Source organism: Pseudomonas cremoricolorata DSM 17059 = NBRC 16634, from assembly GCF_000425745.1.
Taxonomy (GTDB): Bacteria; Pseudomonadota; Gammaproteobacteria; order Pseudomonadales; family Pseudomonadaceae; genus Aquipseudomonas; species Aquipseudomonas cremoricolorata.
In genome coordinates this window covers 114,770-225,247 of sequence record NZ_AUEA01000003.1, presented here as the reverse complement: position 1 = coordinate 225,247, position 110,478 = coordinate 114,770, and the positions used below count along the sequence as shown (strand labels likewise).

Here is a 110,478-nt window from a genome sequence, read left to right as displayed (position 1 = left end):
ACTGAATGGCCGCAGCCGGGGCCACCACCACCTGCTTGAGGGTGTCGGCGAGCAGGCGGACGTTGACGAACTGGTTAGGGAACAGCGCCTGGTCACGGTTTTCGAAGCGCGCCTTGAACTTCAGGGTGCCGGTGCTGGTGTCGATCTGGTTATCGGGGCTGGCCAGTACGCCGGTGGCTTGCTGCTTGGTTTCGGCGCGGTCCCAGGCCTCGACCGGCAGGCTGGCGCCGCTGCGGTAGCGCTCGAGCACCGTGCTCAGTTCGGTTTCCGGCAGGGTGAAGGCGACGTTGATCGGCTGGGTCTGGGTGATCACGGCGATGGCCGCGGTGTCATTGGCCGCCACCAGGTTGCCCAGATCGAGCTGACGCAGGCCGACGCGGCCGCTGATGGGGGCGCGGATCTGGGTGAATTCAAGGTTCAGGCGAGCATCGCTGACCGCGGCCTGATTGGTCTTGATCAGGCCCTGGAATTGCGCGAGCTGCGCTTCGGCGGTGTCGAGGGTCTGCTTGGCGATGCTGTCTTCCTGGTACAGGCCTTTATAGCGGGCGACATCGACCTGGGCATTTTTCAGTTGTGCCTGGTTCTGCGCCAGCGTGCCTTCGGCCTGCTGCAAGGCGATGCGGTAGCTGCGCGGGTCGATTTCCGCAAGCAGATCACCGGCCTTGACCTGCTGGCCTTCCTGGAAGTGGATCTTCACCAGCTCGCCCGAGACGCGACTGCGCACGTTCACCGTGTTAGTGGCAGTGACCGTGCCCAGGGCCTTGTAATACAGCGGGAAGTCTTCCTTGCGCGCAGGTTCGACACGCACAGGCACAGCCTCGGCCGAGCCGCCGAAGCCTGGCCGGCCCCCGGCTTTTGGCGCCTTGTCCGCCTCGGCAGGCCACAGCCACCAGGCCAGCACGGCCACCAGTAGCAGGATCAGCAGGCCGATAAGCCAGCGACGAGGGGAGCGGGAGACGGGAGCTTGCATGGGTTGAACAGACCTTGTTCGAGAGACGGCGGTGTCGGGAGGTGTGAACGATAAGCATTGCGAGGGGTTTAGCAAAGGCCCTTTACAGCGCCTTTACCCACGCCAGACGCAATCGGCGCTGGGCACTTTAAATGAAAACGGCCTGGAATGGCTTCCAGGCCGTCTTGGTGTGCTACCTGATGTGTCGGCAAACCCTGGGGGCCTGCCCTGCCCGGCTTACTTCAGGACAGCCAGCGCCGCGTCGTAGTTCGGCTCGCTGCCGACTTCGGCGACCAGTTCGCTGTGCAGCACTTTATCGTGCTCATCGAGCACCACTACCGCGCGCGCAGCCAGGCCGGCCAGCGGACCCTCGGCAATGGCGACGCCGTAGTTTTGCAGGAACTCGGCGCCACGCAGGGTCGAGAGGTTCTTGACGTTGTCCAGACCTTCGGCACCGCAGAAACGCGCCTGGGCGAACGGCAGGTCGGCGGACACGCAAAGAATCACGGTGTTGGCCACGTCGTTGGCCTGGGCGTTGAACTTGCGTACCGAGGTGGCGCAGGTCGGGGTATCGACGCTTGGGAAGATGTTCAGCACTTTGCGCTTGCCGGCGAAATCGGCCAGCGAAACGTCCGCCAGACCTTCACCGACCAGCTTGAACGCAGGTGCCTGGGCACCGACCTGAGGCAGTTCGCCGTTGACCTGGACCGGGTTGCCTTTGAGGGTGACTTGAGCCATGGAACGGGTTCCTTTTGCACAGTTGAAGAGGACGAGGAGTTAAGCATGAAGCCGGACGAGTGCCTATGGGGCAGGGGTGAAATTGTTGCGCCGGATCGAGCCGCGAAAATCTTCACGTCGTGAAGATTTTCGCCCGACTCCAACCCAGCCCTCAGCTCACCAACCCATACACCACCGAGGTCAACGCCACCAGACCCACCAGGGTGACGAACACATTGGACATCGCCCCGCTGTACTTGCGCATCGACGGCACGCTGCGGATCGCGTACATCGGCATGAGGAACAGCAGCACGGCGATGATCGGCCCGCCGAACGATTCGATCATGCTCAGGATGCTTGGGTTGAGGGTGGCGACGATCCAGCACACCACCAGCATCAGGCCGGCGACCACGCGGTCGAGGGTCTTCTCGCCGCTACGCACGCCAGCCTTGGTCAGCATGCCCTTGAGGCCCTCGCTGGCGCCGATGTAGTGGCCCAGGAACGACTTGGCGATGGCGACGAAGGCGATTAGCGGCGCGACGAAGCGAATGATCGGGTTTTCCAGGTGGTTGGCCAGGTACGACAGAATCGACAGGTTCTGCGCCTTGGCTTCGGCCAGCTGCGCGGTGTCGAGGGTCAGCACGCAGCTGAAGACGAAGAACAGCACCATCGCCACCATCAGCAGGTGCGCGCGCATCAGCACCTGGCCGCTGCGCTCGTCGGCGTGCTCGCCATAGCGGCGCTTCTGGTCGACGGCGAAGGCCGAGATGATCGGCGAATGGTTGAACGAGAACACCATCACCGGAATCGCCAGCCACACGGTGTGCAGGAAGGCCGAGCCGCTCGGCACCTGGTGCGCGGTTTCCAGGATGCCGCCGGTCCAGTGAGGAATCAGGTACAGGCCCAGCAGCGCCAGGGCGACGATGAAGGGATAGACCAGCAGGCTCATGACCTTGACCGTGGCCGCTTCACCGCAGCGCACGATGGCCAGCAGGCCCAGAATCAGCACGAAGGCCAGCAGTGCGCGGGGCGGCGCCTGCATGTGCAACTGGTGCTCCATCACGCTGGCGACGGTGTTGGTCAGCGCCACGCTGTAGATCAGCAGGATGGGGAAGATGGCGAAGAAATACAGCACGGTGATGACAGCGCCTGCGGTGAGGCCGAAATGCTCCTCGACCACCTTGGTGATGTCACCGCTGCGCCCCGAGAGCACGAAGCGGGTCAGGCCACGGTGGGCGAAGTAGGTCATCGGCAGCGCCAGCAGCGACAGGATCAGCAGCGGCCAAAAACCACCGAGACCGGCATTGATGGGTAGAAACAGGGTGCCGGCACCGATGGCGGTGCCGAACAGGCCGAGCATCCAGGTGGTGTCTTGACGGGACCAACTGGCCAGCTCTGTAGGGGTCGATTGGTATTGTTGTTCAACGCTTGGGGCCTGCTCATTCATTCCGGGTGCAACTCCACTCGCAAGACTGCAACAGGCTGAGCATGGCGAAACACGGGGGTCGCGCCAGCCCAACCGAAAAAGAGGGGCGCGATTGTGCACCCATTGAGGGCGCTTGCGAAGCCCTCTCCGAGCAGCGGTTGCACCTTTAGCCACCGGTCGCGCCAAGCCCCAGCGGGCCGCTCAGGTATAGGGCCACGCGATACGCCGGGTTACACTGGCGACCCTTTCAGCCGTCATCATCCGACCATGATCCAGTCCGATCTCGACCTGTTCGGCGGCCAGACCCAGCGCCTGGCGAGCCACACCGTGCTGCTGCCGGGCCTGGTTCTGGAGCGCGTCGAGAGCCTGCTCGACGTCCTGCGCCCGGTGCTGCGCGCCGCGCCATTTCGGCACATGAGCACCCCAGGCGGCCAGGCCATTGGCGTGCCCGTGAGCAATTGCGGAACGCTTGGCTGGATCAGCGACGCGCGTGGCTACCGCTACACCGAGCACGACCCGCTGACCGGCGCGCCCTGGCCGGCGTTGCCAGCGCTGCTGGTGGAAGTGGCCGCGCAAGCGGCCCTGGCGGCAGGCTTCGAGAACTTCCTGGCCGACACCTGCCTGATCAACCACTACCTGCCCGGCACCCGGCTGTCGCTGCATCAGGATCGCAATGAGCGCGACTTCAGCCAGCCCATCGTGTCGATTTCCCTGGGCCTGCCGGCCGTATTCCTGCTCGGCGGCCACGCGCGCAACGAGGCCACCCAGCGGGTGCCGCTGAACCATGGCGATGTGCTGGTGTGGGGCGGCGATGACCGCCTGCGGTTCCATGGCGTGCTGCCGATCAAGCCAGGCGAGCACCCGCGCATGGGCGCCCGGCGCATCAACCTGACCTTGCGCAAGGCGCGCTGAACGGCGCGAACTGTGACAACTGGCGCGCGCGCCATTATGCTGCGCAGGTATGTCCCCCCTCGCCACTATGTGAGCGCCGAATATGAAAATCGATGACATGGACGCCTTCGTGGCGGTCATCCGCTGCCAGTCGACCAATCTTGCCGCCGAAGCGCTGCAACTGACCCAGCCGGCCATTACCCGGCGCGTGCAGAACTTCGAGGAAGACCTCGGTGCCACCCTCCTCGACCGCCACACCAAGCCGCTCAAGCCGACGCCGATGGGCGTGCGCGTGTTCGAGCAGTGCAAGGCGATCCTGCGCGAGATCGACGCCTTGCACGAACTGGTGGCCAATGACGGGGCGCCGTCGGGCACCTTGCGTCTGGGCGTGCCGCAGACTCTGGGCGATGTGCTGCTGCTCGATGCCCTCGGGCAGTTGCGCGAGCGTTATCCGGCGTTGCGCACCCAGGTCACCAGCGGCTGGGGCAGCAGCCTGATCGCAAGCATGGAAAACGCCGAACTGGACGCCGCCGCAGCACTGTTCCCGGCCGGCAAGATCTTCCCCGAAGGCATTGCCAGCCAGTCGCTGATGCGCATGCCGCTGCGGGTGGTCGCCGCCAAGGGCAGCGCGCTTAAACGCAGCTACAAGCTCAAGGACTGCTACAGCCAGGGCTGGGTTCTGAATCCCGACGGCTGCGGCTTTCGCGCCGGTTTGCAACGCGCCCTGAGCGAACAGGGGCTGAGCCTTGCGATCAACCTGGAAACCTTCGGCACCGACCTGCAGCTGGGCCTGGTCGCCAACGGGCAAGGCCTGGGCCTGGTACCCGAACCGTTGCTGCAAGCCAGCCGCCACCGCGATCAGCTGGACGTGCTGCAGGTCAGTGACTTCAAGCCGCAGGTCGACCTGTGGCTGTTCCATCCGCGCTATCTGGGCAACCTGCAAGAACCGGTGGAGCTGTTCGGCAGCATTGCCGGGCGCTTGCTCGACGGCGCTGCGGCCAGCCCGACTAAATAAAAGTTTTGCATTAACAAACTTGTATTTGATTCTATAAACAAATAATTAGCTTAGAAGTAAAAAGACTTTTACAGCATCCATTCAGAAGAATACGGTCTTAAGCAACCCCGTATTCCAGGATGGACTCCATGCGTTATGCCCCTTCCGACGCCGCCCTGGCCGAGCTGACTCAGGCGCTGACCGCCAACGCCGAGCGCTACGACCGCAGCGGCGAATTTCCTGCCGACAATATCGCTTTGCTGCACCAGCACGGTCTGCTTGCGCTGACCGTGCCGACTGCCCTGGGCGGCGCGGGCGCCGACTTGGCAACCGCGCGCCGCTTCGTTGCGGCCATCGGCAAGGGCGACCCGGCCAGCGCGCTGATCGTAGTCATGCAGTACCTGCAGCACCTGCGCTTGCAGGACGACACGCGCTGGCCGCTGCACCTGCGCCAGCGCCTGGCCCGCGAAGCGGTGGCGCACGGCGCGCTGATCAATGCCTTTCGCGTCGAGCCCGAACTGGGCACCCCGGCCCGCGGCGGCCTGCCGGCAACCCTCGCGCGGCGCAGCGCCGAGGGCTGGCGTCTGTCGGGGCGCAAGCTGTATTCCACCGGCAGCTACGGCTTGAGCTGGTACCTGGTGTGGGCGCGCAGCGATGATGCAGACCCGCTGGTCGGCGGCTTCCTGGTGCACCGCGACAGCCCCGGCATCCGCATCATCGAGGCTTGGGACCACCTGGGCATGCGCGTCACCTGCAGCCATGAAGTACAGTTCGATGACGTGCTGATTCCCCTCGAGCATGCCGTGGCGGTGAGTCCGGCCAGCGCGCCACGCGCCGAATTCGACAGCGAGACGCTGCTGTGGATGTCGACCCTGCTGCCGGCGCTGTACGACGGCGTGGCCCAGGCCGCGCGCGACTGGCTGCTGGGCTTTCTGCACCGACGCGTGCCGAGCAACCTCAGCGCTGCGCTGGCGAGCCTGCCGCGGTTCGAGGAACTGGCCGGGCGTATCGATACCTTGCTGTTCAACAACCGTACCTTGCTCGACGCCGCGGTCGCCGGCCTGGTGCCTGCCGTGCATGCCGGGCAGCTCAAGCAACGGGTGTGCAGCCAGGCCATCGAGGCGGTGCAGTTGGCCGTCGAGGCTGCCGGCAACCCCGGGCTTTCGCGCGGCAATCCGTTGGAGCGGCACCTGCGCGACGTGCTCTGCAGCCGTATCCACACGCCCCAGGACGATGTGGTGTTCGCCCAGCGCGGCCGCGCCACATTAGAGGGCGCCCGCCCATGAGCCGCTCGATCATCGCCAGCCAATTGGACGCCGCTGCCAACGCCGCATTGCGCGCGCAACTGCCTGAGCATCAGGTGCTCGACCTTGCCCCAGACCAACTGCCCTCGGATATACCTGCCGATGTGCTGATCGTGCGCCCACTGCACCTGCGCAATCGCGCACTGCCGAGGCCGGAGGGCTGGCCGTGGTCGCTGCGCTGGGTGCAGCTCGCCTCCGCCGGCATCGACGGCTACCCGCAGTGGCTGCTCGAAGGCCTGCCCGTGACCAGCGGCAAGGGCTGCAATGCCCAGCAGGTCAGCGAGTTCGCCCTGGCGCTGATCTTCGCCGCGGCCAAACAGCTGCCGCAGCTATGGGTCAAGCACAGCGACTGGCGCTTGAGCGCGCTGGCGCCCATTGCCGGGCAGCGCCTGGGCATCTTCGGTTTCGGTCACATCGGCCAGGCCCTGGCGCACAAGGCGCTGGCCCTGGGCATGCAGGTGCAGGCGCTCAATCGCCCGGGCCAGGCCATCGCCGAGCTGCCTGGGGTAAGCCGCGCCGAGACGCTGGCCGAGTTGTTCGGCAACGCCGATCACCTGGTGCTCGCAGCCCCTTTGACCGCCGCCACGCGCGGCCTGATCGACGCCGGCGTACTGGCCCAGGCCAAGCCCGGCCTGCACCTGATCAACATCGCCCGGGGTGGCCTGCTTGACCAGCAGGCGCTGCTCGGTGCGCTGGACGAAGGCCGCATTGGCCGCGCCAGCCTCGATGTCAGCGACCCCGAACCGCTGCCCGACGGCCATCCGCTGTACCGCCACCCGCAGGTGTACCTATCGCCGCACACCGCAGCGATCAGCGCCGACGGGCCACAACTGCTGCTGCAACGTTTTCTCGACAACTTCGCCCGCTACGCCCAGCAGGCGCCTTTGCACAACCTGGTCGACGCCCAGCGCGGCTACTGACTTTCCGGAGCCTTCCATGAGTTCACTGTCTGTTGTTCCCAGCCAAGCCCCCGACCTGCGCCAGCGTGTCAGCGCCGAAGAATGGCAGGTGCGGGTCAAGCTCGCGGCAGCCTACCGGCTGGCCGCGCTGTTCCGCTGGACCGACCACATCTATACGCATTTCTCGGCCCGTGTGCCCGGGCCTGACGAGCATTTTCTGATCAACGCCTTCGGCTTGCTATTCGACGAAATCACCGCCTCCAACCTGGTCAAGGTCGACGTCGATGGCACCATCATCGATGACCCGCTGGGGCTGGGCATTAACCAGGCCGGCTACGTCATCCATAGTGCGATCCACCGCGCCCGCCCCGATCTGAAGGCCGTGCTGCATACCCACACCCGCGATGGCGCGGCGGTCTCGGCGCAGCGCGCCGGCCTGCTGCCGATCTCCCAGCACGCGCTGGCCTATTACAGCCGAGTGGCCTACCACGACTACGAAGGCGTGGCGCTGGATCTGGACGAGCAAGAACGCCTGGTCGCCAATCTGGGCCAGAGCAACATCTTCATTCTGCGCAACCACGGCCTGCTCACCGGCGGGGTCAGCGTCGAGCACGCCTTCCGTGAACTGCATGGCCTGGAGCGCGCCTGCAACATCCAGATCGCCGCCCAGGCCGGGGGCAATGCTGACCTGCTGCACGCAGCGCCCGCGGCGATCGCCAAGGTGCACGAGCAGGCCAAGCGCTTCTCCGAAGGCCACGGCGAAGGCATTCAGCGGCACTGGGACGCCTTGATTCGCCAGCTCGACCGCCACGGTCGCGATTATCAGGCTTGAGCCCATCACCATGTGCGCCGCTGCTGGCCCTTGCCCTCTGACCTTTTTGCGGCGCCACCCCGCCGCTTCGTACCAGGACGCAGCCATGACCCACCGCCTCTCGCTCAAACACCTGCTCGCCAGCTGCACCCTGGCCATGGCCGTGGCCGGCTGCTCGCCCCAGGCCGAGACAGACGCCGGGCAGACCCTCAACATCGCTTTCTGGGGCGACAACACCACCCTGGTCAGCGTCGATCCGTTCCAGGTCTACTGGCTGGAACACCGCGTGCTGCTGCGCAACGTGGTCGAATCGCTGACCGACCAGGACCCACTCACCGGCAAGATCATCCCCTGGCTGGCGCAGTCGTGGACTGTCAGCGATGACGCCCTGAGCTACACCTTCACCCTGCGCCAGGACGTGACCTTCAGTAACGGCGAGCGCTTCGACGCCGCCGCGGTGAAGACCGCCTTCGACAGCAACAAGGCCTTTGCCGGCGAACTGCCGGCCACCTTCGGCGCCACCTACCTGGCCGGTTACGACCACGCCGAGGTGCTCGACCCGTTCACCGTGCGCCTGGTGCTGTCGCGGCCCAACGCGGGCTTTCTGCAAGCCACCTCGACCACCAACCTGGGCATTCTCGCGCCGGCTTCCTATGCCCTCAGCGCCCAGCAGCGCTCACTGGGGCAGATCATCGGCAGCGGCCCGTTCGTGCTCGAGCACTACACCCCGGAAGTCGGCGCAAAGTTGCGCAAGCGCCCCGACTACGCCTGGCCGTCGGCAAATGTCGCCAACCGCGGCGCGGCCCACCTGGAGGTGGTGAACATCAGCTACACCCCGGAAGAGAGCGTGCGCAACGGCCTGTTCCTGCAAGGCAAGACCGATATCCTCTGGCCGCGCAACCCGTTTTCCGAGGTCGACCTCAAGCTGCTGCAATCGAAGGGTGCGAGCATCCAGAGCCGCTCGCTGCCCGGCCCTGCGCTGAACCTCTACCCCAACACGCGCAACGGCCGCGTACTGGCCGACCGCCAGGTGCGCCTGGCCCTGCAAAAGGCCATTGACCGCAGCAGCTATGCACACACCGTGTACAACGCAGAGTTTCCGGTGGTCAGCGGCGTGTACGACGTCACCACGCCGTACTTCAAGGCCCAGGGCGACAAGCTCGCCTACGACCCACGCGGCGCCGAGCGTTTGCTTGAGGATGCCGGCTGGCACACCGGCAGCGATGGCTACCGCTACAAAGACGGCAAACGCCTGAGCCTGCGCTACAACCTCTCGCCTGCCGAGAGCGCCGGCGACGTGCTGGTGCAAGACCAACTGCGCAAGGTCGGCATCGATCTGAAGCTCAACGTGCTGACCCGCGCCGAGTGGGTGGCCGGCAACGCCTCGGGCAACTACGACCTGACCTCTACCTACATGACCCGCGCCGACCCGATCATCCTGCAGACCATTCTCGATCCGCGCGCTGCCAACAGCGCCACCCTGGCCACCAATACCTACGAACCGCAGACCCTGGAAGCGGCCAAGGCGCTGTTCGATCGCGGCATCACCGCCACCAGCGACGCCCAGCGCGCCGAGGCCTATGGCCAGTTGCAAGACCTGCTGCTCGACCAGGCGGCGGCCTTCCCGCTGTACGAGCGGGTCTGGCAGGCGGCCACGGCGCCGCGCGTGCAAGGCTTTCGCTGGACCGCCGAAGGCTTCGCCCTGCTCAACGACATACAGGTCAAGCAGCCATGAAACGCTACCTGATCGGCCGCATCGGGCAGGCGCTGCTGGTGCTGTGGGGCGCCTACACCGTGACGTACCTGATTCTCTACCTGCTGCCCGGTGACACGCTGTCGATCATGCTCAGCGCCTCGGGCATGGAGGCCGACGGACTGTCCGCCGAAGACCTGGCCAAGGCCCGCGCCTACTATGGCCTCGACCAGGGCCTGTGGCAGCAATATGCCGACCTGCTGTGGCGGGCGCTGCACGGTGATCTGGGCCACTCACTGTCACTCAACCGGCCGGTCACCGCGCTGCTGGCCGAACGCCTGCCGCAGACCTTGGCCCTGGCCGGGCTGGCCATCGTCTTGTCGTTGCTGGGAGGAATCGGCCTGGGCTACCTGACCGCCTACCTGCAATGGCGGCCACTGAAAACCGCGCTGAGCCGGCTGCCCTCGCTGGGCTTTTCGGTGCCGGTGTTCTGGATGGGCCTGCTGTTGATCCAGGTCTTTGCCTTCGGCCTGGGCTGGTTTCCGGCCACCGGCAGCAATGGCTTCGACAGCCTGGTGTTGCCCGCCGTGACCCTGGCGATCCCCAGCGCTGCGGTGTACGCCCAAGTACTGCAGCGTGGCTTTCAGGGCGTGTGGCAAGAGCCCTATATCGTCACCGCATTCGCCAAGGGCCTGAGCCGTGCGCAGGTGCAGGCGCGCCATGGCCTGCGCAACGCCGCCCTGCCGATTCTCACCCTGGTCGGCCTGCAGGTGGGCAACACGGTGTCGGGGGCGGTGCTGGTGGAGACCATCTTTTCGCGCAATGGCGTCGGACGCCTGGCGCAGGAAGCGGTGCTGCGCCAGGACATCCCGGTGGTGCTGGCGATCGTCAGCGTTTCGGCAGCGGCGTTCGTGGTCATCAACCTGCTGGTCGATCTGCTCTACCCCTACCTGGACCCGCGTATCAGCCATTGCCCAAAGGTGTCGTGAAGCATGACTACTCCATCGCCCGCTTACCCGGTTTCTACGCCGCTTGCCCCCGCGGCGGCGACCTGGCGCCGCCACAGCCGCCTGCGCCGGCTGCAACTGACGGTGCTGCCGTTGCTGCGTCGCCCAGGCTTCAGCCTGGCCCTGGCCGTGGTCGCGTTCGCCCTGCTGGCGGCGCTGGTGCCGCACTGGCTGACAGCCTTCGACCCTTATGCCACCGCACCTGCCGACAAACTGCGCGCACCCGATGCAGTGCACTGGTTCGGTACCGATGAACTGGGCCGCGACCTCTTCACCCGGGTACTGTACGGCGCGCGCCTGTCGATTCAGGCGGCGCTGCTGGCGGTCGGCCTGGCACTGCTTGGCGGCCTTGGCCTGGGCGTGCTGGCAGGCTTTGCCGGCGGGCGGGTGGACGCGCTGATCATGCGCGTGGTCGACGTGCTGCTGGCCCTGCCCGGACTGCTGCTGGCGCTGGCCATCGTCACTGCCATCGGTTTTGGCACTGTGCCGGTGGCGATTGCCGTGGGCGTCGGCATTCTGCCGGGCTTTGCCCGCACCACCCGCGCCGAGGTGCTGCGGGTCAAGACCTTGCCCTACGTCGAGGCGGCGCGGCTGGCCGGGGTCAGCTGGCCGCGCACCTTGCTGCGCCATGTGCTGCCCAATGCCTGGGGCCCGGTGGCGGTGCTGGCGACGCTGGACTTCGGCGCCGCCATTCTGGCCACGGCCGGGCTCAGCTTCCTGGGCTTCGGGGCCGCGCCCCCGGCCGCCGAGTGGGGCACGCTGATCGCCAATGGCCGGCACTTTCTGATCACAGCGCCCTGGGTATCGCTGTTGCCGGGGCTGTTCGTGGTGGCGGTGGTGTTCAGCCTCAACCACCTGGCGCGCAGCGCCGAGGAGGCGCCGCGATGAGCACGCCTGCCCTGATCGAGGTGCGCCAGTTGCAGGTCAGCTATGCCGTGGCAGGCCAGCGCCATGCCGCCGTGCGGGGGCTGTCGTTCAGCCTCGGCGTCGGCGAAACCGTGGCCATCGTCGGCGAATCCGGCTCGGGCAAATCGACCTTGGCCAACGCCCTGCTCGGCCTGTTGCCCGGCAATGCGCGCATCGACTCCGGCGAACTGTGGCTGAGCGGCGTCGATGTGCGCCACGCCAGCGAAACACAGAAACGCCATCTGCGCGGGCGCACGGTCGGCCTCGTGCCGCAGGACCCGATGGTCAGCCTCAACCCGACCCTGCGCATCGGCGAGCAGATCGCCGAAGCCCTGCACCTGCCGCGCGGCAGCCGCCACCCGCAGGCCCAGGCCGAGGTGCTGGCGCTGCTGGCACAGGTGGGCCTGGACGATCCACCGCTGCGCGCCCGGCAGTATCCCCACGAGTTGTCAGGCGGCATGCGCCAACGGGTGCTGATCGCCATCGCGCTGGCCGGCCAGCCGCAACTGATAATCGCCGATGAGCCGACCAGCGCGCTGGATGTGACCGTGCAGCGGACCATCCTCGATCACCTGCAACAGCTGGTGGCCGAGCGCGGTATCTCGCTGCTGATCATCACCCACGACCTGGGCGTCGCGGTCGAGCGCGCCGACCGCCTGCTGGTGATGAAACACGGCGAGCTGGTCGAACAGGGCCCGCCGCAGCAGATCGTCGAGCAGCCGCAGCAGGCCTACACCCGCAGCCTGCTGGCCGCTGCGCCCGCCTTCGTCACACGCAGCCGAGCGGCCTTTCGTGCCGCCCCCGGCGCCGAGCCGCTGTTGCGCCTGGAGGCCATCGGCAAGCACTTCGAACTGCCCCGCGGCAGCGCCGCCGGCACGCGTTTCGTCGCCCTCGACGGGCTGAGCGCGCAGGTGTATCCGGGGCAGACCCTGGCCATCGTCGGCGAATCGGGCTCGGGCAAGAGCACCACGCTGCGCTTGGCCCTGGGTCTGGAGCGCCCCAGCCAGGGCCGCGTGCATTTCGCCGGCCAGGACGTCACAGACCTCAGCTGGCGCGAGTTTCGCCCGCTGCGCCGACGCATCCAGCTGGTGCAGCAGAACCCCTTCGCTGCCCTCGACCCGCGGCTGACCGTGTTCGACAGCATCGTCGAGCCGTTGCAGGCGTTTGGCATGCACAAGCTGGCCGAGCTGGAAAAGGCCGCCTGCGAGCTGATTCATCGCGTGCATTTGCCAGTGGAGTGTCTGGAGCGCTTGCCGCGTGAATTGTCCGGTGGACAACGGCAACGGGTCGCCATCGCTCGCGCGCTGGCACTCAAGCCCGACCTGCTGCTGCTCGACGAGCCGGTCAGCGCGCTGGATGTGTCGGTGCAGGCCCAGGTGCTGCAATTGCTCGACGAACTGCAACGCGAGCTGGGCCTGGCCTACGTGCTGGTGTCCCACGACCTGGCGGTGGTGGCGAGCATGGCCGACGAGGTGCTGGTGCTGCGCCAGGGCCACGTGGTGGAACAAGGCCCGCTGAGCGCCGTATTCGAACGCCCCGGCAGCCCGTACACCCAAGCCCTGCTCGACGCCATTCCTGGCCGAGGGCTGCCCTAGCGGGCAGCCGCAAGCTGCGAGCTGCGAGCTGCGAGCTGCAAGCAGACCACACTCGCTTGTCGCTTGCCGCTAAAGGCTTGCCGCTAAATGCGCAGAACCGATATCTAAAGCCGATATTAATTCTCAAAGCGCATATTAGCTTAGAGCTAAAAAGCCTTTCCCTTCTTCCCATGCAAGCCTTTAAGGTCTAATCCAGACCGACCCCACTCCTGGCGGAGGCCGCTTTCCCTGACCACCCACCCTACCCCGCAGGAGCACCGCCATGACCATCCGACAACTGCCCACCCACCCTGCACAGGAGTGCTTGCATGAGCGTTGAGTTCATTGGCCTGATCGGCCCACAGGAAAGCAGCGAATCGCAGGCGCCGCGGGGGCCGCAGGTCGACCTGGCGTTCATCAGGGCGTTCGCCCAGGCCCAGGAATACGCAGGCTTCGACAAGGCGCTGCTGGCGGTCAACACCAGCGCAGCGGATTCGCTGATTCTGGCCAGCTACGTGGCGGCAGTCACCGAGCGCCTGGGTCTGCTGGTGGCCCACCGTCCGGGCTTTCAGGCGCCGACCTTCGCCGCCCGGCAGTTCGCCACCCTCGACCAGCTCAGCGCGGGCCGAGCGGCGATCAACGTGATTACCGGCGGTGACAGCGGCGATTTGCAGCGCGACGGCGACTTTCTCGACAAGGATGCCCGCTACGCCCGCACCGACGAATACCTGGACGTACTGCAACGCACCTGGTACGCCCGCGAGCCATTCGACCACCACGGCGCCCACTACCAGGTCGAGGACAACCTGACCCTGGTCAAACCCAAGGGCAAACTGCCGGTGTACTTCTCCGGCGCCTCGGATGCGGCAGTGGAGGTGGCAGCGCGGCATGCCGATGTCTACATGATGTGGGGCGAGCCGTTGCAGCAGGTCGCCGAGCGCATCGCCAAGGTGCGCAAGGCTGCCGCCCGGCATGGCCGCGAAGGGCAGATTCGCTTCAGTCTGTCGCTGCGCCCGATCCTTGGCGCGACGGAAGAACAGGCCTGGGCGCGTGCCGAGCAGATTCTCGCCGATGCCCGCCAGTTGCACGTGCAGCGCGCCGCGGCGAGCCGCGACAAACGCTTCGGCAACAGCAACGTCGGCTCGCAGCGCCTGGTGCAACTGGCCAGCCAGCGCCAGGTGCACGACCAGCGACTGTGGACCGAGATCGCCGCGCTGACTGGCGCGGCGGGCAATTCCACGGCCCTGGTCGGTACTGCTGAGCAGGTCGCAGAATCGGCCCTGGAGTATTACAAGCTCGGCGTCAGTACCTTTTTGTTCCGCGGCTTCGATCAGTTGCAGGATGCGGTGCAGTACGGTCGCGACCTGCTGCCGCTGATCCGTGCGCAGGTCGCCGCCTACGCGCAAACGCCCAAGGTCCAGCGCGCCTGAACACTGCGCGCAGGGTCAGGCGCCGGCAACCCACCTTGGCCCTGCGCCCGTTGCATTTGCCAGGCGCGTGTCCCAAGCTCTGCCGCTCCACTTGCCATGGAGCGGACGATGCGCAGACGCACCCACTACCTGATCGCCCTCGCCCTGGTGCTGGCCGTTGCCGCGACCTTCAGCTACCTGTGGCGCACCCCGGCACCGACGCCTGTCAGCTTGCCGCCGCACAGCTACAGCAAAGCCATGCGCCTGGCCCATCAGGGGCAGCCGGGGGCCGCACGCCTGCTCTATCAGCAGTTGCAGCGCAGCGATCTGTCGCCCGAGCGGCGCGCCGCGCTCTACGAAGAGTTACCCAACTACCCGTCCTCCGTGGCCCTCAAGCTGGCCAAGCGCGACCTGCTCGCCGATGAGCCGCAGGTGCGCCGCGCGGCCATCGTCGGCATCCAGCGCCTGCTGCCAGCCGCGCAGCGCAGCATGGCCCTCGGGCCGCTGCTCGAAGACCCCGACATCGACGTGCGGCATGCGGTGGTCGACGCCTTGCTGGGGCTGTCGCCAGATGCCATCGGTTTGTATTTCAGCCCGTTGCGCGAGGCGCTCGAGCAGTACCAGCAGACCCTCGAAGCCCAACCGGACGATGCTGCCGCGCAGTTGCACCTGGCTCGCCTGTACCTGCACGAAAACGACTACCCCCAGGCCAGCAAGGCCCTGCAACGCAGCCTGGCGTTGCAACCGCACAGCAGCGAAGCGCTGACCACGCAGGTGCATCTGCTGGAGCGTCAAGGTCAGCACGATGCTTCGCGCGAGGTGCTGGCCAAGGCCCTGGCAGAGCAACCCGCCTCGGCCTTCCTGCAACACGAGCTGGGCCTGTGGCTGCTGCGCCATACGCAAACCGAATATGCCCTGCTGGCCTTTTCCCGCGCCGTCGAGCTGCAGCCGGACAACCCCGACTACCGCTACACCTTGGCCACTGCGCTGCATCAGCTCGAGCAGGTCGATGCCGCGCAAACCCAGTTGCAGACCTTGCTCGACCAGCATCCCAACGACCGCCGCGCCCGCCTGTTGCTGATCGACTACTGGAAAGAGACCGGTCAGTTGCAGAACGTCCAGGTACTGCTGGCCGAACTCGAGCGGCAAAACCCGGATGATCCGGCGTTGCAGCAGGGCTTGTGACACCGCTCGGCGGTTACCCGGACATGCAACACGTACAGTTTGAACCGCGCTGCAATGGGCACAGTCAAGAGCAGTACTGATGCCCATTTCCCACAGGAGCGCCTCGTGGCGAGGATGATTTCACTGGATGAGCGCGCGTTGATCCTGGCCCCCACACAACGTGCCGACCATACCTCGCAACTGCTTAGCCGAGCCGGCTTCGGCTGCGCGGCAACCGACGACCTGCACAACCTCGGCCAGTGGCTAGGCGACGGCGCCGCCATGGCTATCGTCGATGAGCACAGCCTGGCCAATGATCTGGACGGACTGCAAAGCTTTCTCGACCGGCAACCGCCGTGGTCTGACCTGCCGGTGCTGCTGCTGTGCGCTCCGCAGTCGACCTCCGACTGGGCCAGCCTGGGCAATCTGTTCGTGCTTCCGCATCCCTGCCAGGACGTGCAGTTGCTCGGCGTGGTGAAGACCGCGCTGCGTGCGCGGCAGCTGCAATATCGCTGCCGCGACCAGCTGGGCGAATTCGACCTGGCCTTGCAGCGTCAGGCACAGCTCAACGAGCAGCAGCAGGATGCACTGCATCAGACGCGCAAGATGGAAGCCATTGGCCAACTGGCCGGCGGTATTGCCCACGACTTCAACAACCTGCTGACCAGTATTGGCGGCAGCCTCGAAATCGCCGGTCGGCGTGTGGATCGGGGGCAGATCGAAGGGCTCTCGGCGGTGCTCAACATGGGCCGCGAAGCGGTCAACCGGGCCGCCCGGCTGACCCATCGGCTGCTGGCGTTTTCCTCACGCCAGTCGCTGGAAAGCCAGCCCATCGATGTCGCCGGCTGGCTGCGCTCAGCGCAGTTGGCGAGTCAGACAGGGCCTGGCATCACCGTGCAATTGAGCCTTGCCAGCGACCTCTGGCAGGCGCAGGCCGATCCCGCTCAGTTGGGCGAGGCGTTCGACAACCTGCTGTGCAATGCCTGTGAAGCGATGCCCAGTGGCGGCGTGCTGAAGGTGGAGGCACGCAACTGCCATTTCGCTCACGCGCAGTTCGCCGACGCCCTGCCCGCCGGCGACTACCTGAGCCTGAGCGTCACCGACAGCGGTCAGGGCATGGCGCCCGGCATTCTCGAACATGCCTTCGAGCCGTTTTTCAGCACCAAGCCCACCGGCCAGGGCATCGGCCTGGGCTTGTCGATGGTGTACGGCTTCAGCAAGCAATCGGGCGGTCATATCGCCCTGAGCAGCCAGATCGGCCGTGGTACACAGGCGACGCTGTACTTGCCCCGCTACAGCGATGCCGAGATGGCATCGGCCAGGCCTGCCGTGCAGACCCTCGAGACCACCCCTGCCGGTCAGGTCACGGCCCATGTGCTGATCGTCGAGGATGACCAGCAGGTTCGGCATATGCTTCAGCAGACGTTGGCCGAAGAGGGGCTTGAGTGCAGTTGTGCGGGGGATGCCAGCGAGGCTTTGGGACTGCTGCGCAGCGGTCGCCCGGTCGACCTGCTGGTCACCGATGTGGGCCTGCCGGGCATGAGCGGTCGACAACTGGCGCAAATCGCTCGCACCCATCAACCCGGGCTGCGGGTGTTGTTCGTCACCGGCTACGCGGAAACGGCCATGGCCCGCGAAGCCTTTCTCGAAGCGGGCATGGAGCTGCTGTGCAAACCCTTCGCGATGCAGCAGGTGCGCGACCGGGTACTGGCTATATTACAGGGCGAGTAATACCGCCTTCAGCGGCCGATGTCCTCGTTCCACAGTTCAGGATGGCGCTCGATGAAATCGCCCATCAAGTGCTGGCACTGGCTGTCGTCCAGCACCTCGACGCTGACCCCGCGACTACGCAGCAGCGCTTCTTCGCCCATGAAGGTGCGGTTCTCGCCCACCACCACCTGACGGATGCCATACAGCAGGATCGCCCCGCTGCACATCGGGCACGGTGACAAGGTGGTGTACAGGATACTTTCACGATAGACCGCCGCGCTCTGCCGGCCGGCGTTCTCCAGGGCGTCCATTTCTCCATGCAGCACGGCGCTGCCCTGCTGCACGCGGCGGTTATGGCCCCGGCCAATGATCGCGCCCTGGTGAACCAGCACCGAACCGATCGGAATCCCGCCCTCTTCGAATCCCTTGCGCGCCTCGTCGATGGCCGCCTGCATGAATGAGTCAGTGTTGCTGAGTGAGTGATCCATGGTGGCTCCGTAGGGGTTGAAGGCGGCTCAAGGCTAGCACACCGCCAGCGTGCAGCCATGGCCGCCTGCGACAAGTCTCACAGCACGTGTCTTCACTAGCCGGGCAACGGGCTGAAATGAGCCACCCGTCGTAGAGGTCGTTTTACCCTAACCTGCGCCGATTCCCCTCGCGCAGCCGCTGCGCGGGGTACGCCCGCCGACAGAGGATGAAGTGCCCATGAACACACGCCGTCTCGCCCAACGAAGTCTGCGAACGCTACTGACCACTTTGGCGACCGGCCTCATTCCGGTGCTGTGCGGCATGCTGGTGATGGTTCATCAGGTCGACAGTGAGCTGCACGCGCAGGCGAGAAATACCGCGGCACGCACAGTCTATGCACTGGACCGGGTATTCGATTCGCTGCGCGATACCAGCGCGCATATCGCCTATGCGCCTTCCTACAGCTGTACTGGCCTGGCAGAAAGACTGCGCAGCCAGGTCAACGCCAATCCATTGCTGCGCTCTTTGCGGGTGTATGACGCCGACGGCAGCTCGTGCGGCTCCAGCGAACAGGAGCCCGAGCACCTGCAAACACTGCAGGGGCTGGCGGGGCCTGGGATGGCATTACTGTCGGAGCGGGCAATCGAGGCGCCCAATGCGCTGCTGTCGTTCGCCCGGCAGTATGACGACTACCTGCTGCAGGCCACGGTCTACGGCGAACCGTTGAGGGATCGTCTATCGCAGTTTGCCGAGGGCGAGATCATTCAGGTGAAGTTCGCCGACCATTCGCTGTGGATCAGCGAAGAAAACTACCGGCATCAGAACACCGGGGTGGTGTTGAACCGGGTCAGCAAGACGTCCTCCGTGTACGGTTTCAAGGTACGTGCCGGCTATTCGGCCGGCACCTTCAGCAGACTCCTCTGGCAGCACGGCGTGGGCAGCCTGCCGTCGTTCATCCTGGTCGGGGTGCTGACCAGCGCAGGCGTGTACCTGGGCATGCTCAGCAGTCAGCGACAACGCATGCGCGCGGCGCCATGAAAGACGGCGGGTAGCGCGTTACTCGGCGTTCAGCACTCCGCGCCGAACCTGATCACGTTCGATCGATTCGAACAACGCCTTGAAGTTGCCCTCGCCGAAGCCATCATCGCCCTTGCGCTGAATGAATTCGAAGAACACCGGGCCCAACAAGGTGCCGGAGAAGATCTGCAGCAGCAGCCGGCGACTGCCATCCTGCACCGCGCCATCGAGCAGAATACCGCGGCTTTGCAGGGCCTCGACCGGCTCGCCATGCTTGGGCAGTCGCTCTTCGAGCATTTCATAGTAGGTCTGCGGCGGCGGGGTCATGAAGACCATGCCCAGCGCCTTGAGGGCGTCCCAGGTCTGTAGCAGATCGTCGGTGAGGAACGCTACGTGCTGGATGCCCTCGCCGTTGAACTGCATGAGGAACTCTTCGATCTGCCCGGCACCCTTGGACGATTCCTCATTGAGCGGAATGCGGATCATGCCGTCGGGCGCGGTCATGGCCTTGGAGGTCAGGCCGGTGTACTCACCCTTGATGTCGAAGTAGCGGATCTCGCGGAAGTTGAACAGCTTTTCATAGAAGCCTGCCCAATACGCCATGCGCCCGCGGTAAACGTTGTGGGTCAGATGATCGATGATCTTCAGGCCCGCGCCTTTGGGGTGACGGTCGACGCCATCGAGGAAGGTGAAGTCGATATCGTAGATCGAGCTGCCCTCTTCGAAACGGTCGATCAGGTACAGCGGCGCGCCACCGATGCCCTTGATCGCCGGCAGGCGCAACTCCATCGGCCCGGTTTCAATCTCGACCGGCTGCGCACCCAGTTCCAGGGCCCGGGCATAGGCCTGATGGGCATTGCGTACGCGGAAGGCCATGCCACACACCGACGGGCCGTGCTCGGCGGCAAAGTACGAGGCCACGCTCTTGGGTTCGTTGTTAAGGATCAGGTTGATGTCGCCCTGACGGTACAGGTGCACGTTCTTCGAGCGGTGGGTGGCGACGTGGGTGAAGCCCAGCGCCTGGAATACCGGTTCCAGCACGCCAGGCATCGGCGAAGCCAGTTCGATGAATTCGAAGCCCATCAGGCCCATGGGGTTTTCATAGAGATCAGTCATTGGAAGTGTCCCTGTCAGCGGAAATGAACGCAGGTCTTACGGTCGCGTTGCGCAAGGACAAGGCGGCGAGCAGGGAACACCGCGCACGCTGCGGGCGAGGAAGCCACCAATGATCAGTTTGAACCCATGAGGTGCCATGACTACCCATTCTCGGCGGGCAGCCATCCCGGTGCGGGACGGCTTATTGTTTTATTCGTAACGCGATTCTATAGAGCGTAATCAAGTTTGTCGCTGATCGATGTTGCCCGAAAATGACAAACGACTATCCTGCGCAGTGTTTCCCCCCTAAAGGTTAGATCAGCATGCCCCTTTCGGTCCGCCGTCCTGCCCGCTGGCGCTGGCGCGCACTCCTTCCCTGGGCTGTCGGCATCCTGCCCTTGGTGTTCGGCCTGATCGCTCTGCGCTGGCAGACCGAACGCGAGCTGCATGTGCAAAGCCAATCCGCTGCCAGCCAGGTGCTCGGCCACACCGAGCGGATTCTCGACAACCTCGCCGGCGCCGCCCAGGGCCTGCTGCCGCTGGCCGGCAAACCCTGCGCCGAGGCCAGCCTTGCACTGCGCGCGCAAGCGGCGCGGGTGCCGTTCGTGCGCGCGACCTTACTGTTCCAGAACAATCGCCTGTACTGCACCTCGTTGCTGGGCGAATACGACGAACGGGTCGATGCCGACGACTACACCGAAGGCAAGCTATGGCTGTTGCCGGGCAACTCGCTGACCCCTGACCGGCCGCTGCTGATCTACCGCCTCGACAGTGCCGGGCGTGGGGTGCTGGCGACCGTGGATGGCGAGCACCTGCTCAGTGCCTTGCGCCTGAGCCCGGCCGGGCTTGCGGTGCAGTTGCAGGTTGGCGAACAGTGGCTGGACGCCAACGGCCAGGTGCGCAGCGGTCCGTTGCCCGCAGTGGCCCGCGCGCCGGCGAGCCTGGCTTCCACGCGCTATCCGGTCACCGTGCATACCGGATTCACTGACGATCCAGCCATGGCTTACCTGTTCGATCGCTACCCAGCCCTGCTGTTGTTGCTGGCCATCCTCGGCCTATTGGCCGGCACGGTCTGCTACTGGCAGATCCGCCGCGCCTCATCGCCACGCGCCGAGCTCGACCGCGCGCTGCTCGCCAACGAGTTCGTGGCGTTCCTCCAGCCAGTGGTGCGCAAGGGCGACTACCGCTGGGCGGGCGCGGAAGTGCTGATGCGCTGGCAGCATCCACGCGATGGCCTGGTGCGCCCCGACCTGTTCATTCCCTACGCCGAGCACACCGGGCAGATCGTCGCCATGACCCGCGCCCTGATGGACGACACCGCGCGCAGCCTGGCGCCGTTCGCCGGCCTGCTGGACGATGGCTTCCATATTGGTTTCAACATCACCGCCGACCACTGCCGCGACCTCAGCCTGCTGCAAGACTGCCAGCGCTTTCTCGAACAGTTTCCACCGGGGCGCGTGTCGCTGACCCTGGAACTGACCGAGCGCAAGCTCATCGAACCCACACCGATGACCCTGGAGCTGTTCGACAAACTCCACGAAATCGGCGTGAAGATCGCCCTGGATGACTTCGGCACCGGCCAGTCGAGCCTCAATTACCTTCGCCAGTTCCGCATCGACTACCTGAAGATCGACCAGAGCTTCGTCGCCCTGATCGGTGCCGATGCCCTGTCGCTGCACATTCTGGACAGCATCATCGAGCTGTGCGGCAAGCTCAACCTGGGGATCGTCGCCGAAGGCGTCGAGACCGTCGCCCAGCGCGACTACCTGGCCAAGTACGCAGTCGACTTCCAGCAAGGCTACCTGTTCGCCCGGCCCATGCCTGTAGCCGACTTCCTCAGGTCTTTGGCCGCAGGACCGGGTCCTGTGAGCTTGCCGCCACCGGCAGCCCCTGAGATGATCCGCGGTTGATCATTGGCCCCCCTGTCTGCCGAGGCGTTCGTGTCAAAAGGCATCGTTGTATCCGTCGTGGCGTCCTGCCTGTTCGCCGTGATGTATTTCTACACCTCCTTGCTGTCGCCGCTGGACGGCGAGGAAATCTTCGGTTGGCGCACCCTGCTGACCCTGCCCTGCCTGACCCTGTTCATGCTCGCCTCGCGCGACTGGCCACGGGTCGGCGCGCTGCTGGCGCGGGTGCGGCAGACCCCGCCATTGCTGTTCGGCATGCTCGGCACGTCGTGGCTGATGGGCATTCAGCTGTGGTTGTTTCTGTGGGCGCCGCTGCATGGGCGCAGCCTGGAGGTGTCGATGGGCTACTTCATGCTGCCGCTGGCCATGGTGCTGACCGGGCGACTGGTCTACGGCGAACGGATGTCGCGCCTGCAAGGCGTGGCGGTGGCCTGTGCGGCGCTTGGGGTCGGTCACGAGCTGTACCAGCATGGCAGCTTCGCCTGGGAAACCCTGGTGGTGGTGCTCGGCTATCCGGTGTACTTCGTGCTGCGCCGACGCTGCCAGACCGACCATCTCGGCGGGCTGTGGTGGGACATGTTCCTGCTGCTGCCCTGGGCGGTGTACTTCGTCATCCAGGGCCCGCTGTCAACGGCGGACATGGCTGAGCACAGCCGCCTGTACCTGCTGATTCCGATACTGGGGGCGATCAGCGCCGGAGCGCTGATCTCTTACGTACTGGCCAGCCGCATGCTGCCCTTCACCTTATTCGGCCTGCTCAGCTATGTCGAACCGGTGCTGCTGATCGGCGTCGCTCTGCTACTGGGCGAGACCATCGGTCCCGACCAGTGGCTGACCTACCTGCCGATCTGGGCGGCGGTGCTGGTGCTGGTGCTCGAGGGCATCAGGCACGTGCTGCGTCAGCGCCGTGGTCCTGCGTGAGACGCACCTGACGCACTCGCCGTTCTTCGACGGCGACCACGGTCAGGGTCCAGCCATTCCAGGCCAGGCGATCACCCACCTGCGGCAAGCGGTCGAGCAGGCTCATGACCAACCCGGCGAGGGTCTGGTAGTCGTCGGTGGCGCGCGCAGCGAAACCGGTCCGGGCCTGCACCTGGCTCAGGTTCAGCGCGCCGCTGACCACATAGCCCTGGGCGTCTTCGACGATGCCGGGGCCTGTGATTTCGCTGGCATCGGGTAGTTCACCAGCGATCGACTCGAGGATGTCGGTCATGGTCAGCAAGCCGGTGAAGTCACCGAACTCGTTGATCACGAAGGCGATGTGCGTCGACTGGCTGCGCATCTGCTCGAGCGCATTGAGGATGCTGAAGCTTTCCAACAGGTTCAGCGCGCTGCGGGCAGTGCCTTCCAGGTCTGGCTCGCCACCGCTTAGCAGGGCCTTGAACAGCTCTTTCTTGTGCACATAGCCAAGCGGCTCTTCGATGTGCCCGTTGCGGATCAGCGGCAAGCGCGAGTACGGCGAGTTGGCCAATGCCTGGGCAATGCTCGCAGCGTCCAGCGACAGGTCGATGGCGTCGACCTCGGCGCGGACCGTCATCACCGTGCGGATCGGCCGCTCGGCCAGGTTCAGCACACCGCTGATCATCACCCGCTCACGGCGGTCGAAGAGCACCTGGCTTTCGCCGCCTTCGACCAGGTCGGCAATCTCTTCACCCACCTCATCGCTGCTGACGCGGCGCCCACCGAGCAGGCGCAGCACGGCGTGTGCGGTGCGCTCGCGCAGCGGGCGCTGGGTCTGCACATGCCGCTTGCGACGCGCCCGGGCCAGCTGGTTGAACAGCTCGATCAGCAGCGAGAAGCCAATCGCCGCGTACAGATAACCTTTCGGGATATGGAAACCCAGGCCTTCGGCAGTGAGGCTGAAGCCGATCATCATCAAAAAGCCCAAGCACAGCATGATCACGGTCGGGTGGGCGTTGACGAAGCGGGTCAGCGGCTTGCTGGCAACGATCATGATGCCGATCGAGAAGATCACCGCGATCATCATCACCGACAGGTGCTCGACCATGCCGACTGCGGTAATCACCGCGTCAAGCGAGAACACCGCATCGAGCACCACGATCTGCGCCACGATTGGCCAGAACGCCGCATGCCGCACCGCGCCGTTGTTCTGCGGTTCGTGCCCTTCCAGGCGTTCGTGCAGCTCCATGGTCGCCTTGAACAGCAGGAACACACCACCGAACAGCATGATCAGGTCGCGGCCCGAGAAGCTCTTGCCGAAGATGTCGATCAGTGGCTCGGTGAGGGTGACCATCCAGGAAATACTGGCCAACAGGCCCAGGCGCATGATCAGCGCCAGGCTCAGGCCGATGATGCGCGCGCGGTCACGCTGATGGGGCGGCAACTTGTCGGCGAGGATGGCGATGAACACCAGGTTGTCGATACCCAGCACCAGTTCCAGCACGATGAGCGTCAGCAGGCCTAGCCAGGCCGTGGGGTCGGCAAGCCATTCCATTAGAGGATACTCTCGTGAGGGTGCGGGCGGGTGTACAGGCGGGACGGTCGTGGCGACCTGAAACTGGGAGGCTCCGGGAAGGCGCTCATAGATACCTTGATAGAAATTTCGGAAAATAATCCTACAACTGAGCCCGATAAATCTGACAGCAAGAAACTATTTCAAAAACTGTCTCGCCTGACCGCACGGCATTCCATGCCTCACGGGAGGCGAGCACGTCGCCGCCCCGTCGATAGGCCATGGTCACTGCAGCAGGGTCTGGATCTGCTTTTGCAGGGTAGCGAGGTCGAACGGCTTGGCCAGAATCGGCGCCTTGCGCGCGATCGGACTGCCGGATTCGAGGATCTCAGCCGGATAGCCGCTGATGAAGATCACCTTGAGGTCCGGGCGCAGCTTGACCGCAGGCTCGGCAATATCGACACCGGAGATCCCTCCAGGCAAACGGAAATCAGTGACCATCAGGTCCAGGTGCGGCTTGCTGGCCAGAATGGCGAAGGCCTGCTCGCCGTCTTCGGCTACCAGCACGTGGTAGCCCTCGCCCGACAGATAGTCGCGCAGAATCATTCGAATGGCAGGCTCATCCTCGACTACCAACACCACATCTTGTGCATCTTCGCTCATGGCAACGCCTTTGAATTCAACAAGTTGGCCCTAAGACCTCGGGTTCAGGCAGAGGTTGCCTGGACGGGGTCGATTTGTGCTTGCGGCGCAGGCAACGGCAGATAGACGCTGAACGTCGAGCCCTTGCCCTCCTCGCTGTCGACCTCGATACGCCCGCCATGGGCCAGGACGATCTGCTCGGAGATGTACAACCCCAGACCCAGCCCACTGCGGGCATGCTGGGCAGCGACGCGTTCGAACTGCTGGAAAATTCGTTTCTGGTTCAGCTCACTGATACCGATGCCTTGATCCTGAACCTGCACGCAGGCCATATCGCCCTCACGGTGCAGACGAACGTATACCGTCTTGCGGTTGCCGTAACGCAAAGCGTTGGACAACAGGTTGGCCAGTACTTGTTCAATCCGGAATTCGTCCCAGTCGCCGCGCAGCGTGTGCTTGACGCTTAGCTCGATCTGGGTTTCCAGCGCCTCTGCCTGAGCACTGAAACGCTCCACCAGACTGCCCAGCAAGCCGTCGATGTCGAACGGCTTGGGCTGAATGGACAGCTTGCCAGTGCGGATGCGCGAAACGTCGAGCATGTCTTCGACCAGACGAATCAGGCTGTTGATCTGCCGTTCGTCGCGCTCGACCATGGTCTGCAGCTTGTCCGGGCTGAACGCTGCGACATTGCCCCGCGACAGGTGCATCTTGCGCAGCTGGGTTTCCAGGATCAGGCCGTTGAGCGGGGTGCGCACCTCGTGGGAAACGATCGACATGAAGTCGTCACGCATGCGCACGGCGTGCTCCAGATCGGTTTGCGCGCTCTGCAACTGGGTCAGCAGCAGCGCCTGCTCCTGGCGGCTGCGCTCCAACGCCTCGAGCTGGCGGTCGAGCACCTCGCGCTGGCGGAACAGGTCGACGAACACGCTGACCTTGCTTTTCACCGCCAAGGTGTCCAACGGCTTGTGCAGAAAGTCCACGGCACCGCTTTCATAGCCTTTGAACGCGTAGTTGAGCTCGCGCCCGGCAGCGCTGACGAAGACGATGGGGATGTGCTTGGTCTTTTCCATGCCGCGCATCAGCTCGGCCAGCTCGAAACCGTTCATGCCCGGCATCTGCACATCGAGAATGGCCAGGGCGAAATCGTGTTCGAGCAACAGCGACAACGCCTCGTCAGCCGACTGCGCCTGGTGCACCTGGCGGTCTTCGCCCTGGATCAGGGCTTGAAGGGCCAGCAGGTTTTCCGGCAGATCGTCGACGATCAGCAGTTTGGCGGTAATGTGGCTTAGCATGCGCTGGGTTCCAGGGTGGCGAGCAACTGCCCGATACCGCTCAGAGAAAGAATGTGGTCGGGGCGATGCAGGGCCAGTGCGGCTTCGGGCATCAACGCAACCTGTGCTTCACGGGGGTCCTGAACGATGGTCAGGCCGCCATTTTGTTTGATTCGGGCAAGCCCCGCGGCGCCATCCTGATTGGCCCCGGTGAGCAGCACGCCCACCAGCTGACCACCATAGGCGTCGGCAGCCGATTCGAAGAGAAAATCGATGGCTGGGCGGGAAAAGTGCACAGGGTCCTCCTGACTCAACGAAAGGCTCAGGTCGTGCTCGACCGAAAGATGATACCCAGGCCCTGCGACGTAGATCATCCCGGCCACGATACGTTCCTTGTCGCAGCCTTCGCGTACCGTGCGGCGCAGGCGCCGCTGCAACACATCGGCCAGATGGCTGGGACGATCCTGGGGCAGGTGCAGCACACACAGCACGGGCACGGCGAAGGTCGGCGGCAGCCTGCCGAGCACCTCGAACAGTGCCGCGACACCGCCGGCCGAGGCACCGATGACGATGGCCTGCGCGCTGCTCATGACTTGCGAAAGATCCGCTCGGGGCGCACCAGCGCCTCGAACTGATTGGCGTAGGCGGAAAAGTCGATCGACTCCTTGCTGCCCAGCACCAGGAACCCGCGGTGGCACAGCGACTCGTGGAACAACCCAAAGGCGCGGTCCTGCAGGTCTTTGTTGAAATAGATCATCACGTTGCGGCACGACACCAGCTGGGTTTCCGAGAACACGCTGTCGGTGGCCAGGCTGTGGTCGGCGAAGGTGACGTTGTCACGCAGGCTGCTGTCCATGATCGCGTTACCGTACGCGGCGGTGTAGTACTCGGAAAAGTCGCGACGCCCGCCGGCCAGGCGATAGTTCTCTGCGTACTGGTGCATGTTCTGCAGCGAATAGATGCCCTGCTTGGCGCGCTCCAGCGAATACGGGTTGATGTCGGTGGCATACAGGATGCTGCGCTCGAGCAAGCCCTCCTCGCGCAGCAGGATGGCCATCGAGTACACCTCCTCGCCGGTGCTGCAGCCAGCGATCCAGATCTTCAGCGACGGCCAGGTGCGCAGCAATGGCACCACCTCGTTGCGCAGGGCCAGGAAATGGCTGGGGTCGCGGAACATCTCGCTGACCGGAATCGTCAGGTACTGCAGCAGCTCCATGAACATGCTCGGGTCGTGCAGCACCCGTTCTTGCAGCGCAGAAACCGTGCGGCACTCGAACTGGCCCACGGCATGCAGGATCCGGCGCTTGATCGAGGCGCCGGAGTAGTCGCGAAAGTCGTAGCTGTACTTGAGGTAGATGGCCTCGATCAGCAGCCGAATTTCAATGTCGGTATCACGGTTGGTGGTCAAATTCGCTCCAGTTGTGGCAGCCATACGCGAATCAGCGAGAACAGCCGGTCGAGGTCGATGGGTTTGGCCAGGTAGTCGTTGGCACCGGCCTGCAGGCAGCGGTGCTGATCATCCTTCATGGCCTTGGCGGTCACGGCGATGATCGGCAGCTTGCGCCAGCGCGGCTGCTGGCGAATCCGACGGGTCGCTTCATAGCCGTCCATCTCGGGCATCATCACATCCATCAGCACCAGGTCGATGTCCTCGTGCTGCTCGAGGCGCTCGATGGCCTCGAAGCCGTTGCGCCCGATCACCACCACAGCGCCCTTGTGCTCCAGCGCGCTGGTCAGGGCGAAGATGTTGCGCACATCATCGTCGACCAGCAGGATGCGCCGGCCTTCGAATACCTTGTCGCGGCTGCGCGCGGTCTTGAGCATGCGCTGGCGCTCGTGCGAGAGCTGCGATTCGACCTTGTGCAGGAACAGCGTCACTTCATCGAGCAGGCGCTCGGGCGAGCGTGCGCCCTTGATGATGATCGAGCGCGAGTACTTGAGCAGCTCGGCTTCTTCTTCGCGGGTGAGGTTGCGCCCGGTGTAGACGATCACCGGCGGGAACGAGCGGATGTCCTCGGTGGTCATGCGCTTGAGCAGCTCGTTACCGAGCATGTCGGGCAGCTTGAGGTCGATGATCATGCAGTCGTAGACATGCTCGCGCAGCAGCGCGAGGGCGTCGTGCGCCATGGCAACGGCGGTGATTTCGATGTCATCGTCGCCGATCAGGCGGGCGATGCTCTCGCGTTGCAGGTCGTCGTCTTCGACCAGCAGAATGCGCTTGAGCTTTTGCGTCAGCTTGGCTTCGAGCTTGCCGAACACGTCCTTGAGCTCATCACGGGTGGTCGGCTTGACCGCATAGCCGATAGCGCCCATGTGCAAGGCGGCTTCGACACGGTCTTCCACGGAAATCACATGCACCGGAATGTGCCGGGTGGTGGCCTGTTCCTTGAGCCGTTGCAGCACGGTCAGGCCGGAGTGGTCGGGCAGGCGCATGTCGAGCAGGATGGCGTCGGGCAGGTAGCGCTCGGCCAGCTCGAAGCCTTCGTCGGCGCCCTGGGCATGCAGGCAGCTGTAACCCAGCTCACGAGCCAGGTCATAGAGAATGCGGGCAAAGTTCGGCTCGTCTTCCACCACCAGAATGCAGCGGTTGCTGAACGGCGCCAGCTCACGGTCATCGGCGAAGGCCGGGGCCAGCCGCTGCGGCGCCTGGGCCGCGCTCGGCAGGGCCGCAGGCAGCGGCTGCTGGGTGAGCATCGCCCGGGCGGCAGGCGCGACTGGCTGTGGTTCTTCGCCGTCGTAGTGTTCGGGCAAGGTCAGGCTGAACAGGCTGCCCTGCCCGGCCTGGCTGCTGACGCTGATTTCACCGCCAAGCAGCTGCGCCAGGTCGCGGGAAATCGACAGGCCCAGGCCAGTGCCACCGTAGCGCCGGTTGCTGGTGCCATCGACCTGGTGGAAGGCACCGAAGATCGCCTGCTGCTGGTCGGCCGGGATGCCGATGCCGCTGTCCTGCACGGCGAACACCAGGCCACGCTCGGGCTGGTGGCTGATGGTCAGACTGACCTGGCCGTGTTCGGTGAACTTGATAGCGTTGGACAGCAGGTTCTTGAGGATCTGCTCCAGGCGCTGGCGGTCGGTGTAGATCGACGCTGGCACCTCACCCTCGATGCGCACCTGCAAGTCCAGGCCCTTGTCGCTGGCAAGCGGCAGGAACATGCCACGCAAGCCGTCGACCATGCGTTCGATTGGAGTGTTTTCAGGGCGCATTTCCAGCTTGCCGGCCTCGACCTTGGCGATATCGAGAATGTCGTTGATCAGGTTGAGCAGGTCGTTGCCGGCGGCATAGATGGAATCGGCGAACTTGACCTGTTCGGCCGTGAGGTTGCCGCTGGCGTTTTCGCCCAGCAGCTTGGCCAGAATCAGCGAGCTGTTGAGCGGCGTACGCAGCTCGTGGGACATGTTGGCGAGAAATTCCGACTTGTACTGGCTGGAACGCTGCAAATCTTCAGCGCGCGCCTGCAACTCGAGCTGCGCCTTGTTCAGCTCGCTGTTCTTGCGGTCCAGGGCGTCAGTGCGCTCAGCCAGCTGTTCGTTGGTCTGCTCCAGCTCGGCCTGTTGGGTTTCCAGGTGAGCCTGGGATTCCTTGAGCACCCGCGACTGCTCTTCGAGCTCTTCGTTGGCGGTTTTCAGTTCTTCCTGCTGAACCTGCAACTCTTCGTTGAGCTGCTGAGTTTCGGCCAGCACTTCCTGCAAACGCTGGCGGTAGCGGGCGCTCTCGATGGAGGTGCCGAGGTTGCCGGCCAGGCGCTCGAGCAGTTCTTCGTCGCGCGGCTGCAAGGGCCGCAGGAAACCCAGCTCGATGACCCCGTTGACTTCACCGTCGTGGCTGGCCGGCACCAGCATGGCGCTGCGCGGCAGGCCACTGCCCAGGCCGGAACTGAGGCGATGGAAACCTTCGGGAAGATCGTCGAGGCGAATCACCTTGCTCTGCTGCACGGCTTGCGCCAGCAGGCCATCGTGGCTGCTCAGGCGCTGCTCACGGGTCTGCTGCTCGGCGTCCAGTCCGTAACTGGCGACGCGAACCAGCTGGCCATGCTCGTCGCGTGCATACACCGCACCGACCACGCTGCCCAGGTAAGCGGCGAAGAAGCGCAGAATGCTGTCGCCCAGCAGCGGCAGGGTCAGCTGGCCGATGACCTCGCCCGACAGCTGGGTCTGGCCATTGCGCAGCCAGGCCTGGTGCTCCAGGCGTTCGGCGGCGCGTTGCTGGGCCCAGAGGTTCTCGTCATAGCTGGCAGACAGCGCCAGCAAGTCGCGCCGACCGAGGTAGGCCAGCAGCGCGGTCAGGGCGACGATGAACAGCACGAAGGCACTGATGGCGATGGTGGTCACCGTGCTCACGGTGTCGGTACGGCTCATGCGCAACTTTTGTTCGTTGTCGATGAACACCGCGAATTCCTTGCGAATCTCATCGGTGATGCGCTTGCCGCGGCCATTGCCGATGGCCTGGCGGAAGTCGTTGCCGGCCCGGCGTTGGGCGATCATTTCGCTGCCGAACTCGTTCCAGGCATGCTGCAACGCCTTGAGCCGGTCGATGCGGTCGACCTGCTGCGGGTTGTCGCCAACCATCTCACGCAGGCTGTCGAGGCTGCCGAAAATCTGCGGCTTGGCCACTTCATAGGGATCGAGGAAGCGTTCATCGCCGGTGATTAGGAAACCGCGCATACCGGTTTCCATATCGATCGACAGTTTCACCGTTTCATTGGCGTTGCCTATCACATGATCGGTGTGCTCGACCCAGCGCATGGCCGCCAGCAGGTAGCTGATCACCGCCACGAAGGCCACGGCGCCAAGCAGGCCCACACCCAGTGGCAGGCCAACGTTGCGGCTGAGCAGTTTACGGAAACTGCGTTGGTTCATCGAAGCTGCTTGAATCATCACGTGACGCCTGAGCGAATAAGAAGGGTCGAACGGCGAGCCTCGATCGAGTGATGCTCACCAGCCTGCCGGCCTGGGCAAAAGCGCTGAGTTTACCTGGGTTTTTCAGGCGTGGCAGTCACTTAGCCAGTATTGGAAGGACACATGCGACAAACGTTCCATCTATTTGCGCATATCGGTATGCTGCGGAACTTCTACCTGCCCCGGTGCACTGAGTAGAGACATGCCATCAACAGGACTCACTTCATGCACCTACTGGTTGTCGAAGACGACGACATCGTTCGAATGCTGACCGTCGAAGTGCTCGAAGAGCTCGAGTACACGGTTATGGAAGCTGGGAACGCGACCGAGGCACTCGCGGTGCTGGCACGCCTCGAGCAACCGCTGGATCTGCTGCTGACCGATGTAGGCCTCCCTGACATGACCGGTCAGGCACTCGCGCAACGGGCTCGCGAGCTGCGCCCGTCGCTGCCGATTCTGTTCGCCAGCGGATATGCCGACAGCCTGAACGTGCCGGACGGCATGCATATGATCGGCAAACCTTTCAGCATCTATCAGTTACGCGACAAGGTCATCGAAGTCCTTGGCGACGCTACCGAAACACCCGCTCAGGACTCCCTGCGCAGCAAGTAAGTGTCCATGATCCAGCCCTTTTCCTGACGGGCGCGCTCACGCACTTGCACAATACGCGCCTTGACCTCCTGCAAAGGCCCGGCAATCAGCAGCTCATCCGCACTGCCCAGATACGCGCCCCAATAGATGTACAAATCGTGGCGTTGTATGTGGGCGAAGTGGCAGTCGCCATCGAGCATGACCACCACGTTGTCGATCGTCGCCTGCTCGAGCAAGCGCCGGCCTGGCAGGATGGTCAGCGCTTCGCTGACGCGATTCAAGGGTATCTGGTGGCGCGCCGCCAAGGCCTGGACGCTGCTGATGCCGGGGATCACTTCCAGGGTCAACTGCACCCCGCGCTGGCGCACCAGATCGAGAATGCGCAAGGTACTGTCGTACAGTCCCGGTTCACCCCAGAGCAAAAAGGCGCCGATTTCACCCTCGCCCAGTTCATCACTCACTAGTTGTGCATAGAGCGCTGCGCGCTGCTCATGCCAGTCATGCACCGCGCCCTGGTAGTCGACCGCGAGTGGCTCACGCCTGGGGTCTGTGACCTGCACCAGGCGGTAGTTGCCGTCTGCTCGATGCTGCTCGAGCATGACGCGGCGTGCTTGCAGCAGCTCACGGCCAACGTCGCCTTTGTCGAGCACGAAGAATACTTGGGCGCGCTGCAAGGCCTCGACCGCCTGCAAGGTGATCTGGCGAGGGTCGCCTGGGCCAATGCCAATCAACAATAGTTGCTTCATCGTTCAGCCTGCCTTTATCAACCGCTGCCAGTGTGGCACAGCCGCGGGTAGTTGATAGTGCTCCAGACGGTGTATGAAGAGCCAAACGCGCAGCGACCAAAACAGCCTGTTACCTTCGCTGACAAGTTGCAGTTGCCCACTTGAAAGTTGGGGTTTACCGCCTGCAATGCGACAACTACACTGCACTTCAACGAACAGTTTCCATCCCTCTCGGTGGCAGGCGGCAAGCGTTGCATCATGTTCGTCGCGCCCGGCCACGGCAGTCTTACAGGAGTGACGCCAATGTCCAGACTTGCAGAATTTCGCGCCGCAGAAAAAGCCCTACAAGATCAACTTGCGCAGTTGGAATCGATGAAAAAAGATTCCGGTCTGAAACGTGAGATCGAATTCGAGCAAAAACTTTTGGGGCTGATGAAAACCTACGAGAAGGGCCTGCGCGACATCGTTGCCATCCTCGATCCCAAGGGCCAGGCCAAGGCCGCTGCCCCGGCGGCCAAGCAGCACCGCAAGCCGCGCGTGGTCAAGGTCTATGAAAACCCGCACAACGGTGAGTTGATCGAAACCAAAGGCGGTAACCATCGCGGTCTGAAAGCGTGGAAAGAACAGTACGGCAGCGACACGGTGGAAAGTTGGGTTCGCTGATGAAACCTCAACGAATGGTTCACACATTTTTCACAGCGACGCCGGCATCATTCAACCAGCTAACGGACTAGCGACCCCATCACGCGCCCGCACATGCGGGCCTCTAATACCGGCGCCCTGCACCTTTCGTGCAGGGCGCTTTCATTTGTGCGATCGAATTTCTTCCGTATCATGCGGTCTGGTCTGTTACGCCGGCACTCGCTGCCGGCTTCGTTTTTCTGGAGTACCCATGAGCCTGAATGATCTGCATGCCCTGCCGGGCATTACCGCGCAACCCGATGCGGCCACCGCCAAGTTCGTGTTCAACCACACCATGCTGCGGGTCAAGGACATCGAAAAGTCGCTGGACTTCTATACTCGCGTGCTGGGCTTCACCCTGGTCGACAAGCGTGACTTCGCCGACGCCGGCTTCAGCCTGTATTTCCTCGCCCTCGCCGACCGTGAGGCGATCCCTGCCGATGATGCCGAGCGCCATCAGTGGATGAAGTCGATTCCCGGCGTACTGGAGCTGACCCACAACCACGGCACCGAGAATGACCCTGAGTTCGCCTACCACGACGGTAACAGCGACCCTCGCGGTTTCGGTCACATCTGCATTTCGGTACCGGACGTCACCGCAGCCTGCGCACGTTTCGAGTCGTTGCAGGTGCCGTTCCAGAAGCGTCTGTCCGACGGTCGCATGAAGCACCTGGCCTTCATCAAGGACCCCGATGGCTACTGGGTCGAGATCATCCAGCCGACCGAACTCTGAGACTGCCAGGGCGCAGCGAGGCTCCTCGCCCGCTGCGTCCCTGCCCCCTGCCCTCCCGCACCTCGCCGGCCACACCTCGCCGGCCGCACCTCACCGGCCTCTCCAGCCTCAGCCTTTACGGGCGAACGCCACCGCTGCATCGACCTGCGCCTGCGTCGGCCGCACGCCGGTGTACAGCACGAACTGCTCGAGCGCTTGCAAGGCGATGACCTCAAGCCCGGTGATGACCGACTTGTCCAAGCCCAGGGCGTGTTCGATCAATGGCGTGCGTTCAGGCATGGCCACTACGTCGAACACCCATTCGGCAGCTGCGATGGCCTGCTCGGAAAACGCCAACTGCTCAGCCTCGGCGCCACCGGACATGCCCACAGGGGTGACATTGATCAGCATCGGCGGGCAGCGATCGCCCAGCGCCTTGACCCATTCATAGCCGCAGACATCGGCCAGTTGCTGCCCGGCCTGCTCATTGCGGGCAACGATCAAGCCCTCGCTGAAGCCGCTGTCGCGCAGTGCGCAGGCCACCGCCTTGGCCATGCCGCCGCTGCCGCGCAAGGCGAATGCGGTGCCAGGGTCGACCTGATGACGCTCCAGCAATTGTCGTACGGCCAGATAGTCGGTGTTGTAGGCCGTGAGGCGACCGCCGTCGTTGACCACGGTATTGATCGAATCGATGGCGGCGGCCGAGGGGTCGATGGCATCGACCAGGGCCATGCACGCCTCCTTGAAGGGCATCGATACGCCGCAGCCGCGGATACCCAGAGCACGGATGCCGGCGATGGCGGCCGGCAAGTCCTGGGTGGTCATGGCCTTGTAGTAGTAGTCCAGGCCCAGTTGCTCGTACAGGTGATTGTGAAAGCGAATGCCAAAGCTGCCGGGGCGTCCGGCCAGTGATATGCAGAGCTGGGTAGCGGTGCTGGGCGTCAACGTCATGTGCGGGGTCCTTGGATACGGGGGCGCGGCAGTGATCGGGCCGCTGGTCCGACCTTACACAACCTTTACCCTGCGGTCGTGCGCAAGTGCACGAATTCGCGGTCATAGTGGTACGCCCCAGACCGTGGGGTGCCTTGCGAGGATCGAACATGAAGCGTCACCTACCCGCGATTGCCCTGCTGATCGGCGCCCTGGCCCTGAGCGGGCCGGCGGCTGCCCACGGCGGCTGGCGCGGTGCTGGCCCGGTACTGGGCGCAGCGGTGGTTGGGGCAGTGGTCGGCGCGGCGGTGTCGGGTGGGCACGACCGGCCGGTGTACGTCGAGCGCGAACGCGCCTATTACCCGCCGCCGCCGGTGTATGTCCAGGCGCCGCCCCCGCCGGTGTACTACCAGCCCTATGTGGTCGAGCGCTACGAACCGATGCCGCCCCCGCCACCGCCGCACTACCGTTATTACGGCCCGCCGCCGGGTTACTACTACGGCCCGCCACGCTGGTGATGGGCAACTCATAGATGCGGATATGAGATCAACCGATACAGCCATAGCCGGCGGCCGCCCAGCCGCCGGTTTTTTTACTTCAAACAAGCCACTTTGCCGACGAACGGATGAAGGTTTTTTCATCTGCAGCGGCCTGCTCGACGAGCAATCGACAGCGCCTGGCCCATACTCCACAATGCGCCGGTTTTTGAGGGGGAAACCCTTGCACAGCCAACGACATAACAACTTTTAGTGAGCCTTAACGTGAAAACTTCCCTGTCCATCCTCAGCCTGCTGCTGTTGTTCACAGGAACTGCGACCTTACCGTCGACCGCTGCTGCACAACCCCCCGCTCAGGTTCAGCGTGACCCGAGCAGCTTGCACCTGGCCTCCGGCAGCGCCTTGCTGATCGACCTCAACACCGGCAAGGAACTGTACTCCAGCCATGCCGAACGGGTCAGGCCGATCGCCTCGGTCACCAAGCTGATGACCGCCATGGTGGTGCTCGATGCCAAGTTGCCGATGGAAGAAATGCTCAGCATGACCATCGCCAACAACCCGGACATGAAAGGCATCTATTCGCGTGTGCGCCTGGGCAGTGAACTGAGCCGCCGCGAGACCTTGCTGATCACCCTGATGTCATCGGAAAACCGCGCCGCCACCAGCCTGGCCAACCATTATCCGGGTGGCTATCCGGCCTTCATCAAGGCCATGAACGCCAAGGCGCGCAGCCTGGGCATGAGCCACACGCGCTATGTCGAGCCGACCGGGCTGTCGACGCAGAACGTGTCGACAGCGCGCGACCTGAGCAAGCTGCTGCTGGCCTCGCGCAAGTACCCGCTGCTCAGCCAGCTGTCGACCACCCGTGAGAAGACCGTGGCCTTCAGCAAACCCAACTACACCTTGGGCTTTCGCAACACCGATCACCTGGTGAACAAGAGCAACTGGGACATCAAGCTGACCAAGACCGGCTTCACCAACGAAGCCGGGCACTGCCTGGTGCTGCTGACGCGCATGGACAACCGCCCGGTTGCCATGGTGATTCTCGATGCGTTCGGCAAGTACACCCACTTCGCCGACGCGAGCCGGATGCGCCAGTGGCTGGAGACCGGCGCGGCCAAGCCGGCGCCGGCGGTGGCGATGCAGTACAAGGCTGATCGCCACACCCGCGCGCGGGTCGCCGTGGAGTGATCGTCCTCGGCCGACTGCGCATTCACGCAGTCGGCCGACGGGTCAGGCAACGTCCGCGGGGAAGGTCATTTCCTGCACATCGTCGGGCACCAGCAGACGCCCGGCGGTCTTGGCCCTCACCTCTTCCACCGTCACCCCGGGCGCGGTTTCGCGCAGCACGAAGGCGCCGTCGACGATTTCCAGGTACGCCAGGTCGGTCAGCACCTTGCGAATGCAGCCGGCACCGGTCAGCGGCAGGCTGCAGCGATCGAGCAGCTTCGATTCCCCGTCCTTGGACGCGTGGGTCATGGTGACGATGATGTTCTCGGCGCCGGCCACCAGGTCCATCGCCCCGCCCATGCCCTTGACCAGCTTGCCGGGAATCATCCACGAGGCAATGTTGCCCTGCACATCGACCTCGAAGGCACCGAGCACGGTAAGGTCGACATGGCCGCCGCGGATCATGGCGAACGATTGCGCCGAATCGAACACCGACGCGCCCAGGCGGGCGGTGACGGTCTGTTTGCCAGCGTTGATCATGTCCGGGTCAAGGGTTTGGGCGGTGGGAAATTCGCCCATGCCGAGCAAGCCGTTCTCCGACTGCAGCATCACATCCATGCCGGCGGGCACGTAGTTGGCCACCAGGGTGGGAATACCGATGCCCAGGTTCACGTAGTAACCATCCTTGAGTTCACGGGCGACGCGTTGCGCCATCTGTTCGCGGGTCAGTGCCATGTGCGGATTCTCATTCAGGGAAAGACAAGGGCGCTCAGGCCTTGAGGGTGCGCTTCTCGATACGTTTCTCGAACTGACCGACGATGACCCGGTCGACGAAAATGCCTGGTGTGTGGATTTCTGCCGGCAGCAGCACGCCGGGCTCGACCAGCTCTTCCACCTCGACCACGGTGATGCGCCCGGCGGTCGCCGCCAGCGGGTTGAAGTTCTGCGCGGTGTGGCGGTACACGACGTTGCCGAAGTGATCGGCCTTCCAGCCCTTGACGATGGCGAAGTCGCCGGTGATGGCCTCTTCGAGGATGTACGGGCGGCCATTGAACTGGCGCACTTCCTTGCCTTCGGCCACCGGGGTGCCATAACCGGTTGCGGTGAAGAACGCTGGAATCCCGGCACCGCCAGCGCGCATTTTCTCGGCCAGCGTGCCCTGCGGAGTCAGTTCCACTTCCAACTCGCCGCTGAGCAATTGCCGCTCGAACTCGGCGTTTTCGCCCACGTAGGAGGCGATCATCTTGCGGATCTGCCGGTCTTCGAGCAGCACGCCGAGGCCGAAGCCGTCGATGCCGCAGTTGTTGGAGACCACCGTCAGGCCACTGACACCACGGCGCTTGATCTCGGCGATGAGGTTTTCCGGAATGCCACACAGGCCAAAGCCGCCGGCCAGGACAGTCATGCCGTCGGTAAGCCCTTCGAGGGCCTCTTCATAGGTTGCTACACGCTTGTCCAGTCCAGCCATTGCTCGTTCGCCTTGTGTGGGAGAGACATGGCCGCCATCATCAGGCCAGGCTACTGATTTGTTAATTTTGATTAATTGATGGATTGATAAGTTTTCCTGACACCTCGAGGGTCCATGAACGTCAAACAGCTTCGCGCTTTCGTCAGCGTGGCCAAATACCAGAGCTTCGCCCAGGCCAGCGAGCACCTGCATATTTCGCAACCCGCGCTGAGCCTGACCATCAAAGCGCTGGAAGAAAACCTCGGCGGCGCCCTGCTCACCCGCACCACGCGCAGCGTCAGCCTGACCGCCGAAGGCGAGGTGCTGCTGCCCTTGGCGCGGCGGCTGCTGGCCGAATGGGACGACACTGAACAGATGCTGCGCCAGCGCTTCACCCTGCAGTTGGGGCGAGTCGCGGTGGCGGCCATGCCCTCGTTCGCCGGCAACCTGCTGCCGCCGGCCCTGAAGGTGTTTCGCCAGCGCTACCCGAAGGTGAACGTCACCGTGCACGACGTGATCAACGAACAAGTACTTGAACTGGTGCGCCATCGCCGCGTCGAACTAGGCATCGGCTTCGAGCCTGACAGTGGTGAAGGTTTGCGTTTCTACCCGCTCTATATGGACCGTTTCGTCGCTGTGGTACCGGCCGACTCCGCGTTGGCCGAACAACCGCAGGTCAGCTGGGCGCAATTGCTCGCCCAGGACTTCATTGCCTTGCAGCGCCCGTCTGCGGTGCGTCTGCTGCTGGAAGAACATGCCCCAGTGGCGGCCGGCAGCCTGGCGGTGGCCTTTGAAAGCCATCAGCTGTCGACCATCGGCCGCATGGTTGCCAGCGGCCTTGGCGTGAGCGCCGTACCCGCCTTGTGCATTCGCCAAATGCAGGAACTCGGCGCGCGCTGCGTGACCTTGGTCGAGCCCTGCGTCGAGCGGCGAATCGGCGTGATGGCCTTGAGCGAGCAGAAACTCTCCACCGCCGCCCAGGCCTTGCTCGAGGTCGTGCTATCCCATACTCAGACACCGGAGGTGACATGCAGTACATGAAACTGGCAGGTTGCGAGGTGCCGGTCATCGGCCAGGGAACCTGGTACATGGGCGAGCGTAGCGATCAGCGCGCAGCCGAAGTGGCAGCGCTGCAACAGGGCATCGACCTCGGCCTGACCCTTATCGACAGCGCGGAAATGTATGCAGAAGGCGGCCCCGAAGAGGTGGTGGGCCAAGCCATTGCCGGGCGCCGTGACAGCGTCTGCCTGGTCAGCAAAGTCTACCCGCACAACGCCAGCCGCCGCGGTGTGCCCGAGGCCTGCGAGCGCAGCCTCAAGCGCCTGGGTACCGATTACATCGACCTGTACTTGCTGCACTGGCGCGGCCAGCACCCGCTCGAAGAAACCATCGAGGCCTTCGAGCGCCTGCGCGAGCAAGGCAAGATCGGCGCCTGGGGCGTGTCCAACTTCGACCTGGCCGATGTTCAAGGCCTGCCCAGCGCCGACTGCGCCGCCAACCAGGTGCTGTACAACCCCAGCCAGCGCGGGATCGAGTTCGACCTGCTGCCCTGGAGCCGCGCGCAACGGATGCCGGTCATGGCCTACTGCCCACTGGCCCAAGGCGGTCGCCTCTTGCGCCACCCACGCTTGCAGGAGGTCGCCGAAAGCCATGGCGCGACCGTCGCGCAGGTGTGTCTGGCCTGGGCCACCTACGGCGGTGGAGTGATCGCCATTCCCAAGGCGGTCAGCCCCGAGCACGTGCAACTCAACGCCGCCGCCGGCGCCTTGCGCCTGACCGAGGAAGACTTGCAGATCATCGACGAGGCCTTCGCACCGCCCAGCCACAAGCAGCGTCTGGAAATCGTCTGAGCCTAGTGGAAGTCGCGGCTGTGCACGCTCAGCCCGCCCAAAAGCGGGCTGATGTCATCCAGGCGCCGGGCGATCAAGTGGCGGACTTCGCCTTGTCGCTCCAGGCGCCCGCTGACCTTGAGCAACTGTGAGCCAACCAGGGCCTGGCGTTGCCGTTCGGCAAGCTCGCGCCACACCACCACATTGACCAGCCCGAACTCGTCTTCCAAGGTGACGAAGGTCACCCCACTGGCGGTCTGCGGCCGCTGCCGGCCCACCACCAGGCCAGCCATGGCGAGCTGATCGCCATGCTCCAGGGCATCCAGCTCGGCGGCGCTGCGACAACCCAGCGCGCGCAGCCGTGGGCGCAGCAAGGCCAGTGGATGCGGCCCAAGGGTGGTGCCCAGCGCCTGGTAATCGGCGGCAACGTCCTCGCCAACACTCGGCGCCGGCAAGGCCACAGCAGGTTCGGCGGTGCTCCTGACCTCGGCGAACAGCGGCAACTGCGCCTGTACCGCGGCCACCGCCCAGCGCGCCTCATGCCGGTGCCGAGCCAGGCCGCGCAGAGCCCCGGCATCGGCCAGCCGGGCGCGGGCCCGCGCATCCAGTGCGCCGCGCAGGCAGAGGTCTTCGACATCCTGCCAGGGCCGCGCCGCGCGTGCCTGCACCAAGCGCTGGGCATCGGCTTCGATGAAGCCGCGTATTTGCCGCAGGCCCAGGCGAATGCTCAACTGCCCCTCGGCATCTGGCTCCAGCGTGCAATCCCACTGGCTGTGGGCGACATCCACCGGACGCACCTCGATGCCCTGGCGGCGCGCGTGCTGCAGCAACTGATCGGGGCTGTAGAAACCCATGGGCCAGCTGTTGACCAAGGCGCAGGTGAAGATCGCTGGTTCGTGGCACTTCAGCCAACTGCTGGCATAGCACAGCAAGGCGAAGCTGGCGGCGTGGGACTCGGGAAAGCCATAGCTGCCAAAGCCCTTGATCTGCTCGAACACGCGCTCGGCGAAGGCCACTTCATAGCCATTGCGCAGCATGCCGTCTAGCAGGCGCTTGCGGTGCGGCTCCAGGCCACCGTGGCGTTTCCAGGCGGCCATGCTGCGACGCAACTGGTCGGCTTCGCCTGGGCTGTAATCGGCGGCGACCATCGCCAGTTCCATCACCTGCTCTTGGAACAACGGCACGCCCAGGGTCCGCTCGAACACTGCCTTGAGCGCCGGTGACGGATAACTGATCGGTTCCTCGCCGAGCCGCCGGCGCAGGTACGGGTGCACCATGTCGCCCTGAATCGGCCCAGGGCGCACGATCGCCACTTCGATCACCAGGTCATAGAAGGTTTGCGGCTTGAGCCGCGGCAACATGGCCATCTGCGCTCGGGATTCGATCTGGAACACGCCCATGGTGTCGGCGCGGCTGATCATCGCGTAGGTGGCCGGGTCTTCACTGGGGATGGTCGCCAGGGTCAGCTGACGGCCACGGTGCAGGCGAATCAGGTCGAAGCAGCGGCGCAAGGCGCTGAGCATGCCCAGGGCCAGCACGTCGACCTTGAGCAGCCCGACCATGTCCAGGTCATCCTTGTCCCACTGAATCACCGTACGCTCGGCCATCGCCGCGTTTTCCACCGGCACCAGCTGGTGCAAGGGTTGTTCGCTGATGACGAAGCCGCCTGGGTGCTGCGATAGATGCCGGGGAAAACCGATCAGCTCGCCGGCCAGAATCAGAATGCGCTTGAGCCAGGGGCTCTCGGCGTCGAAGCCCGCCTCGGCCAGGCGCTGCGCATCGGGGATGTGATCGGTCCAGCGCCCGCAGCACTTGCCCAGCGCATCGACCTGATCGCCCGGCAGGCCGAGCACCCGGGCGATGTCGCGCACCGCGCCTGCGGCGTGATACGTGCTGACCACCGCAGTCAGCGCGGCGCGCTGGCGGCCATACCGACGAAACACGTACTGGATCACCTCTTCGCGGCGCTCGTGCTCGAAATCCACATCGATGTCGGGCGGCTCGTTACGCTCGCGCGACAAGAAACGTTCGAACAGCAGGCGGTGGGTCATCGGGTCGAGTTCGGTGATACCCAGCACATAGCACACCACCGAGTTGGCCGCCGAGCCACGCCCCTGGCAGAGAATGTGCTGGCTGCGGGCGAAGGCGACGATGTCGTGCACGGTTAGGAAGTAGCTTTCGTAAGCCAGTTCCTCGATCAGCGCCAGCTCACGCTCGAGGGCCTGGTGCACCTTGTCGCTTGGGCCGTGCGGCCAGCGCCTGGGCAAGCCCTCGGCACACAGGTGGCGCAGCCAACTGCTCGGCGTGTGCCCATGGGGCACCAGTTCACGGGGGTACTGGTAGCGCAGCTCGCCAAGATCGAACTGGCAGCGCCCTGCGATCGACAGCGTTTCGTTCAACCAGGCCGGGGGATACAGCTCGGCCAGTTGCGCCAGGCTGCGCAGGTGGCGCTCGCCATTGGCGAACAGCCGGGTGCCGGCGTCGAACACGCTGCAACCCAGGCCAATGGCGGTGAGGCAGTCTTGCAGGGCGCGGCGACCTCGCACGTGCATGTGCACATCGCCACAGGCGACCGGACGAATATTCAGTCGCTGTGCCAAACGCCCGGCCAGGGCCCGCTGCTGGTCATCGTCGGCGCCGCGGTGCAGGTGCACGCCCAGCCACAGGCGCTCACCGAACACCTCGCGCAGCCAGGCCCCCGCTTCCGGGTCGCCAGTGGCATCGGGCAGCCACAGCGCCAGCAAGCCCTCGACCTGACCAGGGAAGTCTTCGCGCAACGACAGGTACTGGCCTTTGCCGGCCCGGCGTCTGGCGCGGGTGATGAGCGCGCAGAGGTTCTGATAGCCGCAGAGGTTTTCCACCAGCAGGACCAGTTTGAGGCCGTCCAGCCCGGGGCCGTCCAGTTCGGGGCCCTGCAGCACACGCAGTTCGCTGCCGATGATCAGCTTCAGGCCGTGGTGCTTGGCCGCCTGCCAGGCCCGGACGATGCCGGCCAGGGTGCATTCATCGGTGATCGCCAGGGCCTGGTAGCCCTGTTGGGCAGCACGCTGCATCAGTTCGTCGCAGCTCGAGGCGCCGCGCTGGAAACTGAAGTTCGACAGGCAGTGCAGCTCGGCGTAAGGCGGCAGGTCATTCATGCGAACCAGCCTTGCAGCCACAGCTGGCCGGGCTGGGCGATGTCCTGGTAGGCCCAGCCGCGCAACCCTTCGCGGGTTTCGATGCGGAAATAGTCGCGGCGCACGTCGCTGCCATCCCACCAACCCGACTCGATGCGCTCGGGCTGACCGAGCACGGTGAAGGTGCTCGGCGCAAGCTTCTGCGGGTCAGCCAGCAACCAGCCCGGGCGTTGCCCGGCGAGTGGACCGAGGGCAAGGCCCTGGGCGGCCTCGGCACTGCGCCAGGCCTGCTCGGGGCGATGGTCGGAATGCACGCTCAGGCCATTGACCGCGGTATCGCCAAGGCGCGCGCGCAGGCGTTCGCGCAGTTGCTCCCAGGATTGCGCCTGGGCCGCGCGCGGGTCGAACAGGCCCTGGTGGCTGGGCACGAAACGCGGCAGGTCATCGACTTGCAGGCGCAGCTTGCGCACCGGTGCCGGAATGCGCAGCGCTTCCAGGCGACCGCGGGCCAGTTCGAACAGCAAGCCGGCATCGCGCTCGGCGCTCAGCAGGCCGACCTTGAGCAAGGTGCTTTGCCCTTGCGCGTGCTCCAGGTGCAGGTCAAGCCGCTGCACCCCGCAATCGCGGCCGAGCAGAAACACTGCCAGGTCAGCGATCAGCCGGCGCAATGGAAACAGCAGCGCCTCATGCGATTCGACATCGAAGTTCAGCTCCACGAAGGCATCGAAGCGCTGTGGCGGCTCATAGAAGGCCAAGGGCAGGCGGCGCAGCCCGAGCAGTTGATCCAGATGCAGTTGCACACTGGCAGGGAAGCGTCGGGCCAAGGCCTCGCGCGGCAACTCCAGCACCTGCTGCACACGGCGCAGGCCCATGCGGGCGAACGCTTCGGCCACTTCACCGGGCAAGCCACTGCGCTCGATCGGCAACTGTGCCAGCGCCGCGCGAGTCTGCTCGGGCGTGGTCACGGCCAGCCCGTCATGGGCGTTGGCGAGCATGCGCGCCGCCACTGGGTTGGCCGCCAGGACGATGCGCTGGCGCAAGCCAAAGCCCTGCAACTGTTCGCGCATGCGCGCCTGTACCTGCGCCCAGCTGCCGAACAGTTGCAGGCTTGAGCCCACTTCCAGCAACAGCGTGCGCGGATAATGCAGGCTGACCTGGGCGCTGTAGCCGTAGGCCCAGGCGGCGAGCATCTGCTCGACCTGCTCGATGCGCGCCGGATCAGCCTCGACGCAGTTGAAACCGTCGGCCAGGGCACGCGCGGCAGTCAGGCTCTGCCCGGCCCGCAGGCCCAGCGCTGCCGCGGCGCCATTGACCGCTTGCAGGACCCGCCGCTGCGTCGGGCCGCCGAGCAGCACCAGCGGCGTGTGCGGGTCGTCGCGGTCGCGCAGCACCGTGTCCAGTGCCAGTTGCGGCAGGACGATACAGGCCCAGAGCATCGGTCATCTGCCCTGCCGGGGACGGGCCAGCGGCGTGCTGGGCGCCTGCCCACCCCGGCACTTGAGCACCCGCCACTGCGCTGGGCGCGCATCGATGGCGATGCGCAGCGCCGCAGGCGACGGATTGCCCGCGGCCTGCAATGGCCGGCAGGCGATGCCCAGGGCGTTGCCGGTTTGCGCGGCCACCTGCAAGCGGCGCAGGGCACGGTCGTCGGCCTGGGCTGGCCAGCACAGTACCGCCGCGCAACTGCCCGACCGCAAACACTGCTCGGCAGCCCACAACACCTCTTGCGCCGAGGCGTCGATCACCGCCAGCCAGCGCAGGTCGACGCCTGCGGCAAGCCACGCCGGGGCATAGGGAATGAACGGCGGCGCGACCAGCACCACCCGTTGTCGCTCGCTGGTAAGCCGGGCCAGGGTTGGCCAGAGCAGGTGCAATTCCCCGCAGCCGGCGCTGGCCAGCAGCAGTTCACTGAGCGCCGCCACCGGCCAGCCGCCTTCAGGCAATTGCTGATCGAGCTGGGCGTGGCCGGTCGGTTGCAGCCCCTGGGGTCGAACCTGCGTCTGCCTACCGCGCCAGACCTGGCGTTGTTCGAGCAGACGCTCGAGATCGACCACCGCGCCCATCAGTCGCGCCTCACCAGACCGCAGAACACCCCTTCGATGACCAGTTCGCGGTCGGCGCCGACCTCGATCGGGGCATAGGCCGGGTTGCGCGGCATCAGCCGGTAGCCCTCGGCACTGCGCTGCAAGCGCTTGATGGTGACCTCGCCATCGAGGCGGGCGACGACGATCTGCCCGTCATGGGCTTCGCCCTGCTGACGGATGCCGACCAGGTCGCCATCGAGGATGCCGTCGCCGATCATCGAGTCGCCGCGCACCTTGAGCAGGTAGTCCGGGGTGCGGCGGAACAGGCTCGGGTCGATCAGCAGTTGCTCGTGGATGTCCAGATCAGGGCCGATCGGCGCACCGGCGGCGACCCGACCGAGCACCGGCAGCTCCAGCAATTCGGGACGCCGCAGGGCATTGGCCAGGCGGATGCCGCGGGCCTGATTGGGCGTGACATCGATATAACCCGCCTCGCTCAAGGCGCTGACGTGCTTGCGCGCGACACTGCGCGAGGCGAAACCGAAGCGCGTGGCGATATCGGCCAGGCTTGGCGGCTGGTTGTGGTCGGCGATGCGCTCGCGAATGAACTCGAGGATCGCCCGGCGTTTGGGGGTCAAGGTATCCATGGAGCACATTTGTACTCTTTTCCGTACTCGCTGAATAGCCCTGTTCATCGGCCAAGGTGGGTATCATGGCGCGCTTAGCGATCATTCCCCTGGAGCCTGCATGCCCTGCGCGTTGTTGTTCGACCTCGACGGAACCCTCACCGACACTGACACCCTGCACCTGCAAGCCTTCCGTGAGTTGCTGCACGAACACGATGGCCGGCAACTGAGCCAGGCCGAGTTCGACGCCAAGGTCAGTGGCCGAGCCAATACCGAGCTGTTCGCAGATTTGTTCCCCGCCTTGAGTGCTGGCCAGCGCCAGGCCCTGGCAGAGCGCAAGGAAGCCTTGTTCCGCGAGCGGACGCCGCAGTTGCAGCCCATGCCGGGGCTGCTGCGCGTACTGGAACATGCTCGCAGCCAGCACATGGGGCTGTGCGTGGTGACCAACGCGCCGCGGCTGAACGCCGAGCACATGCTCAGTGCCATGGGCCTGGGTGATGCTTTCGAGCATGTGCTGGTGGCCGAAGAACTGGCCCGCGCCAAACCCGACCCACTGCCCTACCTCACCGGCCTGCAGCGCCTGGGAGCACAGGCCGAACAGGCGCTGGCCTTCGAAGACTCCCTGCCCGGCGTCGCCGCCGCCAGTGCGGCGGGCATCTACACAGTTGCGCTTGCCACCACCCAGACCCCGCAACGGCTGCGCGAAGCCGGGGCGCAACTGGTGATCGATGATTTCACCGATGAGCGCTTGTGGGCGTTGCTGTAGGGGCTTGCCTCCGTTTGGCCCAGGAGGTGATCAATCGACGCGCTTTCGCGGCTCAAGACCGTGCTGCGTGGCAGCAGGCCCCGGCCCCTAGCCCAGCTTCAGCTCTTGCAACCGCGCCAGACTGTGCGCCAGCTCGGCGCGGCGGAACGGTTTGCGCAGCACTTCGAAGCCGTGCAGTTCGGCGGGGCTGAGGTTGGCGTAGCCGGTGATGATCAGCACCGGCAGGTCGGCCATGCGCTGGCGCAACTGCTGCGCCAGCTCGGCGCCGGTGGTTTCTGCCATGACCTGATCGGTGACCAGCAGATCCAGCGCCAGGCCTTGATCGATCAGCTGCAGCGCCTGCGCGGCGCTCTGCGCTTCGGTGACCTGGTAGCCGAGGTCACGCAGCTGCAGCGCGGTGGCCTGGCGAACCATGTCTTCGTCGTCGACCAGCAGCACGTGGGCACTGCACAAGGCGGTCGGCGACAGTTGCACGTCACTCTCGCGGGGCAGCGTTGGCGCTTCACTTGCCGGCAGCCATAGGGTCGCCTCAGTGCCCTGGCGCAGCCGCGAGCGCACGGTAAAGCCACCGCCGGACTGCACCGCCAGGCCCTGCACCATCGGCAGCCCGAGGCCTGTGCCCTGGCCCACCGCCTTGGTTGAATAGAACGGCTCGAAGCAACGCGCCAGAACGCTTTCGTCCATGCCACAGCCGTTGTCTGCGACCTGCAGCCAGATCACCTGACCGGCGACGATGCCGGCGGGACGCGCGGTGCTTTCATCGGCTACACCTGCGCGAATCTGCACACGCCCACCCTCGGGCATCGCGTCGCGCGCGTTGACCACCAGATTGAGCAGCGCCAGTTCCAGTTGCCCCGGATCGATGACCACCCCAGGCAAGTCCGCGTCGACCGCGACCTGCACAGCGATGGTCGGGCCCAGCGAGCGGGCGATCAGTTCGCGCATGTCATCGATCAGCTCGGCCAGGCTCACCACCTGCGGCTTGAGGGTCTGCCGGCGAGCGAAGGTGAGCAGCCGACCGACCAGGGTGCGGGCCCGATCGGCCGCCTGCAGGGCGCTGTTGACCAGGCGCTGCGAACGGTCATCCGGCAGCCGCCGCTGCACCAGCTCCATCGAGGCGATGATCGGCGTGAGCATGTTGTTGAAGTCGTGGGCGATGCCGCCAGTGAGCTGGCCGATCATTTCCATCTTGCGCGCTTCATGCAGCTGCACCAGCGACGCTTCACGCTGGGCCAGCACGCTGGCCACGCGCTGCTCGAGGCTGGCGTTGAGGGCGACCAGGCTGGCCTCGGCGCGGGCATGGGTGATGGCCGACCAGGCCAGCTTGGCGGTTTCCTCGATCAGCAGGCATTCATCTTCGAGAAACGCATGTGGGGTATGGAAGTGCACCGCCAGGGTGACTTCCAGACCACTGCCACCGGCCACGGGCAGCAACAGGCTTGCGCAGAGATCGGCCTGCTCGCCGGCGGCGAAATCACCGAGTATCCGCTCGCCTGCGCTGAGCCGTTCGTGCAGCCGCTCGCCGAAGCGGGCGTAGGCGTGCTGGCCGGCCATCGACGGCGCGCCGTCGAGCCACTGGTGCTCGATGACGAACTGCCTGGCATCGCCCAGGTCCTGGGCGAAGAACACCCGCGAGGCGCCCAGGTACTCACCCAGTCGACTGACCGCCAGCGCCTCGATCTGCGCCGCATCGCGCAGCGCCGGCAGGGTCCGGCCGAGCTCCAGCAAAAACGCCTGACGGCGCTCGAACTGCACCCGCTCGGTGGTTTCGGTGACGATGCACAAAATACCGCCGACGCTGCCATCGGCCTCACGCACTGGCGAATAGGACACATCGAACCAGGCCGTCTCACCCAGGCCGCGCCGTTCTATATAGAAAGGCCGGTCGTGGGCCGAGAAGGTCTCGCCGGTCTCGCGCACACCGCGCAGCAGCGGCTCGAGGTCGTCCCACAGCTCGCTCCAGTTTTCTTGAGCAGGGCGTCCGAGGGCCTTGGGATGCTTGGCGCCGATGGTCGGGGCGTAGGCATCGTTGTACAAGGCGATGTACTCCGGCCCCCAGAACAGCACGATCTGCGCCTTGGCTGGCAGAATCGTGGCCATCACTGTCTGCAAACTGGCAGACCACTGATCGGGAGCGCTCAGCGGCGAGTTCGACCAGTCGAGTGTCTGAAGCAAGGTTGCAACTGTCCCGCCCTCACGCAAGAAGCCAGGGGAATCAGCTTTGCGGCGCTCTACGGCGCCGTCGGGTAAAGAAGTCATCTCATACAGACCATCGTGTTCAGCAGGCCTGGGTGGCCGAGTCTGACTCTTATGAGAGCAATCGGCGGCAGTCGTTCCACAGGAATGTTCAACCGTTGGCAGAAGGTTGCCAGGCAATGGGTCAATACCAACGGTGTAATGCCATGGGGTTATTCATATGAACGCTCAAGTCAGCTCAGCTTGACGTTTACGTAAGGCTGGCAGTAGCGTGGCGGCTACGCCGTGCAGCCCTTCCCTGCGAGCCTGACCATGAGCCACCCGACCTACAGCATTTCCGACCTTTCCCGCGAGCTGGACATCACCACCCGCGCCATCCGCTTCTACGAGGAACAGGGCTTGATCAGCCCCGAGCGGCGTGGTCTTGAGCGCATCTACAGCGCCCGCGACAAAGTCACCTTGAAGCTGATTCTGCGCGGCAAGCGCATTGGTTTCTCGCTCGCCGAGTGCCGCGACCTGATCAGCCTGTACGACCCAAGCGGCGGTAACACCCGCCAGTTGCACAGCATGCTGGCGAAAATTGCCGAGCGGCGCGCGCAACTCGAACAGCAGATGCTCGACATCCAGCAGATGCACCTTGAGCTGGACACCGCCCAGGAACGCTGCGAGCAGGCCTTGGCCAGCGCCAGCGATGCCCCCTCTTCCATTGCTTGATGCCCAAGGAACCACGCCATGTCACTGCCGCGCTCTGTGCAACTGGTGGAAGTCGGGCCGCGCGACGGCTTGCAGAACGAAGCCCAGCCGATCAGCGTGGCCGACAAGGTACGCCTGGTCGATGACCTCGCCGCCGCCGGCCTGAGCTACATCGAGGTGGGCAGCTTCGTCTCGCCCAAGTGGGTACCGCAGATGGCCGGCTCTGCCGAGGTGTTCGCCGGGCTGACGCCGCGCCCGGGGGTGACCTATGCCGCACTGGCGCCAAACCTGCGTGGGCTGGAAGACGCCCTGGCCGCCGGCGTGCGTGAAGTGGCGGTGTTCGCCTCCGCCAGCGAGGCGTTTTCCCAGCGCAACATCAACTGCTCGATCCAGCAGAGCCTGCAACGCTTCGAACCGATCATGGCGCGCGCCCAAGCCGAGGGTGTACGGGTGCGCGGGTATGTCTCGTGCGTGCTCGGTTGCCCCTACCAGGGTGAGGTGCGTGCCGAAGAAGTGGCGCCGGTGGCCGAGGCGCTGATGGCCATGGGGTGTTACCAGGTGTCGCTGGGTGACACGTTGGGCACCGGCACCGCCGGCGCCACTCGACGCCTGTTCGAGGTGGTCGGTGCCCGGGTGCCGCGCTCACAACTGGCCGGGCATTTCCACGACACCTATGGCCAGGCCGTAGCCAATGTGTATGCCAGCTTGCTGGAGGGTATCGGGGTATTCGACAGCTCGGTGGCCGGGCTCGGCGGCTGCCCGTATGCCAAGGGCGCCACCGGCAACGTGGCCACCGAAGACCTCGTGTACCTGTTGCAGGGCCTGGGGGTGGAAACCGGTATCGACCTCGACCTGCTGATAGCCGCCGGGCACCGCATCAGCGCGGTGCTCGGTCGCGTCAGCGGTTCACGGGTCGCGCGGGCGCGCACCGGCGGCTGAAAAGGTGCACCGCGTGCACCGATGTGTTTCGGGAAGTGTTACCCCACCCCAATTTCCAGCGAAAAATCGGGTAACAGGGAAACAAATCGACAGAATTCACCGAGGCAAAATGTCGCACGCAAACCATAACCTGTTGATTTTAAAGGATTCTTAAAAGTTGGCACGCCACCTGCTATGTATTCCTGCATAACAAGAACAACAAATGCCTCACCCAATAAAAACAACAGATAACGGTTCTGACATAACAAGAACAACACGGCAGAAGCGTAGCAAGCAGATCTTTTTGAAGTAGAAGGGTTTTCCCGGGGTCACAGCCCCGCAGCCTGGCACAGAACAACAAAACTACCCTCAGGTAGCGGCAGCCACGGTTGGATCAGCAATGATGAATGCCCGTCAGCGCTCAAAAAAATACGTTTGCTCTTGTGCCCCGGATGGGGGCCACCGCTCCACCCGGACACGCCAACAAAAACAACAATCGGCGCGTCACGAACAATAAAAAGAGCAGGCAATCGACTTTGAGGGGAGCTTAGGCTCCCCTCAGTGCTTGGTGCCTTCTTCCTTTTTCTTTTCCTCATGCTCCCCGCCCATCCGCTCGACCAGCGCCGGCATGCTGCTCAGCACCAGCAGCGCCAGCAGCGTACTGATCAACGCCGTGGCTTCGCGCCCCATCCCCGCCGCCGTACCGATCGCCGCCGTCATCCATAGCCCTGCAGCCGTGGTCAGTCCTTTGACGTGACTGGGATCGCTGCCATTGCCCTTGAGGATGGTGCCCGCACCGAGAAAGCCGATACCGGCGACGATGCCCTGAATCACCCGGCTCAAGGCCTGCTCGTCGGCACCGGCCATGCTCGGCGCCAGGACGAACAACGCAGCCCCCAGCGACACCAGCATGTGCGTGCGCACCCCGGCCGACTTGCCGCGGTGCTCGCGCTCGAAACCCAGTACGGCACCGAGCACCGCGGCCATCAGCAGGCGCACCAGAATACGCGCCACTTCCTGCGCATCGGTGATGTCGGCGAACTCGTCCGTCACCGCTGCCCAGACCTTTTCCAGCCAGTCATCCATCGAAGCGTCTCCAGCCTGCTGATAGAGCATGGACCCTGCACCTCAAGCCGAGTGCCATCGGCGCCGTTCAGCGCGTCGATGCAGCAACCGCCGCCACCGCGCAGTCTCACGCCTGTCAGCCAAACCGAAAGGAGTTCGCCATGCCTGTCCAGATCGATGCAACCACCCATCGCTGCACCCTGATCGGCGCCGAGCGCACGCTCGAGGCCGAGGGTGCGCAGATCGAGATCATCACCGACGAGCAACTGCGCATGTCGGTCGCGCTGCTGGATGATCTGCGCGTGCCGATCACCGAGGCCGAAGCCGATGCGCTGACCGTGGCCGGTGCGCGCGACAGCCGCAAGCACCTCAAGGCCAGCGTTCAAGGTTCGGTCATCTGAACCTGGCCAATGCCACTGATACGGTGTTATTCGCAATTACTGAGCCTGTGCTGAAAACAGCTCGACAGCCATAGTGGCAGGCGGTTGAATCAACCGCCCCGTCCACTTGATCTGCCCGCCGAGCCGCCATGAAACGCTACGAACGCTTTGCCGATGACATCGCTGAACTGATCCGCAGTGGCGTGCTGGGCCCAGGACAGCGGATTCCTTCCGTGCGCTATGCCAGCCAGACCCACGGGGTCAGCCCTTCGACGGTGTTCCAGGCCTACTACCTGCTCGAGCGCCGCGGCCTGATCCGCGCCCGCGCGCGCTCCGGGTACTTCGTCAACAGCCACGTGCCGCACACGTTCGTCGAGCCGCAGGCACTGGCGCCGGTCAGTGAGTCGACCGAAGTGGATGTCAGCGGCCTGGTGTTTTCCATTCTCGACTCGATCAAGGACCCGTCCACCGTGCCGTTCGGCTCGGCGTTCCCAAGCCCCAGTCTGTTCCCTTTGCAGCGCCTGGCGCGCTCGCTGGCCAGTGCCACGCGCAGCATGGACCCGCAGGTGGTGGTCAGCGACCTGTCACCGGGCAACCCGCAACTGCGCCGGCAGATCGCCCTGCGCTACATGGTCGGCGGGTTGATGTTGCCCATGGAGGAACTGCTGATCACCAACGGCGCCCTGGAAGCGCTCAACCTGTGCCTGCAAGCGGTGACCGAGCCCGGTGACCTGGTAGCCATCGAAGCCCCGGCCTTCTATGCCTGCCTGCAAGTGCTCGAACGCCTCAAGCTCAAGGCCGTGGAAATTCCGGTGCAGCCGCGCCAGGGCATGGACCTGGAGGTGTTGGCGCAGACCCTCGACAAGCACCCGATCAAGGCCGTGTGGTGCATGACCAACTTCCAGAACCCGGTGGGCGCAAGCATGCCCGAGACCAGCAAGCAGGCGCTGGTCGAGCTGTTGCGCCAGCACCAGGTGCCGCTGATCGAAGACGACGTCTACGCCGAGCTGTACTACGCCCAGCAGGCGCCAAAACCGGCCAAGGCCTTCGACACCGAGGGCCTGGTGATGCACTGCGGGTCGTTCGCCAAGAGCCTGGCGCCGGGGTATCGGGTGGGCTGGGTCGCCGCCGGGCGCTACGCGCAGAAGATCGAACGGCTCAAACTGATGACCTCGCTGTGCGCCTCGATGCCGGCCCAGGCGGCGATCGCCGACTACTTGCAGCACGGCGGTTATGACCGTCACCTGCGCAAACTGCGCTACGCCCTGGAGGGGCAGCAGGCCAACATGCTGGCCGCGATTGCCCGCTATTTCCCGGTGCAAACCCGGGTCAGCCAGCCTTCGGGCGGGTATTTTCTGTGGCTGGAGTTACCCGAGCAGGTCGATGCGCTGAAACTGTTCCAGATGGCGCTGGCCCAGGGCATCAGCATCGCGCCAGGGCCGATCTTCTCGCCGACCCAGCGCTTCGGCCACTGCATTCGCCTGAACTACGGCAGCCCCTGGACCGAGACCACGGAAAAAGCCATGGAGACCCTGGGCAAGATCATCCGTTCGTTCCTTTGAACGAGGCTGCGCTCAGCGCCCGCCGCCCACATCCAGCAGGCTGCCGGTGCAGTACGAGGCGTTGTCCGAGGCCAGCCAGAGGATCGCCTGCGCCACTTCCTCGGCCTCACCACCGCGGCCCATGGGCACGCCAGCCTGCAGTTTGCTGACCCGCTGGCCATCGCCGCTGAGCTGGTGAAAGCCGGTATTGATCAGGCCCGGGCGCACGGCATTGACCCGCACGCCCTCGCCTGCCAGCTCTTTGCTCAGGCCAATGGTGAAGGTGTCCAGCGCACCTTTGGAGGCGGCGTAGTCGACGTACTCGCCGGGCGAGCCGAGCCGCGCCGCCAGCGACGACACATTGACGATGCTGCCGCCCTCGCCGCCATGACGCTGCGACATGCGCAACAGCGCCTGGCGAGCGCAGAGCATCGGCCCGACCACGTTGATCTTCATCATGCGCAGCAGGCGTGCTTGATCCATGCCTTCCAGGCGGCTTTGCAGGTCAGTGGTGCCGGCGTTGTTGACCAGTACGTCGAGGCGGCCGAAGCGCTGGTCGAGCTGGGCGAACAACTGCGCGACCTGCTGCTCGTCGCTGGCATCGGCGCGCACCGTGATGGCCTCGGCGCCCAGTTCGCACACGGCCGCGAGCACCTGCTCGGCGGCCTGTTGGTCGGCATGGTAGTTCAGGCACAAGCGGTAGCCCTCGCGGGCCGCCAACAGCGCCGTGGCAGCGCCGATGCCACGGGTGGCACCGGTGATGAGCATGACCTTGTTCATGTCGATCTCCTGATCTGATGACACCAACACCCTAGACCACCACGCGCCGCCGCGGCCCTGCAACTGCTCAATGCCCGCCCGACCCCGGCGCTGGCTTGGCCGAGAACGGCGGCTTGGCGAACCACACCAGCAGAATCAGCCCGGCGAAGATCCACGTCATCAAGGTGAAGTAGTCCACCGTCGACAGCATGTAGGCCTGGGCGTTGACCATCTGCTCGAGCTGCGCGTAGCTCTGCAGGTTGGCCCCGCCCATCTGCTCGAGGGTGTGCCGGGTCACCGGGTCGTAGGTGCTGATGTGCTCGGTGAGGTAGGCGTGGTGCTGGTCGGCGCGGCGAATCCAGATCCAGGTGGTCAATGAAGCGGCAAAGCTGCCGCCCAAGGTGCGCAGGAAGGTCGCCAGCCCCGAACCATCGGCGATCTGCTGGGGCGGCAGGTCGGACAGCAGGATGCTCAAGGTCGGCATGAAGAACAGCGCCACGCCAATGCCCATGAACAACTGCACCAAGGCCACGTGCTGGAAGTCGACGTCACTGTTGAAACCGGCGCGCATGTAGCAACTGGCGCCGATCGCCAGAAACGCCAGGCCGGCGAGAATACGCAAGTCGAAGCGGTGCGCGTACTTGCCCACGAACGGCGACATCAGCACCGGCAGCAGGCCGATCGGCGCCACCGCAAGGCCGGCCCAGGTCGGGGTGTAGTGCATCTGCGTCTGCAACCACTGCGGCAGGATCAGGTTGATACCGAAGAACCCGGCATAACCGCCGACCAGCACGATGGTGCCGACGCGAAAGTTGCGGTAGGCGAACAGACGCAGGTTGACCACCGGGTGGCGGTCGGTCAGCTCCCAGATCACGAAGATCACCAGGAACACCAGGGAAATCAGGCTGCCGCCAATGATGAAGGGCGATTCGAACCAGTCCAGGTCGTTGCCCTTGTCGAGCACCACCTGCAACGCGCCGACGCCGACGATCAGCGTCAGCAGGCCGACATAGTCCATCGGCTGGCGGCTGGTGTGCACCGGACGTGCGCGCATCTGCTGGCGCACCACGGCGGCGGCGAACAGGCCGATCGGAATGTTGATGAAGAAGATCCACGGCCAGCTGTAGCTGTCGGTGATCCAGCCACCGAGAATCGGCCCGGCAATCGGCGCCACCACCGTGACCATCGCCAGCAGGGCCAGGGCCATGCCGCGCTTGGCCGGCGGATAGACGGCGATCAGCAAGGTCTGGGTCATCGGGTACAGCGGCCCTGCCACCACCCCTTGCAGCACGCGAAAGCCCACCAGCTCCGGCATCGACTGGGCGATACCGCACAGAAACGAGGCCAGCACGAACAGCAAGGTGGCCCAGATGAACAGCTTCACCTCACCGAAGCGGCGGCTCAGCCAGCCGGTCAGCGGCAAGGCGATGGCGTTGCTCACCGCGAACGAGGTGATGACCCAGGTGCCCTGCTCGTAGCTGACCCCCAGGTTGCCGGAAATGGTCGGCAGCGCGACGTTGGCGATGGTGGTGTCGAGCACCTGCATGAAGGTCGCCAGCGACAGGCCAATGGTGGTCAGCAGCAGGCTCGGCGGGGTGAACTGCGCAGGGGCCGCGTTGCTCATCGTGTGGCCGTCTTGCCGGAGGCGCTGTTGTCGCGGATCAGCTGGCTGATCATCGCATCGGCCTCACCCAGTTGCTGGTCGTAGACCTGGGTGGTGTAGGTGGCCTGCTGCGGCGGTTGCTGGGCCAGAATCGCGCCGCTCTGATCATGCAAATCGACTTCGACCACGGTGGACAGACCGATGCGCAGCGGGTGGTCCTTGAGCTGCTGGCCGTCGAGGCGGATGCGAACCGGCACGCGCTGGACGATCTTGATCCAGTTGCCGGTGGCATTCTGCGCCGGCAGCAAGGCGAAGGCGCTGCCGGTGCCGGCCCCGAGGCTTTCGACGCTGCCGCGGTACTGGACGTCGCTGCCGTAGACATCGGCAGTCACCTGCACCGGCTGCCCGATGCGCATGTCGCGCAACTGAGTTTCCTTGAAGTTGGCGTCGATCCACACCTCATCCAGGGGAATCACCGCCATGGTCGCGGTGCCCGGTTGCAGACGCTGGCCCAGTTGCACGCTGCGCTTGGCGACGTAGCCGGTGACCGGCGCCACCAGGGTGGTGCGGGCATGATCGAGGTAGGCCTGGCGCAGCTCGGCAGCGGCGGCCATGACTTCCGGGTGCGAGGCGACCTGGGTGTCATCGACCAGTGCAGTGCTGGTGTTGAGTTGCTGGCGGGCGCTGTCCAGCGCGCTCTGCGCCGAGGTCAGGTCGTCGCGGGCGTGGGACAGCTCTTCGGCCGAAATCGCACCGTCCTGGGCCAGCAGCTTGCGCCGATTGAAGTTGTCCTGGGCGGTTTTCAGTGCCGCCTGGCGCGATTGCGCCTGCGCCTTGAGGGCATCGACGTTGCTGTACAGCCCGCGCACTTCGCGCACGGTTCTGGCCAGCTTGGCCTGGCTGGCCTGCAACGCCACCTGGGTGTCGGAGGGGTCGAAGCGCAGCAGCACCTGGCCTGCGTGCACCAGGTCGCCATCGTCGGCGCCGATGCTGATGACGGTGCCGGTCACCAGCGGGGTGATTTCCACCACGTTGCCGTTGACGTAGGCATCGTCGGTGCTTTCTGCCCAGCGACCGACCATCTCGTACCAGGCCCAGGCGCCGGCGGCGCCGAGGATCACCAGCAACAACAGGCCGAACAGCCACAGCTTGCGCTTGCGTGGATTGCCGGTATCAGCGGCGGGAGCCTGCTCGGCCGGGGCGGCGGGGGCGTTGGCATCAGAGGATGTGGCCATGGCGGTACCTTGGAAAAAAGACGTGGGATTCAACGCTCGCCGAAGCGGCGGACGATCAACGGGTCACCGGCGCTGAGCAGCACCTTGGCCAACAGGCCTTCGAGGGTCTTGAGCTCATCGGCCTGGAGTACACCGACCAGCTCATTCATGGCTTTGGCGCCCACCTCCGGCAGGCGGTCGGCCAGGCGCTGGCCATCGGCGGTCAGCGCCAGACGCACCTGGCGGCGGTCTTCGGGGCAGCGCTGGCGCTGGATCAGCGCTTTTTGTTCGAGGCGATCGAGCATGCGCGTCATCGACCCGCTGTCCACGCCCAGGTAGCGACACAGCTCGGCCGGGGTGTCGACCTGATACAGGGTGACGATGATCAACACCTTGAACTGCGCAGCGGTGACGCCCTCGCTCTCAAGGTGCGAGTCGAGGATGCGATCCTTGAGGATCGCCGCCCGCCCCAGCAGCATGCCTATGGCGCAATGGGGGAAGTTGTCGGGGGTGAAATGAGGCATCGCACACCGCGCTGAAGGAAGTGTGTGCAAATGTTACTGCTTAGGCAGTGAATGTCAAAGCTTTTGTTAGCTTGCTAAGCAAGCAGCTTGCCGCTTGAAGCTTCAAGCGGCAAGCAAGCTGCTTTTCAGGCCTGGGTGCTGAGCATGCTGCCGGCAGTGCTGCCGCCTGCGCTGTTCAGTGCTTCGAGCAGTTGGGTAGTGGCGGTCATCAGTGCGGCGCTTATTGAGGCGATGCTGGTCTGCTTGCCCGCCAGCGCCGCCTGCTTGCTACTGGGGTCCATAGGCTGAACCTGGATCTGCGCCAGTTGTTTCTGCTCTTCGGCCAGGCGCTTTTGCAAGTCCTTGATCAGCTCCTTCAACTGCTTGACGGTTTCCGGCTCGCCGCTGTCTTCGGCCGCGGCGGCTGCCTGGGCTTGCTCGGGCGTGGCCATGGCCTTGCCGCTCAGGCGCACGCTGGTGGGCGCCTCGTTGGACGGGGTGGATTCGCTTGCCTCGGCAGGCGCCGACAGCGGGCTGCTGACGCTGGGCGTCACGATCGTTGAGAAGTTGACCATCGGGGTTGCCTCGAACTGTGCCTTTGCCGAGCTTATCGGCCGCCGAAAGCCAGGCTTTAGCCGGGCAGCACCGGCCCGACGCGGGTGGCCTGGCGCTAAATTCCCCGGTAACTGGCTCGTTCCCTTGGAAGTATCCGTGCCGACGCCGCCGCTGGGCCGCCGCGCCTCCCCCCTTCTTCGATGGACACCCGTCATGAGCCAGACCTCATCCTCAGAAACACCCAAAGATCTGATCGGCGTGGGTTTCGGCCCTTCCAATCTGGCCCTGGCCATCGCCCTGGAAGAACTCGCCCAGACCCACGGGCATGCGCTCGATGCGCTGTTCATCGACAAACAGCATGACTACCGCTGGCACGGCGAAACCCTGGCCAGCCAGAGCGAATTGCAGATTTCCTTTCTCAAGGACCTGGTGTCACTGCGCAACCCCACCAGCCCCTACAGCTTCGTCAATTACCTGCACCAGAAGCAGCGCCTGGCCGACTTCATCAACCTCGGCACCTTCTACCCCTGCCGCCTGGAGTACAACGACTACCTGCGCTGGGCTGCCGATCATTTCGCCACCCAGGCGCAGTACGGCGAGCAGGTGCTGCGCATCGAGCCTGAGTTGCATCAGGGCCGTATCGAGCACCTGCGCGTGGTATCGCACAACAGCGAAGGCCGCGAGCAGGTGCGGCGCACCCGCGCCGTGGTGGTCGGCAGCGGCGGCACGCCGAAAGTGCCGGCGATCTTTCGCGGCTTCAAGGAAGATCCACGGGTCTTCCACCATTCGCAGTACCTGAGCAGCATCGCCCGCCTGCCCTGCAGCGAAGGCAAACCGATGCGCATTGCGGTGATCGGCTCCGGGCAAAGCGCCGCCGAAGCGTTCATCGACCTCAATGACAGCTACCCTTCGGTGAAGGTCGACATGATCCTGCGCGCCGCCAGCCTCAAGCCGGCCGACGACAGCCCGTTCGTCAACGAAATCTTCGCCCCCGACTACACCGACCTGGTGTTCAACCAGCCTGCCGCCGAACGCGGCAAGCTGATCGAGCAGTTCCACAACACCAACTATTCGGTGGTCGACCTGAATCTGCTCGAGCGCATCTACGGCATTCTCTATCGGCAGAAGGTCGCCCATCAGTTCCGCCACAACGTGCTCTGCCGCCGGCAGATCGAAGCGGTGGTCGCCAGCCAGGACGGCATCGAGCTGACCATCGCCGACCTCGCCACCGGCCAGCAGCAGACCCATCGCTACGATGCCGTGATTCTGGCCACCGGCTATGCGCGCAGCTCGCACCGTGAACTGCTGGCACCGCTGGCCGAGTACCTGGAAGACTTCACCGTCGATCGCAACTACCGCGCGGTGGCCCGCCCGCCGTTGCAGGCGGCGGTGTACCTGCAAGGCTTCTGCGAAAGCAGCCATGGCCTGAGCGACACCTTGCTTTCGGTGCTTCCGGCGCGGGCGGCCGAGATCGGCCAGGCGCTGTTCCAGGACCTGGGCCGGCACCTGGAGCGGCGCAGCCCGGCGGTCGCCTTGAGCAGCGTCTAGACGTCGATAGCCCCAGGCAGCAAGCCCTCTGGCACCGGCATGACGCGGCCCCGCGCATGCCGGCGCGCGGCGTTTGAAACATTTGCTTTCATTTTACTGTGCGGGATTTTCATTCTCATTCGTCCTTACTAGTGCGGCCCATTGGTTGGGCATTTGCTCGACCCCACTTTTAGAAGACTGACTGATGGCTCAATCCCCCAAGAAATCAAAGTCCAGGCTGTGGTTCCTGGTCCATAGCTGGCTGGCCCTGCCCATCTGGTTCTTCGTGCTGATCGTCTGTTTCACCGGCATGCTCGCGGTGGTCAGCCAGGAGATCGTCTGGCTCGCCAACCCCGACGTGCGTGCGAGCAAACCGGATGCCGACGCCACCGCGCTGAGTTTCCAGCAGGTCATCGATGTGATGCACAAGAACCGCCCGGAGCTTGCGATCAACTCGATGAACCAACCGGACGGCTCGCACTTCGCCCTCAATGTCGGCGTCACCCTGCCTGACGGCGCGCGTACCAACTATTACGTCAACCCCTACACCGGAGTGATCCAGGGCAAGACCCCGGAATTCAACTTCGAGGCCTTTACCCGCGCCCTGCACGGGTGGTGGCTGGTGCCGTTCACCAACGGCTACAGCTGGGGCTGGTATTTAGTGTCCTTGCTCGGCCTGCCGATGCTGGCCTCGCTGGTGACCGGGCTGGTGGTCTACAAGAAGTTCTGGAAGGGCTTCTTCAAGCCGGTGCGCACCGGTCACGGCCCGCGCATCTTCTGGGGTGACCTGCACCGCCTGGCCGGGGTCTGGTCGATCTGGTTCGTGGCGGTGATTTCCATCACCGGCATCTGGTTCCTGATCCAGGCGATCCTGGCCGACAACCACATCACCATTTCCAGCCAGCCGATCGTGCCGGTGATCGCCCGCGATCAGGTGCCGCAAATGCCCGACGGCAGCGCCACATCGCGCATCGGCCTGGACGAAGCCGTGCGCATCGCCCAGGAGGCGATTCCGGGCCTGGACGTCAGCTTCATCACCCTGCCGGCTACCGCCTACAGCCACATCAGCATGGATGGCCGAGGCTGGTACCCCCTGATGTACCAGGGCGCGTCGATCAACCCCTACACCCGCGCCGTGGACAGCCAGTTCCTGCTCTCCGACCGCACCGCGCTGGAATTCGTCACCGAATCCATGCGGCCGTTGCACACCGGTGACTTCGGCGGCCTGCCGATCAAGCTGATCTGGTTCTTCTTCGGCCTGCTGCTGACCTTGATGGTGCTCAGCGGCCTGCTGATCTGGACCAAACGCACCGCCCAGGCCACGGCCGCTGCGCTCAAGCGCAGCGAGCGCCCGGCGCGCGTCGCCGCAACCCGTGCCGAGACCACCCTGGAGGTGCAGCCATGAGCCGAGTCCAGACCGTACCGCACAGCCCCGCCAGGCAATGGTGGCTGAAATGGCGCTTCCACCTGAACATCCTGCTGATTCTGGTGCCGCTGGGCTTCATGCCCAAGTACTTCGCCGACATGCGCCTGTTCCGCGGTGAAGACGGCCTCGGCCAGCACGTGCAAGCCGACATTCCGGTCGGACGCTGGAGCGTGAGCCTGGCCGAAATGCGCGACGAGCCTCCCCTGGCCGATGGCCCGGCCGGTTACTTCAAGACCTTCAACGCCGCGCTGTGCGCCACCTGCGATGAAGGGGTCAAGGCCATTTACCTGCGCGTCGGCAAACCGCGCAGCCTGCGCGCCGCTGGCAGCATCCTGTTCGGCTCGCAATACCGCATGGCCACGTCACTGCCCATCCCGCAACGTACCCGCCCCGACGCGCTGCTGTGGATCACCATCGAAGGCTGGGACGGCAACATGTATCAGGCGTCGGTGCCGCTGGCCGACGCTTCCCCCGCGACCGCCGCGTGGCTCGCCAAACAAGGAGACAAACGATGAAACCGCTGCTGCGCAGGCTCGCCCTGCCCCTGCTGCTGGCTGCCGCGACCCCGGCGCTGGCGCACAACCCGATGTGCGAATGCGATGAAACCACTGCCGGCGAGATCACCTGCAAGGGTGGTTTTTCCGACGGCAGCGGCGCCGCCGGGGTGACCCTCGATGTCATCGGCTACGACGAGCAAGTGCTGGTCGGCGGCAAGCTGGGCGACGACTCGAAGCTGACCTTCAAGCGCCCTGACGGTGAGTTCTATGTGCTGTTCGACGCAGGCCCCGGGCATGTCGTCGAAGTCGACCATGCCGACATAGGCGCGCCATGAGCCGCGCCCAGGTCATTCGCCCGGCCGGCGCCGGGCACGAAACCCTCTACGTGCTGCTGGCCGCAATGCTGATCGTGCTGCTCGCCGCCGCGGTGGTCAGCCTGCGCGGTGAGCGCGACGATGAAGTGACCCTGGCCAGCCACGAGATCGACGCCCGCCGCGACCTGACCCCGGCTGAACAGGGGCTGCACAGCGATTTGCAGGTTGCCGCCGACGAGATCGTTCTGCTGCGCGAGGATGGCGCAGCGCAGGTCGAGGTCGCCACCCTGGCCGAAGAAGGCCTGCCGCCATTCGTCGACGATGCCAGCAGCCAGAGCCGTGGCCGCCATCAGTGGCAGCGTCTGTCGGGCGATGCCTATTTCGGTCGCAGCCAGGCGCCAGCGGTAGCAGGCAACCTGCTGCTGATCGTGCCGGGCCGCGCAGGCGCCAGCGCCGACCTGTGGCTCAACCGCAGCGAGGCGCTCGCAGCGCCCGCCGACCTCAGCCAGGAGGCGCTGGTCGCCAGCGGCTGGCGTCATGTCGTCAGCCACTTCGATGCCGGCGTCACCCGCCAGCACCGTCACTGAACCCAAGGACTTGCCCATGCTCCGCTCCACCCTGGCGCGCCGCGCCCTCGCTGTGCTGATCACCTGCGCGTTGCCCGTGCTGGCCCTGGCCGATGCCGGCAAGCCGCTGCGCATCGGCATCACCCTGCACCCCTACTACAGCTACGTGAGCAATATCGTCGGCGACAAGGCCGAGGTGGTGCCGCTGATTCCAGCCGGCTTCAACCCCCACGCCTACGAGCCGCGCGCCGAGGACATCAAGCGCATCGGTACGCTGGATGTGATCGTGCTCAACGGCGTCGGCCATGACGATTTCGCCGACCGCATGATCGCCGCCAGCGAAAAGCCCGACGTGCCGACCATCGAGGCCAACCGCAACGTGCCGCTGCTGGCCGCCACCGGTATCGCCGCGCGTGGCGCGGGCAAGGTGGTCAACCCGCACACCTTCCTGTCGATCAGCACCACCATCGCCCAGGTCAACAACATCGCCCGCGACCTGGGCAAGCTCGACCCGGACAACGCCAGGTTCTACACGCAGAACGCCCGCGCCTACGCCAAGCGCCTGCGCGCCTTGCGCGCCGAAGCCTTGGCCAAGGTCACCCAAGCCCCCGACGCCACCTTCCGCGTCGCCACCATCCACGCCGCCTACGACTACCTGGTGCGCGACTTCGGCCTGGAAGTGACCGCCGTGGTGGAACCGGCCCATGGCATCGAGCCGAGCCCTGCGCAGCTGAAAAAGACCATCGACCAGCTCAAGGCGCTGGACGTGAAGGTGATCTTCTCGGAAATGGACTTCCCCTCTGCCTACGTCGAGACCATCCAGCGTGAGTCGGGTGTGCGTCTGTACCCGCTGACGCACATTTCCTACGGCGAATACACCAAGGACAAATACGAAGTCGAAATGAAGCGCAACCTCGACACGGTGGTCCGCGCCATCCAGGAGAACCGCACATGACCGCCGCGGCCAAACTCGCCTCGGCCGGCGGCCCTCGCATCGACTTTGCCGGCATCGACCTGACCCTGGGCCGCACACGCATCCTCGAACAGGTGCAATTCAGCGTCGCCGCCGGCAGCGTGCATGCCATCGTCGGCCCCAACGGCGGCGGCAAGAGTTCGCTGATCAAGACCCTGCTCGGGCAAATGCCGCATCAGGGGCAACTGACGGTGCACTGGCCGAGCGCGGCCGAGGTGATCGGCTACGTGCCGCAGGCGCTGGAATTCGACCGCGGCCTGCCGATGACCGTCGACGACTTCATGGCCGCCATGTGCCAGCGCCGCCCGGCCTTCCTCGGCCTGTCGCGGCGCGTACGCGGCGCCATCGACCAGGCCCTGGCCCAGGTCGGCATGCTCGATAAACGCAAGCGGCGCATGGGCGCGCTGTCGGGCGGCGAGCGCCAGCGCGTGCTGCTGGCCCAGGGCCTGATTCCGCCGCCGCAGTTGCTGGTGCTCGACGAGCCGATGTCGGCGCTCGACGAAGCCGGCATTCAAGTCTTCGAGCAACTGCTGCACGCCTGGCGCGCTGCCGGCACCACGGTGCTGTGGATCGAGCACGACCTGCAGGCGGTGCTGCGCCTTGCAGACCGCGTTACGGGCCTCAGTCGCCAGGTGCTGTTCGATGCGCCACCGGCCGAAGCGCTGACCCCGGAGCGGCTGCTCAGCCTGTTTTCCGTTCACCCGCGCAGCGAGGGCGTTGCCTGATGAGTTACGACCTGTTCCGGCAGATGATCCAAGACTGGGCCAACGCCGGTTATCTGCCCGAAGCACTGGCCTATGGCTTCGTGGTCAACGCGCTGTTGGCCGGCCTGATGATCGGCCCGGTGCTCGGCGGCCTGGGCACCCTGGTGGTGGTCAAGCGCTTTGCCTTCTTCTCCGAGGCGGTGGGCCACGCCGCGCTGACCGCGGTGGCCATCGGCATCCTGCTCGGTGAACCGTACACCGGCCCCTATGGCAGCCTGTTCGGCTACTGCCTGCTGTTCGGCATTCTGCTCAACTTCCTGCGCAACCGCACCGGGCTGTCGCCGGACACACTGATCGGCGTGTTCCTCTCGGTGTCCCTGGCCCTGGGCGCCAGCCTGCTGCTGATGCTGGCGGGCAAGATCAACGTGCACATTCTGGAAAACGTGCTGTTCGGCTCGGTGCTGACCGTCAGCGCCGAGGATTTGCTGGTGCTGGGCATCGTTGCGCTGCTGGTGGTGGCCCTGGCCGTGCCGCTGTACAACCGCATCATGCTGGCCAGCTTCAACCCACAACTGGCGGCCGTGCGCGGCGTGGCTGTGAAGACCCTCGACTACCTGTTCGTGGTGCTGGTGACGCTGGTCACGGTGGCTGCGGTGAAGGTCATCGGCGCGATCCTGGTCGGCGCCCTGCTGGTGATTCCGGCGGCGGCCGCGCGGCTGGTCAGCCAGTCGCTCAAGGGCTTCTTCTTCGCCTCGGTGATCATCGCCACCCTCAGCACCCTGCTCGGCATCCTCCTGCCGATCGTGCTCGACCTGCCGGTGCCCTCCGGCGCCGCCATCATCCTCGTGGCCGGACTGTGCTTCGCCCTGGCAGCGCTGGCCCGCGCCCTCGTTCCCCGCCTGCAAGGAAACCCGGCATGAACCTGACCCTCAAGCACCTGACCCTGGCCCTGGCGCTGGCTGCATTGCCGGCCCCGCTGCTGGCCGCGCCGTCAGCACCCGCGCAGGTCCAGCCGGCGCCGGTCAGCGTGCTGACCACCCTTGCGGTGACCCACAGCCTGGCCGCGGCCCTGCTCGACGGCACCTCGGTGCAGCTCAAGCGCGCGGCCCCGGCCAACCTGCCGGCCAGCCGCCAGCCGTCGTTCTTCAGCGGGCGCGGCGGTGCCAGCCTCGACAAAGCGGCGCGCCAGGCCGATGCGGTCATCGGCCTGCGCTCGATCTGGCGCGACGACCCGCTGTACCCGATGGCGCGGCGCAGCAACATCCGCATCGTCGAAATCGATGCCGCGCGCCCGGTCGATGGCGCGCTGCCGGGCATCGCCGTGCAGGGTGACAACGCCTTTGCCGGCTACCCATGGCTCAACCCGACCAACCTGGGACGCATGGCCGACGTGCTGGCCAATGACCTGGAACGCCTGGCGCCTGCCGATAAAGCCACAATCCAGACCAACCTGGCCAAGGTGAAGCGGCAGATGCTGGAACTGCTGTCGAGCAGCCAGACGCAACTGGCCAGTGTCGACAACCTCAGCGTGGTCAACCTCTCCGAACGCCTCGGCTACCTGACCAGCGGCCTGAACCTCGATGTGGTGGAACAGCCGCTGCCTGAAGACGATCGCTGGGATCCGCCGGCACTCAAGGCCCTGAGCGACGAGCTCAAGGCCCAGGACGTGGCCTTGGTGTTGCACCATCGCCAGCCCGATGCAGCGCTGGCCGAGGCGATCGAGGCCGGCGGGGCGAAACTGCTGGTCATCGACAGCGATGCCGAAGACAGCCTGGTTGGCCTGAAGGCCAGCATCGAGCAGGTGGTGGCGGCGCTGCGCAGCTAGTCTCTGTACGAAATGCCTTGATACTTGGTGATACTGCGTTGAAAACAGCCTGGATCGCCAGCCCGGTCGGAATGCTCATTTACAACCGGTAAAGTCGAGCGCGACTCCGACCGCTTCCTCGGCTGTTTTTGCGGGGCCGCCCTCGGCCTTGTCTCACCGGCGTCTCAAGACTTTTCGTACAGATCCTAACGAGAGCTCTGGCCCGGGCCGCGTGCGTCTGCGCGGCACAGGCTCGAGCGGACGGCGGCTGGGGCGGAAAAGTGCCGATGGCGATGTAACCAAATGTACAAAGGTCAGGGACGGTTGTTATGCTGATGGGCTTGCGCCATCACTCTATGCGCCATTTTTCGACAAGTACCTGCCATGAAAATCGCTCTCGTCCTGATCTTCGTTCTGTCCATCAGCTACGTGCACCTGCGCGGTCGCGTGCGGCACAAGCTGACCCGGCAACTGGGCGATCACTCCAGCTTCCTGGCCCCGGTCAACAGCCTGCTGTATCTTTTTTCGCGCCATCCGGCCAAGCCTTACCTGCCGGTCCAGGCGTTTCCCGAGCTGGCGCCGTTGCAGGCGCACTGGCAGGAAATCCGTGAAGAAGCTGTGAAGCTGCTCGAGGTTGGCGAGATCAAGAAATCCGACAACTACGACGATGTCGGTTTCAACTCGTTCTTCAAGACCGGCTGGAAGCGCTTCTACCTGAAGTGGTACGGCGAAAGCCACCCGTCCGCGCTGAGCCTGTGCCCGCGCACCACCGAGCTGCTGCAAGGCATCGGTTCGGTCAAGGCGGCGATGTTCGCCACCCTGCCGCCGGGGGCCAAGCTGGTGCGTCACCGCGACCCGTACGCAGGCTCCTACCGCTACCACCTGGGCCTGGACACGCCCAACAACGACGGCTGCTACATCAATGTCGACGGCGAGAAATACGCCTGGCGTGACGGCGAAGCGGTGATGTTCGACGAGACCTACATCCACTACGCCGCCAACACCACCGAGCACAACCGCATCATCCTGTTCTGCGACATCGAGCGGCCGCTCAAGTACCGCTGGGTCACCGCGTTCAACCGCTGGTTCAGCCGCAACGTGATGGCCGCCGCCGCCGCGCCCAACGATGCCAATGACAAGACCGGCGCGATCAACCGCCTGTTCACCCGCATCTACCGCATCCGCGAGCGCGGCAAGGCGCTGAAAAAGCGCAACCGCACCCGCTACTACCTGGAGAAATGGGCGGTCGTGGCAGCCTTGCTGGCGCTGTTCATCGTCATTTGAGGCGCCCGGTCGTGCTGCCAAAGTAGCAAGCGCTTACCCCTCAAGAGGCACCGCCGGCGCGCCGGACGGCAGCTAGCCTGACAGCTCCTGAACTGACCCGAAGGGTGAAGCACATGAGCATGTTGGACTGGAATGACTACCGCACCCAGCTGATGGCCGGCATCGGCGAACTGCAGCAGTTGTCGCCCGACACCGTCGCCGGCTACCTGACCGCCAGCGGCGCCGGCAGCAAGACCGCCCACCTCGACAGCAAGACCCGTGAGCTGATTTCCCTGGCCGTGGCAGTCACCACGCGCTGCGATGGCTGCATCGCCGTACATGCGCAGGAGGCGTTGGCACAGGGCGCCAGCCGCGAGCAGATTGCCGAGGCGCTGGGCGTGGCGGTGGCGATGAATGCCGGCGCAGCCCTGGTGTATTCGGCGCGGGCGCTGGAGGCGGTCGACCTGGCGAAGGGCTGAAGCACCTTTCGCAGCACGCTTGCACGGCGGCGCCGGGCATCACACACTGCGCGCCTCCGTTCGCACAGCAAGGCCCTGCCAATGAACATCCGCCCCATGACCGCCGAAGACTTCGAGCGCTTCTGGCCCACCTTCCAGGCCGTGGTCCAGGCCCAGGAAACCTATGCCTACGACCCCGCGCTGAGCTTCGAGCAGGCTCGCCAGCTGTGGCTCGAAGTGCCCATGCATACCCTGGTGGCCGAGGCCGATGGCGAGCTGCTGGGTTCGTATTACCTCAAAGCCAACGCCGCCGGCCCCGGCAGCCATGTTGGCAACTGCGGCTACATGGTCTGCCACGCCGCCCGCGGGCGAGGTGTGGCGCGGGCGATGTGCGAGCACTCGCAGAAGCTCGCGCGTCAGCAAGGCATGCTGGCGATGCAGTTCAATTCGGTGGTGGCGAGCAACGAAGTGGCGGTGGCGCTGTGGCAGGCGTTGGGCTTCGAAACCGTCGGGCGGCTACCCAAGGCTTATCGGCATGCCCGGCTGGGCCTGGTGGACTGTCTGGTGATGTACAAGTGGCTGGCCGACGAGCCGGTCAGCGAAAAGCCCGCGCTGCTGATTGGGCGCAAGAATATCGAGGCGCGCGTGTCGCGTCGCCGGGGTCGCTGACCCCGACGACGCTGCTTCCACGCAGACACAGGCCCTATCAGAACGCCAGACCGACCTTGACGCCGTACTCGTGGCGCTTGAGGCGGGTGTCGTCGGCGATGTAGGTCGACTCGTCGAGCTTGTAGATGGTGTGCTCGTAGTACAGACCCGCAAAGATCGGCAGATCGCCGTCGCGGTTCATCAGCAGACTGACTTCGGCATATGGGTTGAGGCGATCCTTGAGGTCGACCGAATCGTGGCCGAAGTCCTTGACCTTGATCTTGGCGCGGCCGTCGATGGTGTGCCGGGCACCGGCTTCCACACGCAGGGTGGCGGTGTCGAACTGGTGGTTGTAGCCCAGCGCGGCCTTGGCGAACGGCGCCTTGTTGCTCAACTCGACGTCTTCCCGGCGCAGGTCGATTTCATAACGCGACCAGCTGTAGCCGGCCCCGACCAGCACATCGACGAAATTGCGCGCATCGAGCGCAGCACGCCAGCCGATATCCAGATCCGCCTGAGCTTCCTTGAGCTTGTCACCATCGTCTTCGAAATACTTGGCCTGCGCACCGACCTGGTAGATCAGGCCCGACTCGCCCGTCATCTTGTTACCGAAGTTGGCGAATACGCCGCCTTCGCCAATATGGTCCTTGTCGTTCTGGCTTCCGCCCTGGAATCTGAAGTCGTTGTAACTGCCCAGCAGACCGAAAGTGAATTGCGGATCGGTGACCGGGGCAGCGGAGGCGAACACAGGGGCGCTCAGCAGGGCAAGTGCGCAGGAATGACGGAACAATGTGCGGCGTGACATGAGCTGTCTCCATGACAAGTTGCGAAAAAAGGGTTGCGGGGTATTCGAAACACTGCTTCACGAGAAAGTTCGAAAAAAATCACGTTTTTTTCACATTTATCGACCTCTTCTCGATTCCGCCCAAGCGCGCACGCTGTTGCAGCGTTCGCGCAGTGTGCTGAGTTACCCTGTGGGGCGCCGTCATCTTTCCCAAGGAAGCCGTCGATGAAGCCCTCCCGTATCGCTGCCCTGCGCCCCGGCCTGCGCGTTGAAGAATTGCCCGGCGCACTCGCCCAGAAAGCCGCCGAAGCCGACGCCCATGGCCACCTGCCTGACACCCACTGTCGCGGCTTCAGCCTGCAACTGGACGATCAGGGCCAGGTCGGCACAGTGCGCTGGTTTGGCCGCTTCGAGCGCAGCGTGGCTATCGAGGGTCTGTACATAGGCATGCCTTACGCCGCAGCCATCGCCGCCAACCCGCTACTCGAGCCGCTACCCAGCAGCCCTGACGACCCGGGCGAACTGCTGCGCTGCCACATGCACACCGCCGAGGGCCACGACCTCACCGTGATGTTCTTCGACGGCGTGCTCACCGCCGTGCAGATCAGCCGCCCGGGCGCCGTGTACCCGGCGCCGCCCAAGCTGCTTGCCGACCCCAGCCTGACCTGCGCCTACGACCTGCTGCGCGCGCCGCACAGCCACTTGCCGCACAGCGCACGCGGCGCCGAGTGGGCCGGTGGCTGGAGCCTGGGGCTGCCACCGGGCATCAGTACCGCGCAATGGCCGCTGAGCCACAGCATGGGCCACCCGCTGCGCCACGCCTTCACCCTGTGGCTGGCGCCGCAGTACCGCACCCAGGGCCAGGACTACGTCGCGCTGAGCCTGTTCGTCGACGATCAGTACGAAGAACTGCCCGATTGTGCCGAGGTGCAGGCCTTCTTCGCCGCGCCGCTGCCAGCCCAAGCGCCAGACGATCCGACCCTGCTCGCCCTGTGGCAGCACCGCCAGGGGCGACATCCGCGGCAATTCGACATGAGCGACATTCTCGGCACGCACTACGCCGCCCTGTGGCTGACTCAGGCCGAATTCGACGCTGGCCTGTGCCAACCGCCGCGCCTGCCTGCCGCCCCCTGGCTGGGCGATGAGCCGCAGTGGCTGGAGCAGGACTACGTCACCTATTTCCACGGCCTGCAGGTGCGCAACCCCGGCCAGCCAGCCCTTGCCTGTGCACCCGGCACGGGCCTGGAAAGCGCCTTCGCCATCCGCGCAGTGCTACGCGAGGACGACCCCAACATTGGCAAGCCGCCGCGCGAATGGCCGGACGAATGCGTCGACAGCGGCTACATCATCGCCTTCAGCGAAGAAGGCCAGGCGCAGGGTCTGGAGCGCTTCTTCGCCAGCAATCATCTGGGCGGCACGATGATGCCGCAGCAGGCCTACCCGGCCTTCGGCCCGCGTTACCTTGAATGCGAAGAAGACTTTGGCGGTTTCAATTTCGGCGGCGGCAATGCGCAGCTCGATCTGGCATCGATGGAACTGGACTGGGCCTGCGGCTGATCGTCGACAGGGGCTGAGTCAGGGACGCAAGCGCGTTGCAGCGCTTGCGTGGGCAGCGGGGTGGTCAGTTTTGCTTCTGGTGGGCCAGGGCCTTTTCAGCCTGATCGGCGCACTTTTTAAAATCACCTTTGGCATGGGCCTCCTTGGCCTGCTGATACTCGTGGTGCCCAGTGCTGGTGAAGTCGTTTTCTGTCGCTGACTGCAATTTGCCCAGGGCTACTTCACATTCGTGATGGTCGTCCTTGGCCATTGCCACACCTGGCAACAGCAGTGCACAGAAGCCCAAGGTGATGAAGGTTTTCATATTCGCGTCCTCTGAATGAAATGACATCCGGTCAACCGTGACCCAAGGGGATCACAGGTGGTGCTGAGACGTTTCGCAGTGGCGTCGAGCCTGCCAGCGGTGGCAGGTGCGCTGCGCACAGCGTCACCACTCAGACACTAGCTGCAGAACCGTCGACGCGCCACGTGCCAGGTCGCCTGGATGCGTCATCTTGTCGCAGCAGATTCATCAGCCAGAGTCCCCCCGGAACCGTAGAATCCGCCCGGTCTTTTCCCAGTCGCCGCGAGCGCTGGCAACCTGTCGCCATGACCCGTCCGTACCTGCGCCGCCCGCGTCGACCAGGTTAAACCGACCTCGCCTGACCACCCGCTCCGGGGGCTGGCATCTTCGTCATGCCCTGGTCGCAGATTCTCCCTGGCACTTCCCATGCAACCCTCTGGTCGAACCGGCCCGGGGCGTCCTGCATTGTCTGAAAAGGCGTCCGTCGGTTCTTCCTTCTGCCACTGAGGTACGTATGTCTGTGCGTTTGCTGGGCATGGCGCTGGCGCCATTGCTCGGGTTGTTCATCGTTGCCTTGGGCAACGGCTTTCTTTCTTCCCTGACCACCTTGCGCCTCGGCGAAGCCGGCGAGTCGGCGACCATGATCGGCCTGGTCGCTTCGGCCTACTTCCTCGGCCTGACCCTCGGTGCGCTGTTCAACGACCGCCTGATTCTGCGCATCGGGCATATCCGCGCCTACACCTGCTTCGCCTCGCTGATCGCCGCGACCATCCTCTTGCAGGGGCTGTTCGTCGACACTTGGGGCTGGATGGTGCTGCGTCTGATCAACGGCTGGGCCACCGTTGGGGTGTTCCTGGTGATCGAGAGCTGGATGCTGCTGGCCGGTGACGCGAAGATCCGCGGTCGCCTGCTGGCGCTGTACATGATCGCGCTGTACGGCGCTGGGGTGCTCGGCCAGGCCTTCCTCGGTGAACTGGCCGGCTGGGGCGACACTGCACCGTTCATGGTCGCGGCCATGCTCGCCTCGCTGTCGATCCTGCCAATCGGCGTGCTGCCGCGGGCCTCGCCGCTGCTCGAGCAGGTCGAGCCGCTCAAGCCCCGGCAACTGCTCAGCGTGACGCCGAGCGGGCTGGTCGGCTGCTTCGGCTCGGGGGTGGCGATTGCCGCAGTGTATTCGCTGCTGCCGCTGTACTTGCAGCGCATCGGCCTGGATACCGGCGAAGTCGGCAGCATGATGGCCTGGGTGATTCTCGGCGCCATGCTGCTGCAGTACCCGGTGGGACGCTGGTCGGACCGCAAGGACCGCCAGGACGTGCTGATCGTGTTGGGCGCCGTGTGCGTGCTGCTGTCGGTGCTGATCCTGCTGCTGCCGTCGACCTCTGAACTGTTGCCAGTGGCGCTGTTCCTGCTCGGCGGCGGGGTATTCGCCGTCTACCCGGTGGCCGTCAGCCACGCTGCCGACCGCGCGCCGGCCGATGCCATCGTGCCGATGATCCAGGGCATGCTGCTGATCAACTCGCTGGGCTCGGCGCTGGCGCCGCTGATGATCGCCCCGACCATGACGGTGTATGGCGAGGCCGGGCTGTTCTGGGCCTTCGCGGTGATCAACCTGAGCATGGTCAGCTTCTTCCTCTGGCGCCGTGGCAAGCGTCCGGCGCCGGAGCATCCGGCCCCATTCGCGCCCTCGGCCACGTTCTCGCCCACCGGCGCCGAGCTGCGGGTGACCGAAGAACTGATTCACGCGGCCCACGAGCACCCGACCATGGCCGATACCCATGCCGACGCGCCACAGCCGGCAACGGCGGGTAAAGCGAGCGAGGCGTAACATCCGGTAACCTCGCCGAGACGACCGTCTGTCGCCAGCCGGGCACCCCTGCCCGGCTTGCGTAGCCGAACCGAATGTAAGATCACTTTCATCAGGAGATACACCATGATCAGCATTCGCCCGCTTTCCTTCGCCCTCGCCCTGAGCCTGGGTCTGGCCTCCACCGCCAGCTTCGCTGCCACCGACATGAACAACAACGGCACCGCCACCAAGCCCCATAGCGGCCAGCCGATGGACCACAAGGACGGCACCACCGCCGGCCACGGCACCAGCACCAACGCCCCGGGCGGTACCGGCAGCAACGACAGCGCCGACACCGGCACCACCCCCAACAGCACCAACGCCAACGGTCAGCCAGTACCGAAAAACAACGACGGCGGCACCAACAAGCTGCCAGGCACAGAGACCCCGGCCAAACAGTGATTCGCTGATTCGGTCGTCGCCTGAAATGAAAAAACGCAGCCTACGGGCTGCGTTTTTCGTGGGTGACATCGGCCACTGTCAGCGCTTCATGCAACGCAAATACCGCTGCTCGACCCGATCGGCGAACCAGGCGGTGGTCAATTGCCGGGTAATCTTCGGGCTGTGCAGTTCGATGCCCGGCAAAATCGCCCGCGGCAACGGCCTGCCGGCCTTGGTATCGGCCAGAGCGAACACCTTGGCGTACAGCTCGGTCTGTTCGAAATCCAGCTGATCACCCTGCTCCAGCTGCCGGCGGATCTGCGGGTTGCGCAAACCGAACTGCGCGCCCAACGTGCGCGCCGCGCGCTCGGTCGTGCCGGGCATGATCGCGCCATGGGCGATGAGATCGCCATCGAGTGCCAGCGGCGTTCCAGTCACTTGGCTCAACGCCGCTTGGAACGCAGCATTGCGACTGGCGTACCAGCCGGCGTTGAAGTCCGCGAAGCGATACAGCGGCTTCGGGTAATGGGTCGGGTAGCCGAGCAGATGGGCAATGCCGAAATACATCCCGCCGCGCCGGGTGAACACTTCCTGGCGCAGCGTGCCGCTGTAGGTGTAGGGGTAGTTGTCGGCATGCCTCTGCGCGAAATCGACGCTGACCTGCATCGGCCCACCGGTGCGCACCGGGTTCAGCCCGGCGAACAAGGTGCGGCCCAGCGGCAACTCGTTGCTGACGTCATCGTACAGCGCACTCAGCTGGCCCTCGCTGCGCACCGCCTGCAAGCGCTGCTGGTAGCTCTGGCCGGTGGCCGAACGGCTGTCCAGGGCGCGGTCGACGACGAATTTCGGAATCAGCACGCGCGCCGCACGGCGGTCGATTTCGGCGCGGGCGATACGCCCCAGGTTGGGCACTTTCGGGTCGGCGCTGAAGGTCGACTCCTGCTCGGTGACCGCCAGCACCGCGCACAGGTTGCTCTGCTCGGCGGAAATCCGCTGCGCGGCCAGCGCAACCTGGATGTCCTCGGCCCAACCTTGGCGATCGTTCAGTTGCGCGGGCAACAGGCGCATCAGCCGGGCCCGCACCTCGCTCGGATCGTCCGCAGGCGCGGCAGGCTCGCGGCTGCTACAACCTTGCAGCAGCGCCAGCGCCAGCAGCACGCAGCCGGTCAAGCGCGGGCGCAGGGCCGCGCGCTCGAGCACAGGGTCACGGTGAATCGTCAGCCTGCCGAACCCGGCCCAGCCTGTAGCAATCGACATGCAGCGCCCTTCCCCGGAAACGCACTAGCCTCCCCCAGGCAAAGGACTACGTCAATCAGGCAGAAAGCCGATGCTTGTGCAGACCACCGACGATGGCTGCGAGCACGTGGTCTTCTTCCTCGTGGATGAAGAAGTGCCCACCGGGGAACATCTGCAGGCTGAACTCGCCCAGGCTCTGTTCAGCCCAGGCGCGCAGTTGCTCGGCATTGGCGCGGTCCTGCTCACCCCCAAGCACATGCAAGGGGCAACGCAGCGCCGGGCGCTGGCGGTATTGGTAATGCCCGCACAGAAGAAAATCGGCGCGCAGCACCGGCAAGGTCAGGCTCATAAGCTCCTGATTGCTCAGCACTTCCTCGGGCGTACCTTGCAGTTCGCGCAATTCGGCGATCAGCTCGGCATCGCTCTTGGCCTGGCGCCAGTTCTTGCCGTCGTAGTCTTCGCGGCGGGTCGGCGCCGCGGTGCCGCAGGCAAACAGCGCCACCGGCGGCGGGCAGCCGAGCGCTTGCAGCTCATGGGCCAGCTCGAAGGCCAGCAGCGCGCCCAGGCTATGCCCGAGCAGCGCATAACGCGCACTGGCCGCCCCGCGCTGCTCGGCGGCCAGTTGCCGGGCCAGGGCCTGCATGTCGGTGTGCAGCGCTTCGGCCAGGCGTGCGCCACGCCCGGGCAGCTCGACCGGCTGCACCTGCACCCAGGCCGGCAGCTTGCGCCGCCAGCGGGCGTAGACCATTGCACTGGCGCCGGAATACGGCAGGCACAGCAGCTTGAGTGGAATCACCGCCCGTGCCTCACTGCGCCGCCGCTTCGGCCATCTTCTGGCGCAGGCTGAGCGGGCGCATATCGGTCCACACCTCGTCGATGTAGGCCAGGCAGTCTTTCTTCAGGCCGCTCTTGCCCACGCTGCGCCAGCCGTCGGGAATGGCCTTGTAGTCGGGCCAGATTGAATATTGCTCTTCGTGGTTGACCACTACTTGGAACACGATGTCGTCGCGGTCGAATACGGAAGTCATTGCCTGTCTCCTAGCGTGATGGGGCCGCTGCGTGAGACGCAGGGCAGCTATGGGGAAACGTTGTCAGGCGGGGAAAAATTAGTCGGTGCCGGCAGCAATGCATGGACCTGGGTAATTGCCGCACATTGGCCTCAGGCCCCGCCCAGCAGGTCGTGGGCGTCGAGCAGCCGGTAGGCCACCTGCGGATTACGCTCAAGCCCCCGGCGCACCGCCGCCGGAATCGCCCGGCGAGTCTTGCGGCACAGTCCAGGCTGGGCTTCCAGCTCGATGGCGATACCGCGCATGGTGCGCACCTCGTTGGCGCCTGGCGCCACGTGCAGACGAATGCCGAGGTTCTCCAGCAGGCGCTGCTGCAGATGGCGCAGGTCGTCGAGGTCGCGCAGGTTTTCCAGGCGCTGCAGCAGACGCTGTTCTTCCTGGCGGGTCAGCAGCAGGATGCGCTGGGCGGCGGGCGCATCGTCCTGCAACTGCTCGCGGCCGCAGTCGCAGACGCCTGCCGGGCAGGCCGTGCGCATGGGAGGTGGTGTGCTCATGGGGCTAGAGAATAGCCGCTTTGCCGGGCCTTTGAGCAGTGGCAAGAACGAAAACGGCCGACCCCTTTCGGGTGTCGGCCGTTGCCTCACGGCAGGTCGATCACTGACGACGCGCGACGCGTCGCTGGTGAATCAGGCCCATCGCGACCACCAGCACCGCAGCCAGGCCGGTGGAGACCACCAGCACCTGGTAATCCTCCATGAACGCCATGGTCACCAGGCACGCCACGATGAAGGCGATGACCAGGTAGGTCAGCCACGGGAACAGCCACATCTTCAGGCGAATCTCGCGGCCCTCGGCGATCAGCTTGCGGCGCATGCGCAGCTGCGAGAAGGCGATCACCAGGTACACCAGCAGGGCGATCATGCCGGTGGTGTTCATCAGCGTGTCGAGCACGTCCTTGGGGCGCAGGGTTTCGCTGAAGTTGATCAGCGCGCAGACCACCGCCACCGCGCAGGAACCGACGATCGCGAACACCGGCACGCCGCTGCCGGCACGGGTGATCTTGAACACCGACGGCGCGTCGCCGCGCTGAGCCAGGGAGAACAGCATGCGCGAGGCCGTGTAGTGGCCCGAGATCAGGCAGCTGCTCACCGAGGTCAGCACCACGAAGTTCATCAGCAGCTCCGCGTACGGCACGCCCAGCAGCTCCAGGGTACGACGGTAGGCGCCATAACCGGACTCACCCAGGTGCGGGTCGTTCCACGGCACCAGGCAGACGATCAGGAAGATCGACCCCACGTAGAACAGGCACACGCGCCACACCACCGAGTTGGTGGCCTTGACGATCTGACCGGCCGGGTCCTTGGCTTCTGAGGCGGCGATGGTGACGATTTCCGCCCCAAGGAAGGCGAACATGACACCCAGCAAGGCACCGATCACCGTGGTGAAACCATTGGGCATGAAGCCCTCGGCGGTCAGGTGGGTCATGCCGCGCACTTCACCGAACTGCCAGATGTTCATCACCGCTGCGGTACAGACGATGAGGAAGCAGACGATGGCGATCACCTTGATCAGGGCGAACCAGAACTCGAACTCACCGTAGTGCTTGACGTTGAAGAAGTTGACCGTGATCAGCACCAGGGTGGTCGCCAGGACGAACACGTTGGTACTCACGTCGGGGAAGAAGCCGTGCAGGATCTTGCCGGCCACATAGGCTTCCCAGGCCATCAGGATGACCCAGTACCACCAGTACAGCCAGCCGATGGTGAAGCCGGCCCAACGGCCGATGGCGCGGTCTGCGTAGGTGGAGAAGGAACCGGTGTCGGGCGAGGAAGTCGCCATCTCGCCGAGCATGCGCATGATCAGCACCACCAGGATGCCGCCGGCCAGATAGGCCAGGACGGCGGCCGGGCCGGCGCTGTGGATGACGCTGCCGGAACCGACGAACAGTGCGCCGCCGATGACCCCGGCGATGGACATCATCGTCAGGTGGCGCGACTTGAGCGAAGCGTTGAGCTTGCTCTCGTGCTCCACCTTGGCGGTGGTGGTGGATGAGGATGTTGCGTCCATCAGTTGTGTACCCCGTGCTTCTTTTTATCCAAGGAATTGAACAAGGCGCCGATGGCGGGTGCCTTGCCTGTACATCAGTGCTAATGCCCGCAGAGCGGTCAGACCATCCATGGCGGCGTGCCGGCAGGCCGGCAGACGAACTGAAACGTGAAAAGGCCAAACGGCGGCTAGACTCCAGCGCGTTCGGCCGAGAAAACGTGACGTGAGCCTGGCCCGGTTGGGGGCGGCGGCGATGTTTCTCCGAGCCCAGCACAGGCGCACGTGCTTTGTGTGGCGATCTCTGACACCTAATGTAAAAATGTCTGACACGGAGAGCCATGCACAGCGCAGCGAAATCCGCACTGCACTGTACAGGCCGCCCATGCAATACACCGCGCCACACCTGCCGCCGCCCGGCGGTTTTGTCCTTTCAAGGCCCCAGAATGCTTGAACTACGTCCAGACTCCCCGACCCCGCTGGTCAACCAGATCATCGATGGGTTGCGTGAGCTGATCGACTCGCAAACCCTCAAACCCGGGGCCAAGGTGCCGTCGATCCGCGCCTTCGCCGCTACTTATTCGGTGAGCACCTTCACAGTGGTCGAGGCTTACGACCGTCTGGTGGCCCAGGGCCTGCTGACCAGCCGCGGCAACGCCGGCTTCTTCGTCAGCCGCGCCTCGGCCGAACGCCCGGGCAGCGAGCCGCCAGCAGGCGACGGCCAGCGTCCGTCGTTCAATTCCGAGTGGTACCTGCAACAGATTTTCGAAACCCGGCAACTGCCGTTCAAGCCCGGCTGCGGCTGGCTGCCCAACGACTGGATGTATGAAGACGGCCTGCGCCGCGGCATGCGCCAGGTCGCCGGCAGCCCACTGGAGCTGTCCGGCTACGGCGACCCGATGGGCCTGCCGGAACTGCGCGCGTTGACCGCGCAGAACCTGCAACAGGAACTGTCGATCGTCGCCAACCCGGCACAACTGATGCTGACCCACGGCGCCAGCCAGGCCCTGGACCTTGCCGTGCGCAGCCTGGTGCGCCCAGGCGACGTGGTGCTGGTGGATGACCCGGGCTACCCGAACCTGATGAGCATTCTGCGCTTTCAGGGCGCGACCCTGATCGGCGTGCCACGCACGCCCCACGGCTACGACCTTGCCCAGCTCGAACACCTGCTCGCCGAACACCGCCCCACCGCGTTCTTCACCCAGCCACACCTGCACAGCCCGACCTGTTCGCGCACGCCGCTGGCGCAACTGCACCGCTTGCTGCAACTGTCCAGCCAGCATGGCTTCAGGCTGATCGAGAACAACCTGTACGCCGACATGATCGCCGAGCCCCAGCCGTGCCTGGCGAGCCTCGACCACCTGCAGCAGGTGGTCTATGTCGGCAGTTACTCCAAGAGCATCTCGCCCAACGTGCGGGTCGGTTACCTGCTGGCCAACCCGCAATTGATCCAGCAACTGCTGAGCCTGAAGATGCGCTCGGGCCTGACCACCTCGCAGGTGATGGAACGGGTGGTCTATGCCGCGGTGATCGACGGCCGCTGGCGCAAGCACCTCAGGCGCCTGCGCCAGCACCTGGCCCAGGCCCACCAGGAAGTCGGCCAGCACCTGCGCCGGCTGGGCTTCGAGCTGTTCGTGGAATCGGACGAAGGCATGTACATCTGGACCCGCCACCCGCGCCTGCCCGACAGCGCCGTGCTGCTCGACGATGCCTTGAGCCAGGGCATCATGCTCGGCCCCGGACAGTTGTTCATGGTCGATGCCCAGGCCACCGGGTGGATGCGCTTCAACGTGGCCTTCAGCACCGACCCGGCGCTGTGGACCCTGCTCGAACAGTTGCTGGCAAGGCATCTGCGCCCGACCAGCGACTGAGGCGCCCTACTCGCGCTCAGCGCGCAATTGCTCGAGCACCTCGGCGCGGCTCAGGACATGCCTGAAATGCTCACGCCAGAGGATCATGCCGCTCTCGCCGGAACGATCGGCCCAGGTGCCGATGGTCAGGTCGCTGACCAGCGTCGGCGTGAGCCCGGCATCGAACAGCGCGAAACCGGCCGCCAGGATGCTGCTGTCGGCGCCGATGCCGCACACCAGCACCCGCTCGGGCGCCAACTGCTTCAAGTACTCCAGTGCCTGCGGTGCCAGGCCGTAGCCGTGCTTGACGAACTGCCGGTCGAACTCGTGCAGGCTCTGGTCGCTGCTTGCCGGGTGCCAGCCCAGCTGGCGCTGGAACGGGGTCTGGCGTTCGTCGTGCAGGGTCAGCGAGGCGATGGTGAGGATCTGCGCCGACAGCGTCCTGACGCCATCGACCAGCCACTCCGGCGGCTCGAAGGTGGACTGGACATCGTTGATCAGCAGAACCTGGCGCATCGAACCTCCGTAACAGGCGCAAAAGCTGCGCAGTATAACCGCCGGCCAGCGCATGAAACATTGTTCATCGACCCTTGCACGCCGCTGCCACGGGCGCTCGCCGCTGGTCGCCCGGCAAGGCCAGGCCGCGCGCCTTGAGCCGTCCCACCGCCATCGGTAGCATGCCCACGCTCGCCTGCCCGGCGCGCCGTTTCGCCCCACCCCAGAGCCCCGCATGCCGCAACCGATTCCCCTCAAGGACCACCTCGCCGAAACCTCGTTGGTCAACCGCCGCCTGCTGGTCTGCGCTGCCCTTGCCCTGCTGCTGGTCGCCGTGTTGCTGGGGCGCCTGTACGTGCTGCAGGTGGTACAGCATGAGCGCCAGAGCGCGGTGTCGGAAAACAACCGCGTGCACGTGCTGCCGATCGCCCCCGAGCGTGGGCTGATCTACGACCGCAACGGCGTGGTGCTGGCCGACAACAAGCCCAGCTTCAACCTGACCCTGACCCGCGAGCGGGCCGGCAACAGCGCCCAGGTGCTGGACACCCTGACCCAGGTGCTGGGCCTCTCGGCGGACGAGCGCGAGCAATTCGACAAGGACCTGCGCCGCGGCCGCAAACCGTTCGAGCCGGTGACGCTGATGGTCGGCTTGAGTGAAGAACAGATCGCCCATGTGGCGGTCAATCAGTTCCGCCTGCCGGGGCTGGAGGTCGAGCCACAGTTCATTCGCGAGTACCCCCTGGGCGAGCACTTCGCCCATTCGGTCGGCTATGTCGGGCGCATCAACGAGCGCGAGGCCAAGACCCTCGACAGCACCGAGTACCGCGGCACCGAGTCGATCGGCAAAACCGGCATCGAGCGTTTCTACGAAGACCAGTTGCACGGCCATGTCGGCTTCGAAGAGGTCGAAACCAACGCCCAGGGCCGGGTCATGCGCGTGCTCAGCCACCGTGACCCCACCCCTGGCCAGGACATCGTGCTCAGCCTCGATGCGCACTTGCAGGCGGCCGCCGAGAAAGCCCTGGGCGGCCGGCGTGGCGCGCTGGTAGCACTGGACCCGAACAACGGCGATATCCTGGCGATGGTCAGCACGCCCAGCTTCGACCCCAACCTGTTCGTCAAGGGCATCAGCTTCAAGCAATACGCCGCCCTGCGCGATTCCATCGACCGCCCGCTGTTCAACCGGGTCTTGCGCGGCCTGTACGCACCCGGCTCGACGGTCAAGCCGGAAGTGGCCATCGCAGGTCTGGACAGCGGCGTCATCACCCCGGCCAGCCGGGTCTTCGATCCTGGCTACTACGAGTTGCCCAACTACGCGCACAAGTACCGCAACTGGAATCGCAGTGGCGATGGCTGGGTAGATCTGTACAGCGCGATCATGCGTTCCAACGACACCTATTTCTACGATCTTGCGCACAAGCTGGGCATCGACCGCCTGCACGATTACATGGCCGAGTTCGGCCTGGGGCAGAAGGTCTCGCTCGATCTGTTCGAAGAAGCTGCCGGGCTGATGCCCTCGGCGCAGTGGAAGCGCGCCACCCGGCGCCAGGCCTGGTTCCCCGGGGAAACGCTGATTCTGGGTATCGGCCAGGGCTACATGCAGGTCACCCCGCTGCAACTGGCCCAGGCCACCAGCCTGCTGGCAAGCAAAGGCGCCTGGCACCGCCCGCACCTGGCAACGCGCATCGGCGAGCGCCAGCCCACCGACCCCGACCCGATGCCCGACATCGTGCTGCACGACAAACGCGCCTGGGACCAGGTCAGCCAGGGCATGCAGATGGTCATGCACGACCCGCGCGGCATCGCCCGCGCCGCCGCGGCCGGCGCGCAGTACCGCATCGCCGGCAAGAGCGGCACGGCGCAGGTGGTGGCGATCCGCCAGGGCGAGCGCTACAACCGCGACAAGACCCTCGAACGGCACCGCGACAACGCCTTGTTCGTCGGCTTCGCCCCGGCCGATGCTCCGCGCATCGTGGTCGCGGTGATGATCGAGAACGGCGAAGCCGGCGGCCGCGTGGCGGGCCCTGTGGTGCGCGAGGTGATGGATGCCTGGCTGCTCGATGAACACGGCCACCTCAAGCCCGAGTACGCCGGCGCCAGTGCCGCCGCCAGGCCCCCGCATTCCTGAGCCGTACGCATCGCCCGGCCGGGCTGCGCAGAAAAAACGAATCGACGCCACGCGTCGGTGGTCCAACCCAGATCAGGGCAATGGGGCCCTGAAGGTTGTGCGCCAGAGGCGAAGGATTCACATGGAAAGCATCGATCTATTGGTACTGCGCAGCGCCTGCCAGTGGCTCGCCGACGGCGAGCGTGTGCTGCTGGCCACGGTTGCCGGCACCTGGGGCTCGTCGCCGCGGCCGGTGGGTTCGATGATGGCCCTGCGCGGCGACGGGCGTGTGGTGGGCAGCGTTTCTGGCGGCTGCATCGAGGACGACCTGATTCAGCGCTACACCTGCGCCCATGGCGGTCCGGGCATGCCCTGCGGCTTGCCCGAAGTGCTGCGCTATGGGGTCAGTGCCGATGAAGCGCACCGCTTCGGCCTGCCCTGCGGCGGCACCCTGGAACTGGTGCTGGAGTTCGATCCTGATCTGACGACGCTGCGCCATTTGCTCAGCCAGCTCGATGCCGGGCGCCTGGTGCAGCGTCAGCTCGACCTGCGCAGCGGCCAGGTGCACCTGGCGGTGACCGAACAGCCCGCCCTGGCCGGCCTGCAGGATCACGTGATGCACAGCACCCTTGGCCCGGGGTATCGGCTGCTGCTGATCGGCGCCGGGGCGCTGGCCGAGTACCTGGCGACCATGGCGCTGTTCAATGGCTTCAAGGTTGCACTATGCGACCCGCGCGCCGAGTACCGCGCCACCTGGGGCGTGGCCGGGGTCGAGCACCTGCCGGGTATGCCCGACGATGTCGTGCGCGCCTTCGCCGCCGACCAGCGCAGCGCCGTCATCGCCCTGAGTCACGACCCGCGCCTGGACGACCTGGCACTGCTCGAAGCCCTGCAGAGCCCGGCGTTCTACATCGGCGCGATCGGCTCGCGGCGCAACTCGCAGAGCCGTCGCGAGCGGCTGATCGAGCACTTCGGCCAGACCCACGCCTCGCTGCAACGCCTGCACGGCCCCATCGGGCTATACATCGGCAGCAAGACCCCAGCGGAAATCGCCGTGAGCGTGATGGCCGAACTGCTCGCCGAAAAGAACAGCGTACGCCTGCCGGGCAGCGTGCGCGTGGCCGAGGGCAAACAGGTCGTGGAATGCTCGGCCTGAGCATTTGCAGCGCATGCCTGGCCGGCCAGACCCGCTAAGCGCAACCAAGGCCATTTGGATAACGGCATTTTGAGTGCAATACTCTGCTATCCCATTGCCTGAGACGCCACGCCATGCGCGCATTCGTTCAGCACTTCAGCGACCGTGCGCTGCAAGTCATGGCCTGCGGCGCACCGGTCGAGCCGCTGCTGGCCGACTTCATCCTGGCCTTGCAAACGGAAATCCCCGACGCGCAGATCGGTGTGCTGGTGCTCGACACCGCTGGAAACACCTTTCGCCATGCCATCTTTCCCGGCCTGCCGGCCAGCTTCACCGATAAGCTGGTCGGTAACCCGATCAGCCCCGATCGGGGTTCGTGTGGCCGCGCCGTTACCAGTGGCAAACCCGTGGAAGTGCCTGATGTGGCCAGCGACGAGCGTTTCGCCGATGAGTGGAAGGCGCTGTTTCACCAGCATGGGCTGACGTCACTGATATCGGTGCCGGCGATTGCCAGCGACGGCCATGTGCAAGGCTCGATCGCCGTGGTCCACCCCTTCGGCCAACCCCCGAACGCCGAGCAGCGCAGCTTCCTCGAGGGCGCGGCGACGCTATGCGCAGTGATCTGCCGCTACAGCCGTACCCAGCAATCCCAGACTTTGCTGATCGGCGAGTTGGAACATCGCATGCGCAACCTGTTCTCGACGCTGTCAGGGGTGGCGATCCTCACCCTGCGCAGCCACCCTGAGCCGGACCAGTTCCGCCGTGTGCTCGACCAGCGCGTGCTGATGATGCAGCGCGCCCACGCCCTGGCCCTGGCCCCTGCCGAGATGCCGCTGTCGACCTTGGTGGATGAAGTGCTCTCCCCCTACCGCGATGGCTACCGCATTCAGTGTAGCGGCCCGGACATCATGCTGGCCGGCGAAGCGGCCGCAGCGCTGGCGATGGTGGTGCATGAGCTGGGCACCAATGCGGCCAAGTACGGTGCCTTGTCACAAGAGGGGGGTGAGCTGCACATCGAATGGAGTACCACCCACAGCGACGATCACGGCCCCGCCTTCAGCCTGAACTGGCAGGAACGCAACGGCCCGGCGGTCAGCGCACCTGCACGCAAGGGATATGGCACGGTGATGGTCAACGGCGCGTTGCGTAACGCCTTCAACGGCGCAGCCGCGTTCGCATATGAGCAGGCAGGGTTCAGTTGCGTCATCTCCGCGCCGTTCAGTGAACGGCTAGGCCGCACCGCCGCGCAGGATGCCACCATGGCCGCCTTGCAGCAGGGCTTGCACAGTGCAGATCCACGCACCTCGGCAAGCCGCGCATACCCGGGCGCCAGTGCCGAGTAGCGCGGCTCGATCGTACCTGTTTTGATCGCACTGGTGAGCATCGCCGCCTTGGACGGCTGAAATCCGCTACTCATTCGTGCAGCGTGTCGTCCGGCGTTACGGGATCGTGCCGGGTGTCACGCGATGGGTCCTGCTCGAAGCCGTGTTTGTCGGGGTCGGTGATCAGCGGGTCACCGCCGGGCAGTTGCGGATGCCCCGGCTCAGGAATGCCGGTACGGCCTGGGTCGGAAGTCGGGTCGCGCGACGGATCGTTCGGCAGCGGGCCGTCTGGCGGGGTGTTGACGGGGTCACGTGGGTCAGTGCTCATGGCAGTGTTCCTCGCAAGAATGATCGATTGCAATATAGTGGCGCGCTCACTGCCCGCCGGGGTGCTCACTGTTGACCGAGTTGTTCACGTCCACATCGGGCATGTCCTGTTCCTGCGGGGTACGCGGTCTGGTCGGCTGCTCGAGTGTCTCGGTGTCCTGCTCGGGGCGCCCGGAAGGGTCGGGCTGAGCTTGGTCTTCGGGCCTGGCGTCGGTGCCGTGGCGTGGATCGTGGTCTTGATCATGGGTGTTCATGTCGACTCTCCACCGGGCAGGGAAAAGGGCCGCCCGTACCAGAGTGAGTGCAACGCCGGGTACAAGGTGCGAGGCAGTGGACCGACGGTACTCGCGCCAAGTGATTATCACCAAGGTTATAGCGGCCTGATTGCCTCTATTTCGCTGCCGCGCGGCGCTTGCGCAGGCCCGAGCATTGGCAGCACACTAGCCCCGCCTACCCTTGCCTAACGAGGCCTACACCGGATGTCGCCTACCCTTGCCCCGCAGCACCCCCACCTTTCAGGCGCAGAGCGTTCGGCCATTGCGGAAATCGAAGGCACGACCAACATCCTCAAGCTGGTACTGAAGTTCACTGCCATGCCATTCGCCGCCATCGCCAAGTTCGACGATGACGAATGGGTCATCTGCTCGGCGCTGGACCGTGGCGATTTCGGCCTCGAACAAGGCGATGCCTTCCCCCTCGAGCGCACCGTGTGCAGCGAATTCCTGCGCAGCCCAGAGGCCCTGCTGGTGCCCTCGCTGCAGAATGACGCACGCTTCGTCGAGCGGCCGATCGTCAACCAGCTGGGCATCGACAGCTATGCCGGGGTGCCGATTTTCCTGCCCAATGGCCAGCTGTATGGCGCCCTGTGCGCACTCGACTCCCGCGAGTCTTACTTCGATGACCCGGATCTGGCCGAAGTGCTCGGCCTGTTCGCGCGCCTGGTCGGCTGCATTCTCTACGCCTGCATCGAAGACCAGACCGCCCAGCCCGCGTTGACCTGAAGCCGCCCGGGACGATCTGCCGATGAAGATCATAGCCGCGCAGATCCTCTGCCCGCTGGGCCCCATCGAGGACAACCTCGAACGGCATCTTGCGGTGGTCGAGCGTGCCGCGCGGTTGGGTGGCGCAGTGGTGGTGTTTCCCGAGTTATCGCTTACCGGCTACGCGCCACGCCGGGCGCGAGAGTGGGCGGTGCAGTGGGATGATCCGCGCCTGCAGCCACTGCAACAGGCCAGCGACCGCCATGGGCTGACCATCGCAGTCGGCGTGCCGCTGTGGCAGGCATCGACCGTGCGCATCGGCATGCTTACGTTCCGGCCCGAACAGCGGCCTCAGGCGTACACCAAGCAGTGGCTGCATGCCGACGAGCAGGCCTTCTTCGCGCCCGGTAATTCCATGCAACTGATCAGCGTCAGCGGCTGGCAACTGGCACCGGCAATCTGCTACGAGTCGTTGCGGATGCCCCACGCCGAGGCCATGGCCGCTGCCGGCGGGCAGGTCTACCTGGCCAGCGTGGCGAAAACCGGCAAGGGTCTGCCAGACGCAGCGCAGCACTACGCCCACGTCGCGCAACGCTTCGCCATACCAGTGGTGCTGGCCAATGCCGTGGGGCCGGTCGAGGACTTCATCTGCGCCGGTGGCTCAGGGGTCTGGAGTGCTGGGGGCGAGCGTCTGTGCCAAGCCAGCGCCGATCAACCGGCGCTGGTGAGCCATGACCTGTCGAGTGGCAAGGCCGAGGTGCTCACACTGGCCTGACCACACACGATCCGATCAAACTTTTCCGGCGCCGCAGGTTCTGCTGCTAAGACACCTGATGCTTGTAAAGGAGCACCCTATGAAGCCAACCGACGCCCCCTCCGGCGACAAAGTCCCACGTCCGATTTCTTCCGATGAGGCCCAGCGCGGCGAGGGTTCGCCCGACCCGGTGCTCGAGCCGGTCAACCCTGCGACGGAGGTGGTCGACAAAGTCATCACGCCGACATCAGTCAGGGAACTGGAAGAACAGACCCGCGAAATCAACGAACGCCTGGCCAACGTCGAGCCGAAACCGCAACGCTGACGCCCTGCCCTGCCCCGCGCGCCGTCGCTGTACGGCGCCCGCCCTCGCTGCCTCGCCACGCACCCAGCGTTTCCTCCACCCCCGCTATGGCTTACCCTGCACGCCCACCGTTGCCGGGCCATGTCATGTTCGATTGGGAAGACCTCCGTTATTTCGCCGCCTTCGTCAACGCAGGCTCGCTGTCGGCTGCGGCAAAATCGTTGGCCGTGGATCACGCCACCGTGGCGCGGCGCATCGCGGCCCTGGAAGCAGCGTTGAGCCTCAAGCTGGTCGACCGCCGGCCCCGCGCCTATGTGTTGACCGAGCACGGGCGGCGGGTCGGCGAGATGGCCCAGCAGATGACCGAGGCGTCCTTCGCCCTCGAACACTTCGCCAATGCCGGGCAGCCGCACATCGAAGGCCAGGTGGTGCTCAGCGCGCCACCGGCCCTGCTCGGCAGCCTGATCGCGCGGCGTAGCGGCGAGCTGCTGGCGCGCTACCCGGCGCTGGCGCTGAAGCTGATCGGCAGCAAGTCGCGGGCCTCGTTGACCCGTCGCGAAGCCGACATCGCCATCAGCCTGAGCCGTCCCAGCGAGCCGACCTTGGTGGCGCAACTGCTCGGCCATCTCGACTACCGCCTGTACGCCGCAGCCAGCTACCTGCGCCGTGGTCAGGCGCCGGCGTATATCGGCTACGACCAGTCCCAGGCCAAATCGCCGCAGCAGCGCTGGCTGCTGCAACAGGCCGGCGACGGGCCGTTCGTGCTGCACAGCAACGACTTGCGCATCCAGGCCGAGGCGGCCGCAGGTGGCGCTGGCATCGCCTGCCTGCCGACGTTCATGGCCCAGGAACATCAACTGGAGCCGGCGCGTCCAGAGGCTGGGTCGATGAGCATCGAGATCTGGCTGGCGGTGCACGAAGACGCTCGCGCCACGCCACGTATCCGCGCTGTGATGGACTTTGTGCAGGACTGCCTGCGGCCACTGCTGCGCTTGTGAATTTGTGCAGATCTCAGGTGCACGGATAGGGAATTTTCCTACCTCTTCGGCGTCGGTATCGTCACCGCTACTGATCGCCCGCCACTGTCGGCGAGCGAGGCTTTGCAGGAGATTACGATGCGCTACGTCAAACTCGGCAACACGGGGCTGGATATTTCGCGGCTGTGCCTGGGCTGCATGACCTTTGGCGAGCCGGACGCCGGCACGCACCCCTGGACCCTCGGCGAAGAGGCCAGTCGGCCGATCATTCGCCGTGCGGTCGAGCATGGCATCAACTTCTTCGATACCGCCAACAGCTACTCGGCCGGCACTTCCGAGCAGATCGTCGGCAAGCTGCTCAAGGAATTCACCCGTCGCGATGAAACGGTCATCGCCACCAAGGTGTTCTTCCCCGCCAACATGTGGCAGGGCGGCGACCGCCCTAACGAGCAGGGCCTGTCGCGCAAGGCGATCATGACCAGCATCGACGCCAGCCTGAGCCGCCTGGGCACCGACTATGTCGACCTCTACCAGATCCACCGCTGGGACTACCACACCCCCATCGAGGAAACCATGGAAGCCCTGCACGATGTGGTCAAAGCCGGCAAGGCGCGCTATATCGGTGCTTCCTCGATGTACGCCTGGCAGTTCGCCAAGGCCCAGCAGGTGGCCGCGGCCAATGGCTGGAGCCGCTTCGTGTCGATGCAGAACTACCTCAACCTGCTGTACCGCGAGGAAGAGCGCGAGATGATTCCGCTGTGCCGCGACCAGGGCGTCGGCCTGATGCCCTGGAGCCCCATGGCCCGCGGCCGGCTGACCCGCCCCCAGGGCGAACAGACCGCGCGCATCCTCAGCGATGAATCGGGGGCGTCGTTCTACGCCGGCACCGAAGTCGAGGATGGCAAGGTGATCGATGTGGTCGAGCAGGTGGCGCTCGAACGCGGCGTGCCAATGGCGCAGGTGGCCTTGGCCTGGGTGCTCAACACTCAAGGCGTGTCGGCGCCCATCGTCGGCGCCTCCAGGCCCGCGCAGCTCGACGATGCCATCGCCGCGCTGGAGCTGACCCTGAGCGCCGAGGACATCGCCCGCCTGGAGGCACCCTACGTGCCGCACAAGGTCACCGGCTTCAAGTGATCGCCACAGCGCCTGGCCATGGGGCCGGGCGCTGTCACGCTGAGACGACCGTAGGTTCTGTATGAAAAGTCCTGAGACGCCGGGGAGACAAGGCGAAAACAGCCGAGGAAGCGGAGTTTACTGGTTGTAAATGAGCATTCCGAGGCTGTTTTCAACGCAGGATCACCAAGTATCAGGGCTTTTCACACAGAACTTAGCGCATGAGCGCGCTGCGCACCGACAACACGGGCTGCTGCGGGTGCTGCTGCTGGAAATAGTCGAGCGCCTGAGACTGGCGGTCGACCACGCAGATGTTCACGCTGGGGTTGGGCACGTCGCAGGTGCCCAGTGCCAGCAGGCCGCAATCGAGCACGCCATATACCGCGGCTGGCTGGCCGTAGCGCGAACAGCCGTAGACCATCTCGCCCACGTAGTTGATCTGCCCTTGCTTGACACTGAAACGCAGCGGCTGCGAGTACGGCCCCATGCTCCCGCGGCGGCTGCCCAGGCGTGACACTTCGTATTCGCCGGCCGGCAGCCAGGCAGCGTAATCGTCCTTCTGCCCCCAGCCATGCAGTTCGCCGCTGGCGATATTGCGCAACTGTAAAAAGGTGCCGTAAGGCCCGCCGCCGGTTAACGAACCCACCACCAGACCCGCGTTATCCTGGTTGTACTTTGTCGACTCCAGGGCCATTTCCGGCGGCAAGGTGGCGCAACTTGCCAATAATCCGATGTATCCCAGTGCCATGATGCGAAACATGTTGCGCATTCCATTGTCCCAAAGCCGTTAGAATTCCCGCGGCAACGATTCCCCGCGCCCAATTTGCAGTCAAGGAAGATACCCCAGCATGTCGCAGTTTTCCCAATGCCGTGTACTCGGCGCCGCCAGTGTGTTTGCGCTGAGCCTCAGTGGTTGCATGTTCAACGGTAATTACCCGGATGCCACGGGCGATGATGCGGCGAAACTTCGTTTCATCAGCAGCAATGACAATACCGTCATGGCCTTGTTCGATGCCGAGCACTGCGACGGCCGCAGTACCGGCATGCTCAATAACATCTTCAGCGCCAATGCCAACCGCCGCGCCGATATGCGCGTGGCGCCCCCGGCAGGTGCCAAGGCTTATGTGGAAGTGCGCCTGCAACCGGGCGTCGACTACTTCGCCCAGGCCAATACCAATGGCACCGGTTATGTCTGCACCCTGCGTTTCAACCTCGTGCCGCAAAAGCACGGCGAATACGAAGTGTCGTTCGACTCTTCGCGCAAAGGCTGCGAATTGACCTTGAACGTGCTTACCGAGCAGAACGGCAAGGCGCTTCGCACGCCGCTGCCCATGGTCGAGCGAGGGCTGCCCAGTTGCGCTGGAGCGAACCCGATCTTCCCGAAAATCGAGCCGATGGCGCCGCAGTCGCCCGAGCGCTCGGCACTGATCGAGCGAATCATCGACGCCAGCATCATCGACAAGATGAAACCTGAACTGAACCGCCCGCTGCAGTCGCTGCAAACGAGCATCGACACCACCGTGCAAACCCGCAAGGCGCGCATGGGCATCGACCTGCCAGCCGCCTACTGGAGCGAATACCGCAGCAACATCGAGCGCTTCCTTGCTGACACACAACAGGCCAAGGTCGACGTCCTGCAGGGCTACAAGGATTACTACCGCAGGCAACTGGCGCCGATGGACACAGCCGATCTCGAACGGCTGCTGCCCGACAACCCCAAGGCCGACCGCAGCGTTTCGGCCTCCAACAACAGCAACATGCTCGAGTTCTACAACCGCAGCGAGCAGCAGGTGCTCAGGGAAAACTACAGCGCCCACCAGGCACGCATGGCCGACCTCGACCGGCGCTTCGATGTCTGCGCGCGCTTCGCCGGTTGCTGGCGCAACTGACCGCTCAACCCAGCGCCGCGACCACTACCCCGGTGGCCTCGGCCAGGGCCGCATCGCGCCAGGCTGCCTTGGCCTCGGCGCTGCGGCTCAGCACGGCCAGCACCCAGGGCGCGCGTCCCGCTGGCCACAGCAGCGCCACATCGTTGGCCACGCCGTAATCACCCGAGCCGGTCTTGTCGCCCACTGTCCACCCCACCGGCACGCCTGCGCGAATGCGTTTGGCGCCGGTGGTGTTGCCTTTGAGCCAGGTTTGCAGTTGCCCACGGCCAGCGTGATCGAGCGCATCACCCAGCGCCAGGCGCTGCAGGCTCAACGCCATTGCCTGAGCGCTGCTGGTGTCACGCGGATCATCTGGCAGTGCGCTGTTCAGGTCAGGTTCGATACGGTCGAGACGAAACACCGGGTCGCCCACGCGGCGAGCGAAGGCGGTCAGCTCGGCAGGGCCGCCCAACAGTTCCAGCAGCAGATTGGCGGCGGTGTTATCGCTGTATTGCAGGGCCGCGGCGCATAGTTCGGCAACGCTCATGCCCTGCTCGACATGGCGCTCGGTGACCAGCGAATACACTACCAGCGCGCTGGCAGGGTAACGGATTACCCGCGCCAGCAGCTGCGGCTCGGCCTGGCTGCGCTGCAACACGGCCCCGGCCAGCATCACCTTGAAGGTGCTGCACATCGGCAGACGCTGCTCGGCGCGGTAGCCCAGCTGGCGGCCACTGCCGGTGTCGAGGGCAAAGACGCCGAGGGTGATGCCGTGCTGGCGCTCGATCTGTTCGAAGCGCGAGGCTGCCGAGTCGGCGGCCCAGCCTGGCAGCGCGAGCAGCGTCGAACCGGCGGCGGCGCCCTGAAGCACGCGGCGGCGAGAAATATCAGCCTTCATGGCAAGGTTTCCGAGCGAGAAAGGGGCGCCAAGCCTAACCGTTGACGCCCTGTCCTCCAAGGTCGGGTTGGACGAACCTCAGCCGCGCGCCGACCTTACCGGTAACAGTTGCGCCACCGCCCACAGCACCTCCAGCGCCAGGATCGGCCAGATCAGCGCCGTCGCCCCCTGGCTCAGGGCGTACCCCTGCCAGCAGGCGAACAGCACCCGGCCGGCAGCGTCATAGCGGCCCAGGCGCTGCTGCGGATGGCGAATGCGCAGCCAGGCCCAGACGCAGACGATCGAGCCCATGAGGTTGGCCATCATCATCTGCAGCGGACCGAACGCCGGCAGCGTACCGGCCAGCCCCAGCTGGTCGTGCAGGTCCCCGAGCGCTGCCTGCAGCAGCCTGAAACTCCACGGTGTGACGAAAGCCGCGGTGATCAGCAGGTCGTACACCCCGCTTGCCCGCACCAGTTTCAAATACCCCGACGCACTCCACATGTTGCCGTCCTTGTTGATCGATGAAGCGCGCAGGCTAAAGCCTGGAGTATGCTCCAGGGTCAAGTCTTTCCAGGGGGTGATGATGCGCATCGGTGAACTGGCCCAAGCCTGCGGCGTGAGCCGCGATACGCTGCGGTTCTATGAGGCCAAGGGGCTGATACGCGCCCAGCGCCGGGCCAACGGCTACCGTGATTACCCGGTGGAGACCGTGCAACTGATGCTGTTCATCCGCAACGCCCAGCGCCTGGGCTTCAGCCTCGAAGAAATTGGCAGCAACGTCGGCGCGCTGTGGCAGGCCGCCGACCCGGACCAGGCCATTCGCCGCTTGCTGACGGAAAAACTGGCCCTGATCGAAGAGCGCCTGCTGGCTCTGCAACATCTGCGCGACGGCCTGCGCCAGAGCCTGGGCCAGCAGTGCCCATTGCGTGAGGTGAGCGTGCCTGCCTGAGCCTTGCGCAAACGGGCGTCAGCCGTTATCGGCCGCGCAGCCCTGTATGTGCCCTGCAGGCGCACGCGCTGCCATCACCAACACCATCACCAGGCCCAGCGCCGCCATGCCGGCGCCGGCCAGGGCGATTGCCCCATAGCCGAGCCCGGCCTGGATCACCGCCCCGCCGACCACCGCGCCAATCGCATTGCCCAGGTTGAAGGCGCCAATGTTCACTGCCGAGGCCAGGTTCGGTGCGGCCTTGGCTGCCTGCATCACGCGCATCTGTAGCGGCGGCACCAGCGCAAAGCTGGCCGCGCCCCACACGAGGACCGCCAGCGCCGTCGGCAGCGCCCACCCGAGCACCAGTGGGAAGGCCAGCAACACGCCGATCAGTACCAGCAACGACACGATCAGCGTGCGATTGACCGAGCGATCCGCCGCCTTGCCGCCCCACAGGTTGCCCAGGGTCAGGCCAATGCCGAACAGCACCAGCATGGCGGTGATGAAACGCGGCGACGCGCCGGCCTCGATTTGCAAGATCGGCGCGATGTAGGTGAACACGGTGAACATCGCGCTGGAGCCGACCACCGTCAGCGCCAGCGCTGCCAGCACCGGCCCGCGGCACAGCACACGCACTTCCGCCCAGGCGCCCACGCTTTGCGGCAAGGGCAGGCGCGGCAACGCCGACCACAGCGTGGCCATGGCGACCAGCCCCAGCCCGGCGATGCCCCAGAACGCCGTGCGCCAGCCGAACAGCTCACCGAACCAAGTCGCCAGCGGTACGCCGCCGATGGTGGCGATGGTCAGGCCCATGAACATCGCCGCCACCGCCCCGGCGCGTTTGTCGGGCGCCACCACGCTGGCAGCAACGATCGCGCCGATACCGAAGAACGCGCCGTGGTTGAGCGAGGTCACCAGGCGTGCCAGCAGCAGGCTCAGGTAGTCGCTGGCGAGCGCCGACATCAGATTGCCGAGGGTGAAGATCGCCATCAGCCCAACCAGCAAGTGGCGCCGGTCGATACGGCCACTGGCCAGGGTCATCAAGGGCGCGGCGATCAGCACGCCCAGAGCGTAGGCGCTGACCAACAGGCCGGCGCTTGGAATCGACACGCCCAGATCGCTGGCGATGCCGGGCAACATGCCCATGGGGGCGAACTCGCTGACGCCGATGCCGAAGGCACCCATCGCCAGCGCGAGCAAAGGGGGGTTGATACGCATGCAAGGCTCCTTATCTGTTCCGTGAATGCTACGATTCATCGCCTGCCCGCACTAGCTGGCGCGAAAGACAATCACCTTTGCCCTGGAGGCACGAATGGATATCAGTGGACGCTCAGGGGAAATGCAGGTCTTCAGCGCTGTCATCGACGCTGGCAGCTTGTCTGGCGCAGCGCGCCTGCTGGGGCTGACGCCGTCTGCGATCAGCCGCATCGTCGCGCGCACCGAACAGCGCCTGGGCACCCGCCTGCTGCTGCGCACCACCCGTGCGCTGACCCTGACTCCGGAAGGCGAAGCCTACCTGCGCGCAGCGCGGCGCATCCTTGCCGACCTGCAGGAGGTCGAGGAGGCGATCACCGACCAGGGCGTGCCACGCGGTCGCCTGCGGGTCAGCGCAGCGCTCGGCCACGGCCGCCTGAGCGTGGTGCCGCTGGTGGCGGCGTTCAGCGCGCGCTACCCGCAGGTGACCGTCGATCTGACCCTGAGCGATGAGGTGGTGGACATTCTCGGTGGCCAGGCGGATGTCGCGGTGCGCTTCGGGCCGTTGCCGGACAGCTCGCTGAGCGCCCGGCAGATCGGCAGCACCGGCCAGGTGATCGTCGCCTCGGCCGACTACCTGGCGCGCTGCGGCACACCCCAGCAGCCCCATGACCTCGCCCGCCACAACTGCCTGCGCTTCAACTTTCGCCGGGCAGCGCCGGATTGGCCGTTTCGCGTCGGAGGCGATGAACTCAGCTTGAAGGTTGCCGGCAACATCGAATGCAGCAGCGGCGAAGCCCTGGCCCAGTTCGCTCGGCTCGGCGCCGGGATTGCCCGCATCGGGCGCTTTTCGGTCAACGATGACTTGGCCAGCGGGCGCCTGCTGGCCTTGCTGGAAGCCTTCAACCCCGGCGATCAGGAGCCGATTCATGCCGTGTTCGTCGGCGGCCCGGCGATGCCGGCGCGGGTGCGTGTGTTCGTCGATTTCCTGGTTGCCCATCACCAGGCCGGGCAGTGGTGTCAGCCGCTGTGCGCCGCGCCGACTGCGGGCTAATCGCTGCTGTGCACCACCACCAGCAACTGCGCCTGCTGCTCGGACACCGTGCGGATGCGGTGGGATTTCTGCGCGTTGAAGTGCAGGGCGTCACCCTCTTCGAGCAGCACCCGCTCGTTGCCAAAATCCACCTCGACGCTGCCGCGATGGACGAACACGAACTCCTCGCCAAGGTGTTCCTTGAACGCCGAGTGGGCGAACGAGCGCGGCGGATAGACCATGAACGGCAGCAGCGCGCGATCGCCGATATGCCGGGCCAGCGGCACGTGCGCCGGGCCTGCGGCATCGGCCGCACGCGGCTGGGCGCGCACCAGGCTGTAGCCCTCGGCCGGTAGCGCCTGGTCGCTGAACAGTTCCTCGGCCTGGGCGTTGAGCGCCTTGGCCAGCTTCAGCGCCACGGCGATCGACGGTGAACTCAAGCCACGCTCGACCTTGGACAGGTAACTTTTCGTCAGCCCCGTCTGCTCGGCCAGTTGTTCCAGGGTCATGCCCATCTTCTTGCGCAACACTCTGAGCTGTACCGACATGCTGTTCCTTGACTGCTGATGACACATAATTGTTGCATATGACACAAAGTGTCATTAGATTGAGTGGGCGCCCCGAGTCATTGCCGTGACCCGTGGCCGCTTCACCCATTCGCCCGGGAGCCACCCCATGACTGCGACCCTAGACACCCCGAAAGAGCAACTGATTCAACTGGCCCAGCGGCAGATGCTCAGCGCGCTTGCCGACTGCACCTATAGCACGCGGGAAAAACTCGCCCTGACCTGCCGGATTCTGTTCGACGCCGGCCATGATTCCGGCCTGGCCGGGCAGATCACCGCCCGCGCTGAGCAGCCTGGCGCATATTACACCCAGCAGCTGGGCCTGGGTTTCGATGAAATCAGTGCCAGCAACCTGCTGTTGGTCGATGAAAACCTCAACCTGCTCAGCGGCGACGGCATGGCCAACCCGGCCAACCGCTTCCACAGCTGGCTCTACCGCGCCCGCGCCGACGTCAACTGCATCATCCACACCCACCCGCTGCACAGCGCCGCCCTGTCGATGCTGGAGGTGCCGCTGGCGGTGTCGCACATGGACCTGTGCCCGCTGTTCGACGACTGCGCCTTCCTCAAGGACTGGCCGGGCATTCCGGTGGGCAACGAAGAAGGCGAGCTGATCGCCACGGCCATTGGCGACAAACGCGCGATTCTGCTCTCGCACCACGGCCTGCTGGTTGCCGGCAGCAGCGTGGAAGAGGCCTGTGTGCTGGCTGTGCTGTTCGAACGCGCCGCGAAGATGCAGTTGCTGGCGATGGCCGCAGGCGAGATTCAGCCGATTCCCGCCGCCCTCGGCCAGCAGGCCCACGACTGGATTTCCACCCCCAAGCGCCACGGCGCCGCTTTCAACTACTACGCCCGGCGCGCACTGCGCAGCCACGGCGAGTGCCTGAACTGACCCTTGCCCCTTTTTGCTGATACAGGTGAATGACATGTCTTGTGCTCCAATCCGCGGCGTCATCGGCTACACCATCACCCCTTTCACGGCCCACGGCGCCCTCGACCTGGAAGCCCTCGGCCGCTCCATCGAGCGGCTGATCGACGCCGGCGTGCACGCCATCGCCCCCTTGGGCAGCACCGGCGAAGGCGCCTACCTCAGCGACGTCGAGTGGGAGCAGGTGGTGCGCTACAGCCTGGCGACCATCGCCGGGCGCGTGCCCACGGTGGTCAGCGTGTCCGACCTGACCACCGCGCGCACCGTGCAGCGTGCGCGTCTTGCGGCCGAATGCGGCGCCACTGCGGTGATGGTGCTGCCGGTGTCGTACTGGAAGCTCACCGACGCCGAGATCGTCCAGCACTACAAGGCCATCGGCGCGGCCATCGACATTCCGATCATGCTTTACAACAACCCCGGCACCAGCGGCACCGATCTTTCGGTGGAACTGATCCTGCGCATCCTCGCCGAGGTCGACAACGTCACCATGGTCAAGGAGAGCACCGGCGACATCCAACGCATGCACCGCCTGTACGCCGCCAGCGCTGGCCGCGTGGCGTTCTACAACGGCTGCAACCCGCTGACCCTCGAAGCGCTGGTGGCCGGCGCCAGCGGATGGTGCACGGCCGCGCCGAACCTGATTCCGGCGCTCAACCTGGCGCTCTGGCAGGCGGTGCAGGACGGCGCGCTGGAACAGGCGCGCAGCCTGTTCTATCGCCAATACGCGCTGCTCGACTACATCACCCGCCGCGGCCTGCCGAGCACGGTCAAGGCCGGCCTTGCGATGACCGGCTTGGCGGTCGGCGCCCCACGCCTGCCACTGCAAGTGCTCGAAGCGCCTGAACAGGCGCACTTGCGCGCGCTGCTCGCGGCGCTCGAGGTCGAGCTGCTGGCCGAGGCCCAGGGCTGATCGCAGCCAGCAGGCGATTGCTCGGCGCGAGGCATTCAGCGATGCTGAGCGCCCCTCACCCTCGAGCCTTTGCCGTGACTCAGCCCACTGTCGAAACGCCCTGGCGCGGCGATGCCTGGCTCGCCCCGCACGCGCTGGTGTTCTTTGGTGTGTGCGGGCATGCCCGCGCCCATGCCCATCACCCGCACCAATGGCTGAGGCGCCTGGACGGCCAGCCGCTGGTGATGTGGCTCGATGGGCAGCGCGTCGAAGCCGATCAGTTGTTCATTCCCTCGCGCTGCCCGCACGCCTTCGAGCAACCCGAACAGGCCGTGCTGGCGCTGTTCGCCGAACCCCACGCCTACGCCCAAGCCGCCTTGGCCGCATCCCTTGCGAGCGAGCCGCCGAGCACCCCCGAGGCCTTGCTCGAGCGCCTGCGGCAGGTGCAGCCGCCGCCGCTGGACCGGCGCTTGCAACGGGCCCTCGAGACCCTGCTGGCCAACCCCGCCGATGCACCGGCACCGACCACCCTGGCCGCGCTGGCCGGGTTGTCGGCCAGCCAGTTGCAGCGCCTGGCCAGCGCGCAACTGGGCATTTCCCTGCAACGCCTGCTGCTCTGGCAGCGCTTGCGCCTGGCGCTACGGGCGGTGCTCGGCGGAGGCAGCCTGACCGTCGCCGCCCACGCGGCCGGCTTTGCCGACGGCGCCCACCTGTCGCGCAGCGTTCGCCGCCTGCTGGGCATTCGCGCCGACCTGAGCATGGGCAGTGTGCGCCTGGTCGACTGAGCGCAGTCGAGCGGGCAACGGTGGGCACGGCTGATGGGGCAAACGCTGCCACGGCGCCAGCAACTGTTGCAGATACCCGCGCGGGTAGTTCGGCTGGCTGCCGATGCCCAGGTCATCCTCGGCCAGTGCCTTGGGGTCGCCGGCGAACCAGGTGCCCAGCAGGCGATCCCAGACAGTCAAGAACAACCCGAAATTGACGTCCCCGGCGCGGCCATAGCGCAGATGGTGCCAACGGTGTACCGGCGCCCAGGCCATGACGCTGGCCGGGCCGCACCAGGCGATGTCGGCGTTGCTGTGCTGCAGCAGCAATTGAATCGCCACACTGAAGGCCAGCAGCACTGCCACCTCCTCACCCATTCCCAGCAGCAACAGCGGCAGCACCCCGCCACAGGCCTCGAGCGCTTGGTGCAGGGGGTGCTTCATCCAGCCGTTGAAGCTGTACATACGCTCGACGCTGTGGTGCACCGCGTGCAGGCGCCACAGCCGCGCCGAACGGTGGCTGGCCCAGTGCACCAGGGTGATACCTAAGTCAGCGCAAACCAACGCCAGCAGCAGTTGCAGCGCAAGCGGCCAGTGCCCCGGCCACAGCGCCCAGAGCGTGATGTGCCCGCCCAGCGCCGACAGCCCCAGCAAAAACAGCACGTTGCCGCCTTCGATGGTCAGCGCATGCCAGGTGTCGCGCCAGGTGTCGTGGTGATCCTGATTCCACCGCGGGCGAAACGGGATGCGCCGCTCCACCCACAGGTTCACGGCCAGGGCGCTCAGCAGTATGGCCAGCAGCCACAGGGGATGGGCCTGGCGGGTATCGAGCAGCCAGACGGCCAAACCGATGCTCAGGGCGAACAGCAACGGGGCGAAGCAGTAACGCAGGAAGGTGTTCATACGGACCTCACGAGTGATGGAGGTCCAGCATGGGCGGTGGCGGCGCGGCAGGCTTGAACCAGCCGCGCAAAGCGCTAGCTGCGGTTGAGCAGCTTTGCCAGCACGAAGGTGACCAGCACCGCCAGCAGCACGGCCAGCGCCACGGCAAGGCCAATGCCCCACGCCTGCAAGGTGCCGTGCAGGGTCAGGTAGAAGCCGATCACCCCCACCGCACCGATGGCATTGCCGCGCACGATGGTCGCCAGTTCATGGCGTCCACCCTGTACGTGGGCGAACACCGCCAATGGCCAGGCGATCACCGGAATCGGCGCGAGCATGCCGCTGACCACCGGCCCCAGCCAGTGCGCGGTGGTGGTGATCAACAGCAGCAGCGCGGTGGCGGTGGCCATGCGCATGGGAATCACCCAGCGTGGCAATGGCACGAACGAGGCGTTGCGCCCGGGCAGTTCCGCACGGGTCGCCAGCAGATTGGCGAGCAGCATCGCCAAGGTCAGCAGCACCGGCAGCAGCAGGCCGCCGAACTGGCTGATGGCCCATCCCACACAGCCATAGAACAGCAGCGCAGCGCAGCAGCCGAGCCATGCCGAAACCTTGCGCGTGAACAGAAAGTAGAACAGGTAAGTGGCCTGGATCGCCGCCAGCCCCGCCAGCGCCCCCGGCACCGCCTGCCAGGCGAACTGCGCCCCTTGCTCGAGGCTGACGAACAGCGTCACCACCGCCGAGGTCAGCGGCAACCCGGACAACAGGCCGCCCAACTGCGGCCCCCAGCGCCGCCCGGCGAGGGAGATGGCGAGCATCAGCAACGGGGTGATCACAAGCTTGAGGTAGAAGACGGTCATGGCGCAGGCAATGAGGACGAAAGAACCTGCAGCATGCCGCAATCGACTGGCTTTGGGGAGTCGAGAAGGTCCTTGGCCGCACGGTGCGGCTGGGGCATGCTGGCCTACCCTGCCCCCAAGGATGCTGACTGTGTCGTTGATCCCCCACTTGGATGAACCTGCCGACGTGCTGATCGCTGGCGCCAGCCGCGGTATCGGCCTGGCGCTGTGCCGCGCGCTGCTGGCCCGTGACGACGTTGCCAGGGTCTGGGCCGTGTCGCGGCGCGCCAGTGAGGAGGCCGCGCTGGCCAAGCTTGCCGCCGCCTACGGCGAGCGCCTGCAACGGCTGGACTGCGATGCTCGCGATGAAGGGCAACTGGCCGCACTGGGCAGGACGGTTGCCGAGCGCTGCACGCATCTGCATCTGGTGCTGTGCAGCCTGGGCACCCTGCATCAGGATGGCGCGGTGGCGGAGAAATCCCTGGCGCAACTGGATTTGGCCGGGCTGCACAGCAGCTTTGCCAGCAATGCGTTTGCACCGATCCTGCTGCTCAAGCACCTGTCACCGCTGCTGCGCGGCCAGGCCAGCACCTTTGCCGCGCTGTCGGCGCGGGTTGGCTCGATCGGCGACAACCGCCTCGGCGGCTGGTACAGCTACCGCGCCAGCAAGGCTGCGCTGAACCAGTTGCTGCGCAGCGCCAGCATCGAACTGACCCGGCTGAACCGCCAGTCCACCGTGCTGGCCCTGCACCCCGGCACCACCGATACCGAGCTGTCGCAGCCGTTCCAGGGCAACGTCCCGTCAGGAAAACTGTTCGAGCCAGCGTTCACCGCCGAACGCCTGCTGGCGCTGATCGCCGAGCACGGGCCGGCGGACAGCGGCTCATTCTGGGGCTGGGATGGACAGCGCATCGAGTGGTAGCGATAACGCCTGCCATCTGCACCGGCACCCTGTGAACCCGGTGCAGCGCTGCGGCCTTACGTACGGAAGCGTCCGACCATGGTGTTGAGGTCCACCGCCAGGCGCGACAGCTCGGAGCTGGCGGCGGTGGTCTGGTGGGCGCCGGCGGCGCTTTGTACCGACAGGTCGTTGATATTGACCAGGTTGCGGTCGACTTCGCGGGCGACCTGAGCCTGTTCTTCGGCGGCGCTGGCGATCACCAGGTTGCGTTCGTTGATCTGGGATACCGCACCGGCGATGGTGTCCAGCGCAAGACCGGCGCCACGGGCCATGTTCAGGGTCGATTCGGCGCGCTCGGTGCTGGTGCGCATCGATTCCACGGCATGCTCGGTGCCGCCCTGGATGCTGCCGATCATGCGTTCGATGTCGCTGGTCGACTGCTGCGTGCGATGGGCCAGCGCGCGCACTTCATCGGCCACCACGGCAAAGCCGCGGCCCGCTTCACCGGCGCGCGCCGCTTCGATGGCGGCGTTGAGCGCCAGCAGATTGGTCTGGTCGGCCAGGCCGCGGATCACATCGAGCACCTTGCCGATGTCACGCGACTGCCCGGCCAGATCCTCGACCAGCTTGCCGGTCGCCTGCACATCGCCGCTCATGCGTTCGATGGCGCTGACGGTCTCCAGTACCAGGTCACGGCCATCACCGGCCGAGCGGCTGGCTTCGGCAGAGGCCTGGGAGGTGCTCACGGCATTGCGCGCCACCTCTTCCACGGCGCTGGTCATTTCCGTCACGGCGGTGGCGGCCTGCTGGATTTCAGCGTTCTGCTGGGCAAGGCCCCGCGCGCCTTCATCGGTAACGCTGTTGAGCTCTTCAGCGGCAGAGGCCAGTTGCGTGGCCGAACCGGCGATCTGCTGCAAGGTTTCGCGCAGGCGCGCCTGCATGCTGGCCATGGCCTGCAACAGGCGTGCGGCCTCGTCGGTGCCGTCGGTTTCGATGCGGTGGGTCAGGTCGCCCACGGCGATCTGCTCGGCGGTGCGCAGGGCATCTTCCACCGGCTTGACGATGCTGCGGGTCAGCGCGAAGGCGAAGATGAAAGTCAGCAGCGTGGCGACGATCAGCAGGCCGATCACCAGGGTGATGGCGCTGTCGTAGCTGTTCTGCGCCGCATCGTTGCTCTTGCGCGCCTGGTCAGTGTTGAACTGCACCAGCTCGCCCATCACCTGGTTGATCGCTTCGGAGTTCTTCAGCATGTCGCCGTTGAGCAAGGCGCGCAGCTCATCCAGACGGTTGCTGCTGCTCAGCTCCCGTACCCGCGCTTCCAGTTGACGGTACTCGCCCAGCAGTTGCCCGAAGTGATCGAAAATCACCTGCTCGTTCTGCGCTTCCACCAGGTTCTGGTAGGTCTGCCGCGCCTTGTCGGTCTGCGCGTTGCGCTCGTCCATGCGCCGCAGGGTCTCGGCCTGGCTTTGCGGGTCACGGTTGGCGAGCAAGGTGTAGGTCAGCGTGCGCAGGCGCAAGTTGGCAGTGGTCAGCTCGTTGAGCGCCTTGATGCTGGGCACCCCGATGGTTTCGATCTTCACCCCGGCCTGACGAATATCCCCCATCTGCATCAGGGAAAAGATGCCCAGGGCGAGCATCAACAGACCAATCAGAGAAAAGCCGAGCAGCGCGCGCGGAGCGATGTTCAAACGGCGAATAGACATGGATCAGGTATCCGGAAAGGATCGCGATCCATGCGAAAGAAGAAGACATGCCAACGTATCGGTAGGCGCTGACAAGTCTTTAGTTGCGGGCCGAGAAAAGTCCGGGGTTTTTTCGGGGTCAGGCGGGGCCAGCTTCGCTGGCCCAACGCTTACAACACACTCGCCAGAAACTCGCGCAAGCGCGGATGCTGCGGGTTATCCAGCAGGTTGCGTGCATCGCCGGCCTCGACCACCTGGCCGTGGTCCATGAATACGATATTGTCGGCCACTTCGCGGGCAAAGCCGATCTCGTGGGTCACTACCACCATGGTGATGCCCGAGTGGGCCAGCTGCTTCATCACCTGCAACACCTCGCCGACCAGTTCCGGGTCGAGCGCCGAGGTGGGTTCGTCGAACAGCATCACCTCAGGCTGCATCGCCAGGGCACGGGCAATCGCCACGCGCTGCTGCTGACCGCCAGAAAGCTCGCGCGGCCAGGCCTCGGCGCGGTGCGCCAGGCCCACCTGTTCGAGCAGCGCCATGGCCCGTGCCTGCACCTCGACGCGCTTTTGCCCACGAATGCGCAGCGGCGCGTCGACGATGTTCTGCAACACCGTGCGGTGCGGGAACAGGTTGAACTGCTGGAACACCATGCCGATGCGCTGGCGCTGTTCGGCCACGCGCTTTTCCGGCAACTCGTACAGCGCCTGGCCCTTGCGCTGATAACCGATCAACGTGTCGCCCACGTGCACGGTGCCGCCGTCGAGCTTCTCCAGGTGGTTGATGCAGCGCAGCAGGGTCGACTTGCCCGAGCCGGACGGCCCGAGGATCACCGTCACCGAACCGGCGGCAATGTCCAGATCGATGCCTTTGAGCACCGGATTGCCGGAAAACTGCTTGTGGATACCGCGCAAGCGGATCGCTTCACTCATGCTTCAGACTCCTGACTCGGCACCGCGCGGCCCAACCAATTGCGCCGGTGCTGACTGTTGCCGCGGCTGAAATGCACCTCGACGAAGTGCTGCAGCACCGACAGCAGCGAGGTCATCAGCAAGTACCAGGCGGTTGCCACCAGCAGCAACGGAATCACCTCGTAGGTGCGCTGGTAGATGATCTGCGCTGAATACAGCACGTCCTGCAAGGCGATCACCGAGACCACGGCGGTGGTTTTCAGTTGCCCGATCACCTCGTTGCCGGCCGGCGGCAGAATGGTGCGCATGGCCTGCGGCAGCACGGTCTGGCGGAAGATCTGCCCGGGGCGGTAGCCCAGCGCCTTGGCCGCTTCCAGCTGACCGGCGCCCACGCTTTGAATACCGGCGCGGATGATCTCGGCGGCATACGCCGACTGGTGGATCACCAGGGCCAGCACTGCCGCACTGAACGGGCTGATCACCTCGTTGGTGGCCGCGCTCCACACTTCGCCAACCCAGGGCAGGCTCAACGCCAGGCGCGGATACAGCGCGGCGATGTTGTACCAGAGAAACAGCTGCACCAGCATCGGCACGGCGCGGAAGAACCAGGTGTACGCCCAGCTGACGCTGACCAGCACTGGGTTCGAAGACAGCCGCATCAGCGCCAGCACAGTGCCTCCGGCGAAGCCGAACAGCACCGAGATGACGGTGAGCTTGATGGTCATCAGCACGCCGTTGAGGATCGATTCCTCGGTGAGGTTGGCAGCCACCACGTCCCACTCGAAGCGCGGGTTGTCGAGCATCGAATGCAGCGCCAGCGCCAGCAGTAGCAACACCACTACAGCGCTGGCCCAACGTCCCCAGTGGCGGTTGCCGACGATGCGCAGGCCGGCGATGTCGTCGTCGGGGCGTGGCGTCATTTGGCGATTTCTTCGTTGCGGCCCGCCGACTGCACAGCGCCGAAGCCGATGTCCCATTTATCCAGAATCTGCTGGTAGGTGCCATCCTTGATCAGCGAATTCAGCGCGGCCTGGATCGGCTCGCCCAGCGGCGACTGCTTGGGCAGGGCGATGGCGACGATGGTGTCCTCGATGGTGATTTCCCCGGCCACGGTCAGGGCCTTGACCTGGGTAGCCTGATAGCGCAGCCCCTCGTAAGGGCCGAAGAACATCGGTACGCGGCTGCTGATCACCGCCTGCACGCCGGCTGGGCGATCAGGGAAGATCGGCACGCTGATGGCCGGTTTGCCGGCGGCCACGCAGGCCTCGCTGGCCTGTTGCAGGCGAGTCACCTGGGAGGTGCCGGCGCCAGCGCCGACGGTTTGCCCGCACAGTGCGTCGAGGCTGTTGAACGGCCCCAGATTGGCGTCGGCGCGGCCGATCAGCGCCAGCTTCGAGGCGTTGTAGTAGCCGACGAAATCGACCTGCTCGAGGCGCTTCTTGTTGGCATCGATGTTGGCCAGGGCCGCGTCGTAGCGGCCGGACTTGAGCCCCGGAATGATGTTGTCGAAGCCGCCGGTGTCACGCATCTGCAGCTTCAGGCCCAGGCGGTCGGCGACGGCGCTGATGATGTCGATTTCACGGCCTGCCAGAGTCTTGTTGTCGGCCTGGTAGAAGGTGGTCGGCGGGGTGTTGGGGTTGGTTCCAGCCACCAGGTAGCCGCGTTTCTGGATCGCTTCGGGCAGGCTGGCGTGCAGCGCAGGGTCGGCTGCAGGCTTGGCGCTGGCTGCGAACGGTACGCCGCCTTCGGCAGCGAAGGCGCCGCCAGCGGCGCTGAGGGCGGCGACGGCGCCGATCAAGGTCAGATGCTTCATGGGTTATTCCTTCTCGCTCGCCAGTGCGGCGACGGCGGCAAAGTTGTCGGTGACCGGCGGCAGGCCGAGGTTTTCACGCAGGGTCGAATACTGGTACTCGTCGCGGAACAGGCCGCGGCGCTGCAACTCAGGGATGACCAGTTCGACGAACAGCTGCAATTGCTCGGGCAGTACCGCCGGCATGATGTTGAAACCATCCGCGCCGCCCTGCTCGAGCCACTGCTGGAAGTCGTCGGCGATGTCTTCGGCGGTGCCCACCACCACACGGTGCCCGCGCGACCCTGCGGCCACGGCGGCAAGCTGGCGCAAGGTGAGGTTTTCCCGCGCGGCCAGCTCGGTGAGCAGCTTGACCCGGCTCTGGCTGCCCTCGGTGGCCGCAATTTCCGGCACCGGGCCATCAAGCGGGTAGGCGCGCATGTCGGTGCCAAAACGGGCCGACAGCTGTTCGATACCGTTGTCGATGTCTACCAGCTCGTTGAGCTGATCCCACACCGCCTGGGCCTGCTCACGGGTGCGGCCGACGATGGGCATCACCCCCGGCAGAATCAGCAGGTGATCGGGGTTGCGCCCGGCGTCTCGCACGAACTGCTTCTGGCTGCGGTAGAAGGCCTGGCCTTCTTCGAGCGACGCGGCCGCGGTGAACACCACCTCGGCGGTCTGCGCCGCCAGTTGCTGGCCGGCCGGCGAGGAACCGGCCTCGATGATCACCGGCCGGCCTTGCGGCGAGCGGGCGATGTTCAGCGGGCCCTGCACCTGGAAGTGCTTGCCCTTGTGGTTGGCCGGGTGAATCTTGCTTTCGTCGCTGTACTGGCCGCTGTGCTTGTCACGCACGATGGCGCCCTCTTCCCAGCCGTCCCACAGCTTGAAGGCGACGTCGAGGAACTCGCGGGCCACTTCGTAGCGGTCAGCGTGGGACGGCAGGTCTTCACGGCTGAAGTTGCGCGCGGCATCGGCGGAGAACGAGGTGACCACGTTCCAGGCCATGCGCCCGCCGCTGATGTGGTCGACCGAGCACAGCGCACGGGCCAGGTGGAACGGCTCATCGAAGGTGGTCGAGGCGGTCGCGGCCAGGCCGATGTGACGGGTCTGCACGGCCAGGGCCGAGAGCAGGGTCAGTGGCTCGAGGCGCGACATGGTCGAGGGCAGGCGGTGCACGCTGGTGGCCAGGGCATCACCGACGAAGAACATGTCGAACTTGCCCTGCTCGGCGGTTTTGGCGATCCAGGTGAACCAGTCGATATCGGTCGGTGAGCCTTGCGCACCGTCGGCGCGCCAGCCGCCGACATGGTGCCCCAGCGCCTGCACGAACAGGCCAAGACGCAGTTGACGGGGTGATGTCTGTGGCACGGACATAGCGAACGATCCTTATGGGCAACGAATGAGGGAAAGCAGCCGATGCAACGCGGCATCGTCAGGCAGTTCGAGGTCTGCGGTCAGTGCCACGCGCTGCGCCTGCGGCCAGTCTTGCAGGTTGCGCTGCAGCTTGCCGCGCACATCGGTGGGCAGCGCGGCGGTCTGCATGCGGGTGACGCAGTGGCTGCGCTGGCTGCCGTCTGTGAGGGTCAGGGTGAGGCGGTGGAAACGTTTGTCGTGGTCGAGCTCATCGGCCGGGGCGCTGAGGTCGGGCACGCGCTGCACCTTGCTCGCCAGCGCTGCGATCTGCGCATCGACCGGGCCGTCGGTGTAGCGCGGCAACGCCACCTCGCCGTTGCGCAAGGCGTCGGCGATCACGTATTCCAGGCTGAAACGCGCTTCCACGCCGGTGTGCGCCTGACGAATCGACGGCGCGGTGTCGGCGCCGGGTGGAAAGCTCACCTCGATGGCGGCGATCTGCTCCAGCGCGAAATCCTCGACAGCGCGCAGCGCGAATGCCGCTTCGATGGCGCTATGGGTGCCGCCGCAGGTGGGGTAACGCTTGAATTCCAGGCCGGGTTTGACGATACGCCAGGGCGCGCCCCAGTCAGCCAGCAGCGCCTCGGGCTGGGCAACGCCGAAGCCAAGCACCTCGAGCATTTGCTCGAGCACCTGCTGGGGTTGTGCGGCAAAACCACTGGCCGCCAGTTGCACACTATTGACTGCCTGGCGCGCCGCAAGACCTGCGTGCAGCGCCTTGGCCGCGCTGCCGAACTGCGCGCGCAGCCCTGCAGCCTGGGTTGCGGCCAGGCCCAGGGCGATTTGCGTGTGCTGGGCACTCAGTTGCAACAGGTGGCACGCCGCGCCCGTGGCAGCGATCACCCCCAGCGTTGCGGTGCTGTGCAGGCCGACCGCGTAATGCCGGGTGCCGATGGCCTTGCCCAAGCGCCCGGCCAGCTCGACACCGATCACGTAGGCATCGAGAAAGCGCTCGTGGCGGGCGACGTCGGCATGCTGCGCCGACAACGCGAGCAGGGTCGACAGCACCACCGTGCTCGGGTGGCCGCGGAAGGTGGCGTGGTAGTCGTCGAAGTCCAGCGCATGGCTCATGTAGCCCAGTTGCAGGGCGTGGTTGTCGACACTGTGCTGCGCCGGATAGACCTGGCGCACTGGCGCAAGGGCAGTGTCCTGGAGCAGCCCCAGGTGCACCGGCAGCAGGCAGGCGAAGTAGTCCACCAGCCCATCGCGGGCGAGCTGGCGTTCGAGGTCCCGTGGTCGGGTGTTCAATAGCGCGTCGGCCAGCCGCTCGCTGAGGGAATTACTCAAAAGGCACCTTTCACTGCAAGGCTTGACCTAGGTCAATCGATTCGGATGGGTTGAGATTTTCCTGTTCTATAAAAACTTTCGCCAATAACCAAAGGTTATTGGTTATTCCATATTGGCCTATGGCTATCGCAGAACGCTTTCCCGGGCAGGATCGGCCGCGAAAAGCTGCGTTCAACGCCCGTTACAAGAGGGCTGGCTGAAGGGTTTGAAATGCCGCGAACACCCTGGTTCAACCTTTCTGCCCTGCGGCACGGGCCAGGGTGGAAGCAGGCGCTTGCCGTGACGTACGTGAGAACGTTCGTCAGGAGTGCGTTACAAATTATTGATAAGGCGACTAAAGTAGCGCGCCCACGGAAATGGATCCGGGGCTTTTACTCATGGAGTTAGGCGTGAATTTCATCTCAAAATCGCTGGCCGCTGGCCTGTTCGCCATCACCCTGGCAGGCTGCACCGGCACCCCGATGACCACCCCGCACTACGACAGCAGCCAGTACACCGTCCTAGGCCACAGCGAGGCCTCGGCGACCGGCCTGATGCTGTTCGGGCTCTTCCCGATCCAGCAGAACACCCGCTTCGTGCGCGCGCAGAACGCGGCGATCAAGGCCAAGGGCGGTGATGCACTGATCAACACCCAAGTGCAGGAAAAATGGTTCTGGGCCTGGGTCATGAACGGCTACACCACCACCGTTTCCGGTGACGTGATCAAGCTCAAGAACCCGCCTGCCCCGCTCGCCCCGGCTTCAAACGTGAAGTAAGGCCAGCGCGCCGATCAGCGCCGGTGGCATCACCAGCAGGCCCAGGCGCAGAAAGTCCCAGGGCCCGACATGCTCACCTTCCCGGCGAATGGCTGCCAGCCACAGCAAGGTAGCCAGGGAACCGGTAATGGACAGGTTGGGGCCCAGGTCGACGCCGATCAGCAGCGCCCCGGTGGTCTGCGCGGGCAGATCACTGAGGTTGCCGATCGAACCTGCCACCAGCCCGGTGGGCAGGTTGTTCATCAGGTTGCCGGCCAACGCCGACAACAGGCCAGCCGCCCAGCTCGCCTGCGCCGGGGAATGCGCGGCCAATTGCTGCAGGCCGTGCGCCAGACGTTCGATGACCCCGGTCTGCGCCACCGCCTCGACCAGCACGAACAAACCCGCCACCAGCGGCAACACCCCCCATGCCACGTTCTTCAGCACCGGCAGCGGCGAGCGCCGTTGGCGCAGGTGTATCAGGCCTGCGGTCAACAGCCCGGCGCAGAAGGTCGGCAGGCCCAGTTCCCAGTGCAGCGCCGAAGCGCCGAGCAGCACCGCTGCGGTCAGGGCAATGCCCAGCGCGCACAGCCGGCCACCACTGGACAGCGGCTGCAACGCCACCTGTAGCGCCAACGGTTGGCGAATCTGCCCGCGTACGGCCCAGCGCAGCATCAGGTAGGTCAGGCCGATCGCCGCCAGCGACGGCAGGCTGAACAGGCGCAGCCAGTCGAGCAGCGCCGGCATGTCGCTGCCGAACACCACCAGGTTGGCTGGGTTGGAAATCGGCAGCACGAAGCTTGCGGCGTTGGCGATGAAGGCGCAGATGAACAGATACGGCAACGGCGGTGCCTTGGCCGCGCGGCAGGCGGCGTAGACCGCAGGCGTCAGCACCACGGCGGTGGCGTCGTTGGAGAGGAACACCGTGACCACGGTGCCGACCAGAAACACCAGGTCGAACAGGCGCTGCCCCGAGCCTTTGGCGTGCTGCACCGCGTACATCGCCAGCCAGTCGAACAGCCCCTGCTGACGCGACTGCTCGGCCAGCACCATCATCCCCACCAGGAACAAGTACACATCGCGCCCCTCGGCCACCGCTGCCAGCGCGGCGCGCGGCGCGATCAGGCCGATGACGGTCAACAGCACGGCGCCGCTGACCGCCCAGATCCATTCCGGCACCCGCCAGGGGCGCAGAATTACCGCGGCGGTGGCGACGGCGGCGATGGTCCAGATGGCGATGGCGGGGTCAAATGCAGGCATGGGCGAGGCTCAAGGGAAAGGCCGATGAAAGATAGCGTGGGAAAACAGCGATGCAGGATAACCACTGCGCGTGGCATTCGTGCGCTCGAGCGTCAGACCTGGGCCTGGCTCGATCGCTCCGCAGGTGTCGCGAATTTCATCCTCGGTGCCGTGGGTGCTCTGTGCCGGCGGCGGCGCTCAAGCCTGGCCGCCCAGGCAGATCAGTGAAACCACCAGCCCGCCAATGGCCATGTGCGCAGCCACCAGGGTCGCCAGAACCAGCGGTACGAGCTTGAGCAACGGCACAAGCGGTGCGATTTCAAGCTGGTAATCATCGCGGATGGTTTCCGGGTTCAGGCAGGTGATGGTGAAGTCACCGGCCTGCGCGCAGTCGAAGCCACCCAGCGGGGTCGAGCGTTTTCCGGCCATGTCGGTACGATCGACGGTGAACAGCGAGCGTCCATAGGAGCGGTAGGTGAGCGGCTGAGCGGCGGCGGTGCTGATGGCGAAGCGGGCGCGAAAGTGCGCCACGCCAATCAGAAACTTCATCGGCGGGATCACGACATTCACCACATAACGGCCCGCCTGCGGCAAATGAAAGGCGAATGGCTCGGCGCTGGCGGCGAAGCGAATCTTCACGGCGGGAAAGATCATGCGCTTGGCCAGCCTGATACAGCGCACTAGCAAGTAACTGCCCAGCAGCAGGCTGGCAGGTGCGAGAACAAAGACAACCGGATTCGAGAAGTTCACGCCAAGCCCCTGTAAAAGAAGGCGTTCATCCTACGGGATCGCTTTGCCGCGGAGCAATCGGCCTGCTGAGTTGGCTCGGACGCAATGGGTAGCGCGAAGAATCACACGCAAAGAAAAGCCCGCTGGGGAAGGCGGGCCAAGTGTTTCACGGATGTGGCTCCACCTTGCCAAGGCACTGGTGAAAATGGTGTGAAGAGGATGTCGTTAAAACGCAGAAGGGCGAACTGCATCACAACTGTGCAATGCCCGCCCTCAGTCTCACATTCGGTAGCGCGACGTCACTCGGTCACATGCACGCTGTCCAAGTACGTGCGCACCGCCCACAGCGCTTCCTGGCTGAGGAAGTCCGCCATCTTCGGCATGTACACCCGGCCATCACGCACCGCGCCGTTGCGTACTCGCTCGACGAACCATTCGTCCCCGGCTTCGCCCTCATCGAGCAGGCGCAGGTCGGGCGCGATGCCGCCGGACTTGGCTTCCAGGCCATGGCAGGCGGCGCAATTCTGGTTGTAGGCCGAGGCACCGATTTCCACCGCTTTGTCGTGGTCCTTGCCGGTGCGGTAGGGGTTTTCCGCGCGCCACTCGCTGCCCAGTGGCTCCAGGCCTTCGG

Annotated in this window: 110 protein-coding genes and 3 pseudogenes (2 of these 113 only partly in view); 59 read left to right on the top strand and 54 right to left on the bottom strand. The window is 65.2% G+C overall.

Annotated elements, in window-relative coordinates:
- The 3 genes from H618_RS0105565 to H618_RS0105555 form a co-directional block, all read right to left on the bottom strand.
- A protein-coding gene (locus tag H618_RS0105565; protein WP_028694135.1) for an MdtA/MuxA family multidrug efflux RND transporter periplasmic adaptor subunit crosses the window boundary here: on the bottom strand, positions 1-970 show its 5' portion. It extends 284 nt beyond the left edge of the window; the window shows 970 of its 1,254 coding nt (coding positions 1-970); it begins with the start codon at positions 968-970; the stop codon falls past the left edge of the window.
- A 216-nt stretch (positions 971-1,186) separates the two neighbouring features.
- Entirely contained in the window at positions 1,187-1,687 is a 501-nt protein-coding gene (gene tpx / locus H618_RS0105560) for a thiol peroxidase (protein ID WP_028694134.1), read from the bottom strand.
- Between the two features lie 151 nt (positions 1,688-1,838).
- Positions 1,839-3,113: an aromatic amino acid transport family protein gene (locus H618_RS0105555; RefSeq protein WP_028694133.1), complete on the bottom strand. Its 1,275-nt coding sequence runs from the start codon at positions 3,111-3,113 to the stop codon at positions 1,839-1,841.
- Positions 3,114-3,359: 246 nt separating this feature from the next.
- On the opposite strand from H618_RS0105555, the gene alkB reads away from it, so the two are divergent.
- The 12 genes from alkB to H618_RS0105495 all read left to right on the top strand — a co-directional run bounded on the left by alkB (position 3,360) and on the right by H618_RS0105495 (position 17,475).
- Positions 3,360-4,004, top strand: coding sequence for a DNA oxidative demethylase AlkB (gene alkB / locus H618_RS0105550; protein ID WP_028694132.1), 645 nt, complete (start codon positions 3,360-3,362; stop codon positions 4,002-4,004).
- An 82-nt stretch (positions 4,005-4,086) separates the two neighbouring features.
- Positions 4,087-4,998, top strand: a complete 912-nt coding sequence (locus H618_RS0105545; RefSeq protein WP_028694131.1) for a LysR family transcriptional regulator — start codon at positions 4,087-4,089, stop codon at positions 4,996-4,998.
- A 128-nt stretch (positions 4,999-5,126) separates the two neighbouring features.
- Complete coding sequence (locus H618_RS0105540; protein ID WP_028694130.1) at positions 5,127-6,263, top strand: acyl-CoA dehydrogenase family protein; 1,137 nt, start codon at positions 5,127-5,129, stop codon at positions 6,261-6,263.
- Entirely contained in the window at positions 6,260-7,201 is a 942-nt protein-coding gene (locus H618_RS0105535) for an NAD(P)-dependent oxidoreductase (RefSeq protein WP_028694129.1), read from the top strand. The genes H618_RS0105540 and H618_RS0105535 overlap by 4 nt, the downstream gene beginning before the upstream one ends.
- 16 nt (positions 7,202-7,217) lie before the next feature.
- Positions 7,218-8,012: a class II aldolase/adducin family protein gene (locus H618_RS0105530; RefSeq protein ID WP_028694128.1), complete on the top strand. Its 795-nt coding sequence runs from the start codon at positions 7,218-7,220 to the stop codon at positions 8,010-8,012.
- Between the two features lie 85 nt (positions 8,013-8,097).
- Positions 8,098-9,726: an ABC transporter substrate-binding protein gene (locus tag H618_RS0105525; RefSeq protein WP_028694127.1), complete on the top strand. Its 1,629-nt coding sequence runs from the start codon at positions 8,098-8,100 to the stop codon at positions 9,724-9,726.
- The gene (locus H618_RS0105520; protein ID WP_028694126.1) at positions 9,723-10,673 is read left to right on the top strand and encodes an ABC transporter permease; all 951 of its coding nucleotides are present in this window, start codon (positions 9,723-9,725) and stop codon (positions 10,671-10,673) included. The genes H618_RS0105525 and H618_RS0105520 overlap by 4 nt, the downstream gene beginning before the upstream one ends.
- Before the next feature lie 3 nt (positions 10,674-10,676).
- Complete coding sequence (locus H618_RS0105515; RefSeq protein ID WP_028694125.1) at positions 10,677-11,579, top strand: ABC transporter permease; 903 nt, start codon at positions 10,677-10,679, stop codon at positions 11,577-11,579.
- Positions 11,576-13,192, top strand: a complete 1,617-nt coding sequence (locus tag H618_RS0105510; RefSeq protein WP_028694124.1) for a dipeptide ABC transporter ATP-binding protein — start codon at positions 11,576-11,578, stop codon at positions 13,190-13,192. The genes H618_RS0105515 and H618_RS0105510 overlap by 4 nt, the downstream gene beginning before the upstream one ends.
- A gap of 308 nt (positions 13,193-13,500) precedes the next feature.
- The gene (locus tag H618_RS0105505) at positions 13,501-14,601 is read left to right on the top strand and encodes an LLM class flavin-dependent oxidoreductase (RefSeq protein WP_028694123.1); all 1,101 of its coding nucleotides are present in this window, start codon (positions 13,501-13,503) and stop codon (positions 14,599-14,601) included.
- 108 nt (positions 14,602-14,709) lie between these two features.
- Positions 14,710-15,765 (top strand): tetratricopeptide repeat protein, encoded by a 1,056-nt coding sequence (locus tag H618_RS0105500; protein WP_028694122.1) that lies wholly within the window; start codon positions 14,710-14,712, stop codon positions 15,763-15,765.
- Between the two features lie 105 nt (positions 15,766-15,870).
- Entirely contained in the window at positions 15,871-17,475 is a 1,605-nt protein-coding gene (locus tag H618_RS0105495; RefSeq protein WP_028694121.1) for a response regulator, read from the top strand.
- A gap of 8 nt (positions 17,476-17,483) precedes the next feature.
- Here H618_RS0105495 and H618_RS0105490 read toward each other — a convergent pair whose 3' ends face one another.
- The gene (locus H618_RS0105490; protein WP_028694120.1) at positions 17,484-17,942 is read right to left on the bottom strand and encodes a nucleoside deaminase; all 459 of its coding nucleotides are present in this window, start codon (positions 17,940-17,942) and stop codon (positions 17,484-17,486) included.
- A gap of 217 nt (positions 17,943-18,159) precedes the next feature.
- On the opposite strand from H618_RS0105490, the gene H618_RS0105485 reads away from it, so the two are divergent.
- The gene (locus H618_RS0105485; RefSeq protein WP_081673715.1) at positions 18,160-18,960 is read left to right on the top strand and encodes a CSS-motif domain-containing protein; all 801 of its coding nucleotides are present in this window, start codon (positions 18,160-18,162) and stop codon (positions 18,958-18,960) included.
- A gap of 18 nt (positions 18,961-18,978) precedes the next feature.
- Here the strand turns inward: H618_RS0105485 and hppD are convergent, their stop codons facing one another.
- Positions 18,979-20,055: a 4-hydroxyphenylpyruvate dioxygenase gene (hppD, locus tag H618_RS0105480; RefSeq protein WP_028694118.1), complete on the bottom strand. Its 1,077-nt coding sequence runs from the start codon at positions 20,053-20,055 to the stop codon at positions 18,979-18,981.
- A gap of 302 nt (positions 20,056-20,357) precedes the next feature.
- Between hppD and H618_RS0105475 the strand changes: the two genes are divergently transcribed.
- Positions 20,358-21,944 carry an EAL domain-containing protein gene (locus H618_RS0105475; RefSeq protein ID WP_028694117.1) on the top strand — a complete coding sequence of 529 codons (1,587 nt, stop codon included), beginning with the start codon at positions 20,358-20,360 and terminating at the stop codon, positions 21,942-21,944.
- Between the two features lie 30 nt (positions 21,945-21,974).
- Complete coding sequence (rarD, locus tag H618_RS0105470; protein WP_028694116.1) at positions 21,975-22,862, top strand: EamA family transporter RarD; 888 nt, start codon at positions 21,975-21,977, stop codon at positions 22,860-22,862.
- Here rarD and H618_RS0105465 read toward each other — a convergent pair.
- The 6 genes from H618_RS0105465 to H618_RS0105440 all read right to left on the bottom strand — a co-directional run bounded on the left by H618_RS0105465 (position 22,825) and on the right by H618_RS0105440 (position 31,142).
- Positions 22,825-24,396 carry a TerC family protein gene (locus H618_RS0105465; protein ID WP_028694115.1) on the bottom strand — a complete coding sequence of 524 codons (1,572 nt, stop codon included), beginning with the start codon at positions 24,394-24,396 and terminating at the stop codon, positions 22,825-22,827. The genes rarD and H618_RS0105465 overlap by 38 nt on opposite strands.
- Positions 24,397-24,639: 243 nt before the next feature.
- Entirely contained in the window at positions 24,640-25,017 is a 378-nt protein-coding gene (locus H618_RS0105460; protein WP_028694114.1) for a response regulator, read from the bottom strand.
- A 44-nt stretch (positions 25,018-25,061) separates the two neighbouring features.
- Positions 25,062-26,288 (bottom strand): hybrid sensor histidine kinase/response regulator, encoded by a 1,227-nt coding sequence (locus H618_RS0105455; protein WP_028694113.1) that lies wholly within the window; start codon positions 26,286-26,288, stop codon positions 25,062-25,064.
- Complete coding sequence (locus tag H618_RS0105450) at positions 26,282-26,857, bottom strand: chemotaxis protein CheB (protein ID WP_028694112.1); 576 nt, start codon at positions 26,855-26,857, stop codon at positions 26,282-26,284. Before H618_RS0105450 ends, H618_RS0105455 begins: the two co-directional genes overlap by 7 nt.
- Entirely contained in the window at positions 26,854-27,675 is an 822-nt protein-coding gene (locus tag H618_RS0105445; protein WP_028694111.1) for a CheR family methyltransferase, read from the bottom strand. Before H618_RS0105445 ends, H618_RS0105450 begins: the two co-directional genes overlap by 4 nt.
- Positions 27,672-31,142: a response regulator gene (locus tag H618_RS0105440; RefSeq protein ID WP_028694110.1), complete on the bottom strand. Its 3,471-nt coding sequence runs from the start codon at positions 31,140-31,142 to the stop codon at positions 27,672-27,674. Before H618_RS0105440 ends, H618_RS0105445 begins: the two co-directional genes overlap by 4 nt.
- 246 nt (positions 31,143-31,388) lie before the next feature.
- Here H618_RS0105440 and H618_RS21280 point away from each other — a divergent pair, with 246 nt between their 5' ends.
- Complete coding sequence (locus tag H618_RS21280) at positions 31,389-31,775, top strand: response regulator (RefSeq protein WP_050577215.1); 387 nt, start codon at positions 31,389-31,391, stop codon at positions 31,773-31,775.
- Here H618_RS21280 and cobF read toward each other — a convergent pair.
- Complete coding sequence (gene cobF, locus H618_RS0105430; protein WP_028694109.1) at positions 31,751-32,500, bottom strand: precorrin-6A synthase (deacetylating); 750 nt, start codon at positions 32,498-32,500, stop codon at positions 31,751-31,753. The two genes, H618_RS21280 and cobF, sit on opposite strands and share 25 nt — an antisense overlap.
- Before the next feature lie 282 nt (positions 32,501-32,782).
- Between cobF and H618_RS0105425 the strand changes: the two genes are divergently transcribed.
- Together H618_RS0105425 and gloA are read left to right on the top strand one after the other, a co-directional pair.
- Positions 32,783-33,142, top strand: a complete 360-nt coding sequence (locus H618_RS0105425; RefSeq protein WP_028694108.1) for a histone-like nucleoid-structuring protein, MvaT/MvaU family — start codon at positions 32,783-32,785, stop codon at positions 33,140-33,142.
- A 229-nt stretch (positions 33,143-33,371) separates the two neighbouring features.
- Positions 33,372-33,893, top strand: coding sequence for a lactoylglutathione lyase (gene gloA / locus H618_RS0105420; RefSeq protein WP_028694107.1), 522 nt, complete (start codon positions 33,372-33,374; stop codon positions 33,891-33,893).
- Positions 33,894-34,001: 108 nt separating this feature from the next.
- Here gloA and H618_RS0105415 read toward each other — a convergent pair whose 3' ends face one another.
- A complete protein-coding gene (locus tag H618_RS0105415; protein ID WP_028694106.1) occupies positions 34,002-34,823 on the bottom strand; it encodes a shikimate 5-dehydrogenase in 822 nt (273 codons plus the stop codon).
- A 149-nt stretch (positions 34,824-34,972) separates the two neighbouring features.
- Here H618_RS0105415 and H618_RS0105410 point away from each other — a divergent pair, with 149 nt between their 5' ends.
- Entirely contained in the window at positions 34,973-35,320 is a 348-nt protein-coding gene (locus H618_RS0105410) for a hypothetical protein (protein WP_028694105.1), read from the top strand.
- 243 nt (positions 35,321-35,563) lie between these two features.
- Complete coding sequence (pbpG, locus tag H618_RS0105405; protein WP_028694104.1) at positions 35,564-36,490, top strand: D-alanyl-D-alanine endopeptidase; 927 nt, start codon at positions 35,564-35,566, stop codon at positions 36,488-36,490.
- 42 nt (positions 36,491-36,532) lie between these two features.
- Here pbpG and H618_RS0105400 read toward each other — a convergent pair whose 3' ends face one another.
- Positions 36,533-37,204 (bottom strand): CoA transferase subunit B, encoded by a 672-nt coding sequence (locus H618_RS0105400; RefSeq protein WP_028694103.1) that lies wholly within the window; start codon positions 37,202-37,204, stop codon positions 36,533-36,535.
- A gap of 34 nt (positions 37,205-37,238) precedes the next feature.
- Positions 37,239-37,937, bottom strand: coding sequence for a CoA transferase subunit A (locus H618_RS0105395; protein ID WP_028694102.1), 699 nt, complete (start codon positions 37,935-37,937; stop codon positions 37,239-37,241).
- A gap of 114 nt (positions 37,938-38,051) precedes the next feature.
- Between H618_RS0105395 and H618_RS0105390 the strand changes: the two genes are divergently transcribed.
- Together H618_RS0105390 and H618_RS0105385 are read left to right on the top strand one after the other, a co-directional pair.
- Positions 38,052-38,957, top strand: coding sequence for a LysR family transcriptional regulator (locus tag H618_RS0105390; protein ID WP_028694101.1), 906 nt, complete (start codon positions 38,052-38,054; stop codon positions 38,955-38,957).
- Complete coding sequence (locus H618_RS0105385; RefSeq protein WP_028694100.1) at positions 38,945-39,766, top strand: aldo/keto reductase; 822 nt, start codon at positions 38,945-38,947, stop codon at positions 39,764-39,766. Before H618_RS0105390 ends, H618_RS0105385 begins: the two co-directional genes overlap by 13 nt.
- Positions 39,767-39,768: 2 nt before the next feature.
- On the opposite strand, the gene H618_RS0105380 is transcribed toward H618_RS0105385, so the two are convergent.
- The 4 genes from H618_RS0105380 to lexA are packed head-to-tail and all read right to left on the bottom strand — an operon-like array spanning position 39,769 to position 45,541.
- A complete protein-coding gene (locus tag H618_RS0105380) occupies positions 39,769-42,903 on the bottom strand; it encodes an error-prone DNA polymerase (RefSeq protein ID WP_211232352.1) in 3,135 nt (1,044 codons plus the stop codon).
- A complete protein-coding gene (locus H618_RS0105375) occupies positions 42,879-44,297 on the bottom strand; it encodes a Y-family DNA polymerase (protein WP_028694098.1) in 1,419 nt (472 codons plus the stop codon). The genes H618_RS0105380 and H618_RS0105375 overlap by 25 nt, the downstream gene beginning before the upstream one ends.
- A gap of 3 nt (positions 44,298-44,300) precedes the next feature.
- Positions 44,301-44,924, bottom strand: a complete 624-nt coding sequence (imuA, locus tag H618_RS0105370; RefSeq protein ID WP_028694097.1) for a translesion DNA synthesis-associated protein ImuA — start codon at positions 44,922-44,924, stop codon at positions 44,301-44,303.
- On the bottom strand, positions 44,924-45,541 hold the full coding sequence (lexA, locus tag H618_RS0105365; protein WP_028694096.1) for a transcriptional repressor LexA: 618 nt from the start codon (positions 45,539-45,541) through the stop codon (positions 44,924-44,926). Before lexA ends, imuA begins: the two co-directional genes overlap by 1 nt.
- 91 nt (positions 45,542-45,632) lie before the next feature.
- Between lexA and H618_RS0105360 the strand changes: the two genes are divergently transcribed.
- Positions 45,633-46,277 carry an HAD family hydrolase gene (locus tag H618_RS0105360; protein WP_028694095.1) on the top strand — a complete coding sequence of 215 codons (645 nt, stop codon included), beginning with the start codon at positions 45,633-45,635 and terminating at the stop codon, positions 46,275-46,277.
- A gap of 87 nt (positions 46,278-46,364) precedes the next feature.
- Here the strand turns inward: H618_RS0105360 and H618_RS0105355 are convergent, their stop codons facing one another.
- Entirely contained in the window at positions 46,365-48,377 is a 2,013-nt protein-coding gene (locus H618_RS0105355) for an ATP-binding protein (RefSeq protein WP_425414166.1), read from the bottom strand.
- A 408-nt stretch (positions 48,378-48,785) separates the two neighbouring features.
- Between H618_RS0105355 and H618_RS0105350 the strand changes: the two genes are divergently transcribed.
- A complete protein-coding gene (locus H618_RS0105350; RefSeq protein ID WP_028694093.1) occupies positions 48,786-49,187 on the top strand; it encodes a MerR family transcriptional regulator in 402 nt (133 codons plus the stop codon).
- Between the two features lie 18 nt (positions 49,188-49,205).
- Positions 49,206-50,105 carry a hydroxymethylglutaryl-CoA lyase gene (locus H618_RS0105345; protein WP_028694092.1) on the top strand — a complete coding sequence of 300 codons (900 nt, stop codon included), beginning with the start codon at positions 49,206-49,208 and terminating at the stop codon, positions 50,103-50,105.
- A gap of 207 nt (positions 50,106-50,312) precedes the next feature.
- Here the strand turns inward: H618_RS0105345 and H618_RS23405 are convergent.
- Positions 50,313-50,581: pseudogene (locus H618_RS23405) on the bottom strand (hypothetical protein).
- 61 nt (positions 50,582-50,642) lie between these two features.
- Positions 50,643-51,170: an MgtC/SapB family protein gene (locus H618_RS0105340; RefSeq protein ID WP_425414172.1), complete on the bottom strand. Its 528-nt coding sequence runs from the start codon at positions 51,168-51,170 to the stop codon at positions 50,643-50,645.
- Between the two features lie 140 nt (positions 51,171-51,310).
- Here H618_RS0105340 and H618_RS0105335 point away from each other — a divergent pair, with 140 nt between their 5' ends.
- Together H618_RS0105335 and mapR are read left to right on the top strand one after the other, a co-directional pair.
- The gene (locus H618_RS0105335) at positions 51,311-51,550 is read left to right on the top strand and encodes a DUF3203 family protein (RefSeq protein WP_028694090.1); all 240 of its coding nucleotides are present in this window, start codon (positions 51,311-51,313) and stop codon (positions 51,548-51,550) included.
- A 128-nt stretch (positions 51,551-51,678) separates the two neighbouring features.
- Positions 51,679-53,091 (top strand): GntR family transcriptional regulator MpaR, encoded by a 1,413-nt coding sequence (mapR, locus tag H618_RS0105330; protein ID WP_028694089.1) that lies wholly within the window; start codon positions 51,679-51,681, stop codon positions 53,089-53,091.
- 12 nt (positions 53,092-53,103) lie between these two features.
- Here mapR and H618_RS0105325 read toward each other — a convergent pair whose 3' ends face one another.
- From H618_RS0105325 to H618_RS0105305, 5 genes are all read right to left on the bottom strand, one after another.
- A complete protein-coding gene (locus H618_RS0105325) occupies positions 53,104-53,850 on the bottom strand; it encodes a glucose 1-dehydrogenase (RefSeq protein WP_028694088.1) in 747 nt (248 codons plus the stop codon).
- Positions 53,851-53,917: 67 nt separating this feature from the next.
- Positions 53,918-55,453, bottom strand: coding sequence for a DHA2 family efflux MFS transporter permease subunit (locus tag H618_RS0105320; RefSeq protein ID WP_028694087.1), 1,536 nt, complete (start codon positions 55,451-55,453; stop codon positions 53,918-53,920).
- Positions 55,450-56,667 carry an HlyD/EmrA/EmrK family protein gene (locus H618_RS0105315; RefSeq protein ID WP_028694086.1) on the bottom strand — a complete coding sequence of 406 codons (1,218 nt, stop codon included), beginning with the start codon at positions 56,665-56,667 and terminating at the stop codon, positions 55,450-55,452. The genes H618_RS0105320 and H618_RS0105315 overlap by 4 nt, the downstream gene beginning before the upstream one ends.
- Positions 56,668-56,696: 29 nt before the next feature.
- On the bottom strand, positions 56,697-57,170 hold the full coding sequence (locus H618_RS0105310) for a MarR family winged helix-turn-helix transcriptional regulator (RefSeq protein ID WP_028694085.1): 474 nt from the start codon (positions 57,168-57,170) through the stop codon (positions 56,697-56,699).
- A gap of 125 nt (positions 57,171-57,295) precedes the next feature.
- Entirely contained in the window at positions 57,296-57,724 is a 429-nt protein-coding gene (locus H618_RS0105305; RefSeq protein ID WP_028694084.1) for a hypothetical protein, read from the bottom strand.
- Positions 57,725-57,917: 193 nt separating this feature from the next.
- On the opposite strand from H618_RS0105305, the gene H618_RS0105300 reads away from it, so the two are divergent.
- The 12 genes from H618_RS0105300 to H618_RS0105245 all read left to right on the top strand — a co-directional run bounded on the left by H618_RS0105300 (position 57,918) and on the right by H618_RS0105245 (position 67,905).
- Positions 57,918-59,252, top strand: a complete 1,335-nt coding sequence (locus H618_RS0105300; RefSeq protein WP_028694083.1) for a lysine N(6)-hydroxylase/L-ornithine N(5)-oxygenase family protein — start codon at positions 57,918-57,920, stop codon at positions 59,250-59,252.
- 184 nt (positions 59,253-59,436) lie between these two features.
- Entirely contained in the window at positions 59,437-60,636 is a 1,200-nt protein-coding gene (locus H618_RS0105295; RefSeq protein WP_028694082.1) for a PepSY-associated TM helix domain-containing protein, read from the top strand.
- Complete coding sequence (locus tag H618_RS0105290; protein WP_028694081.1) at positions 60,633-61,172, top strand: hypothetical protein; 540 nt, start codon at positions 60,633-60,635, stop codon at positions 61,170-61,172. Before H618_RS0105295 ends, H618_RS0105290 begins: the two co-directional genes overlap by 4 nt.
- Positions 61,169-61,489, top strand: coding sequence for a hypothetical protein (locus tag H618_RS0105285; RefSeq protein WP_028694080.1), 321 nt, complete (start codon positions 61,169-61,171; stop codon positions 61,487-61,489). Before H618_RS0105290 ends, H618_RS0105285 begins: the two co-directional genes overlap by 4 nt.
- Positions 61,486-62,055 (top strand): DUF6162 family protein, encoded by a 570-nt coding sequence (locus H618_RS0105280; RefSeq protein ID WP_028694079.1) that lies wholly within the window; start codon positions 61,486-61,488, stop codon positions 62,053-62,055. The genes H618_RS0105285 and H618_RS0105280 overlap by 4 nt, the downstream gene beginning before the upstream one ends.
- Before the next feature lie 16 nt (positions 62,056-62,071).
- Positions 62,072-62,989 (top strand): metal ABC transporter substrate-binding protein, encoded by a 918-nt coding sequence (locus tag H618_RS0105275; RefSeq protein WP_081673714.1) that lies wholly within the window; start codon positions 62,072-62,074, stop codon positions 62,987-62,989.
- Positions 62,986-63,732, top strand: coding sequence for a metal ABC transporter ATP-binding protein (locus H618_RS0105270; RefSeq protein ID WP_028694077.1), 747 nt, complete (start codon positions 62,986-62,988; stop codon positions 63,730-63,732). The genes H618_RS0105275 and H618_RS0105270 overlap by 4 nt, the downstream gene beginning before the upstream one ends.
- On the top strand, positions 63,732-64,631 hold the full coding sequence (locus tag H618_RS0105265) for a metal ABC transporter permease (protein WP_028694076.1): 900 nt from the start codon (positions 63,732-63,734) through the stop codon (positions 64,629-64,631). The genes H618_RS0105270 and H618_RS0105265 overlap by 1 nt, the downstream gene beginning before the upstream one ends.
- Before the next feature lie 2 nt (positions 64,632-64,633).
- Positions 64,634-65,536 carry a metal ABC transporter solute-binding protein, Zn/Mn family gene (locus H618_RS0105260; RefSeq protein WP_028694075.1) on the top strand — a complete coding sequence of 301 codons (903 nt, stop codon included), beginning with the start codon at positions 64,634-64,636 and terminating at the stop codon, positions 65,534-65,536.
- 363 nt (positions 65,537-65,899) lie between these two features.
- On the top strand, positions 65,900-66,799 hold the full coding sequence (gene lpxO / locus H618_RS0105255) for a lipid A hydroxylase LpxO (RefSeq protein ID WP_028694074.1): 900 nt from the start codon (positions 65,900-65,902) through the stop codon (positions 66,797-66,799).
- 113 nt (positions 66,800-66,912) lie between these two features.
- The gene (locus tag H618_RS0105250; protein WP_028694073.1) at positions 66,913-67,257 is read left to right on the top strand and encodes a carboxymuconolactone decarboxylase family protein; all 345 of its coding nucleotides are present in this window, start codon (positions 66,913-66,915) and stop codon (positions 67,255-67,257) included.
- A gap of 81 nt (positions 67,258-67,338) precedes the next feature.
- Positions 67,339-67,905, top strand: a complete 567-nt coding sequence (locus H618_RS0105245; protein WP_033727503.1) for a GNAT family N-acetyltransferase — start codon at positions 67,339-67,341, stop codon at positions 67,903-67,905.
- Between the two features lie 37 nt (positions 67,906-67,942).
- Here H618_RS0105245 and H618_RS0105240 read toward each other — a convergent pair whose 3' ends face one another.
- Positions 67,943-68,689, bottom strand: a complete 747-nt coding sequence (locus tag H618_RS0105240; protein WP_028694071.1) for an outer membrane beta-barrel protein — start codon at positions 68,687-68,689, stop codon at positions 67,943-67,945.
- A 204-nt stretch (positions 68,690-68,893) separates the two neighbouring features.
- On the opposite strand from H618_RS0105240, the gene H618_RS0105235 reads away from it, so the two are divergent.
- A complete protein-coding gene (locus tag H618_RS0105235) occupies positions 68,894-70,225 on the top strand; it encodes a DUF7256 domain-containing protein (RefSeq protein ID WP_028694070.1) in 1,332 nt (443 codons plus the stop codon).
- A gap of 64 nt (positions 70,226-70,289) precedes the next feature.
- Here the strand turns inward: H618_RS0105235 and H618_RS0105230 are convergent, their stop codons facing one another.
- Positions 70,290-70,529 carry a hypothetical protein gene (locus tag H618_RS0105230; protein ID WP_028694069.1) on the bottom strand — a complete coding sequence of 80 codons (240 nt, stop codon included), beginning with the start codon at positions 70,527-70,529 and terminating at the stop codon, positions 70,290-70,292.
- A gap of 493 nt (positions 70,530-71,022) precedes the next feature.
- Between H618_RS0105230 and H618_RS0105220 the strand changes: the two genes are divergently transcribed.
- Both H618_RS0105220 and H618_RS21275 read left to right on the top strand, forming a co-directional pair.
- The gene (locus H618_RS0105220) at positions 71,023-72,333 is read left to right on the top strand and encodes an MFS transporter (protein WP_028694068.1); all 1,311 of its coding nucleotides are present in this window, start codon (positions 71,023-71,025) and stop codon (positions 72,331-72,333) included.
- 105 nt (positions 72,334-72,438) lie between these two features.
- Complete coding sequence (locus H618_RS21275) at positions 72,439-72,756, top strand: hypothetical protein (protein ID WP_050577214.1); 318 nt, start codon at positions 72,439-72,441, stop codon at positions 72,754-72,756.
- A gap of 78 nt (positions 72,757-72,834) precedes the next feature.
- Here H618_RS21275 and H618_RS0105210 read toward each other — a convergent pair whose 3' ends face one another.
- The 5 genes from H618_RS0105210 to H618_RS0105190 form a co-directional block, all read right to left on the bottom strand.
- Entirely contained in the window at positions 72,835-73,992 is a 1,158-nt protein-coding gene (locus tag H618_RS0105210) for a DUF1615 domain-containing protein (RefSeq protein WP_169338831.1), read from the bottom strand.
- A gap of 55 nt (positions 73,993-74,047) precedes the next feature.
- The gene (locus H618_RS0105205; RefSeq protein ID WP_028694066.1) at positions 74,048-74,767 is read right to left on the bottom strand and encodes a thioesterase II family protein; all 720 of its coding nucleotides are present in this window, start codon (positions 74,765-74,767) and stop codon (positions 74,048-74,050) included.
- Positions 74,768-74,777: 10 nt separating this feature from the next.
- Positions 74,778-74,999, bottom strand: a complete 222-nt coding sequence (locus H618_RS0105200; RefSeq protein WP_028694065.1) for an MbtH family protein — start codon at positions 74,997-74,999, stop codon at positions 74,778-74,780.
- Between the two features lie 131 nt (positions 75,000-75,130).
- Positions 75,131-75,532: a hypothetical protein gene (locus tag H618_RS0105195; RefSeq protein ID WP_028694064.1), complete on the bottom strand. Its 402-nt coding sequence runs from the start codon at positions 75,530-75,532 to the stop codon at positions 75,131-75,133.
- A 100-nt stretch (positions 75,533-75,632) separates the two neighbouring features.
- Positions 75,633-77,045, bottom strand: a complete 1,413-nt coding sequence (locus tag H618_RS0105190; protein WP_028694063.1) for an amino acid permease — start codon at positions 77,043-77,045, stop codon at positions 75,633-75,635.
- A gap of 422 nt (positions 77,046-77,467) precedes the next feature.
- Here H618_RS0105190 and H618_RS0105185 point away from each other — a divergent pair, with 422 nt between their 5' ends.
- Positions 77,468-78,892, top strand: a complete 1,425-nt coding sequence (locus H618_RS0105185; RefSeq protein ID WP_028694062.1) for an aminotransferase-like domain-containing protein — start codon at positions 77,468-77,470, stop codon at positions 78,890-78,892.
- A 6-nt stretch (positions 78,893-78,898) separates the two neighbouring features.
- On the opposite strand, the gene H618_RS0105180 is transcribed toward H618_RS0105185, so the two are convergent.
- A complete protein-coding gene (locus H618_RS0105180) occupies positions 78,899-79,387 on the bottom strand; it encodes a cysteine hydrolase family protein (RefSeq protein WP_028694061.1) in 489 nt (162 codons plus the stop codon).
- 214 nt (positions 79,388-79,601) lie between these two features.
- Here H618_RS0105180 and mrdA point away from each other — a divergent pair, with 214 nt between their 5' ends.
- From mrdA to H618_RS21270, 3 genes are all read left to right on the top strand, one after another.
- Positions 79,602-81,494 (top strand): penicillin-binding protein 2, encoded by a 1,893-nt coding sequence (gene mrdA, locus H618_RS0105175; RefSeq protein ID WP_028694060.1) that lies wholly within the window; start codon positions 79,602-79,604, stop codon positions 81,492-81,494.
- Positions 81,495-81,615: 121 nt separating this feature from the next.
- The gene (locus tag H618_RS0105170) at positions 81,616-82,629 is read left to right on the top strand and encodes an XdhC family protein (protein WP_028694059.1); all 1,014 of its coding nucleotides are present in this window, start codon (positions 81,616-81,618) and stop codon (positions 82,627-82,629) included.
- A 113-nt stretch (positions 82,630-82,742) separates the two neighbouring features.
- Complete coding sequence (locus H618_RS21270; protein WP_081673713.1) at positions 82,743-83,951, top strand: GAF domain-containing protein; 1,209 nt, start codon at positions 82,743-82,745, stop codon at positions 83,949-83,951.
- Between the two features lie 70 nt (positions 83,952-84,021).
- Here H618_RS21270 and H618_RS0105160 read toward each other — a convergent pair whose 3' ends face one another.
- Together H618_RS0105160 and H618_RS0105155 are read right to left on the bottom strand one after the other, a co-directional pair.
- The gene (locus H618_RS0105160; protein ID WP_028694058.1) at positions 84,022-84,258 is read right to left on the bottom strand and encodes a hypothetical protein; all 237 of its coding nucleotides are present in this window, start codon (positions 84,256-84,258) and stop codon (positions 84,022-84,024) included.
- A gap of 46 nt (positions 84,259-84,304) precedes the next feature.
- Positions 84,305-84,511 (bottom strand): hypothetical protein, encoded by a 207-nt coding sequence (locus H618_RS0105155; RefSeq protein WP_028694057.1) that lies wholly within the window; start codon positions 84,509-84,511, stop codon positions 84,305-84,307.
- Positions 84,512-84,736: 225 nt separating this feature from the next.
- Here H618_RS0105155 and H618_RS0105150 point away from each other — a divergent pair, with 225 nt between their 5' ends.
- From H618_RS0105150 to H618_RS0105130, 5 genes are all read left to right on the top strand, one after another.
- A complete protein-coding gene (locus H618_RS0105150; RefSeq protein ID WP_028694056.1) occupies positions 84,737-85,258 on the top strand; it encodes a GAF domain-containing protein in 522 nt (173 codons plus the stop codon).
- 22 nt (positions 85,259-85,280) lie between these two features.
- A complete protein-coding gene (locus H618_RS0105145; RefSeq protein WP_028694055.1) occupies positions 85,281-86,012 on the top strand; it encodes a carbon-nitrogen hydrolase family protein in 732 nt (243 codons plus the stop codon).
- A 79-nt stretch (positions 86,013-86,091) separates the two neighbouring features.
- Positions 86,092-86,316 carry a hypothetical protein gene (locus H618_RS0105140; protein ID WP_028694054.1) on the top strand — a complete coding sequence of 75 codons (225 nt, stop codon included), beginning with the start codon at positions 86,092-86,094 and terminating at the stop codon, positions 86,314-86,316.
- A 125-nt stretch (positions 86,317-86,441) separates the two neighbouring features.
- Positions 86,442-87,293: a LysR family transcriptional regulator gene (locus H618_RS0105135; RefSeq protein WP_028694053.1), complete on the top strand. Its 852-nt coding sequence runs from the start codon at positions 86,442-86,444 to the stop codon at positions 87,291-87,293.
- A gap of 117 nt (positions 87,294-87,410) precedes the next feature.
- Positions 87,411-88,406: an aldo/keto reductase gene (locus H618_RS0105130; RefSeq protein ID WP_028694052.1), complete on the top strand. Its 996-nt coding sequence runs from the start codon at positions 87,411-87,413 to the stop codon at positions 88,404-88,406.
- Positions 88,407-88,599: 193 nt separating this feature from the next.
- On the opposite strand, the gene H618_RS0105125 is transcribed toward H618_RS0105130, so the two are convergent.
- A complete protein-coding gene (locus H618_RS0105125) occupies positions 88,600-89,145 on the bottom strand; it encodes a hypothetical protein (RefSeq protein ID WP_245586752.1) in 546 nt (181 codons plus the stop codon).
- 88 nt (positions 89,146-89,233) lie between these two features.
- Here H618_RS0105125 and H618_RS22060 point away from each other — a divergent pair, with 88 nt between their 5' ends.
- Positions 89,234-90,274: a hypothetical protein gene (locus tag H618_RS22060; RefSeq protein WP_028694050.1), complete on the top strand. Its 1,041-nt coding sequence runs from the start codon at positions 89,234-89,236 to the stop codon at positions 90,272-90,274.
- 4 nt (positions 90,275-90,278) lie between these two features.
- On the opposite strand, the gene bla is transcribed toward H618_RS22060, so the two are convergent.
- Positions 90,279-91,151 (bottom strand): class A beta-lactamase, encoded by an 873-nt coding sequence (bla, locus tag H618_RS0105115; protein ID WP_028694049.1) that lies wholly within the window; start codon positions 91,149-91,151, stop codon positions 90,279-90,281.
- A 78-nt stretch (positions 91,152-91,229) separates the two neighbouring features.
- Positions 91,230-91,634: a hypothetical protein gene (locus H618_RS0105110; protein WP_028694048.1), complete on the bottom strand. Its 405-nt coding sequence runs from the start codon at positions 91,632-91,634 to the stop codon at positions 91,230-91,232.
- An 82-nt stretch (positions 91,635-91,716) separates the two neighbouring features.
- Between H618_RS0105110 and H618_RS0105105 the strand changes: the two genes are divergently transcribed.
- Positions 91,717-92,082 (top strand): MerR family transcriptional regulator, encoded by a 366-nt coding sequence (locus tag H618_RS0105105; protein ID WP_028694047.1) that lies wholly within the window; start codon positions 91,717-91,719, stop codon positions 92,080-92,082.
- 18 nt (positions 92,083-92,100) lie between these two features.
- On the opposite strand, the gene H618_RS0105100 is transcribed toward H618_RS0105105, so the two are convergent.
- Positions 92,101-93,282: an MFS transporter gene (locus tag H618_RS0105100; RefSeq protein WP_028694046.1), complete on the bottom strand. Its 1,182-nt coding sequence runs from the start codon at positions 93,280-93,282 to the stop codon at positions 92,101-92,103.
- A 94-nt stretch (positions 93,283-93,376) separates the two neighbouring features.
- Here H618_RS0105100 and H618_RS0105095 point away from each other — a divergent pair, with 94 nt between their 5' ends.
- Entirely contained in the window at positions 93,377-94,312 is a 936-nt protein-coding gene (locus H618_RS0105095) for a LysR family transcriptional regulator (RefSeq protein WP_028694045.1), read from the top strand.
- Here H618_RS0105095 and H618_RS0105090 read toward each other — a convergent pair.
- A complete protein-coding gene (locus H618_RS0105090) occupies positions 94,309-94,839 on the bottom strand; it encodes a helix-turn-helix domain-containing protein (protein ID WP_028694044.1) in 531 nt (176 codons plus the stop codon). The two genes, H618_RS0105095 and H618_RS0105090, sit on opposite strands and share 4 nt — an antisense overlap.
- A gap of 127 nt (positions 94,840-94,966) precedes the next feature.
- Here H618_RS0105090 and H618_RS0105085 point away from each other — a divergent pair, with 127 nt between their 5' ends.
- From H618_RS0105085 to H618_RS23105, 3 genes and pseudogenes are all read left to right on the top strand, one after another.
- Complete coding sequence (locus H618_RS0105085; RefSeq protein ID WP_028694043.1) at positions 94,967-95,749, top strand: aldolase; 783 nt, start codon at positions 94,967-94,969, stop codon at positions 95,747-95,749.
- Positions 95,750-95,783: 34 nt separating this feature from the next.
- Complete coding sequence (locus tag H618_RS0105080) at positions 95,784-96,695, top strand: dihydrodipicolinate synthase family protein (RefSeq protein WP_028694042.1); 912 nt, start codon at positions 95,784-95,786, stop codon at positions 96,693-96,695.
- Between the two features lie 41 nt (positions 96,696-96,736).
- Positions 96,737-97,357, top strand: a pseudogene (locus tag H618_RS23105) (AraC family transcriptional regulator); the annotation flags it as partial.
- On the opposite strand, the gene H618_RS21260 reads toward H618_RS23105, so the two are convergent.
- Entirely contained in the window at positions 97,313-98,341 is a 1,029-nt protein-coding gene (locus tag H618_RS21260; protein WP_081673710.1) for a sterol desaturase family protein, read from the bottom strand. The pseudogene H618_RS23105 and the gene H618_RS21260 sit on opposite strands and share 45 nt — an antisense overlap.
- 74 nt (positions 98,342-98,415) lie before the next feature.
- Positions 98,416-99,180, bottom strand: a complete 765-nt coding sequence (locus H618_RS0105065; RefSeq protein WP_028694040.1) for a hypothetical protein — start codon at positions 99,178-99,180, stop codon at positions 98,416-98,418.
- A 130-nt stretch (positions 99,181-99,310) separates the two neighbouring features.
- On the opposite strand from H618_RS0105065, the gene H618_RS0105060 reads away from it, so the two are divergent.
- Entirely contained in the window at positions 99,311-100,081 is a 771-nt protein-coding gene (locus H618_RS0105060; protein ID WP_028694039.1) for an SDR family oxidoreductase, read from the top strand.
- Between the two features lie 56 nt (positions 100,082-100,137).
- On the opposite strand, the gene H618_RS0105055 is transcribed toward H618_RS0105060, so the two are convergent.
- The 7 genes and pseudogenes from H618_RS0105055 to H618_RS0105030 all read right to left on the bottom strand — a co-directional run bounded on the left by H618_RS0105055 (position 100,138) and on the right by H618_RS0105030 (position 107,145).
- Positions 100,138-101,199: a methyl-accepting chemotaxis protein gene (locus tag H618_RS0105055; RefSeq protein ID WP_425414171.1), complete on the bottom strand. Its 1,062-nt coding sequence runs from the start codon at positions 101,197-101,199 to the stop codon at positions 100,138-100,140.
- 21 nt (positions 101,200-101,220) lie between these two features.
- Positions 101,221-101,763 (bottom strand): annotated as a pseudogene (locus tag H618_RS23400) (MCP four helix bundle domain-containing protein); the annotation flags it as partial.
- Between the two features lie 149 nt (positions 101,764-101,912).
- Positions 101,913-102,674, bottom strand: a complete 762-nt coding sequence (locus H618_RS0105050) for an amino acid ABC transporter ATP-binding protein (RefSeq protein ID WP_028694037.1) — start codon at positions 102,672-102,674, stop codon at positions 101,913-101,915.
- The gene (locus tag H618_RS0105045; RefSeq protein WP_028694036.1) at positions 102,671-103,573 is read right to left on the bottom strand and encodes an amino acid ABC transporter permease; all 903 of its coding nucleotides are present in this window, start codon (positions 103,571-103,573) and stop codon (positions 102,671-102,673) included. Before H618_RS0105045 ends, H618_RS0105050 begins: the two co-directional genes overlap by 4 nt.
- Complete coding sequence (locus H618_RS0105040) at positions 103,570-104,466, bottom strand: ABC transporter substrate-binding protein (protein ID WP_028694035.1); 897 nt, start codon at positions 104,464-104,466, stop codon at positions 103,570-103,572. The genes H618_RS0105045 and H618_RS0105040 overlap by 4 nt, the downstream gene beginning before the upstream one ends.
- Positions 104,467-104,469: 3 nt before the next feature.
- Positions 104,470-105,819 (bottom strand): LLM class flavin-dependent oxidoreductase, encoded by a 1,350-nt coding sequence (locus H618_RS0105035; RefSeq protein ID WP_028694034.1) that lies wholly within the window; start codon positions 105,817-105,819, stop codon positions 104,470-104,472.
- 12 nt (positions 105,820-105,831) lie between these two features.
- Positions 105,832-107,145 carry an MmgE/PrpD family protein gene (locus H618_RS0105030; protein WP_028694033.1) on the bottom strand — a complete coding sequence of 438 codons (1,314 nt, stop codon included), beginning with the start codon at positions 107,143-107,145 and terminating at the stop codon, positions 105,832-105,834.
- 377 nt (positions 107,146-107,522) lie between these two features.
- Between H618_RS0105030 and H618_RS21255 the strand changes: the two genes are divergently transcribed.
- Positions 107,523-107,900, top strand: coding sequence for a hypothetical protein (locus H618_RS21255; protein WP_081673709.1), 378 nt, complete (start codon positions 107,523-107,525; stop codon positions 107,898-107,900).
- On the opposite strand, the gene H618_RS0105020 is transcribed toward H618_RS21255, so the two are convergent.
- The 3 genes from H618_RS0105020 to pedF all read right to left on the bottom strand — a co-directional run.
- Complete coding sequence (locus tag H618_RS0105020; RefSeq protein WP_028694032.1) at positions 107,886-109,139, bottom strand: arsenic transporter; 1,254 nt, start codon at positions 109,137-109,139, stop codon at positions 107,886-107,888. The genes H618_RS21255 and H618_RS0105020 overlap by 15 nt on opposite strands.
- Positions 109,140-109,316: 177 nt before the next feature.
- A complete protein-coding gene (locus H618_RS21250; RefSeq protein WP_154660619.1) occupies positions 109,317-109,772 on the bottom strand; it encodes a hypothetical protein in 456 nt (151 codons plus the stop codon).
- Positions 109,773-110,146: 374 nt separating this feature from the next.
- Positions 110,147-110,478, bottom strand: the 3' portion of a protein-coding gene (gene pedF / locus H618_RS0105010; RefSeq protein ID WP_028694031.1) for a cytochrome c-550 PedF. The gene runs 106 nt beyond the window's last position; 332 of the gene's 438 nt are visible here — the last part of the coding sequence; its start codon lies beyond the right edge, outside the window — the gene reads right to left on this strand; it ends in the stop codon at positions 110,147-110,149.

What these genes read in the sequence shown, in the direction of transcription:
- H618_RS0105475 (WP_028694117.1), top strand. Translation starts at nt 20,358, where the DNA reads ATGCCCCTTTCGGTCCGCCGTCCTGCCCGCTGGCGCTGGCGCGCACTC.
- bla (WP_028694049.1), bottom strand. Translation starts at nt 91,151, where the DNA reads ATGAAGGCTGATATTTCTCGCCGCCGCGTGCTTCAGGGCGCCGCCGCC.
- H618_RS0105240 (WP_028694071.1), bottom strand. Translation starts at nt 68,689, where the DNA reads ATGTCACGCCGCACATTGTTCCGTCATTCCTGCGCACTTGCCCTGCTG.
- H618_RS0105320 (WP_028694087.1), bottom strand. Translation starts at nt 55,453, where the DNA reads ATGAGCAACGCGGCCCCTGCGCAGTTCACCCCGCCGAGCCTGCTGCTG.
- H618_RS0105285 (WP_028694080.1), top strand. Translation starts at nt 61,169, where the DNA reads ATGAAACCGCTGCTGCGCAGGCTCGCCCTGCCCCTGCTGCTGGCTGCC.
- H618_RS0105545 (WP_028694131.1), top strand. Translation starts at nt 4,087, where the DNA reads ATGAAAATCGATGACATGGACGCCTTCGTGGCGGTCATCCGCTGCCAG.
- H618_RS0105500 (WP_028694122.1), top strand. Translation starts at nt 14,710, where the DNA reads ATGCGCAGACGCACCCACTACCTGATCGCCCTCGCCCTGGTGCTGGCC.
- H618_RS21280 (WP_050577215.1), top strand. Translation starts at nt 31,389, where the DNA reads ATGCACCTACTGGTTGTCGAAGACGACGACATCGTTCGAATGCTGACC.
- H618_RS0105375 (WP_028694098.1), bottom strand. Translation starts at nt 44,297, where the DNA reads ATGCTCTGGGCCTGTATCGTCCTGCCGCAACTGGCACTGGACACGGTG.
- mapR (WP_028694089.1), top strand. Translation starts at nt 51,679, where the DNA reads ATGAAACGCTACGAACGCTTTGCCGATGACATCGCTGAACTGATCCGC.
- H618_RS0105080 (WP_028694042.1), top strand. Translation starts at nt 95,784, where the DNA reads ATGTCTTGTGCTCCAATCCGCGGCGTCATCGGCTACACCATCACCCCT.
- H618_RS0105145 (WP_028694055.1), top strand. Translation starts at nt 85,281, where the DNA reads ATGAAGATCATAGCCGCGCAGATCCTCTGCCCGCTGGGCCCCATCGAG.
- H618_RS0105515 (WP_028694125.1), top strand. Translation starts at nt 10,677, where the DNA reads ATGACTACTCCATCGCCCGCTTACCCGGTTTCTACGCCGCTTGCCCCC.
- H618_RS0105245 (WP_033727503.1), top strand. Translation starts at nt 67,339, where the DNA reads ATGAACATCCGCCCCATGACCGCCGAAGACTTCGAGCGCTTCTGGCCC.
- H618_RS0105410 (WP_028694105.1), top strand. Translation starts at nt 34,973, where the DNA reads ATGAAGCGTCACCTACCCGCGATTGCCCTGCTGATCGGCGCCCTGGCC.
- H618_RS0105045 (WP_028694036.1), bottom strand. Translation starts at nt 103,573, where the DNA reads ATGACGCCACGCCCCGACGACGACATCGCCGGCCTGCGCATCGTCGGC.
- H618_RS0105235 (WP_028694070.1), top strand. Translation starts at nt 68,894, where the DNA reads ATGAAGCCCTCCCGTATCGCTGCCCTGCGCCCCGGCCTGCGCGTTGAA.
- H618_RS0105390 (WP_028694101.1), top strand. Translation starts at nt 38,052, where the DNA reads ATGAACGTCAAACAGCTTCGCGCTTTCGTCAGCGTGGCCAAATACCAG.
- H618_RS21250 (WP_154660619.1), bottom strand. Translation starts at nt 109,772, where the DNA reads ATGATCTTTCCCGCCGTGAAGATTCGCTTCGCCGCCAGCGCCGAGCCA.
- H618_RS0105020 (WP_028694032.1), bottom strand. Translation starts at nt 109,139, where the DNA reads ATGCCTGCATTTGACCCCGCCATCGCCATCTGGACCATCGCCGCCGTC.
- H618_RS0105450 (WP_028694112.1), bottom strand. Translation starts at nt 26,857, where the DNA reads ATGAGCAGCGCGCAGGCCATCGTCATCGGTGCCTCGGCCGGCGGTGTC.
- H618_RS0105140 (WP_028694054.1), top strand. Translation starts at nt 86,092, where the DNA reads ATGAAGCCAACCGACGCCCCCTCCGGCGACAAAGTCCCACGTCCGATT.
- H618_RS22060 (WP_028694050.1), top strand. Translation starts at nt 89,234, where the DNA reads ATGTCGCAGTTTTCCCAATGCCGTGTACTCGGCGCCGCCAGTGTGTTT.
- H618_RS0105280 (WP_028694079.1), top strand. Translation starts at nt 61,486, where the DNA reads ATGAGCCGCGCCCAGGTCATTCGCCCGGCCGGCGCCGGGCACGAAACC.
- H618_RS0105095 (WP_028694045.1), top strand. Translation starts at nt 93,377, where the DNA reads ATGGATATCAGTGGACGCTCAGGGGAAATGCAGGTCTTCAGCGCTGTC.
- H618_RS0105530 (WP_028694128.1), top strand. Translation starts at nt 7,218, where the DNA reads ATGAGTTCACTGTCTGTTGTTCCCAGCCAAGCCCCCGACCTGCGCCAG.
- H618_RS21270 (WP_081673713.1), top strand. Translation starts at nt 82,743, where the DNA reads ATGCGCGCATTCGTTCAGCACTTCAGCGACCGTGCGCTGCAAGTCATG.
- H618_RS0105210 (WP_169338831.1), bottom strand. Translation starts at nt 73,992, where the DNA reads ATGTCGATTGCTACAGGCTGGGCCGGGTTCGGCAGGCTGACGATTCAC.
- H618_RS0105340 (WP_425414172.1), bottom strand. Translation starts at nt 51,170, where the DNA reads ATGGATGACTGGCTGGAAAAGGTCTGGGCAGCGGTGACGGACGAGTTC.
- H618_RS0105085 (WP_028694043.1), top strand. Translation starts at nt 94,967, where the DNA reads ATGACTGCGACCCTAGACACCCCGAAAGAGCAACTGATTCAACTGGCC.
- H618_RS0105460 (WP_028694114.1), bottom strand. Translation starts at nt 25,017, where the DNA reads ATGAGCGAAGATGCACAAGATGTGGTGTTGGTAGTCGAGGATGAGCCT.
- H618_RS0105335 (WP_028694090.1), top strand. Translation starts at nt 51,311, where the DNA reads ATGCCTGTCCAGATCGATGCAACCACCCATCGCTGCACCCTGATCGGC.
- H618_RS0105155 (WP_028694057.1), bottom strand. Translation starts at nt 84,511, where the DNA reads ATGAACACCCATGATCAAGACCACGATCCACGCCACGGCACCGACGCC.
- H618_RS0105525 (WP_028694127.1), top strand. Translation starts at nt 8,098, where the DNA reads ATGACCCACCGCCTCTCGCTCAAACACCTGCTCGCCAGCTGCACCCTG.
- H618_RS0105050 (WP_028694037.1), bottom strand. Translation starts at nt 102,674, where the DNA reads ATGAGTGAAGCGATCCGCTTGCGCGGTATCCACAAGCAGTTTTCCGGC.
- H618_RS0105300 (WP_028694083.1), top strand. Translation starts at nt 57,918, where the DNA reads ATGAGCCAGACCTCATCCTCAGAAACACCCAAAGATCTGATCGGCGTG.
- H618_RS0105355 (WP_425414166.1), bottom strand. Translation starts at nt 48,377, where the DNA reads ATGGCCACGATTCTGCCAGCCAAGGCGCAGATCGTGCTGTTCTGGGGG.
- H618_RS21275 (WP_050577214.1), top strand. Translation starts at nt 72,439, where the DNA reads ATGATCAGCATTCGCCCGCTTTCCTTCGCCCTCGCCCTGAGCCTGGGT.
- H618_RS0105505 (WP_028694123.1), top strand. Translation starts at nt 13,501, where the DNA reads ATGAGCGTTGAGTTCATTGGCCTGATCGGCCCACAGGAAAGCAGCGAA.
- lpxO (WP_028694074.1), top strand. Translation starts at nt 65,900, where the DNA reads ATGAAAATCGCTCTCGTCCTGATCTTCGTTCTGTCCATCAGCTACGTG.
- H618_RS0105455 (WP_028694113.1), bottom strand. Translation starts at nt 26,288, where the DNA reads ATGCTAAGCCACATTACCGCCAAACTGCTGATCGTCGACGATCTGCCG.
- H618_RS0105485 (WP_081673715.1), top strand. Translation starts at nt 18,160, where the DNA reads ATGAACACACGCCGTCTCGCCCAACGAAGTCTGCGAACGCTACTGACC.
- H618_RS0105315 (WP_028694086.1), bottom strand. Translation starts at nt 56,667, where the DNA reads ATGGCCACATCCTCTGATGCCAACGCCCCCGCCGCCCCGGCCGAGCAG.
- H618_RS0105400 (WP_028694103.1), bottom strand. Translation starts at nt 37,204, where the DNA reads ATGGCACTGACCCGCGAACAGATGGCGCAACGCGTCGCCCGTGAACTC.
- H618_RS0105490 (WP_028694120.1), bottom strand. Translation starts at nt 17,942, where the DNA reads ATGGATCACTCACTCAGCAACACTGACTCATTCATGCAGGCGGCCATC.
- H618_RS0105130 (WP_028694052.1), top strand. Translation starts at nt 87,411, where the DNA reads ATGCGCTACGTCAAACTCGGCAACACGGGGCTGGATATTTCGCGGCTG.
- H618_RS0105425 (WP_028694108.1), top strand. Translation starts at nt 32,783, where the DNA reads ATGTCCAGACTTGCAGAATTTCGCGCCGCAGAAAAAGCCCTACAAGAT.
- H618_RS0105295 (WP_028694082.1), top strand. Translation starts at nt 59,437, where the DNA reads ATGGCTCAATCCCCCAAGAAATCAAAGTCCAGGCTGTGGTTCCTGGTC.
- H618_RS0105040 (WP_028694035.1), bottom strand. Translation starts at nt 104,466, where the DNA reads ATGAAGCATCTGACCTTGATCGGCGCCGTCGCCGCCCTCAGCGCCGCT.
- H618_RS0105535 (WP_028694129.1), top strand. Translation starts at nt 6,260, where the DNA reads ATGAGCCGCTCGATCATCGCCAGCCAATTGGACGCCGCTGCCAACGCC.
- H618_RS0105150 (WP_028694056.1), top strand. Translation starts at nt 84,737, where the DNA reads ATGTCGCCTACCCTTGCCCCGCAGCACCCCCACCTTTCAGGCGCAGAG.
- H618_RS0105440 (WP_028694110.1), bottom strand. Translation starts at nt 31,142, where the DNA reads ATGATTCAAGCAGCTTCGATGAACCAACGCAGTTTCCGTAAACTGCTC.
- H618_RS0105345 (WP_028694092.1), top strand. Translation starts at nt 49,206, where the DNA reads ATGTCACTGCCGCGCTCTGTGCAACTGGTGGAAGTCGGGCCGCGCGAC.
- H618_RS0105250 (WP_028694073.1), top strand. Translation starts at nt 66,913, where the DNA reads ATGAGCATGTTGGACTGGAATGACTACCGCACCCAGCTGATGGCCGGC.
- H618_RS0105185 (WP_028694062.1), top strand. Translation starts at nt 77,468, where the DNA reads ATGCTTGAACTACGTCCAGACTCCCCGACCCCGCTGGTCAACCAGATC.
- H618_RS0105290 (WP_028694081.1), top strand. Translation starts at nt 60,633, where the DNA reads ATGAGCCGAGTCCAGACCGTACCGCACAGCCCCGCCAGGCAATGGTGG.
- H618_RS0105100 (WP_028694046.1), bottom strand. Translation starts at nt 93,282, where the DNA reads ATGCGTATCAACCCCCCTTTGCTCGCGCTGGCGATGGGTGCCTTCGGC.
- H618_RS0105105 (WP_028694047.1), top strand. Translation starts at nt 91,717, where the DNA reads ATGCGCATCGGTGAACTGGCCCAAGCCTGCGGCGTGAGCCGCGATACG.
- H618_RS0105360 (WP_028694095.1), top strand. Translation starts at nt 45,633, where the DNA reads ATGCCCTGCGCGTTGTTGTTCGACCTCGACGGAACCCTCACCGACACT.
- H618_RS21255 (WP_081673709.1), top strand. Translation starts at nt 107,523, where the DNA reads ATGGAGTTAGGCGTGAATTTCATCTCAAAATCGCTGGCCGCTGGCCTG.
- imuA (WP_028694097.1), bottom strand. Translation starts at nt 44,924, where the DNA reads ATGGGCGCGGTGGTCGATCTCGAGCGTCTGCTCGAACAACGCCAGGTC.
- H618_RS0105180 (WP_028694061.1), bottom strand. Translation starts at nt 79,387, where the DNA reads ATGCGCCAGGTTCTGCTGATCAACGATGTCCAGTCCACCTTCGAGCCG.
- H618_RS0105350 (WP_028694093.1), top strand. Translation starts at nt 48,786, where the DNA reads ATGAGCCACCCGACCTACAGCATTTCCGACCTTTCCCGCGAGCTGGAC.
- H618_RS0105265 (WP_028694076.1), top strand. Translation starts at nt 63,732, where the DNA reads ATGAGTTACGACCTGTTCCGGCAGATGATCCAAGACTGGGCCAACGCC.
- hppD (WP_028694118.1), bottom strand. Translation starts at nt 20,055, where the DNA reads ATGACTGATCTCTATGAAAACCCCATGGGCCTGATGGGCTTCGAATTC.
- H618_RS0105190 (WP_028694063.1), bottom strand. Translation starts at nt 77,045, where the DNA reads ATGGACGCAACATCCTCATCCACCACCACCGCCAAGGTGGAGCACGAG.
- H618_RS0105510 (WP_028694124.1), top strand. Translation starts at nt 11,576, where the DNA reads ATGAGCACGCCTGCCCTGATCGAGGTGCGCCAGTTGCAGGTCAGCTAT.
- gloA (WP_028694107.1), top strand. Translation starts at nt 33,372, where the DNA reads ATGAGCCTGAATGATCTGCATGCCCTGCCGGGCATTACCGCGCAACCC.
- H618_RS0105220 (WP_028694068.1), top strand. Translation starts at nt 71,023, where the DNA reads ATGTCTGTGCGTTTGCTGGGCATGGCGCTGGCGCCATTGCTCGGGTTG.
- H618_RS0105230 (WP_028694069.1), bottom strand. Translation starts at nt 70,529, where the DNA reads ATGAAAACCTTCATCACCTTGGGCTTCTGTGCACTGCTGTTGCCAGGT.
- H618_RS0105195 (WP_028694064.1), bottom strand. Translation starts at nt 75,532, where the DNA reads ATGAGCACACCACCTCCCATGCGCACGGCCTGCCCGGCAGGCGTCTGC.
- H618_RS0105415 (WP_028694106.1), bottom strand. Translation starts at nt 34,823, where the DNA reads ATGACGTTGACGCCCAGCACCGCTACCCAGCTCTGCATATCACTGGCC.
- mrdA (WP_028694060.1), top strand. Translation starts at nt 79,602, where the DNA reads ATGCCGCAACCGATTCCCCTCAAGGACCACCTCGCCGAAACCTCGTTG.
- H618_RS0105090 (WP_028694044.1), bottom strand. Translation starts at nt 94,839, where the DNA reads ATGTCGGTACAGCTCAGAGTGTTGCGCAAGAAGATGGGCATGACCCTG.
- H618_RS0105135 (WP_028694053.1), top strand. Translation starts at nt 86,442, where the DNA reads ATGTTCGATTGGGAAGACCTCCGTTATTTCGCCGCCTTCGTCAACGCA.
- H618_RS0105385 (WP_028694100.1), top strand. Translation starts at nt 38,945, where the DNA reads ATGCAGTACATGAAACTGGCAGGTTGCGAGGTGCCGGTCATCGGCCAG.
- H618_RS0105110 (WP_028694048.1), bottom strand. Translation starts at nt 91,634, where the DNA reads ATGTGGAGTGCGTCGGGGTATTTGAAACTGGTGCGGGCAAGCGGGGTG.
- H618_RS0105395 (WP_028694102.1), bottom strand. Translation starts at nt 37,937, where the DNA reads ATGGCTGGACTGGACAAGCGTGTAGCAACCTATGAAGAGGCCCTCGAA.
- H618_RS0105170 (WP_028694059.1), top strand. Translation starts at nt 81,616, where the DNA reads ATGGAAAGCATCGATCTATTGGTACTGCGCAGCGCCTGCCAGTGGCTC.
- H618_RS0105540 (WP_028694130.1), top strand. Translation starts at nt 5,127, where the DNA reads ATGCGTTATGCCCCTTCCGACGCCGCCCTGGCCGAGCTGACTCAGGCG.
- H618_RS0105035 (WP_028694034.1), bottom strand. Translation starts at nt 105,819, where the DNA reads ATGTCCGTGCCACAGACATCACCCCGTCAACTGCGTCTTGGCCTGTTC.
- H618_RS0105270 (WP_028694077.1), top strand. Translation starts at nt 62,986, where the DNA reads ATGACCGCCGCGGCCAAACTCGCCTCGGCCGGCGGCCCTCGCATCGAC.
- H618_RS0105065 (WP_028694040.1), bottom strand. Translation starts at nt 99,180, where the DNA reads ATGACCGTCTTCTACCTCAAGCTTGTGATCACCCCGTTGCTGATGCTC.
- H618_RS0105465 (WP_028694115.1), bottom strand. Translation starts at nt 24,396, where the DNA reads ATGGAATGGCTTGCCGACCCCACGGCCTGGCTAGGCCTGCTGACGCTC.
- H618_RS0105520 (WP_028694126.1), top strand. Translation starts at nt 9,723, where the DNA reads ATGAAACGCTACCTGATCGGCCGCATCGGGCAGGCGCTGCTGGTGCTG.
- tpx (WP_028694134.1), bottom strand. Translation starts at nt 1,687, where the DNA reads ATGGCTCAAGTCACCCTCAAAGGCAACCCGGTCCAGGTCAACGGCGAA.
- cobF (WP_028694109.1), bottom strand. Translation starts at nt 32,500, where the DNA reads ATGAAGCAACTATTGTTGATTGGCATTGGCCCAGGCGACCCTCGCCAG.
- H618_RS0105305 (WP_028694084.1), bottom strand. Translation starts at nt 57,724, where the DNA reads ATGGTCAACTTCTCAACGATCGTGACGCCCAGCGTCAGCAGCCCGCTG.
- H618_RS21260 (WP_081673710.1), bottom strand. Translation starts at nt 98,341, where the DNA reads ATGAACACCTTCCTGCGTTACTGCTTCGCCCCGTTGCTGTTCGCCCTG.
- H618_RS0105200 (WP_028694065.1), bottom strand. Translation starts at nt 74,999, where the DNA reads ATGACTTCCGTATTCGACCGCGACGACATCGTGTTCCAAGTAGTGGTC.
- H618_RS0105325 (WP_028694088.1), bottom strand. Translation starts at nt 53,850, where the DNA reads ATGAACAAGGTCATGCTCATCACCGGTGCCACCCGTGGCATCGGCGCT.
- H618_RS0105160 (WP_028694058.1), bottom strand. Translation starts at nt 84,258, where the DNA reads ATGAGCACTGACCCACGTGACCCCGTCAACACCCCGCCAGACGGCCCG.
- lexA (WP_028694096.1), bottom strand. Translation starts at nt 45,541, where the DNA reads ATGTGCTCCATGGATACCTTGACCCCCAAACGCCGGGCGATCCTCGAG.
- H618_RS0105310 (WP_028694085.1), bottom strand. Translation starts at nt 57,170, where the DNA reads ATGCCTCATTTCACCCCCGACAACTTCCCCCATTGCGCCATAGGCATG.
- H618_RS0105275 (WP_081673714.1), top strand. Translation starts at nt 62,072, where the DNA reads ATGCTCCGCTCCACCCTGGCGCGCCGCGCCCTCGCTGTGCTGATCACC.
- H618_RS0105125 (WP_245586752.1), bottom strand. Translation starts at nt 89,145, where the DNA reads ATGTTTCGCATCATGGCACTGGGATACATCGGATTATTGGCAAGTTGC.
- alkB (WP_028694132.1), top strand. Translation starts at nt 3,360, where the DNA reads ATGATCCAGTCCGATCTCGACCTGTTCGGCGGCCAGACCCAGCGCCTG.
- H618_RS0105555 (WP_028694133.1), bottom strand. Translation starts at nt 3,113, where the DNA reads ATGAATGAGCAGGCCCCAAGCGTTGAACAACAATACCAATCGACCCCT.